104 protein-coding genes and 5 tRNA genes (2 of these 109 cut by a window edge) are annotated in these 115,343 nt (G+C 47.0%); 76 read left to right on the top strand and 33 right to left on the bottom strand.

The features are described 5' to 3' along the window. The 3 genes in view from INR79_RS17750 to INR79_RS17740 are tightly spaced (at most 18 nt apart) and all read right to left on the bottom strand, a layout consistent with a single transcriptional unit that may run on beyond the window. A protein-coding gene (locus tag INR79_RS17750; RefSeq protein ID WP_022604151.1) for a multidrug efflux RND transporter permease subunit crosses the window boundary here: on the bottom strand, positions 1–427 show its start. Its footprint begins 2,699 nt before the window's first position; the window shows 427 of its 3,126 coding nt (coding positions 1–427); its start codon is at positions 425–427; its stop codon lies off the left edge, out of view. A gap of 11 nt (positions 428–438) precedes the next feature. Next, positions 439–1,545, bottom strand: coding sequence for an efflux RND transporter periplasmic adaptor subunit (locus tag INR79_RS17745; protein ID WP_223095377.1), 1,107 nt, complete (start codon positions 1,543–1,545; stop codon positions 439–441). Positions 1,546–1,563: 18 nt separating this feature from the next. Next, positions 1,564–2,133 carry a TetR/AcrR family transcriptional regulator gene (locus INR79_RS17740; RefSeq protein ID WP_139063225.1) on the bottom strand — a complete coding sequence of 190 codons (570 nt, stop codon included), beginning with the start codon at positions 2,131–2,133 and terminating at the stop codon, positions 1,564–1,566. A 197-nt stretch (positions 2,134–2,330) separates the two neighbouring features. Between INR79_RS17740 and rep the strand changes: the two genes are divergently transcribed. Beyond that, positions 2,331–4,346 (top strand): DNA helicase Rep, encoded by a 2,016-nt coding sequence (gene rep, locus INR79_RS17735; RefSeq protein ID WP_022611778.1) that lies wholly within the window; start codon positions 2,331–2,333, stop codon positions 4,344–4,346. Between the two features lie 72 nt (positions 4,347–4,418). Here rep and INR79_RS17730 read toward each other — a convergent pair whose 3' ends face one another. Beyond that, the gene (locus INR79_RS17730; RefSeq protein ID WP_223095375.1) at positions 4,419–4,832 is read right to left on the bottom strand and encodes a c-type cytochrome; all 414 of its coding nucleotides are present in this window, start codon (positions 4,830–4,832) and stop codon (positions 4,419–4,421) included. A gap of 364 nt (positions 4,833–5,196) precedes the next feature. Between INR79_RS17730 and INR79_RS17725 the strand changes: the two genes are divergently transcribed. From INR79_RS17725 to INR79_RS17680, 10 genes are all read left to right on the top strand, one after another. Further along, positions 5,197–5,273 (top strand) — tRNA-Arg (locus INR79_RS17725). 35 nt (positions 5,274–5,308) lie between these two features. Continuing rightward, positions 5,309–5,384: transfer RNA gene (locus INR79_RS17720), tRNA-His, on the top strand. Positions 5,385–5,452: 68 nt separating this feature from the next. Further along, positions 5,453–5,529: transfer RNA gene (locus tag INR79_RS17715), tRNA-Pro, on the top strand. A gap of 42 nt (positions 5,530–5,571) precedes the next feature. Continuing rightward, positions 5,572–5,647 (top strand) — tRNA-His (locus tag INR79_RS17710). A gap of 47 nt (positions 5,648–5,694) precedes the next feature. Further along, a tRNA-Pro gene (locus INR79_RS17705) sits at positions 5,695–5,771 on the top strand. 816 nt (positions 5,772–6,587) lie between these two features. Beyond that, positions 6,588–8,303: a dipeptide ABC transporter ATP-binding protein gene (locus INR79_RS17700; protein ID WP_022591008.1), complete on the top strand. Its 1,716-nt coding sequence runs from the start codon at positions 6,588–6,590 to the stop codon at positions 8,301–8,303. Positions 8,304–8,376: 73 nt separating this feature from the next. Further along, positions 8,377–9,930, top strand: a complete 1,554-nt coding sequence (locus INR79_RS17695) for an ABC transporter substrate-binding protein (protein ID WP_004405613.1) — start codon at positions 8,377–8,379, stop codon at positions 9,928–9,930. A gap of 184 nt (positions 9,931–10,114) precedes the next feature. Then, positions 10,115–11,092 (top strand): ABC transporter permease, encoded by a 978-nt coding sequence (locus INR79_RS17690; RefSeq protein WP_004405615.1) that lies wholly within the window; start codon positions 10,115–10,117, stop codon positions 11,090–11,092. Between the two features lie 2 nt (positions 11,093–11,094). After that, positions 11,095–12,033: an ABC transporter permease gene (locus tag INR79_RS17685; RefSeq protein ID WP_004405616.1), complete on the top strand. Its 939-nt coding sequence runs from the start codon at positions 11,095–11,097 to the stop codon at positions 12,031–12,033. Between the two features lie 111 nt (positions 12,034–12,144). After that, positions 12,145–13,083, top strand: a complete 939-nt coding sequence (locus INR79_RS17680; RefSeq protein WP_223095373.1) for an SPOR domain-containing protein — start codon at positions 12,145–12,147, stop codon at positions 13,081–13,083. On the opposite strand, the gene INR79_RS17675 is transcribed toward INR79_RS17680, so the two are convergent. Next, the gene (locus tag INR79_RS17675) at positions 13,080–13,619 is read right to left on the bottom strand and encodes a phosphatase PAP2 family protein (RefSeq protein ID WP_004405618.1); all 540 of its coding nucleotides are present in this window, start codon (positions 13,617–13,619) and stop codon (positions 13,080–13,082) included. The two genes, INR79_RS17680 and INR79_RS17675, sit on opposite strands and share 4 nt — an antisense overlap. A gap of 91 nt (positions 13,620–13,710) precedes the next feature. After that, entirely contained in the window at positions 13,711–14,625 is a 915-nt protein-coding gene (locus tag INR79_RS17670; protein WP_022602986.1) for a LysR family transcriptional regulator, read from the bottom strand. 142 nt (positions 14,626–14,767) lie between these two features. Between INR79_RS17670 and INR79_RS17665 the strand changes: the two genes are divergently transcribed. Beyond that, positions 14,768–15,682, top strand: a complete 915-nt coding sequence (locus INR79_RS17665) for an aldo/keto reductase family oxidoreductase (protein ID WP_223095371.1) — start codon at positions 14,768–14,770, stop codon at positions 15,680–15,682. A gap of 62 nt (positions 15,683–15,744) precedes the next feature. On the opposite strand, the gene add is transcribed toward INR79_RS17665, so the two are convergent. The 6 genes from add to glnA all read right to left on the bottom strand — a co-directional run bounded on the left by add (position 15,745) and on the right by glnA (position 24,299). Then, positions 15,745–16,746 carry an adenosine deaminase gene (gene add, locus INR79_RS17660; protein ID WP_223095369.1) on the bottom strand — a complete coding sequence of 334 codons (1,002 nt, stop codon included), beginning with the start codon at positions 16,744–16,746 and terminating at the stop codon, positions 15,745–15,747. Positions 16,747–16,832: 86 nt separating this feature from the next. Further along, the gene (locus INR79_RS17655; protein WP_022592337.1) at positions 16,833–19,388 is read right to left on the bottom strand and encodes an EAL domain-containing protein; all 2,556 of its coding nucleotides are present in this window, start codon (positions 19,386–19,388) and stop codon (positions 16,833–16,835) included. 98 nt (positions 19,389–19,486) lie between these two features. After that, the gene (gene glnG, locus INR79_RS17650; protein ID WP_004405625.1) at positions 19,487–20,899 is read right to left on the bottom strand and encodes a nitrogen regulation protein NR(I); all 1,413 of its coding nucleotides are present in this window, start codon (positions 20,897–20,899) and stop codon (positions 19,487–19,489) included. A 30-nt stretch (positions 20,900–20,929) separates the two neighbouring features. Then, complete coding sequence (glnL, locus tag INR79_RS17645; protein ID WP_004405626.1) at positions 20,930–21,985, bottom strand: nitrogen regulation protein NR(II); 1,056 nt, start codon at positions 21,983–21,985, stop codon at positions 20,930–20,932. A 106-nt stretch (positions 21,986–22,091) separates the two neighbouring features. Continuing rightward, the gene (locus tag INR79_RS17640) at positions 22,092–22,685 is read right to left on the bottom strand and encodes a DUF4124 domain-containing protein (RefSeq protein WP_223095367.1); all 594 of its coding nucleotides are present in this window, start codon (positions 22,683–22,685) and stop codon (positions 22,092–22,094) included. Between the two features lie 204 nt (positions 22,686–22,889). Next, entirely contained in the window at positions 22,890–24,299 is a 1,410-nt protein-coding gene (gene glnA, locus INR79_RS17635; RefSeq protein ID WP_004405631.1) for a glutamate--ammonia ligase, read from the bottom strand. Between the two features lie 515 nt (positions 24,300–24,814). Between glnA and typA the strand changes: the two genes are divergently transcribed. Further along, positions 24,815–26,644, top strand: a complete 1,830-nt coding sequence (gene typA, locus INR79_RS17630) for a translational GTPase TypA (RefSeq protein WP_004405633.1) — start codon at positions 24,815–24,817, stop codon at positions 26,642–26,644. A gap of 78 nt (positions 26,645–26,722) precedes the next feature. Here typA and INR79_RS17625 read toward each other — a convergent pair whose 3' ends face one another. Together INR79_RS17625 and INR79_RS17620 are read right to left on the bottom strand one after the other, a co-directional pair. Continuing rightward, on the bottom strand, positions 26,723–27,202 hold the full coding sequence (locus INR79_RS17625; protein ID WP_223095365.1) for a phosphatidylglycerophosphatase A: 480 nt from the start codon (positions 27,200–27,202) through the stop codon (positions 26,723–26,725). Next, positions 27,199–28,425, bottom strand: a complete 1,227-nt coding sequence (locus tag INR79_RS17620; protein ID WP_223095363.1) for a lipopolysaccharide biosynthesis protein — start codon at positions 28,423–28,425, stop codon at positions 27,199–27,201. Before INR79_RS17620 ends, INR79_RS17625 begins: the two co-directional genes overlap by 4 nt. A gap of 276 nt (positions 28,426–28,701) precedes the next feature. On the opposite strand from INR79_RS17620, the gene INR79_RS17615 reads away from it, so the two are divergent. The 9 genes from INR79_RS17615 to INR79_RS17575 all read left to right on the top strand — a co-directional run bounded on the left by INR79_RS17615 (position 28,702) and on the right by INR79_RS17575 (position 38,761). Beyond that, positions 28,702–29,829, top strand: a complete 1,128-nt coding sequence (locus INR79_RS17615) for an inositol-3-phosphate synthase (protein WP_223095361.1) — start codon at positions 28,702–28,704, stop codon at positions 29,827–29,829. Between the two features lie 18 nt (positions 29,830–29,847). Further along, a complete protein-coding gene (locus tag INR79_RS17610) occupies positions 29,848–30,465 on the top strand; it encodes a CDP-alcohol phosphatidyltransferase family protein (protein ID WP_223095359.1) in 618 nt (205 codons plus the stop codon). Then, on the top strand, positions 30,462–31,745 hold the full coding sequence (locus INR79_RS17605; RefSeq protein ID WP_223095357.1) for an FAD-dependent oxidoreductase: 1,284 nt from the start codon (positions 30,462–30,464) through the stop codon (positions 31,743–31,745). Before INR79_RS17610 ends, INR79_RS17605 begins: the two co-directional genes overlap by 4 nt. Before the next feature lie 42 nt (positions 31,746–31,787). Beyond that, positions 31,788–32,228 (top strand): SRPBCC domain-containing protein, encoded by a 441-nt coding sequence (locus tag INR79_RS17600; protein WP_004405644.1) that lies wholly within the window; start codon positions 31,788–31,790, stop codon positions 32,226–32,228. After that, positions 32,225–33,085 carry a sulfotransferase gene (locus tag INR79_RS17595; RefSeq protein ID WP_223095355.1) on the top strand — a complete coding sequence of 287 codons (861 nt, stop codon included), beginning with the start codon at positions 32,225–32,227 and terminating at the stop codon, positions 33,083–33,085. The genes INR79_RS17600 and INR79_RS17595 overlap by 4 nt, the downstream gene beginning before the upstream one ends. A 13-nt stretch (positions 33,086–33,098) precedes the next feature. Continuing rightward, positions 33,099–34,334, top strand: coding sequence for a DegT/DnrJ/EryC1/StrS family aminotransferase (locus INR79_RS17590; protein ID WP_223095353.1), 1,236 nt, complete (start codon positions 33,099–33,101; stop codon positions 34,332–34,334). After that, on the top strand, positions 34,324–36,735 hold the full coding sequence (locus INR79_RS17585; RefSeq protein ID WP_223095351.1) for a phosphotransferase: 2,412 nt from the start codon (positions 34,324–34,326) through the stop codon (positions 36,733–36,735). Before INR79_RS17590 ends, INR79_RS17585 begins: the two co-directional genes overlap by 11 nt. Next, positions 36,732–37,328 carry a CDP-archaeol synthase gene (locus INR79_RS17580; protein ID WP_223095348.1) on the top strand — a complete coding sequence of 199 codons (597 nt, stop codon included), beginning with the start codon at positions 36,732–36,734 and terminating at the stop codon, positions 37,326–37,328. The genes INR79_RS17585 and INR79_RS17580 overlap by 4 nt, the downstream gene beginning before the upstream one ends. A 215-nt stretch (positions 37,329–37,543) precedes the next feature. After that, complete coding sequence (locus tag INR79_RS17575) at positions 37,544–38,761, top strand: M20/M25/M40 family metallo-hydrolase (protein WP_223095346.1); 1,218 nt, start codon at positions 37,544–37,546, stop codon at positions 38,759–38,761. A gap of 62 nt (positions 38,762–38,823) precedes the next feature. On the opposite strand, the gene INR79_RS17570 is transcribed toward INR79_RS17575, so the two are convergent. The 5 genes from INR79_RS17570 to INR79_RS17550 form a co-directional block, all read right to left on the bottom strand. Beyond that, complete coding sequence (locus tag INR79_RS17570; RefSeq protein ID WP_223095343.1) at positions 38,824–40,164, bottom strand: MATE family efflux transporter; 1,341 nt, start codon at positions 40,162–40,164, stop codon at positions 38,824–38,826. After that, entirely contained in the window at positions 40,127–40,834 is a 708-nt protein-coding gene (locus INR79_RS17565; RefSeq protein ID WP_223095341.1) for an acyltransferase, read from the bottom strand. The genes INR79_RS17570 and INR79_RS17565 overlap by 38 nt, the downstream gene beginning before the upstream one ends. Before the next feature lie 147 nt (positions 40,835–40,981). Next, positions 40,982–41,890, bottom strand: coding sequence for a glycosyltransferase (locus INR79_RS17560; protein ID WP_022551886.1), 909 nt, complete (start codon positions 41,888–41,890; stop codon positions 40,982–40,984). 586 nt (positions 41,891–42,476) lie between these two features. Next, positions 42,477–43,832, bottom strand: a complete 1,356-nt coding sequence (gene gorA, locus INR79_RS17555; RefSeq protein WP_223095339.1) for a glutathione-disulfide reductase — start codon at positions 43,830–43,832, stop codon at positions 42,477–42,479. A gap of 99 nt (positions 43,833–43,931) precedes the next feature. Next, positions 43,932–44,771 carry a 23S rRNA (adenine(2030)-N(6))-methyltransferase RlmJ gene (locus INR79_RS17550; RefSeq protein WP_223095337.1) on the bottom strand — a complete coding sequence of 280 codons (840 nt, stop codon included), beginning with the start codon at positions 44,769–44,771 and terminating at the stop codon, positions 43,932–43,934. A gap of 152 nt (positions 44,772–44,923) precedes the next feature. Between INR79_RS17550 and prlC the strand changes: the two genes are divergently transcribed. Beyond that, positions 44,924–46,966, top strand: coding sequence for an oligopeptidase A (gene prlC, locus INR79_RS17545; RefSeq protein ID WP_223095335.1), 2,043 nt, complete (start codon positions 44,924–44,926; stop codon positions 46,964–46,966). A gap of 46 nt (positions 46,967–47,012) precedes the next feature. On the opposite strand, the gene asnC is transcribed toward prlC, so the two are convergent. Beyond that, positions 47,013–47,477, bottom strand: a complete 465-nt coding sequence (gene asnC / locus INR79_RS17540) for a transcriptional regulator AsnC (RefSeq protein WP_004404906.1) — start codon at positions 47,475–47,477, stop codon at positions 47,013–47,015. A 155-nt stretch (positions 47,478–47,632) separates the two neighbouring features. Between asnC and INR79_RS17535 the strand changes: the two genes are divergently transcribed. The 3 genes from INR79_RS17535 to INR79_RS17525 all read left to right on the top strand — a co-directional run bounded on the left by INR79_RS17535 (position 47,633) and on the right by INR79_RS17525 (position 52,251). Continuing rightward, positions 47,633–50,782, top strand: coding sequence for an EAL domain-containing protein (locus INR79_RS17535; protein ID WP_223095333.1), 3,150 nt, complete (start codon positions 47,633–47,635; stop codon positions 50,780–50,782). Between the two features lie 81 nt (positions 50,783–50,863). Beyond that, positions 50,864–51,643, top strand: a complete 780-nt coding sequence (locus INR79_RS17530) for a class I SAM-dependent methyltransferase (protein ID WP_223095331.1) — start codon at positions 50,864–50,866, stop codon at positions 51,641–51,643. A 119-nt stretch (positions 51,644–51,762) separates the two neighbouring features. After that, positions 51,763–52,251 (top strand): hypothetical protein, encoded by a 489-nt coding sequence (locus INR79_RS17525; RefSeq protein ID WP_223095329.1) that lies wholly within the window; start codon positions 51,763–51,765, stop codon positions 52,249–52,251. Between the two features lie 80 nt (positions 52,252–52,331). Here INR79_RS17525 and INR79_RS17520 read toward each other — a convergent pair whose 3' ends face one another. Continuing rightward, complete coding sequence (locus INR79_RS17520) at positions 52,332–52,760, bottom strand: universal stress protein (RefSeq protein ID WP_004404910.1); 429 nt, start codon at positions 52,758–52,760, stop codon at positions 52,332–52,334. Between the two features lie 259 nt (positions 52,761–53,019). Here INR79_RS17520 and ftnA point away from each other — a divergent pair, with 259 nt between their 5' ends. The 3 genes from ftnA (at position 53,020) to INR79_RS17505 (ending at position 55,278) form a co-directional block, all read left to right on the top strand. Beyond that, complete coding sequence (ftnA, locus tag INR79_RS17515) at positions 53,020–53,550, top strand: non-heme ferritin (protein ID WP_004404911.1); 531 nt, start codon at positions 53,020–53,022, stop codon at positions 53,548–53,550. A gap of 68 nt (positions 53,551–53,618) precedes the next feature. Beyond that, the gene (gene uspB / locus INR79_RS17510; protein WP_004404915.1) at positions 53,619–53,942 is read left to right on the top strand and encodes a universal stress protein UspB; all 324 of its coding nucleotides are present in this window, start codon (positions 53,619–53,621) and stop codon (positions 53,940–53,942) included. 148 nt (positions 53,943–54,090) lie between these two features. After that, positions 54,091–55,278, top strand: a complete 1,188-nt coding sequence (locus tag INR79_RS17505; RefSeq protein WP_223095327.1) for an NAD(P)/FAD-dependent oxidoreductase — start codon at positions 54,091–54,093, stop codon at positions 55,276–55,278. Positions 55,279–55,342: 64 nt separating this feature from the next. Here INR79_RS17505 and INR79_RS17500 read toward each other — a convergent pair whose 3' ends face one another. Beyond that, on the bottom strand, positions 55,343–56,035 hold the full coding sequence (locus INR79_RS17500) for a hypothetical protein (protein WP_223095325.1): 693 nt from the start codon (positions 56,033–56,035) through the stop codon (positions 55,343–55,345). Positions 56,036–56,048: 13 nt separating this feature from the next. After that, on the bottom strand, positions 56,049–59,639 hold the full coding sequence (locus INR79_RS17495) for a DUF1566 domain-containing protein (protein WP_223095323.1): 3,591 nt from the start codon (positions 59,637–59,639) through the stop codon (positions 56,049–56,051). A 231-nt stretch (positions 59,640–59,870) separates the two neighbouring features. Here INR79_RS17495 and INR79_RS17490 point away from each other — a divergent pair, with 231 nt between their 5' ends. The 13 genes from INR79_RS17490 to INR79_RS17430 all read left to right on the top strand — a co-directional run bounded on the left by INR79_RS17490 (position 59,871) and on the right by INR79_RS17430 (position 70,781). Beyond that, positions 59,871–60,071, top strand: coding sequence for a Flp family type IVb pilin (locus INR79_RS17490; protein ID WP_022551875.1), 201 nt, complete (start codon positions 59,871–59,873; stop codon positions 60,069–60,071). Continuing rightward, positions 60,055–60,501 (top strand): prepilin peptidase, encoded by a 447-nt coding sequence (locus INR79_RS17485; protein ID WP_316606955.1) that lies wholly within the window; start codon positions 60,055–60,057, stop codon positions 60,499–60,501. The genes INR79_RS17490 and INR79_RS17485 overlap by 17 nt, the downstream gene beginning before the upstream one ends. A gap of 13 nt (positions 60,502–60,514) precedes the next feature. Further along, a complete protein-coding gene (gene cpaB / locus INR79_RS17480) occupies positions 60,515–61,408 on the top strand; it encodes a Flp pilus assembly protein CpaB (protein WP_223095318.1) in 894 nt (297 codons plus the stop codon). 3 nt (positions 61,409–61,411) lie between these two features. After that, positions 61,412–62,830, top strand: coding sequence for a type II and III secretion system protein family protein (locus tag INR79_RS17475; RefSeq protein WP_223095316.1), 1,419 nt, complete (start codon positions 61,412–61,414; stop codon positions 62,828–62,830). Positions 62,831–62,835: 5 nt separating this feature from the next. Beyond that, the gene (locus INR79_RS17470; protein ID WP_223095314.1) at positions 62,836–63,399 is read left to right on the top strand and encodes a pilus assembly protein FlpD; all 564 of its coding nucleotides are present in this window, start codon (positions 62,836–62,838) and stop codon (positions 63,397–63,399) included. 3 nt (positions 63,400–63,402) lie between these two features. Beyond that, entirely contained in the window at positions 63,403–64,530 is a 1,128-nt protein-coding gene (locus INR79_RS17465) for a CpaE family protein (protein WP_223095312.1), read from the top strand. Between the two features lie 6 nt (positions 64,531–64,536). Then, the gene (locus tag INR79_RS17460) at positions 64,537–65,835 is read left to right on the top strand and encodes a CpaF family protein (protein WP_223095310.1); all 1,299 of its coding nucleotides are present in this window, start codon (positions 64,537–64,539) and stop codon (positions 65,833–65,835) included. Continuing rightward, positions 65,835–66,734, top strand: a complete 900-nt coding sequence (locus tag INR79_RS17455; protein ID WP_223095308.1) for a type II secretion system F family protein — start codon at positions 65,835–65,837, stop codon at positions 66,732–66,734. The genes INR79_RS17460 and INR79_RS17455 overlap by 1 nt, the downstream gene beginning before the upstream one ends. Before the next feature lie 5 nt (positions 66,735–66,739). Continuing rightward, the gene (locus INR79_RS17450) at positions 66,740–67,660 is read left to right on the top strand and encodes a type II secretion system F family protein (protein WP_262415360.1); all 921 of its coding nucleotides are present in this window, start codon (positions 66,740–66,742) and stop codon (positions 67,658–67,660) included. Next, positions 67,657–68,427: a tetratricopeptide repeat protein gene (locus INR79_RS17445; protein WP_223095306.1), complete on the top strand. Its 771-nt coding sequence runs from the start codon at positions 67,657–67,659 to the stop codon at positions 68,425–68,427. The genes INR79_RS17450 and INR79_RS17445 overlap by 4 nt, the downstream gene beginning before the upstream one ends. After that, positions 68,424–68,894, top strand: a complete 471-nt coding sequence (locus INR79_RS17440; protein ID WP_223095304.1) for a TadE/TadG family type IV pilus assembly protein — start codon at positions 68,424–68,426, stop codon at positions 68,892–68,894. Before INR79_RS17445 ends, INR79_RS17440 begins: the two co-directional genes overlap by 4 nt. A 74-nt stretch (positions 68,895–68,968) precedes the next feature. Further along, entirely contained in the window at positions 68,969–69,394 is a 426-nt protein-coding gene (locus INR79_RS17435) for a hypothetical protein (RefSeq protein ID WP_262415359.1), read from the top strand. Position 69,395: 1 nt separating this feature from the next. Next, positions 69,396–70,781 carry a VWA domain-containing protein gene (locus tag INR79_RS17430; RefSeq protein ID WP_223095300.1) on the top strand — a complete coding sequence of 462 codons (1,386 nt, stop codon included), beginning with the start codon at positions 69,396–69,398 and terminating at the stop codon, positions 70,779–70,781. A gap of 674 nt (positions 70,782–71,455) precedes the next feature. On the opposite strand, the gene INR79_RS17425 is transcribed toward INR79_RS17430, so the two are convergent. Continuing rightward, entirely contained in the window at positions 71,456–72,343 is an 888-nt protein-coding gene (locus INR79_RS17425; RefSeq protein ID WP_223095298.1) for a LysR family transcriptional regulator, read from the bottom strand. A gap of 196 nt (positions 72,344–72,539) precedes the next feature. Between INR79_RS17425 and INR79_RS17420 the strand changes: the two genes are divergently transcribed. Next, positions 72,540–72,893, top strand: a complete 354-nt coding sequence (locus INR79_RS17420) for a DUF413 domain-containing protein (RefSeq protein WP_004404924.1) — start codon at positions 72,540–72,542, stop codon at positions 72,891–72,893. 53 nt (positions 72,894–72,946) lie between these two features. Here INR79_RS17420 and INR79_RS17415 read toward each other — a convergent pair whose 3' ends face one another. Then, complete coding sequence (locus INR79_RS17415) at positions 72,947–73,831, bottom strand: DMT family transporter (protein WP_223095296.1); 885 nt, start codon at positions 73,829–73,831, stop codon at positions 72,947–72,949. Between the two features lie 423 nt (positions 73,832–74,254). Between INR79_RS17415 and rmuC the strand changes: the two genes are divergently transcribed. From rmuC to tatC, 7 genes are read left to right on the top strand one after another with little or no spacing between them, the layout of a single operon-like run. After that, positions 74,255–75,757: a DNA recombination protein RmuC gene (gene rmuC / locus INR79_RS17410; protein ID WP_223095293.1), complete on the top strand. Its 1,503-nt coding sequence runs from the start codon at positions 74,255–74,257 to the stop codon at positions 75,755–75,757. Between the two features lie 42 nt (positions 75,758–75,799). Further along, positions 75,800–76,582, top strand: a complete 783-nt coding sequence (gene ubiE, locus INR79_RS17405; protein ID WP_004404927.1) for a bifunctional demethylmenaquinone methyltransferase/2-methoxy-6-polyprenyl-1,4-benzoquinol methylase UbiE — start codon at positions 75,800–75,802, stop codon at positions 76,580–76,582. Between the two features lie 7 nt (positions 76,583–76,589). Further along, positions 76,590–77,195, top strand: coding sequence for an SCP2 domain-containing protein (locus tag INR79_RS17400; RefSeq protein ID WP_022591525.1), 606 nt, complete (start codon positions 76,590–76,592; stop codon positions 77,193–77,195). Next, a complete protein-coding gene (gene ubiB, locus INR79_RS17395; protein ID WP_223095291.1) occupies positions 77,192–78,826 on the top strand; it encodes a ubiquinone biosynthesis regulatory protein kinase UbiB in 1,635 nt (544 codons plus the stop codon). Before INR79_RS17400 ends, ubiB begins: the two co-directional genes overlap by 4 nt. 58 nt (positions 78,827–78,884) lie before the next feature. Then, the gene (gene tatA / locus INR79_RS17390; RefSeq protein ID WP_004404930.1) at positions 78,885–79,136 is read left to right on the top strand and encodes a Sec-independent protein translocase subunit TatA; all 252 of its coding nucleotides are present in this window, start codon (positions 78,885–78,887) and stop codon (positions 79,134–79,136) included. Positions 79,137–79,139: 3 nt separating this feature from the next. Continuing rightward, positions 79,140–79,478, top strand: a complete 339-nt coding sequence (gene tatB, locus INR79_RS17385; protein WP_004404932.1) for a Sec-independent protein translocase protein TatB — start codon at positions 79,140–79,142, stop codon at positions 79,476–79,478. A gap of 53 nt (positions 79,479–79,531) precedes the next feature. Next, a complete protein-coding gene (gene tatC, locus INR79_RS17380) occupies positions 79,532–80,284 on the top strand; it encodes a twin-arginine translocase subunit TatC (RefSeq protein WP_022591523.1) in 753 nt (250 codons plus the stop codon). Between the two features lie 61 nt (positions 80,285–80,345). On the opposite strand, the gene INR79_RS17375 is transcribed toward tatC, so the two are convergent. Beyond that, a complete protein-coding gene (locus INR79_RS17375) occupies positions 80,346–81,110 on the bottom strand; it encodes a TatD family hydrolase (RefSeq protein WP_223095289.1) in 765 nt (254 codons plus the stop codon). Positions 81,111–81,295: 185 nt separating this feature from the next. Here INR79_RS17375 and hemB point away from each other — a divergent pair, with 185 nt between their 5' ends. From hemB to polA, 3 genes are all read left to right on the top strand, one after another. Next, positions 81,296–82,336, top strand: a complete 1,041-nt coding sequence (gene hemB / locus INR79_RS17370) for a porphobilinogen synthase (RefSeq protein ID WP_223095287.1) — start codon at positions 81,296–81,298, stop codon at positions 82,334–82,336. Positions 82,337–82,409: 73 nt separating this feature from the next. Beyond that, positions 82,410–82,838 carry a GNAT family N-acetyltransferase gene (locus INR79_RS17365; protein ID WP_223095285.1) on the top strand — a complete coding sequence of 143 codons (429 nt, stop codon included), beginning with the start codon at positions 82,410–82,412 and terminating at the stop codon, positions 82,836–82,838. A 671-nt stretch (positions 82,839–83,509) separates the two neighbouring features. After that, complete coding sequence (gene polA, locus INR79_RS17360; RefSeq protein WP_223095283.1) at positions 83,510–86,299, top strand: DNA polymerase I; 2,790 nt, start codon at positions 83,510–83,512, stop codon at positions 86,297–86,299. Positions 86,300–87,051: 752 nt separating this feature from the next. On the opposite strand, the gene yihA is transcribed toward polA, so the two are convergent. Next, positions 87,052–87,705: a ribosome biogenesis GTP-binding protein YihA/YsxC gene (yihA, locus tag INR79_RS17355; protein WP_004404958.1), complete on the bottom strand. Its 654-nt coding sequence runs from the start codon at positions 87,703–87,705 to the stop codon at positions 87,052–87,054. 150 nt (positions 87,706–87,855) lie between these two features. Here yihA and INR79_RS17350 point away from each other — a divergent pair, with 150 nt between their 5' ends. The 5 genes from INR79_RS17350 (at position 87,856) to hemN (ending at position 91,944) form a co-directional block, all read left to right on the top strand. Next, a complete protein-coding gene (locus INR79_RS17350; RefSeq protein ID WP_004404960.1) occupies positions 87,856–88,473 on the top strand; it encodes a c-type cytochrome in 618 nt (205 codons plus the stop codon). A gap of 215 nt (positions 88,474–88,688) precedes the next feature. Next, positions 88,689–89,348, top strand: a complete 660-nt coding sequence (locus tag INR79_RS17345) for a class I SAM-dependent methyltransferase (RefSeq protein ID WP_004404962.1) — start codon at positions 88,689–88,691, stop codon at positions 89,346–89,348. After that, complete coding sequence (gene yihI / locus INR79_RS17340) at positions 89,326–89,871, top strand: Der GTPase-activating protein YihI (RefSeq protein ID WP_004404963.1); 546 nt, start codon at positions 89,326–89,328, stop codon at positions 89,869–89,871. The genes INR79_RS17345 and yihI overlap by 23 nt, the downstream gene beginning before the upstream one ends. Positions 89,872–89,882: 11 nt before the next feature. Beyond that, the gene (locus INR79_RS17335) at positions 89,883–90,377 is read left to right on the top strand and encodes a DUF2489 domain-containing protein (RefSeq protein ID WP_223095281.1); all 495 of its coding nucleotides are present in this window, start codon (positions 89,883–89,885) and stop codon (positions 90,375–90,377) included. A gap of 193 nt (positions 90,378–90,570) precedes the next feature. After that, positions 90,571–91,944 carry an oxygen-independent coproporphyrinogen III oxidase gene (hemN, locus tag INR79_RS17330; protein ID WP_223095279.1) on the top strand — a complete coding sequence of 458 codons (1,374 nt, stop codon included), beginning with the start codon at positions 90,571–90,573 and terminating at the stop codon, positions 91,942–91,944. Between the two features lie 60 nt (positions 91,945–92,004). Here the strand turns inward: hemN and INR79_RS17325 are convergent, their stop codons facing one another. Then, positions 92,005–92,640: a DUF2959 domain-containing protein gene (locus INR79_RS17325; protein ID WP_022591514.1), complete on the bottom strand. Its 636-nt coding sequence runs from the start codon at positions 92,638–92,640 to the stop codon at positions 92,005–92,007. 34 nt (positions 92,641–92,674) lie between these two features. Between INR79_RS17325 and INR79_RS17320 the strand changes: the two genes are divergently transcribed. From INR79_RS17320 to INR79_RS17310, 3 genes are all read left to right on the top strand, one after another. Then, positions 92,675–93,559, top strand: a complete 885-nt coding sequence (locus INR79_RS17320; RefSeq protein WP_045967030.1) for a virulence factor BrkB family protein — start codon at positions 92,675–92,677, stop codon at positions 93,557–93,559. A gap of 11 nt (positions 93,560–93,570) precedes the next feature. Further along, the gene (gene dtd, locus INR79_RS17315; protein ID WP_004404476.1) at positions 93,571–94,005 is read left to right on the top strand and encodes a D-aminoacyl-tRNA deacylase; all 435 of its coding nucleotides are present in this window, start codon (positions 93,571–93,573) and stop codon (positions 94,003–94,005) included. A gap of 62 nt (positions 94,006–94,067) precedes the next feature. Beyond that, entirely contained in the window at positions 94,068–94,985 is a 918-nt protein-coding gene (locus tag INR79_RS17310; RefSeq protein ID WP_223095277.1) for a bifunctional GNAT family N-acetyltransferase/hotdog fold thioesterase, read from the top strand. On the opposite strand, the gene INR79_RS17305 is transcribed toward INR79_RS17310, so the two are convergent. From INR79_RS17305 to hslR, 4 genes are all read right to left on the bottom strand, one after another. Further along, positions 94,982–96,904 carry an AsmA family protein gene (locus INR79_RS17305; RefSeq protein WP_223095275.1) on the bottom strand — a complete coding sequence of 641 codons (1,923 nt, stop codon included), beginning with the start codon at positions 96,902–96,904 and terminating at the stop codon, positions 94,982–94,984. The two genes, INR79_RS17310 and INR79_RS17305, sit on opposite strands and share 4 nt — an antisense overlap. A 116-nt stretch (positions 96,905–97,020) precedes the next feature. Then, positions 97,021–98,646, bottom strand: coding sequence for a phosphoenolpyruvate carboxykinase (ATP) (pckA, locus tag INR79_RS17300; protein ID WP_223095272.1), 1,626 nt, complete (start codon positions 98,644–98,646; stop codon positions 97,021–97,023). A gap of 344 nt (positions 98,647–98,990) precedes the next feature. Then, positions 98,991–99,866: an Hsp33 family molecular chaperone HslO gene (gene hslO, locus INR79_RS17295; RefSeq protein ID WP_223095270.1), complete on the bottom strand. Its 876-nt coding sequence runs from the start codon at positions 99,864–99,866 to the stop codon at positions 98,991–98,993. A 17-nt stretch (positions 99,867–99,883) separates the two neighbouring features. Continuing rightward, positions 99,884–100,273, bottom strand: coding sequence for a ribosome-associated heat shock protein Hsp15 (gene hslR, locus INR79_RS17290; protein ID WP_004404486.1), 390 nt, complete (start codon positions 100,271–100,273; stop codon positions 99,884–99,886). Positions 100,274–100,532: 259 nt separating this feature from the next. On the opposite strand from hslR, the gene gspC reads away from it, so the two are divergent. The 15 genes from gspC (at position 100,533) to INR79_RS17215 (ending at position 115,180) form a co-directional block, all read left to right on the top strand. After that, complete coding sequence (gene gspC / locus INR79_RS17285) at positions 100,533–101,471, top strand: type II secretion system protein GspC (RefSeq protein WP_223095268.1); 939 nt, start codon at positions 100,533–100,535, stop codon at positions 101,469–101,471. A 42-nt stretch (positions 101,472–101,513) separates the two neighbouring features. Continuing rightward, positions 101,514–103,547 (top strand): type II secretion system secretin GspD, encoded by a 2,034-nt coding sequence (gene gspD, locus INR79_RS17280; RefSeq protein WP_004404495.1) that lies wholly within the window; start codon positions 101,514–101,516, stop codon positions 103,545–103,547. Continuing rightward, complete coding sequence (gene gspE / locus INR79_RS17275) at positions 103,547–105,052, top strand: type II secretion system ATPase GspE (protein WP_223095266.1); 1,506 nt, start codon at positions 103,547–103,549, stop codon at positions 105,050–105,052. Before gspD ends, gspE begins: the two co-directional genes overlap by 1 nt. Continuing rightward, complete coding sequence (gene gspF, locus INR79_RS17270) at positions 105,052–106,275, top strand: type II secretion system inner membrane protein GspF (protein WP_004404497.1); 1,224 nt, start codon at positions 105,052–105,054, stop codon at positions 106,273–106,275. The genes gspE and gspF overlap by 1 nt, the downstream gene beginning before the upstream one ends. 172 nt (positions 106,276–106,447) lie before the next feature. Continuing rightward, on the top strand, positions 106,448–106,897 hold the full coding sequence (gene gspG, locus INR79_RS17265; RefSeq protein ID WP_022551835.1) for a type II secretion system major pseudopilin GspG: 450 nt from the start codon (positions 106,448–106,450) through the stop codon (positions 106,895–106,897). A 33-nt stretch (positions 106,898–106,930) separates the two neighbouring features. Next, positions 106,931–107,515, top strand: coding sequence for a type II secretion system minor pseudopilin GspH (gene gspH, locus INR79_RS17260; RefSeq protein WP_223095264.1), 585 nt, complete (start codon positions 106,931–106,933; stop codon positions 107,513–107,515). Beyond that, positions 107,502–107,879, top strand: a complete 378-nt coding sequence (gene gspI, locus INR79_RS17255) for a type II secretion system minor pseudopilin GspI (protein WP_004404500.1) — start codon at positions 107,502–107,504, stop codon at positions 107,877–107,879. Before gspH ends, gspI begins: the two co-directional genes overlap by 14 nt. Then, positions 107,866–108,546: a type II secretion system minor pseudopilin GspJ gene (gspJ, locus tag INR79_RS17250; protein ID WP_004404502.1), complete on the top strand. Its 681-nt coding sequence runs from the start codon at positions 107,866–107,868 to the stop codon at positions 108,544–108,546. The genes gspI and gspJ overlap by 14 nt, the downstream gene beginning before the upstream one ends. Further along, positions 108,539–109,555: a type II secretion system minor pseudopilin GspK gene (gene gspK / locus INR79_RS17245; protein ID WP_004404505.1), complete on the top strand. Its 1,017-nt coding sequence runs from the start codon at positions 108,539–108,541 to the stop codon at positions 109,553–109,555. The genes gspJ and gspK overlap by 8 nt, the downstream gene beginning before the upstream one ends. Beyond that, complete coding sequence (gspL, locus tag INR79_RS17240) at positions 109,524–110,771, top strand: type II secretion system protein GspL (RefSeq protein ID WP_223095262.1); 1,248 nt, start codon at positions 109,524–109,526, stop codon at positions 110,769–110,771. The genes gspK and gspL overlap by 32 nt, the downstream gene beginning before the upstream one ends. Further along, a complete protein-coding gene (locus INR79_RS17235) occupies positions 110,768–111,256 on the top strand; it encodes a type II secretion system protein M (protein ID WP_223095260.1) in 489 nt (162 codons plus the stop codon). Before gspL ends, INR79_RS17235 begins: the two co-directional genes overlap by 4 nt. Position 111,257: 1 nt before the next feature. After that, a complete protein-coding gene (locus tag INR79_RS17230; RefSeq protein ID WP_004404510.1) occupies positions 111,258–112,016 on the top strand; it encodes a type II secretion system protein N in 759 nt (252 codons plus the stop codon). A gap of 159 nt (positions 112,017–112,175) precedes the next feature. Continuing rightward, complete coding sequence (gene nudE / locus INR79_RS17225) at positions 112,176–112,730, top strand: ADP compounds hydrolase NudE (RefSeq protein WP_022596696.1); 555 nt, start codon at positions 112,176–112,178, stop codon at positions 112,728–112,730. An 11-nt stretch (positions 112,731–112,741) separates the two neighbouring features. Next, positions 112,742–113,560, top strand: coding sequence for a 3'(2'),5'-bisphosphate nucleotidase CysQ (gene cysQ, locus INR79_RS17220; RefSeq protein ID WP_022551827.1), 819 nt, complete (start codon positions 112,742–112,744; stop codon positions 113,558–113,560). A gap of 300 nt (positions 113,561–113,860) precedes the next feature. Next, positions 113,861–115,180 carry a trypsin-like serine protease gene (locus INR79_RS17215; protein ID WP_223095258.1) on the top strand — a complete coding sequence of 440 codons (1,320 nt, stop codon included), beginning with the start codon at positions 113,861–113,863 and terminating at the stop codon, positions 115,178–115,180. 89 nt (positions 115,181–115,269) lie between these two features. Here the strand turns inward: INR79_RS17215 and nfuA are convergent, their stop codons facing one another. Continuing rightward, positions 115,270–115,343 carry the 3' end of a Fe-S biogenesis protein NfuA gene (nfuA, locus tag INR79_RS17210; protein ID WP_004404517.1) on the bottom strand. 514 nt of this gene lie beyond the right edge of the window, so the window shows 74 of its 588 coding nt (coding positions 515–588); its start codon lies beyond the right edge, outside the window; the stop codon is at positions 115,270–115,272.

Here is a 115,343-nt window from a genome sequence, read left to right as displayed (position 1 = left end):
AACCAATGTAGAGAACCGCGGTGGTTGAGCCTGTCGACATGGTAACAGTTGGGTCTTCGGCTTCTTTTGGAAGCTGTGAACGCACCGAGTTGGTTTTCGCCAGAATGTCAGCCAAAGCAGCGTTGGGATCGGTATTGAGCTTCATGGTTACCGTAATGGTGGATTTACCCAAAACGGACTGAGACGTCATAAAGTCAATATTGTCTGCCTGTGCGACGGCTTGTTCCAAGGGCTGTGTAATAAAGCCCTGAATCAGATCGGCACTGGCTCCGTAGTAACTGGTTGAAACGGTTACTACTGTATTCGTCATTTCAGGGTATTCACGAACCTGCATTTTGAACACCGCTTGCAAACCAAGCAAAGCAATCAAAAAGCTGATCGATACCGCTAAAACAGGACGTTTAATAAAAACATCAGTAAAGCGCATGCTTCCTCCGATTACAGCATTGGTGTTTCAGCAGGTGGGTTGATTGCATCGCTTTCAACAATGCGCACCTTCGCTTCATTACTCAGGCGAACCTGACCAGAGGTAACAACCACATCACCCGGGTTCACACCTTCCAGAATATGAGCAATGTGACCGGTACGTTCACCCACTTTGATGACTTGCTGTTTTACGCGTTGCTCGCCATTTTCATCCGACAGGATATAAACGTTGTCGCCATATAGAGTAAACGTAATCGCTGTTTGCGGCAGAGTGACCTGATTCTCGATGATTGGCAGGATAATGTTCGCGCGGGCAAACATACCGCTGCGCAAGCGTCCGTCATTGTTAGGAATGTCGGCCTGAACCTGTACCAAACCACTTTGCACGCTGACTGCTGGCTCAATTGCACTAATGGAACCTTCGAATGAACCTTCAGGGTACGCATCTACTTTAATGTCGACTTGCTGTCCGATGTTGATGCGAGAGATATCGGTTTGAGGAACCGTAAAGCGCAGACGCATAACACTGGTGTCTTCTAGGCGAACGATGTCGGTGCCTGGCTGCAGGTACTGGCCTAGGTAAACGTTACGAATACCGACTACGCCAGCAAATGGGGCTTTGATTTCTCGGCGCTCAATGGACGCTTTCAGGCTTTCAATGTCTGCAGAAAGCGACAAGTAAGCTGCTTGCGCATCGTCGTAAGCTTCTTTCGAGACAGAGCCTTTTTTGTAAAGACCAGCGTAGCGTTTGAATTTCGCTTGAGCAGCAGGAAGTTTCGCCTGAGTACTTTTCAGGTTCGCGCGCTCAACCTCTGAATCCAGAGTGATCAGAGTCTGGTCATTTTTCACTGTTGCACCAGATTCAAACTGAATTTTATCGATCACACCGCTGGTTTCAGTGGTCAGGGTGACGCCTTGATTAGGTTCGATAAAACCGATAGCTTCAATGGTAGGCACCCAGTCTACGGCTTCCACCTTTGTTACCGTCACAGGAAACTCAGGCTCTGGACGGTTTGCCAGATACTCAGCGATCTTTTGTTGCTTAAACAAGTTGAAACCTATCACGCTGCCGAACAGCAAAACCGCGATAAGTAACATAAAGAAAGTCCACTTTTTCATTCTCTTCAGAACTCCAAGTTAGTGTTGAACAATGGCATCCCAGCTGGCTTCAATCGCCGCTTCTAATGCGTCATCATCGAGTTGAAAGATCCCTAAGGCATGTTTTCGAGCAAGAGTGACTCCCACTTCCAAACTAAGACCAGATAAAATTGGGTTATCTAAAGGTTTTAGAACACCCGATTGTTTGCCCTCCGTGAACATTTGATCCACTTTGGCAAACATTTCCCGTTCAAGTTCCCTGATATTCATATACGCTGGTGTGGGTAGCGACTCATACTGGAGTTGATTGCACAGCGTTCGCCCTTCTGTTCGGGCTAAGTGCCAGATGTTAAGCCACATAACGCGGAAACGTTGTTTTAAGGGCATTTCATCGTCGACGTTTGCTTGAACAACATCGGCAATTCTCTGCGAGACCATTTTCCGAACTTCTATCAACAAATCATCTTTGTCGCTGAAATAACGATAAATGGTGCCCGCTGCTACACCGGCTGAATGTGCAACTTTTTGCATTGATATGCCATGGAACCCTTCCTCTGCAAGTAATTTTTCTGTCGCTTGCAATATTTTCAACCGCTTATTATTACTCATTGGGTTTTGATCCTCATGGTTTGTGCTACCCAAAGCAAAAATGAATGAACGTTCATTCATTATACTTCCAACCCTATGGCATCATGCAACAGTTAATTTGCATGAATCTTAGATTTGAAGAGGCAATTATTCTTGGAATAAATCAGATGAGGCAATTACACTATGCCTCCAAAAGTTCGAAACCACAGAGACATCAAATGAAGCTGAACCCCAGACAAGATGAAGCCGTGAAATACGTGTCTGGTCCGTGCCTGGTTCTGGCAGGGGCAGGGTCGGGTAAAACTCGTGTTATTACCAATAAGATCGCTTATCTGGTTCAGCAGTGCGACTACAAGGCACGCAATATTGCGGCGGTAACCTTTACCAATAAAGCTGCCCGGGAAATGAAAGAGCGTGTCGGGCAAACCCTTGGTAAGCAGGAATCCAAAGGGTTGATGGTGTCGACGTTTCACACCCTAGGTCTGAACATTATCCGACGCGAATACAAGGCACTTGGCTTAAAAGCGGGTTTCTCGCTGTTTGATGATCAAGACCAGATGGCGCTGTTGAAAGAACTGACTGAAAAAGAACTCGATGGTGATAAAGACTTACTGCGCTCATTGCTCAGCCATATTTCGAACTGGAAAAACGACATGTGGTCGCCAGCACAAGCCATTGAGCGTGCGCGTGGAGAGCAAGAGAAATTATTTGGTCACTGCTTTGAAATGTACCAAAAGCAGATGAAAGCCTACAACGCACTGGATTTTGATGATCTGATTGCTTTGCCGGTGATGCTACTCAAATCCAATGAAGATGTACGCCAACGCTGGCGAAATCGCATTCGCTATTTGTTGGTCGATGAATATCAGGATACCAACACCAGTCAGTACGAATTGGTGAAATTAATTGTCGGTGAGCGTGGGCGTCTTACAGTGGTGGGAGACGATGATCAGTCTATTTATTCCTGGCGTGGAGCTAAGCCACAAAACTTGGTTTTGCTAGGGCAAGATTACCCTAATCTAAGGCTGATTAAACTAGAGCAAAATTATCGCTCTACTAGCCGAATCCTTCGCAGTGCGAATATCTTGATCGCCAATAACCCCCACGTGTATGAAAAGACACTCTTTTCAGAAATCCCAGATGGGGAAATGCTGAAAGTACTTACTTCTAAAAATGAGGATCATGAAGCGGAGCGTGTGACGGGAGAATTGATTGCTCACAAGTTCTTAAATCGCACTGACTATAAAGACTACGCCATTTTGTACCGTGGTAACCATCAGTCGCGTCTGATTGAAAAATCTCTGATGCAAAACCGTATCCCCTATAAGATTTCCGGTGGAACCTCGTTTTTTGCGCGTGCTGAAATCAAAGACATCATGGCGTATTTAAGAGTGTTGGTGAATCCGGATGACGACAACGCGTTTCTTCGGATTGTTAACACGCCGCGCCGTGAAATTGGTCCGGTGACTCTGGAAAAGCTGGGCAGCTACGCCAACATGCGTGGCAAAAGTCTGTTTGAAGCGAGCTTTGAGCTTGGGTTGGAGCAGCATTTGTCCGGGCGTGGATTGGAGAACCTTCGGAAGTTTGTCCAATGGGTCGTGGCGATTTCCGACAATGCAGAACGTGGCAATACGGTAGAGGCTGTACGCTCTTTGGTGCGGGATATTAACTACGAAGACTGGCTCTACGAAACCTCCTCTAGCCCGAAAGCGGCTGAGATGCGGATGAAAAACGTTTCCGATCTTTACAGCTGGATTGTGGCTGACCTTGAAGGCGACAACTATGATAACGAAGAAAAAACATTAAAAGAGGTAGTACAGCGCCTGACGCTTCGCGACATGATGGAACGAGGTGAAGATGACGATGATGCGGACCAGGTTCAGTTGATGACGTTGCATGCATCGAAAGGTCTGGAGTTTCCATACGTCTATCTGATTGGGGCGGAAGAAGGAATATTGCCCCACCAAACCAGTATCGATGAAGAGAATGTCGATGAAGAACGCCGCTTAATGTACGTGGGGATTACCCGAGCACAAAAAGAGCTGACTTTTACCTTGTGTAAAGAGAGACGACAGTTTGGTGAATTAATCAAACCTCAGCACAGCCGTTTTCTCGATGAGTTACCATTTGACGATGTGGAATGGGAGCAAGCGAAAAAGCCAGTTTCTCAGGAAGAGCGCATGCAAAAAGGACAAGCCCATATTGCCAATTTAAAAGCGATGTTTAAGAAGTAGAAAAGAAACAAAAAGAGCAACGACATCCGTTGCTCTTCCCTTTATATAAGCTTTCTGTTTCTAAAGATTAGGTTACAACCCTTCAATCATATGCTCGATAGCAGCAATGATTTCTTCATCAGAACAATCCATACAAGCCCCTTTCGCAGGCATCGCATTGAAGCCGTTAATGGCATGATCGGTCATCACGTCCATTCCCTGAGCAATACGCGGAGCCCATTGAGCAGCATCTCCTTTAATTGGCGCACCACTCACTCCAGTACCATGACAGGCAGTACAGAAAACATTGTAGACGGTAGCGCCATCGCGTGGACCAGCAGGCTCAGCGGAAGCAGGTTCACTGCCAGTCAGGTAAACTTGACCGACAGGTTTAATGCGCTCAGCGATCGCATCATATTCTTCTTGGCTGACTTTGGCTGCAAAAGAGAAACTAGAAAAGGTTATTGTAGCTGCCAAAAGGCCAATTACTCGACGTGACATATCCATTACTCGCTATACATTTCCAGGCTTTGATAAATACGATGTTTATCTTTATTTAGTTTGTTATTTACCTAAGTTGGTGGCGGCGAGCTCTCACTCATATGCGACTTCTAACAACTCTGAAACTTCGCGTCACATCCCGTCGAAACCTAGGGTTTTTGATCGTAAAGGTGTAATACACCTGTTAAATCATTATAAATAATAGGTGATTATAGCGACTCAGGTTGTTGCAATAAACAACAACTTGTTCGCGACATGGGTTTAATCACATCCCAATTGCCGAAAAAGGCAACAATCAATAAAAAAACTGCAAAAAACACTAGACGACACTTTGTGATATACGTATTATTCCACTCCGCCGATAGGGCATGCGCCCGTAGCTCAGCTGGATAGAGCGTTGGCCTCCGGAGCCAAAGGTCGAAGGTTCGAATCCTTTCGGGCGCGCCATTTCGCCGGAAGGAATTAAATCGGTAAATTCAGTGGTGGCTATAGCTCAGTTGGTAGAGCCCCGGATTGTGATTCCGGTTGTCGCGAGTTCAAGTCTCGTTAGCCACCCCATTTATTCTTTTTCTTGCTTTATGGTGATCCATAAAGGGGGAATACCAGTAAAAACGCTGGAACATTGTCGGTGAATAGCGCAGTTTGGTAGCGCATCTGGTTTGGGACCAGAGGGTCGGGGGTTCGAATCCCTCTTCACCGACCACCATTTCAATAATCGCATAAGCGGTTATATAAAAAGTTAGCGGTGGCTATAGCTCAGTTGGTAGAGCCCCGGATTGTGATTCCGGTTGTCGCGAGTTCAAGTCTCGTTAGCCACCCCATTATTTGGTAAGCGATTACCAGTTTCGATAAGAAACGAATACATTGTCGGTGAATAGCGCAGTTTGGTAGCGCATCTGGTTTGGGACCAGAGGGTCGGGGGTTCGAATCCCTCTTCACCGACCACTATTAGAAAGCCTCGTTAGAAATAACGGGGCTTTTTTCGTTTAGCAGTGGCTAGCAAAATTGCAATTAATGTCATGCTACCTGTCAGATCTTTTCGCCAAATAACGTCATTTTTGCCTATTACGTGACATTTCCCACCTAGATTGCGACGAATTTTAAGTTTTTGTATGCCCCTTTAAATGCGAACTTATTTTTCTTTGCATACCAATAGCGTACGGTTATCAACCTGAGTTCTTACTGAAAAACCGAATACTTTTCTACATTAATGAGTTTTTCTGCGTTTTTTACTAGTTTAATTCGCTGTAATTAACTGCTATAGCAATGAAAAATACTTTTGATTTTTTATGATTAAAAACTTTACTGGTTAAAAATTTTGCTTATTGTTTCTAATTTAATTCTAAATATTGCTATTTATGAATTTGTATAGATAAAGATCTCGCAAAATTACCACTGTGCGGGATATGTTTTTTATTTGTTAAAAGTGCGGGCGAATAAAAATTCTTAAATGTGAATTGCGAATATTGTGTTAAATAACATATTGCTACGCTATTTGGCCTTCTATTTCCATGAAAGTTAAATGATAATTTTGTTTTTTTAGCATATTTGTTTAGACTTAATAGTTTGTTTTTGTGAATTAATATGCATTAATTCTGCTTTGAACGATGTGTTTTGTGCGCATTTATGCTTTGTTTGTTGCTTTTGTGTGAATTATTTGCCAAATTGTTTGCCTGTTAAAAGCCGGATGTAAAGCCGGATAGAGAATGGAATCAACTTGCAGACAGGGCAGAAAGCTGCCAAAGCAGTAGAGGTCTGGTGATGTCACTACTAGAAGTTAAAAATCTTCGAATTGAATACCCATCGCGGCATGGGGTACATGCAGCCGTTAAATCGCTTTCTTTTAATATAGAGAGAGGCGAAATCGTGGGTGTGGTTGGCGAATCCGGCGCAGGTAAATCGACCGTGGGTAATGCGGTTATCGATTTGCTGAGCCCTCCGGGTTTGATCGCTAATGGTGATGTTTACCTTGATGGAGAAAAAATCTCCGGATTGACCCCAGAAGAGATGCGCCAGGTGCGCGGCTCTAAAATCGGGTTTATCTTTCAAGATCCGATGACGTCGCTTAATCCACTGTTTACGGTGGAACAACAACTAAAAGAAACCATTCATGCCAACATGAATGTGTCAGACAGCGAAGCGTACGATCGCGCTTTGTCTCTCATGAAACAGGTGGGCATTCCTCAGCCTGAAAACCGTTTAAAACAATACCCTCACCAATTCTCTGGTGGTATGCGTCAGCGTGTGGTTATTGCCATAGCGTTGGCTGGTGAGCCAGATCTTATTATTGCAGACGAACCGACCACAGCACTGGATGTGTCCATTCAGGACCAAATTCTGAACTTGATTCGCGAATTATGTATCGAGAAAAACGTTGGCTGTATGTTGGTAACGCACGATATGGGTGTGGTTTCCAATGTGACTGACCGCGTTGCGGTTATGTATCGTGGTGACTTAGTCGAATTTGGCGCAACCAAAAAAGTATTGGGCGATCCTGACCACTCCTACACACGCAGCCTCATCTCTGCAGTTCCTCGCTCCGATGTGAAGCTTGATCGCTTTCCGCTGGTTAGTTACATCGAAGAAGCGCATGAAATGGAGCCGTTGGATGTTAAGAATCACTGGTTGGGTCAAAGCCAGGATCACCGTGATTACACGGGTCCGCTACTTAACGTAGAAAACGTTAACCTTCGCTTTGTGACTAAGGATTCGTTCTTCGAAAGCCGCCGTGAATACGTGCAGGCATCAAATAACGTCAGCTTTGAAGTATTCGAAGGGGAAACTTTTGGTCTGGTGGGCGAGTCCGGTTCAGGTAAATCGACAATTGCACGTGTGATTGCCGGTCTTTACGCGCCTAACTCGGGTAAAGTCACCTTTGAAGGCATCGACTTAACGTCTCTTAAATCTGAAAACGAGCGTCGTCCTTTGCGCCGTCAGATGCAGATGGTATTCCAGAACCCATACACGTCGATGAACCCTCGAATGAAAATTTTCGACATCATTGCGGAGCCGATTCGTTTCCACAAATTGACACGCAATGAATCCGAAACCAGGCAGATTGTTGAAGACCTGCTTGAGCACGTTGGTTTGGGCAAAATGGCGGGAGTGAAATACCCCCATGAGTTCTCCGGCGGACAAAGACAACGTATTTCCATCGCACGTGCACTGGCGACACGACCTCGCCTGCTGATTTGTGATGAACCTACTTCAGCACTGGATGTTTCGGTGCAGGCACAGATTCTCAACCTCCTCAAAGATCTTCAGGACGAACTGAACTTGACTATGCTGTTTATTAGTCACGACCTTCCGGTAATTCGACAGATGTGTGACCGAATTGGCGTGATGCAGATGGGTACTTTGCTTGAAGTTGCCCCGACGGAACAGCTCTTTACTGATCCGCAGCATGAGTACAGTAAACAACTGATTTCTTTGATGCCTGAGTTCACAGGCTTAAGAGAAGACATCAAGATCGCCTAGCGACTTGGTGGCAATGCAATAACACAACACAGACAACAACTAGGGATTGGATTCCCGCATAAGGAGTTATGCAATGAAAACCATAAAGACCAAATTAGCGATGGCGCTGATGGCTGCAGGCTTGAGTTTCAGCGTTGCAGCTGCAGACATCACAGTTGCTTACGATGCTGACCCAGTATCACTGGACCCACATGAGCAGCTGTCTGGTGGCACACTGCAAATGTCTCACATGGTATTTGATCCTCTTATCCGCTTTAACCAGAAAATGGAATTCGAACCTCGTTTGGCTGAATCTTGGGAACGTATTGATGGTCAAACAATGCATTTCAACATTCGTCAGGGCGTTAAATTCCACTCAGGCAACACGTTGACTGCAGATGACGTCGTTTGGACATTCAATCGTCTGAAAAACTCTCCGGACTTTAAAGGTATCTTTGGTCCAATCGCTTCTGTTACCAAAGCAGGCGATTACAAAGTTGAAATTAAAACTGACGGCGTTTACCCACTTGTTGAAAACGTAATGACTTACCTGTTCCCAATGGACAGCAAGTTCTACTCAGGTAATACGGCGGAAGGTAAAGCGAAAGACGAGCTAGTGAAGCACGGTAACTCGTACGCATCAACTAACGTTTCTGGTACGGGTCCATTCGTTATCACGCAGCGTGAGCAAGGCGTAAAAGTGACGTTTGAGCGTTTCGATGGCTACTGGGACAGCAGCTCGAAAGGTAACGTTGATAAGCTAACACTGGTTCCAATCAAAGAAGATGCGACTCGTGTTGCTGCACTGCTAGCTGGTGACGTTGACATGATTGCTCCTGTTGCACCAAACGACTACAAGCGTATTCAGAAAGCAGACAGCGTTGACCTATACACCATGCCTGGTACTCGTGTTATCACGTTCCAGATGAACCAGAACAGCAACCCTGCACTGAAAGATGCTCGTGTTCGTCAGGCGATTGTTTACGCAATCAACAACGAAGGTATCACTAAGAAAGTAATGAAAGGTGCGGCAACGGCTGCAGGTCAGCAAAGCCCAGTTGGTTTCGTTGGTCACAACCCAGACCTTAAGCCTCGTTACGACCTTAAGAAAGCGAAGCAGCTAATGAAAGAAGCGGGTTACGAGAACGGCTTTAATCTAAGCATGATGGCGCCAAACAACCGTTACGTGAACGATGACAAGATCGCTCAGGCAACGGCGGCAATGCTGTCTAAGATCGGTATCAAGGTTGATCTGAAGACTATGCCTAAAGCGCAGTACTGGCCAGAGTTTGATAAGTGTGCGGCTGACATGCTGATGATCGGATGGCACCCAGATACAGAAGATTCTGGTAACTTTACTGAGTTCTTGGCGATGTCGCGTAATGCAGACACTGGTAAAGGTCAGTACAACTGTGGTCACTACTCAAATGCAGAAGTCGACAAGTTGATCGAAGAGACCAACAAGATGACGGATCTTGGTAAGCGTAGTGCGGCTCTGAAGAAAGTAGAAGAAATTCTATACAACGAAGCGGCGTTCGTTCCTCTGCATTGGCAAGACCCTTCTTGGGCTGCAAAAGGCAATGTGGAAATTGGTCCAATCATCAACGGTATGAACTTCCCTTACTTCGGCGACTTGGTTGTTAAGTAAGCGAAGCTTTCACCACTTGCGCCAGACCTGAAAACAGGTCTGGCGTATCAATAAAACAACCAACAGTCGGTGATTGATAGATTCGTCTATTTTGGTGCTTGGCTTTTTCTTTCAGTCGAGCCAGGTACCACTTTTGAGGCTGAAGGGTATTACATGAAAGTCATGGAAAGTTAAGGGGCAAGGAATGTTTACGTTTCTCGTCAAGCGCCTGTTTCAGGCACTGATAGTGATGTTTGTGATCAGCTTGGTGGCGTTTGCCATTCAGGATAATCTTGGCGACCCATTGCGGGAACTGGTAGGTCAGTCGGTTTCGGAAGCAGAGCGACAAGCCTTGCGTGATGAGCTAGGGCTCAACGATCCATTCATTACCAAATATTCACGCTTTGTAGGCAATGCACTACAAGGTGATCTAGGGACATCTTATTTCTTCAAGCGCCCTGCGGTTGAAGTCATTCTGGATAAGCTGGTGGCGACGCTGGAACTGGTGTTTGGGGCAACCCTCATCATCATCGTGTGTTCGATACCACTCGGCGTATATTCCGCCATTCATCCAAAAAGCATCTTTACCAAAATTGTTATGGCAGGAAGCAGCATCGGTATCTCGATTCCGGTTTTCCTTACCGCCATTATGCTGATGTACGTTTTCTCCATTGAGCTCGGCTGGCTGCCTTCCTATGGACGGGGTGATACCGCGAACGTGCTCGGATGGGAGTCTGGCTTCTTTACGCTAGATGGTTTATCACACTTGATTTTGCCGTGTGTGGCGCTGTCATCCATTATGCTGCCATTATTTATTCGTTTAGTACGTTCTGAAATGCTGGAAGTACTGAGCTCTGAATACATCAAGTTTGGTAAGGCAAAAGGTCTGGCACTGAACAAGATTTACTACCAGCACGCACTGAAAAATACCATGCTACCTGTTCTTACAGTAGGTGGTGTGCAGATTGGTACTATGGTGGCCTATACCATTCTGACTGAAACGGTCTTCCAGTGGCCAGGCACTGGTTTCCTTTTCCTTGAAGCAATTAACCGCGTAGACACACCGCTGATTACAGCGTACGTGATTTTTGTTGGGCTGATTTTCGTGGTGACCAACACCATTGTTGATTTGCTGTACGGCATCATCAACCCAACCGTGAACCTGACAGGTAAAGGAGCATAACCATGAATAACACAAATGCTGCTCCATCAAGTTGGGAGCGCTTTAAACAATCCGACTTTTTGTACTACTTCCTGAAAGACAAAGTCGCCATGTTCAGCTTTACCGTGTTTATGCTGTTCTTGGTGATGGCGTTGGCGGCACCGATCATTGCGCCGTCTGACCCATACGATTTGTCTTCGATTGATATCATGGACTCTGAACTTCCGCCTTCTTGGATGGAAGACGGAGATGAGCGATTCCTTCTTGGAACCGATGAGCAAGGTCGTGACATTTTTTCAACCATTTTGTACGGTTCTCGCCTGTCGCTGACGATTGGTTTTCTGGCGGTAGGTTTACAGCTTTTCTTGGGCATCATCATTGGTCTGTCTGCGGGTTACTTCGGTGGTCGTATCGATAGCTTCCTGATGCGTTTTGCTGATGTTCAGCTGTCATTCTCAACCATGATGGTGGCAATCATCGTTTCGGCGATTTTCAAAGCCAGTTTCGGTAGTGACTTCTACGCTCAATATGCGGTAGTGATGCTGGTGGTGATCATTGGTGTGGCGGAATGGCCGCAGTATGCACGTACCATTCGAGCATCAGTATTGGCTGAGAAGAAGAAAGAATACGTAGAAGCGGCGCGCGTGATGGGCTTTAAATCGCCTCGTATCATGTTCCGCCACATTCTTCCTAACTGTCTGTCACCCATTCTGGTTATCTCTACCGTGCAGGTGGCGAATGCCATCATGTCTGAAGCGGCACTGTCATTCCTGGGTTTGGGTTTGCCCGTTGATCAGCCGTCACTAGGTGCGCTGATTAGTATCGGATTTAACTACATATTTTCTGGTGCATGGTGGATTACTGCCTTCCCAGGTCTGGTATTGGTGACCTTGGTACTGGTGATCAACCTGTTGGGTGACTGGTTACGAGATGTATTTAACCCGAAAATCTATAAAGGGTGATCCAATACCATTGATTTCCCATCGGAAATATTCATAAACTTAAGAGCCGGCGTTATGCAGGCTCTTTTTTTGCATTCACATAGCTATGGAGGCAATGTGTGGGGGAAGGTTATGGACACGAATTCAACAATGAAATGGGTGATCGCTATCGCGGCGACGCTGCTTGTTGGGGTGAGTGCTGTCAAACCTGCACTGGCAGATGAATACCTGTGTGATGCAACCCAGGCATCCACTAACGAGCTTCCTGTCCTCAAGAACGATTGCCCAATTGGTGATGGTCTGTGGGGAAAACGCGGACCTTCCCTAAGTGCGGAATTGTTCTGGATTCAATGCGGCATTTTAGATAAGCCCCTTGCCCTGAGAAAAGCCAAAACCGTTTATCAGCGAATTTCGACCGATGTCTGGATGATGCGCTACGGCAAAGAATATCGTTGTTTGATCGGTCCGTACGATGATTATGCGACAGCACTCAAAGAGTGGCGGCAGATCCGTAAGCTTCCAAAATACAGCGATGCCTTTATCCGAGAGATAAGGAATCAATCCTCTCAAACGGCGGCGACACAGACCGCAAAAAGTGCTCCGGCAAAAGTACCATCTGCCGTAACCTCTCCTGCTCCTGCTCCTGCTCCTGCTCCTGCTCCTGCTCCTGCTCCTGCTCCTGCTCCTGAAATGGTTGTTACACCACCAGAACAATCAACGGCATCAAAGGCGGCAGAGATGGATATTCTGGTTCGCAAGCAAGCCAAACTGAGCGGGAAGACCTACGCGATCCCGTTTATTCGAGATTACGAGCATTTCTATATGGAATACGACAAGCCATGGAATCGTATGGATTATGACTCGGCTACAGAAGTGTGTGGGTTGCTAGGTATGCGCCTTGCCACTCAGAAAGAATGGCAAGGCATACTTGATTCTGGAGAGCTTTCGCGAGAGAAGTGGCCTCTGCACTTGCCCTATTGGGGCATCAGTCAGCAAGGCTTCTTTACTAGCGGGAAAGTCACTCAGCTTAAGGGCACGTCATTGCTTAACGTGCTTTGTATTCAGGCTTAAAAACGTACTTGAGCCGTCACTCCGGTTTCTTCTCCAGTAAAATACGGCAGCACAGTGACCGAGTAGCCTAATTCGGTTACTGCATACTGAACGCCAGTTGCCAATGCCATTCCGGCAATCACATCACGCCAGTAATGGTGGTTGGCATCGACTCGAGAATATCCCACCAAAGCAGCGGCTCCGTACGCTGGAATACCGTAGGCAGAACCATAGCGAAACTGCAAATACGCCGCCCCCTGTGTAGCAGCCGAAGTATGCCCTGATGGAAACGAATGGTTACCGCCATTTGGGCGCTCAGCGTTGACGGCAAACTTTATCGCGTGCGTGGCTAATGCGTTGTAGAGCGCCCCTTCAGTTAATTGAATCAGACCTTCAGTATCGTCCTTGTACCAGGAAATCATTGCCGCAGTCAGCGGAATGCCAATCTGGGCAATATCGCCATAGGTCTCTAGGGCTTCGTTTTTTGCGTGGGATGGTAATGAAGTCAGTGAAGCGGCTATCGTAGTAGCCAAAGGAATAATTTTTTTCATGTTCATACAGCTCAATTGACGTAGGCACTATTCTACTGGAAAACGTCGTTGGTGTGACGGATATTGCCGAAATGAAACACTATTTTGAGTTTTCTGTTTAATTGATGCTGCTGGTCGTAACCCAATTCTGTAAGAACTGAGCAAAAGCGAGTAACGCCTCACTTTGTTTGAGTTGTTGTGGAAAGATCAAATAGATGCCACGAGTCTGGGTAAAGTAACTGGTAAGAATCGGTGTTAGCTGCCCTTTTTGAATGGCAGGCTGCACCAAATAATCAGGCAGTTTAATGATGCCTTCACCCTGAACTGCGGCTTCATAGAGTAAAAAATTATCGTTGGCGTAAAACTGTCCTTTGGTCTCAACCTCTCGCTCGAATCCCTGATGTTGATAGCGCCATGTGGTGAGATGCGGGTCTGACAGGCAGTTATGCCGAGCCAGTTCTTCAGGTGTCTGTGGGGTGCCATAGAGATTGAGATAATCCGGAGACGCACAGCATAAGTGCTGATAATCCATCAGATGCTTGGCAATCATATTGGCGGGCGGCGTGTTAGTCGCTCGAATAGCAAGGTCAAATGGCTGTTGGGTGAGGTCTTGATTGGTATAGCCAATGTCGATGTCGAACTCGATGTCCGGGTGGAGTTTACGAAATGCTCTGCACGCAGGCGTTAAGTGCCGCTGTCCAAAAATCGCGGCGCAGGTAATGGTCAGTTTGCCTTCAATCGCAGAGGCAGATTTCCGAATCTCCTTTTCCATGGTCTGCACTGAAGAGGTAACCCCTTGCATCTGCGACAATACCTTTTGACCTGCTTGTGTCAGGCGAACACTTCGGGTGGTGCGGATCAGCAAGGTGACGTCCAGATCGCGTTCCAGAGCATTGATTTGGGTAGAAAGGTAACTGCGCGAGATGCCTAGCTTATCTGCCGCCTGCCCGAAGTTAAGGCATTCTGCCACCACGCTAAACAGGTAATAGCGTTCGAACCTTTTGTGCAGTCTCATCTCTTGCGGCAGTTTCATTAGAACTCCTTTTAATGACATTATCCCTTATATCACATTTTATTGTTCTCTATAGAGAATAGTTATTTCAGAGAATAGGGTTCAATAGACTAAAAGTGCCGTCTACTATTTAAGAAATGAGAAGCGTCTTATAGGTGGAATTATGTCTTCAAATCAAAAAGATAAAAGCAACTACAATGGTGACCCTCTTTCAGATATTGAAATGATTCAAGGGTACTGGCGTATGGGTGAATGGGGAATGTCTCCTGCCGAGCGTTTGGACTTTGTAAAGCAGCATGTGGAACTGGGTATTACAACCGTCGACCACGCAGCAATCTACGGAAGCGACGTTCCATGTGAAACTCTGTTTGGCGAAGCACTGGCGTTAGAGCCTTCAATGCGTGAGCAGCTCCATATCATCACAAAGCTGGGCATTATTGCACCTCAGTCTGAGGGGGGAATCGCTTACTACGACAGTGGACGCGAGGAAATCATTTCCTCAGTGGAACGTTCGCTAAAGCAGCTAGGCGTTGACCATGTGGACACACTCTTACTTCACCGCCCGGATATTTTGCTTCAACCTGAAGAAGTCTCGGAAGCGTTTGAAGTGTTGAGAAGTTCTGGCAAGGTGCTGAACTTCGGTGTGTCTAACTTCTCGACTCACGAATTTGCATCACTGCAATCTTATCTCGACATTAAACTGGTCACCAATCAGGTTGAAATTAACCCAATCAATATGCAAAGCCTGGAAGACGGAACATTGCATCAGTTGCAGGCGCAGCGCCGTCGCCCTATGGCGTGGTCTTGTTTAGCTGGGGGCAACCTCTTTAACCCAACCACAGACCCGCACCAGCGAGTGCTGAAAGTATTGGAAGAAATCAAAGAAGAGGTATCGGCTGAATCAATTGATCAGGTGGTGTTTGCCTGGGTAATGGCGTTACCATCTCGTCCTATCCCAATCATTGGGAGCGGTAAGATCGAACGTGTGAAAACCGCAGTTGCTGCGAAAGACATTACTCTAACTCGCGAGCAATGGTATCGAGTCTGGACTGCATCAAAAGGGCATGGTGTGGCTTGATTTTGCGGTCCATATAAAAACAAAGGAGGCGATTGCCTCCTTTGTTATTTAACACTCTACTTTTAGCGATTTTTCGCCATTTCGCGCAGCGCTTCTTTTTCGGCTTCCGATAGGAATGCAATGTCCAAACCGTTGATTTGTGCCTGGCGAATCTGCTCCTGGCTCAAGCCTGCTGCAGGGGCTGCAACCTCAAATTCGTAGGGTTGCTCAATGCCTTCTACCGCAGGGTCATCGGTGTTAATACACGCTTTGATGCCATGCTCAAGGAAGGTTTTCAGTGGGTGAGCAGCCAGTGATTCAACAGTACTTGTCTGAACGTTGGATGTTAAGCAAGACTCAATACCGATGCTGTGCTCGGCCAGATAATCCATCAGCTTAGGATCGTGAACCGCTTTCACACCATGACCGATACGAACGGCGCCAAGCTCTTGGATTGCCTGCCACATGCTCTCTGCACCTGCAGCTTCACCTGCGTGAATGGTCACTTGCAGACCCGCGTCTTTTACCTGATTAAAGTGTTTAACGAAACGGTCACCCGGCTGACCCAGTTCGTCACCCGCTAGGTCAATCGCGACTAAATGGTCTTTGTGTGCAAGAAGACCATCAAGCTCTTGCTGACAAGCGTCCTGACCAAAAGTACGACTCATAATGCCGATAAGATTGGTTTTCACACCAAAGTCACGAACGCCCGCCTGAATACCATCGACAACTGCTTCCACCACACCAGCAACCGGAAGCTTGTGCTTCATTGCCATGTAGTAAGGAGAGAAACGCAGCTCTGCGTAGTCGATTTGCGCGTTCATCGCATCTTCTACGTTTTCATAAGCCACACGACGACATGCGTCTAAGTCGCCCAGTACCGCAACCCCCCAGTCCAGTTTTGAAAGAAAAGCCACCAGGGAAGGCTCGGCTTCAACAATTTGAACGTGTGGACGAAGCGACTCTATGTCGTACGCTGGAAGTGCCACGCCAAATTTCTTGCCCAGATCTAAGATAGTCTGGCTGCGAATGTTACCGTCCAAATGGCGGTGTATGTCAGTTAACGGCAGGTTCTTGGTGATCATGTTGACTTCCTAAATGCGACTAATTTGGCTAAGTATAAAAACCATTTAGTAACCTGTCAGTAGGAGAACTGCAGTTTATTGTTTGATCAGGACTGCTTTTCTTTTATGTTCACCAAATCTGTTGGCCATTCCGAAAATGGGACAGGTCGGCTAAACAGGAATCCTTGAGCTTGAGGGCAATCGAGCATGCGCAGTAGTTCAGCTTGCTCGGTAGTTTCAACACCTTCTGCCACGAGGTTGACCTTAAAGCCTTTGGTGATGTTCACGATGGCTGCGACGACCGAAGTGTCTATCTGCTCTCGCTCCATCTGAACGATGAAAGAGCGATCGATCTTCAGGCAGTCAAACGGCAGTTTATGCAGATAGGCGAGCGAAGAGTAACCCGTACCGAAATCATCAATCGCAATTTTCACATTCAAGTCTTTGATAGCTTGCATGTTTTTCAAGATGATAGGGTCATTATCGACAATCTTGGACTCGGTAATTTCCAGTGTCAGGTTTTGTGCGCTAAGGCGAGTGTACTTGAGCACCATTTCCAGCTCTTCAGTGAAACCGGGTTGCGATAGCTGATTGACCGATAGATTCACATGCAAACTGAAGTCGGGATGCCACTGACCATTTTGAATGGCTGTCGCGGTATCGGTACATGCTTTAAGCAGAACCTGAGAGCCAATGTCACCAATTAGACCACTTTCTTCCGCCACAGGAATGAAATCGAGCGGCGGTATGACACCATTTTCTTCTGAAACCCACCTCGCCAGAGCTTCTGCCCCCACGATTTCCCCACTTTCTAAATCGATAATGGGTTGGTAGAAGGGAACAAATTCACTGGCGGCAATGGCTTCATTCAGGCTTGCCAGAGTCTGAGTTTTCTTACGGGAAACATCCGCCATTTCCGGACGATAGTAAACGACTCGTAGCGCATCCTGCTTGGCGTGGCTGAGCGCAATACTGCCGTTTCTTAACCACGTACTCATGTCGTTCTGGTCGCAGGAAAGCACGATACCGATGGAAACATTCACCACTACAGTTTCTGTACCCATGTTAAAAGGGGCACTGAAGGATTGTTTAATACGAGTTACTAGGTGCTCAACCGCCGTTTCAGAGCCGTTGCTTGGGTCGTAAATGGCGAATTCATCTCCGGCAACTCTCGCCAGCAGTGCCCGATCACTGCACAGATTTTTGAGGCGCTGAGCGATGATGGTCAGCAACTGGTCGCCACTGTAATGCCCTAGGCTGTCATTGATGTCGCGAAAACGATCGATTCCGATAAGAATCAAAGAGCCAGGGCGAGAGTTGTTCAAATTACTGCTGGTTTCAATCAGCCCTTGTCGGCTGTAGAGCTGAGTTAAAGAGTCATAAACCAGTTGCGTGCGCAGCGCTTCAAAAGAGGACTTGAGGTTATGGGTCATGTTGTTGAAGGCAGACACCAACATGCTGGTTTCGAAAATTTTCCCCGGCTCCGGCATCGGGCTGTCCCAGTCGCCCTTGGCAATTTCTCTGGCGGCGTTTGCCGTGGTTGTGATGGGGTGAGTAATCCGGTTGAACACCAGCACGCCAAGCAGAAAGCCAACAAGACTAACGGTTAATCCTATCAGCCAACCGCGCTGTTGCTGCTGAGGTAAGTCTCCAAGCAAATCATGTTCAGCAATGGTCACCACGATGTACCACTCTAAGCCGTAAGGGTTGGCGTAACGAGATAGCTTGTTGAAATAGCGTTCGCCATTGGTAACGAAGTAGAACATTTCGGGTCTGGCTTGTCTGGCGATAAGCTGGTTATCCAGAATGTATTGTGCGCTCGCCTGAATGACAGGGTTTGGGCTTTCCTGTGCTTGTAGCCGCTGACCTTTCACCGTGTTCGGTGTGCCTTTAGAAACCACGCTGGAGTTATCGGAATGAGCAACCAGCCGACTATCCTGATCGAAGATGAATATGGAAGCCGCGGTACGCTTCTTTTGATAAATCAGAAAATTGTTGAAGGTGTCGATCTTAATGTCTGCCACCATCACACCGATCAGCTCGTCGTCTACAATGACTGGGTTGGTGGCACTTAGAGTGATTTCCTGACGCTCGTCCGCGTTGGTATATATATTCGACCATCCGGGCATGCGCGATTCTGCTGCTGGCACATACCAGGGACGAATTCTTGGGTCGTATCCCTGAAAGGAAGACTTCACACCAGACTCGATTTTACGTCCAGCGAAAATCACCAGATCGTCTTCCGTTCGGTTATCTTTGAGCATCAGGGTGAAATCGGATGCGGGTTCGCGTCGAAAGCCGACGAATTCCCCTTCTTTGCCACCAAAAGCCACCACATCCAGATGAGGAATATTTTTATAGAGGTGGTTAAAACTCACTGAGAGGTAATCTTCAATGCGAGTCAGATCACCGCGTTCATACAAACCGTTAAATTCGAGAGATTTACTCAGTGTAATGTTGGCTTGATAAGGTTCATCAAGAAAGATAGAAAGGCGACTTTTGACGTTCTCAGTAAAGGCAATAAGCTGCTTATGGCTCAGGTTAGACACCATGTTTTCGAAGCTGCTCTTCTGAACAAACGCAATGACACCGAAAGTGAACATAAATACGATCACAAAAGGTAAAATCACTGCAGTACGTAATGTAATCTTGTTGCTCGCCATTGCCCTAGATAAAGTTAGTGGACGCCATTCTGTATTTGGTCGGAGTGGCGCTATTGTATAGGCTAGAAAACAAGCTAGCGAGTCTTTTTTAAACAATTCTACTGAATGTTTAACTCTTTTAGTTTTCTAGTGAGTGTATTACGACCCCAACCCAGGACTTTAGCCGCATCCTGCTTATGACCATTCGTATGGTTTAGCGCTGTCTTTAAGAGTATACGTTCAAATTCTGGCAGTGCATAAGAAAGGATCTCAGTTTCACCAGAAGTAAGTGCTTCTTTTGCCCATTCTTCTAGTTGAGACTGCCAGCCGCCATTTTCATGCGAAGTGGGCATGGTTTTTGTGTCTTCAAAGAGCTCTCGTGGCAAGTCAGAAGGAAGGACTTCGTTTCCGCTCGCCATTACGGTGAGCCACCGGCAGATGTTCTCTAGCTGACGAACGTTTCCTGGCCAGGGAAGTTGATTCAGGTTGGCGATGGTGTCGGTGTGCAGGGTTTTCATTTCGACACCCAACTCCTCAGCTGCAAGACTTAAGAAATGCTGCGCCAGCTTTTCGATGTCCTGCTTACGTTCTCGCAGAGCAGGGATATGAACCCGAATTACGTTCAGGCGGTGGAAGAGATCTTCACGAAAATCCCCTTCATGTACCAGTTTTTCCAGATTCTGGTGAGTCGCAGCAATGATGCGAACATCCACATTAATAGGGGAGTGTCCACCCACTCTATAGAACTGCCCGTCTGCCAGAACACGCAGCAAACGCGTTTGGATATCCAATGGCATGTCACCAATTTCATCCAAAAACAGTGTGCCGCCATTGGCCTGTTCGAAACGTCCCTGACGAACGGTGTTGGCACCAGTAAACGCCCCCTTTTCATGACCAAACAGTTCAGATTCGATCAGATCTTTTGGTATCGCAGCCATGTTCAGGGCAATGAAAGGGTTTTTAGCACGAGGGCTGTGGCGGTGAAGGGCGTGCGCGACCAGTTCTTTACCTGTTCCGGATTCACCATTGATCAACACCGAGATAGAAGAGCGAGACAAGCGACCAATGGCGCGAAACACTTCCTGCATCGCCGGTGCTTCACCAATGATTTCCGGAGCGTTACTGGTGAACGCGTCAGTCGTTGACTGGTGTTTTCGTTGTTCGTGACTGTGGGCAATCGCGCGTTCGACAAGCGTCAAGGTTTCATCAATATCAAACGGTTTAGGCAGATATTCAAATGCCCCTTTTTGATAGGCATTCACTGCCGCGTCGAGGTCGGAGTGCGCCGTCATAATAATCACGGGCAGGTCTGGGTATTGCTGGTGGACTTCTTTGAGTAAGTCGAGCCCGTCTATGCCGGGCATTCGAATGTCAGACACCAGAACGTCTGGAACCTGGCGTTCAAAAGCCATCAGAACGCTTTCAGCATCAGCAAAGGTTTCGCACTGGATTTGTGCAGAGGACAAGGTTTTTTCCATTACCCAGCGGATGGAGCTGTCGTCATCGACGACCCATACATACCCTTTACTCATGATTCTTCTCTCCTAACAGCAATGCGTATTTCACTTAATCGGTAAAATAATGGTGAATGTGGTTTTTCCCGGCCAGCTTTCTACGTCGATTTTTCCTTGGTGCTGGTCAATTAAATTTTGTGATATCGACAACCCAAGCCCAGTGCCGCCCTCGCGACCACTGACCATGGGATAAAATAAGGTGTCTTGCAGCTCACTCGGTATGCCCGGACCGTTGTCGATGATGTCCAGTTTGGCAGCCAGCTTATAGCGCTGACCGTGGATATTCGCCTGATGCACCGTTCTGGTGCGAAGAGTGATCTGCCCGTTTTCCTGCTCTGCTAATATCTGTGCAGCGTTACTGACAATGTTCAGTAAGGCTTGCTCAATCTGATCGGAATCCATCATCAGCGACGGCAGGCTCGGATCGTAATCCCGATGAATCTGGATGGACTGGCTGGATTCCAGTTCCACAAGCTGGCGCACTTTTTCTAATGCAACGTGCAGGTTGGCTTCACGCTTTTCCCCCGGTTTCTGAGGGCCTAACAGCCTGTCGACCAGTGCTCTCAGGCGATCTGCCTGTTCAATGATGATTTGGGTGTACTCTTTCAGGCTAGGGTCTGGCAGCATTTTCGATAACAGCTGCGCGGCGCCGCGAAGACCGCCGAGAGGGTTTTTGATTTCGTGCGCCAATCCACGAACAAGGACCTTTGCGGCCTGTTGCTGCGCGTGCTGGTTGAGCTCCTGACTTAAACGTCTTTGTTGCCCAATCTTGCGCAATTCAACCAGAAGTAAGAGTTGTTTTTCCCAGGTAAAGGGGCTGACTGTCACTTCCACCATCACTGGCTTTCCGTCTATCACAAAGGTGACATCACTGTCGGTGATGCTCTGACCCGTTTGGAGCGGTTGGGTCAGCATGCTCAAATCCATGGACGCGTGCTGGATTAAGTCAGCCAACATGCTGGATTGTAAGCGCTTTGCACTTTGAGAAAACAGAAGCTCTGCCGCTGGGTTGGCATATTGGACGGCTAACTGCTCATTAAGCAGCATGGTTGCCGTCACAACATTATCGAGAATCGCGGTAGAGCGCAGATCGTGGGTGGTCATGTCCTTACCTTTTAGTTTGCACCAAAATGGTGCGATGCTTATTTAGTATGGGGCATGAACCTAAAAAGAAAAAGTTAACGAATCGAATAAAGTCCGTTATTCCTTGCTATCCCGCAGATTTCACCCTCGCCCGATGCAAATGCACCGTTACTGGAGAGGTAGATGCAATAAGCTTGCCGCCTATAACTGCTTGTACTGCAAGTACATGTGTGCCTCTATCGACATTAATGAGTTGCCATAATGGCTTGGTTTGCGGAGCGCCATAAGGTTTTCCGTCTAGCATGAGCTGGAGTTGCTCACCGATACCAAGTTTTCTGTTTTGTTCAACCTGAATGTTAATGATGCCCCGGTTGCTACGAAGCGTCTGATCTTGTTGCAGATTACTGATGGATATCGAAAGTGGCGCCATCTTTTCTGGCTTTTTGCTTTCTTGTTTTTCTGTAGCGTTGGCTTTTTCTGTAGCCTTAGCTTTAGCCGTTTTTTTGTCTTTCAACGATTTTGCAGGAGCGAAGACTGGCGCGGGTGCGCTGGCGTTACTGTCTGGCAGCACAAAGGAATCTTTTTGTTTGGCAGCGCCATCTGGAGGCGTATCGCTAATATGGAGGATGCCGTCGTCATCGACCCAAGAGTAGACCGTTTGGCTAATGGCGGTAGGGGCAATCATCAAACTAAGCACAGAGAGTAGGGTGATCAGTTTCATTTTAAGCACCAGTGTAGAGTCACGTTAAAGGATACGTCGCGCCTCTGTTATAAGGGTCTGTTGACCTGATTTTAAATGGTGGGTGCGACACGCTAAATTGCTGGAGATTTAACCTAATGCTAAGGGGTTGTTAACTAAAGTGAAATATAAAAAAGGCCCGCCTGCGAGGCGAGCCTAATAATTATGTAAATAATTACATCAATATTACACAGAGTAGTAAAGTTCGAACTCAACTGGGTGAGTTGTCATGTTCACTTTCTCTACGTCCTGACCTTTCAGATCGATGTAAGAATCGATGAAGTCGTCAGAGAATACACCGCCAGCCGTTAGGAACTCACGGTCAGCATCTAGTGCTTCTAGTGCTTCTTTCAGAGAGTATGCAACAGTTGGGATTTCTGCCGCTTCTTCTGCTGGTAGGTCGTACAAGTCTTTATCCATAGCTTCACCTGGGTGGATCTTGTTCTTAATACCGTCAAGACCAGCCATAAGCATAGATGCGAAGCATAGGTATGGGTTAGCTGTTGGATCACCGAAACGAATTTCGATACGACGAGCTTTCGGGCTTGGTACCACTGGGATACGGATAGAAGCAGAACGGTTACGAGCAGAGTAAGCTAGCATAACTGGTGCTTCGAAGCCTGGAACAAGACGCTTGTATGAGTTTGTAGATGCGTTCGCGAATGCGTTGATTGCGCGAGCGTGCTTGATGATACCACCGATGTAGTAAAGTGCTGTCTCAGACAGACCGCCGTACTTGTCACCAGCAAACAGGTTAACGCCATCTTTAGCCAGAGATTGGTGAACGTGCATACCAGAACCGTTGTCACCTACAAGTGGCTTAGGCATGAAGGTTGCTGTTTTACCGAATGCGTGTGCAACGTTGTGTACAACGTATTTATAAACCTGGATTTCGTCCGCTTTTTCAGTCAGCGTGTTGAAACGCGTAGCGATTTCGTTCTGACCAGCTGTCGCAACTTCGTGGTGGTGTGCTTCAACAACCTGACCCATTTCTTCAAGGATCAGACACATTGCGCTACGGATGTCTTGAGAAGAATCCACAGGTGCTACTGGGAAGTAACCGCCTTTAACACCTGGACGGTGACCTTTGTTACCGCCTTCGATTTCTGCACCTGTGTTCCATGCTGCTTCGATGTCATCAATCTTGAAGAAAGAACCAGACATGTCTGTATTGAACTTGACGTCATCAAATAGGAAGAACTCTGGCTCTGGACCAACAAGAACGGTGTCAGCGATGCCAGTAGAACGCATGAATTCTTCAGCGCGCTTAGCGATAGAGCGTGGGTCACGATCGTAGCCTTGCATTGTTGCGGGCTCTAGGATGTCACAACGTACGTTTAGAGTTGCGTCTTCCGTGAATGGGTCTAGAACTGCAGATGATGCATCCGGCATCATCACCATGTCTGACTCGTTGATGCCTTTCCAGCCAGCAACAGAAGAACCATCGAACATCTTACCTTCTTCGAAGAAGTCTGCATCGACTTGGTGAGCAGGAATAGAAATATGCTGTTCTTTACCTTTAGTATCGGTAAAGCGTAGGTCTACAAACTTTACTTCGTTTTCTTGGATTAACGATAGAACGTTTTCTACAGACATCTTGGATAACCTCCAGTGTTATTAAAGCGGTGGTGCACAAGTTTAGTTAAACCGGCATTGATTAATATAAACATTCAACAGTATTAATCGATGACAGTTTTGTGAAAGCTAAAACTGTGCCAATAATTTGAATCCTTTAATATCATGCATTTAGCTCAAATATTACTGATGAGCAATACCGTATTGCACCATAATGATCTTTTGGTGCACCAAGATGGTGCAAAACTTATTTGAGGCGCTAAATGATGATGCAACGCTTATTTCAGCAATCAATTTGTGGGTTTGTCAATCGACTTTTTACGGTGCGCAAATCAAGTTGTAGACCAGTTATTGGTATTTTCCGAGCCATTTGTTACATCTATGATTACTTTTCGCCGTTTGAGATCACATATTCCTAGGCTTTTTTCTAAAATCTGGTACATTATTGACCGTTTTTTTAATCAAGTAAGCGGCTATTCTTCATTGCGGTATCTAAGATGACGGAGGCGGCTTCTTTTATAAGTGAATCTAGATCCATGGCTACCCCACAGATTGAAAAATTGAGAAACATCGCGATCATCGCGCACGTTGACCACGGTAAAACGACTCTGGTTGATAAACTGCTACAGCAATCAGGCACCCTTGAGTCACGCGGCGAAGCGGAAGAGCGAGTCATGGACTCGAACGACATCGAGAAAGAACGTGGCATCACCATCTTGGCGAAAAACACCGCGATCAACTGGAATGACTACCACATCAACATCGTAGATACTCCGGGACACGCCGACTTCGGTGGTGAAGTAGAGCGTATTATGTCGATGGTAGATTCGGTTCTGCTTATCGTTGATGCGGTTGATGGTCCTATGCCTCAAACGCGTTTCGTAACGCAAAAAGCATTCGCACATGGCTTGAAGCCAATTGTGGTTATCAACAAAATCGACCGCCCAGGTGCACGCCCTGACTGGGTAATGGATCAGGTATTTGACCTGTTCGACAACCTAGGTGCGACCGATGAGCAACTAGACTTCCAAGTGGTTTACGCATCAGCGCTAAACGGCTGGGCATCGCTGGAAGAAGGCGAAACTGGCGACAGCATGGAACCACTATTCCAAGCCATCGTTGACAACGTAGAAGCGCCACAGGTTGACCAAGACGGTCCACTGCAAATGCAGATCTCTCAGCTAGATTACAGCTCTTACGTGGGTGTTATCGGCGTAGGTCGTGTGACTCGCGGTACAGTGAAACCGAATCAGCAAATCACTGTTATCGGCTCAGACGGTAAAACGCGCAACGGCAAAGTGGGTACGGTTCTGGGTTACCTTGGTCTTGAGCGCCACGAAGTGGAGCAAGCAACAGCGGGTGACATCATTGCCATCACAGGTCTGGGTGAACTGAAGATTTCTGACACCATCTGTGCTCAGAATGAAGTGGAAGCGCTACCAGCTCTGTCTGTTGACGAGCCAACGGTAACCATGACGTTCCAGGTGAACACTTCTCCGTTTGCGGGAAAAGAAGGTAAGTTCGTGACTTCACGTAACATCCTCGAACGTCTGGAGAAAGAACTGGTTCACAACGTGGCACTTCGCGTTGAACAAACCGACAACCCAGACAAGTTCCGTGTATCGGGTCGTGGTGAACTTCACCTGTCTATCCTGATTGAAAACATGCGCCGTGAAGGCTTCGAGCTGGCGGTATCTCGCCCTGAAGTAATCATCAAAGAAGAAGATGGTCAGAAGCTAGAGCCGTTTGAGACAGTTACCATTGATGTACTGGAAGAGAACCAGGGCAGCATTATGGAAAACATTGGTCTGCGTAAAGGTGAGCTGACGGACATGTCTCCAGATGGCAAAGGTCGCATACGTATGGACTTCATGATGCCTTCTCGTGGTCTGATTGGTTTCCAGACAGAATTCATGACGCTGACTTCTGGTTCGGGTCTGATGTACCACACGTTCGATCACTACGGTCCGCACAAAGGTGGCGAAATCGGTCAGCGTGTTAACGGCGTACTGATTTCAAACGGTGCAGGTAAAGCACTGACTAACGCCCTGTTTAACCTTCAGGAGCGTGGTCGTATGTTCATCGGTCACGGTGTTGAAGTGTACGAAGGTATGGTCATTGGTATCCACAGCCGCGATAACGACCTGACAGTAAACCCACTGAAAGGTAAGCAGCTGACCAACGTTCGTGCTTCTGGTACCGATGATGCGCAGGTTCTTACGCCGCCAATCATCATGACTCTTGAGCAAGCACTTGAGTTCATCGACGATGATGAGCTAGTAGAAGTAACACCAGAAAGCATTCGTATCCGTAAGAAGTTCCTGTCGGAAAGCGATCGTAAACGCGCATCACGTGGTGCAATCTAAAACGTTACCTCGCTTACGAATCCAGTTACAAGCCCTGCTTCTGCGGGGCTTTTTAATGCGTTAAAACCAGAGTTCAGTCTACAGAATACCTAACGTGCTGAATCCCAGCACGCACAACCAGGCTGCGATACCCGCCAGAATGTCATCCATCATGATCCCTAGCCCGCCTTTGAGCTTTTTATCTGCCCAGCTAATTGGGTAAGGTTTTAGAATGTCGAATGCGCGGAACAGGAAAAAAGCCGCCAGTAAATAGCCCCACTGAAATGGAAACGCGATCATCGCAATATAGAACCCTGCCACTTCATCCCAAACAATCACTTGCGGGTCTTTCTGACCGATCTCTTTGGCTGTTCTGTCGCAGCAGAGTACACCGTAGATACAGATGAACAGCCCCAATATAAGTTGCCCGATCAGGCTCATTTGGCTGGCAGCGTAAATAAAAGGCAATGCCGCCAATGCCCCTACGGTTCCCGGCAGTTTTGGCGACAATCCTAAACCAAATCCGAGCGCAAAAAACTGATGCGGTCTGGTCAGGTTAATTTTCCCTGTTGTGTTCATGCAAAATCCCTTTGTAAAAGTCGATATCCTAAGCGTTGTCGGACGGCTCTCATTGCCAGTCCGTTTTGAATGATGAGTGAAAGCGCACAGCCTATCGCCGCGCCGTATATCCCGAGTTGCCAGCTCAGCGCGATCACTACCATCGCGTTGAGAATGCAGCTCTGGATGAGCACCCAACTGAAGCTTTTTTCGTTATGAGTCATCATCAGGATGATGCCTACAGAGCCAGACCAGACGTTAAACAGCTGACCTAGAATCAATATAAAGAAGAAAGGCATAGCGGATGTGTAAGGCTCGCCAAGCACAAAGAAAGCGGTGGTACCCACTATGCATATAAAAGCTGAGTAAGGCGCTAACCACTGGCGTAAAACTCGTACTGACAGCCCGGTCAGGCTTCTTAGTTCATCGGTGTGATCGCTCAGGTATGCAGTTGCCAGCTTAGGGGCGATGACATAGTTCATTGCGAACAGCAAAATGGCCAACACTATCGACAGCTTCTGTGCGAGTGAAAGCAGGGCGAATTCGGTATCGTTTAAGAAAGGTCCTGCCAGTAATAACCCTCCCCACATTAACCATTGTTGCATTAGCGCGTTCAAGGCAAATGTTGTCCAGCTTCTGTGGCTTGGATCCTGGGGTGGTGATTGCTTCACAGGTGCAGGATGGGAAGTCAGCCAGACCATGAATGCGAAAAGCATGACCGTGGCACAACTTGTTAAATAATGCTCAATAAGCAAAGTGTGGCTGAATATTTCTTTCTTCTCGAACAGAAGCAAAACACCCATTACGACCGGAATGGCAAAAAATTGAAGCAAACTCGCAAAAATAGGGCGGTTTCTGCCCTGTAAAAGCCCGCACCAAAGAAACAGAAATGTCGTGCTTGCAATGCAAGCTGCGACGCAAATCATGACTTTGGTCAGATAATCACGATTTAGCCAACTGGCCAAATCTGCTGAAAACTGGATGCACAAGATACAAAAAACAGCAGTAACCGCTGCAACAATCAAAAACAGCTTGCTCATTTCCTGTGTCCATTTTTTACCGTTGAGCGTTTGGCTCATTCTGACTAAAAGGGGGGGAATACCCAAAGTCAGCATGCTGGAAAAAAGCTGAATAAAAGTCATACCAAACAAAAACTTACCGATTTCCTCCGCCGTCCCTCGTGCGGTAATTGCCGATAGCATAGAGAATTCAACCGCTGCGCTGGCAAGGATAATATTTCCCACAAAGAAAACTTGTTTTTTTATTGGTCTTGTTTGATTTATCAATAGTAATCCCTGTTTTGTGATTAATTTGTTAGTGATTGTTGGCTAATTTCAGCATGTTTACAGTGAATTTTCATCATATTAATATTTTGTTTCACGTTGGTTAAGTAACAAAATTATCTATAAAACAGTTATTTATAAATCTCCTGGTGATTTATTTGTCATTGATTTTGATAAATGAAGCTTATCGGGTGATTTCTGTTTATACGGATGTTTATTGATGTTTAAGGATGATTAATGGGAAAGATAAAAGTCGCCATTGCTGGAGTGGGTAACTGTGCAAGCTCTTTGATTCAGGGCATTCATCACTATGGAAAACCAGAGAACCAAAACGTTGCTAATGGTCTGATGCAAGACAAGATAGGTCCATGGCGCTGCTCTGATATTGATGTGGTTGCTGCATTTGATATCGATGCCAGGAAGGTCAACCAACCTCTGCATAAAGCCATTTTTGCCAAGCCTAACTGCACACAGGTATTTGCACCTGACGTACCGGCTTCTGATGTCATTGTTCAGATGGCTCCGGTTCTGGATGGCTACAGCAGCCACATGCAGGAATACCCTCAGGACAACGCGCTTCAGGTCGCGGATCAGGAAGCGGTTGATGTTATTCAGGTGCTTCGTGAAAGCAAAGCAGAAGTACTAGTGTGCTACTTACCAGTGGGCTCAGAAAAAGCAGTGAAGCATTTTGCTGACGCGTGTCTGGCTGCCAAGGTTGCTATGGTGAACTGTGTTCCGGTATTCATTGCATCTAACCCCGAATGGGCAGAGCGATTCCGTCAGGCAGGGGTGCCCATTGTTGGTGATGATATTAAGAGTCAGGTGGGTGCCACCATTGTGCACCGCGCACTGACAAAGCTTTTTGATAATCGTGGTGTGTCACTGAAACGTACCTACCAACTGAATACAGGCGGGAACACGGACTTCCTCAATATGCTGGCGCATGAGCGTTTGAAGTCTAAAAAAATCTCTAAAACTCAGTCTGTAAACTCTCAGCTAGACACTCCGCTGGATGCTCGTGATATTCACATTGGTCCATCTGATTACGTGCCTTGGCAGGAAGACAACAAACTGTGCTTTATCCGCATGGAAGGAGAAGGGTTTGGCGGTCAGCCGCTAGAGCTGGAACTGCGTTTATCCGTGCAGGATTCACCAAACAGTGCCGGTGTGGTTGTTGATGCGATTCGCAGCGCAGGTCTTGCCGTACAACGTGGGCTGGGTGGTCCTATAGAGTCGGTCAGCGCTTACTTTATGAAGAGTCCGCCGGTTCAGATTCCTGATCCTCAAGCTCACGATCAGGTTGAAGTTTTCTTCCGCGCGCATTCTGAAGCAGAACAAGCCGTGAAAGAGCTGGAAACCTGTTAAGCGGGGTCAGAGGAAGTAATGATGATCACCAGCTACAAACAATTCTTCAGTGCGACATTTAAAGCCCCTATCCATTTGAGCGCGAGGCTGACACTCAAATGCGGGTTCAATGCCAATACCGTCACCTTACTTGCATTGCTGCTGGCTATTGCTGCCAGCGCCATGTTGATGGTGACCGAGAACTTTCTCTGGTTTGCCTATGCGGTTGCCGGAATTGGCTATCTGGATCTGCTGGATGGTGCGGTTGCCCGGGCTTCCAATACGTGCAGTCGATTTGGTGCCTACTTCGATGCTATGTGTGACCGCATTGTGGATGCTGTGACGGTATTTGCCATCGCATGGGTGAGTGGGCTATGGCCACTGTGTTTCGCCTATGTCATTGGTTCGTTGCTGGTGAGCTACGCCAAATCCCGCGCTGCGATGGAAGTGTCTGTCAGTAACACGTCTTGGCCAGACTTAATGGAGCGCACAGAGCGCTTCATTCTATTCACCGCAATCTTGCTCGCGTATGGGCTATTCCCAGATTTTCTGATCGCCGGTTATAGCATCTTGGTGTGGGGATTAGTGGTGAGCTGTGTGCTTATCTACCTGACCTTGGTTCAGCGTTGGCACCGTGCGTGGAGATTACTGCAATGAGTGTGTTAGAGCCTATCGCAAGCTGGACACATACCTGCGCCACCAAAACCCGTATTTGTGAACCAGAAAAAACGGATCTGACCCAACCCTTTATTGCCAGAGGGGGTGGTTGCAGCTTTGGTGATGCCTCTTTCCTGACTGATGGTCAGACGGTGGTACAAACTCTGGAGCCTGTGATTGTAATCGATTCCGAAAACATGACGTGCCGGGTGTCTGCCAATATCGAAATGGGGGAACTGCATCGCTCGCTGATCCCCAATGGATACCAGTTCTCTGTTTATGGCGGCACTCAATGGGCAACGGTGGGTGGTGCTACCGCGAGCGACATTCACGGCAAAAACCATCATCGGGTGGGAAGCTTTGGTCGGCATGTGAAAGCCATCAAATTAAAAGTCCCGAGTGGAGATGTGTTGGTATGCAGCGCCGAAGAAAATGCCGATCTTTTCTCTGCCACTATTGGTGGGATGGGATTAACGGGGATGATTCTGGAGGTGGAACTCAGGATCCAGCCGCTTGATTTTACTAGCGTGATTGAAAGCAAAACCCCATTTTTCAGCTTTGAGGAAATGCTGGCTCCACTCCGCGAAGACCCCGCTTTTCACTACGCCTGTCTTTACGTTGCCAAACAGCCCATCAATGGCTGGTATGTGAGTGCAGACTACGCGGAAGAGAAGCGTCCATTTCCCGATAAAGCGAAAGACTGGGCGTGGTTGCCGCATCTGCCTATCGTCCGTGATGGCACACTGCAATTCGCCAACCAACTGGCAAAACAACGGCATAGAGCCAAGCAAAACACCAAACATGTGTTTGCCTACAACTATGGCGGCCCTCACCAAATGGTGAAGCAGGCGAATCGGTTCTTGCCGAAAAGTGGTGTGATTGAATTTCACTACCATCTAAGTGATGAACATTTTTCGCACTCTCTCGACGTCATGCTGGCGATGGCGGAAAAAGCCCGTTTGCCTCTGACTCATTTGGTGATTAAGCGAATGGGCGACTTTTCTTCACCGGGCATGCTGGCATTCACCGCTCCGGGGTGGGCAATCAATTTTCAGGTGCAGGACAACAGTTTGTCGCGTGACTTTCTTAGTGCGTTCGCCAATGAAATTGCACCGCTTAATCCTCGTTTCTATCTCGCGAAAGATGCCTGCTTAAGTGCGGAGCATTACCACGCTTCAGCGCCAGAACTGGAAAGTTGGCAACGTATCGTCAAACACATAGACCCACTCAATCTGATTCGCTCAGATCTGTCTCAAAGGCTCAGTTTAAAACCCTGGTAATCAGAAAAGTCACGTCTGATTGACCTGGAAAAAGGATTTGCCATGAAAGTTTTGGAAACGGAAATTACCATTGATTCGAACATTGAGCACATCTGGAATGTGCTGACTGATTTCGAAAAATACCCCGAGTGGAACCCCTTCTTAACTCAGGTTGAAGGACCACTGAACCCGGGAGAAACCCTCACAGTGACGGCGCATCCAAGTTCGTCCGTTGCACGCACCTTCTTCCCAAAAATGATTTCAGTGGATGAAGGAACAGAATTTAGCTGGCTAGGTCAGTTCCATTACCCCAAGTTGCTCGATGGTCACCATATCTTTCGTTTAGAAAAAATCGATGAGAACCGCACTCGCTTTGTACATAACGAAGTGTTCAAAGGAGCGTTGCTTTTTGCTCACCTGCTCCTTCGCTGGAAGCACACAGAGCTTGGGTTCAATGAGATGAATCAGGCGCTCAAAGAACGTTGTGAGGAGGCGCTGGCATGACGGCGAAAACCGATTTAGATAATGATGTCTGGCTATGGTTTAGTGTGCGCTGGCAACGCTTTGTCGATCAAACGCGCTTCTCCCTTCAGAAAGAGCGCATCGCGACAGAATTTGAGCAATTGAAAACCTGTGCGCTTTTTATTGGTTATCCACGCAGTGGTCACAGTATCTACGGCTCCATACTGGATGCTCATCCCGATATGCTGGTGGCGCATCGCCTTGATGCTCTGGCGTGCGTAGGCAAAAAGCCGGACATGAAAAAGCTCGGTTATCTAATTAAGCGCAACTCCGAACGCTTTGCTCAAAACAGCCGAATGCTGACGGGGTATGCCTACGATATCGATACTGGCTGGCAGGGGAAGCATCGTAATCTGGTGGCGGTGGCCGATCAGGAAGGCAAACGCACCACATTGAAGTTGGGTGAAAATCCAGAGCTGATTGAAACCTTACTCGGGCAGGATAAGCCGATGGTGAAATTCATACACATCACTCGAAACCCGTTTGACAACATCGCGACCTGGTCGCGTCGCATGGGACGATCTTTGGAGTACACCACGGATAAATTTCTTGAACTGTGCCGTTACAACAAAGAGATCATCAGCCGATTGCCGGAAAACCGAGTCGTGACTCTTCGCCATGAAGATTTGATTGATGATTTTGAGAGTACAGTCGGGACGTTACTCGATTATCTGGAGCTGGAAAAAGACCCGCACATCATAGCGAAATGTCGGGAAAGTGTGTATTCCAGCCCAAATCAGTCACGCAACAAAGTGAACTGGTCGCCTGATCTGGTTCACCGGGTCGAGACGGAAATTCAGGCGTTCGATTTTATGCGCCATTACCACTTCGGAAACTGATGAGGAACTGATTATGATGATTCCCCGTCATTCTGTCGGCATGAAGTATTCGGATTATTGGCCATATTTCGCTTCGCGCTTTGTTCCGGGGCTGTACCGCGATCGTGATATTAACGCTGTGACTGAACCCCTGATGCCCCACGCCAAAACTCTGGGCACGCCAACGGGTCGGCATGCGCTGTGGTATTTTCTGGACCTGAAAGATTACCCATTAGGTAGCGAAGTGCTGATTTCCGCCTACAACTATTATGTGGTGGTTCGTCTGGTTGTACAGGCAGGATTAACGCCTGTTTTTGTGGATATCGAGCCTGACACATTATGTATTGACCCGGAAGATGTCGCGAGAAAGGTGACGCCCAATACCAAGCTTATTATTGCCACGCATATGTTTGGCAATCCGACCAACATGCCAGAAATCTGCGCTATTGCCGAACGGCATGAGTTAGACATTTTTGAAGACTGCGCCCATGCGGTGGGTAGCTACATTGGCGACACTCATATGGGACAATTTGGTTCAGGAGCATTATTTAGCTTCGGGGTGGCCAAAATCGTCAATTGCTTTGGTGGAGGAATGCTGGCTTTGAACGGTCAGACCGCTGAGAACTATCAGCCGCCAAAGCATGGTGCGGGATTTCGTCACTCGATGATTGATACCTTCTCTCGTTGCCTTTTGACCACCATTTACAACCCAAAAATCTATAAATTCACGATGTTGCCACTGGTGAGGTGGGGGAACGCACTCAGTCGGCGTGGCAGACATTGGCTCAGAAACCTGATTGCACCATCAAAAAATGATGCCGCCTGGTATTTCGAACCTGATCAGCGTGCGGAATTTAAACCTTTTATGGTGAGCATGCTGGATCGTCAGTTATCCAGAATTGAAAGTAACGTACACGAACGTCGAAAAAATGTAGCGAAAATCAAAGCCGAACTGGCTTATCACCCCGATATAAAACTGCTCAATGAAGACAAACATGGAATGTCGAACGGGTCGTATTTTGGGGTTTATTGCGAGGATAAACAGGGGCTTTCTGAGTATCTGCTGGCGCATAACGTGGATAACAACCCGCAGGAATTTTTTGACTGCTCCGTGCTGGCGCAGTTTGAAGAGTTCAAAGCCGACTGCCCGAATGCCCAATATGCCTCCCAACATTTGATTCGCTTGCCGAGCCAGCCAACGCTGAAAGACAGCCAACTGGACTCGATCATTCGTTTATTAAAAGGATTTAGCTTAGAACATGCCAGCTAGTGAAAAAATGAAACGCCGACTTCCAACGGCTCCCGGCTACGCACAATACAAAGAAGACGCCATTCAAAGCCGTCTGGACTGGTGTGAAAAGGTGTCTGAAACCACGCTCTCCAACGTCAGTCGAAGTCATCTCGACCCTCAGACCTTAGCCGGAAATATAGAAAACTACATTGGTACGGTTCACGTCCCTATCGGGCTGGCGGGACCGGTCAAAATCAATGGTGAGTACATAAATGGGTACGTGCCCGTGCCTATCGCCACGACAGAAGGGTGTTTGGTGAGCTCTATTTGCCGAGGTGCCAAAGCGTGTGAATTGGGTGGTGGAATAGACGTTCACGTGATTGCCCAAAATATGGTACGCGCGCCTGCATTCATTTGTGACGACATGGCGTCCGCGGTGGCACTGCAAAAATGGGTCGAAGCGAATCATTCTGCCATTGCCGAAAAAGCAGAAAGCGTATCGTCGGTGGCTAAGCTGACTCGCATTGAACCTCAGGTTTTTGGCGACAGCCTTCATCTGCGTTTTTGCTACGAAACTGCTGACGCGGCGGGTCAAAACATGACTTCTGCCACCACCTGGATTGCCTGTGAGTGGATCATGGAGCAACTAAAACAACTTCCCCATATCGGAGTAAAGCAGTACCTGATTGAAGGCAATATGGCGGGTGACAAAAAGGTGAATGCTCTGAGCCTGACGCGAGGTCGCGGGGTCAGTGTGACTGCTCACTGCCGTATTCCTGATTCCGTACTGAAACGCATTTTGCGGGTAACTTCCGATCAACTGGTTGAAAGCTGGCATCAAGGGGAAATTGGCGCAGCCTGCGCGGGTATGATCAGCACTAATCTTAACTTTGCCAACGTTGTTGCGGGGATTTTCACTGCCACAGGGCAAGATATTGCGTGTGTTCATGAATCATCACTAGGGACACTGAAAGCCCGGAAAGACGGCGACGCCATCGTGATCAGCGTGTACATGCCTTCTTTAGTGATTGGTACGGTTGGGGGTGGAACAGGGCTGCCGACTCAAAATGAGTGCTTGTCACTGATGGGCTGTGCGGGTAAAGACAAGGTGAAGCGCTTGGCGGAAATCATTGCAGCGACGTGTTTGTGCTTGGATTTATCAACGGGTGCTGCCATTGTTTCCAATGAATTTGTGCAGGCGCATGAGCGATTGGGTCGAAACCGGCCAAAACCAGAACAAACCCTGTCAGCCGAGTACTTCAATCAGGCGCTTTACCCAGACTATGCCTGGCTGGAGGAAGTGCGTAAGGTAGAACTAGACACCAATAATGGGGTTATCAATACTCTGGTGTCTAATACGGAATCTGTGTATGGCATTCACCGTTTAGCGGTAGATAATTCGGCAGCCGAGAAAATGGGCTTCGAGACGTTTATCGCTAAGATCAAACCACACAGTGACGAGATAAAACTACTAGGTGCTCAACTGGCGCATATCTCTGGCGACGATACCTTATCTGGTTTGTATCAGGCGCAAGCCAAAGTGCTGGGTTTTGATAATGCGCATCGCAGAGAAATCGCCCTGTTTTCCCACCTCAATGCCCTCGGAGATACAGAACTGCTGGCACTGTGCCCGCAAGTGTATGGCAGTCACGCTGATGATAAATCCCAGTTATATACCTTGCTGATGGAAGATCTCAGCCATTGCTCTCATCTGGACACCATTAACATGCCAACCTTATGGCAGGAAAAGGAAATCAAAACCGCATTACGTGGTTTGGCGAAAATACACGCCAGTTACTTCGATAACTTAGATGCTCTGGAACCTTTGGTGATCAGCGGCTGTTTAGATAAGTTTTGTGCCGACTCATTGCTGGAATCCAAAACGCTATTGAATCGAATTACCGAATACAACCATCAGCGATACCCTGATTTGGTGCCAGAGTCGATAGTTGCGCGAGTCAGCACATTCATCGATTCAGATTCAACGCTATTGAAAGCGATGTCTGAATTTCCGCTTTGCCTAAGCCATAACGATTTCAATATTCGAAATCTCGCCCTGCGGCATACAGAAGCAGGAACTCAGCTTGTTGCGTACGACTGGGAATTAGCCTGTATTCAAAACCCGCAACGAGACGTAATTGAATTTCTTATTAGCGTGATTGATCAGGTTGCCAGCAGCCAGTCTTTGCAAGAGTACATTGAGTATTACCGCGGTGAACTACAGGCACTGACAGGTTACAAATGTGAGTCAGAGTCTTTCTATAAGGTATTGTTGGGTAATGCGATTTATCTGTTCGCGACTCGGTTTAATGCCTATCTGATGACCAACAACGTGTTCAAGCTAGAGTTCATTGATCGACTGACGGCCAACTTACTGAGTTTTATTGATTTGTTAGAAGGTCAGCAGTCTGAAAGCCGATTGGAAAACCTTGCGTCATGAACTTCTTGGAGACGTTAAATTCTGTATTGTACCTGCTGCTACCAATTGTAGTGGCAGGGCTGCTGAACATGGTTTTTCTCAAACTTCCGTTACTAAAAGCGATTCATATTCCCATGGATGGGGGCAGAACTTACCGAGACGGCAAAGCGTGGTTTGGCAAAAACAAGACTTGGAAAGGCTTTGTCGGGATGGTGGTGTTTTCCGCTTTGAGCTTTTACTTTATTGGTGCTTGGACAGCGCAATCTGATCACTTACTGGCTCTCTCCGTCATCCCCTATGATCAGTTCTCCCAGCTTGAACTTCTGTTATTGGGTGCGAGCTGCGGGTTGGGTTACGTGCTGTTTGAACTTCCCAACAGCTTTATCAAACGTCGTTGCGATGTGCCGCCCGGCGGTAATATTCGCGGTATTAAAGGTGTGCTGTTTAATTTCTTCGACCAATCTGACTCTGTAATAGGCTGTCTGTTGTTTCTGATGTTGTTTTATCGACTGGATACCACCATCTGGATTGCCACTTTCATTACCGCCACGCTTGTACACTACATGATGAATATCATCCTTTATGCATTGAAACTCAAGTCGAGCCCTTGGTAGAGGTATTTGCTACATAATTGAAACAAATTGAATCAAAATACATTAAAACTTGGCGGATGAATCGTAATTATTCGTAACAAGTCTTGATAAGATAGTAGAAAGCTCTTAGCTTGGAGAGTTAGCTTCGACCAGTTCGAAACTGACTCTTTTCAGAGCATCACCTGGCAGGACGCCAGGTGCTACCAGTATTCACTAATCATTCGACGAGTTTTTCAATGAGTTCTGATAACAACACCAACGCGTGGCAAGCATCTATGCCATCTTCCCAGTTTGAATTTATGGCTGACGTTCTAGATTCTCCATCACCAATCGGTTTTGAAGCAGCAATGAGCTACGGCGTAATCAAACCTGAGTTCGAATCTTTCATGCCGAAGGAGTGGGGCATTCACCAGTTCAAAGGTAATGCAGGATTAGTATTCGATTCGCATCCGGGACGTGATGATCTTGTTAGCGTTATGATTGTCGGTCACGCTGATAAAATTCGCATGCAAGTTCGTAAGATCGACAGCGATGGCAAAGTGTGGATTAACACAGATTCTTTCTTGCCGACTACGCTAATCGGCCATGAAGTAAAAGTATTCTGCCAGGATCCAGAGCAACCAGGTCAGTACAAGACGATTGAAGGTTGTACGGTTGAAGCACTGGGTGCTATCCACTTCTCTACCCCAGGTCAGCGTTCTGGCGACCAAGGCATCAAGCCTGAATCTATTTACCTGGAACTGCATACTCACGGTGAAGATCGTAAGAAGCAGGTTGAAGCACTAGGTCTACGTGCAGGTGACCCAATTCTTCTGGACCGTCGCATCAAGCGCGGCGTATCTCCAGATACGTTCTACGGTGCATACCTGGATAACGGCTTGGGCTGTTTCTCTGTAACTGAAATCGCACGTATTCTGGCGAAAGAAGGCCTAGACAACGTTCGCGTTCTTTACACTATCGCGACGCATGAAGAGATCGGTCGCTTCGGTTCAACAGCAGTTGTTGGTGAGCTTAAGCCTGACGTGCTGATTGCTACTGACGTAAACCACGACTACGAAGCGGCACCGGGCATCGGTGCGAAGAAGATGAACCCGCTGAAAATGGGTGATGGTTTCACCATCGGTCGCGGTTCAGTAGTGTCTGAGTACCTGGTACAAGCACTTGAGAAAGTGTGTAAAGAAAAAGACATCCCGTACCAGCTAGACTTTAGTGGTCGTGATATGGGTACAGACGGTATGGCAGCGGTATTGGCTGGTGTAGACAGCGCAGCAATCACTGTGGGTTACCCAATCCGCAACATGCATACAGCGTCTGAATCTGCTCACACTGGCGATCTGCTGGCATCTATTCACGGTCTGACTGAGCTGCTTCGTCACTTCAACAGCCTGAATGACGGCAAAGGCATCACGCGTGATGACCTGTGCAATGGTCACATTCGCCTAGATAACGCCTAAGCGAACTCAATCTGCTCCGCCCTATGAATCTTCAGGGTGGAGCAGATTTATCAGACGCTTTATTAAGCCTGCACTCGATCCGAGTGAACTTTAACCCAACGACCTGACATCAAGCGCTGAATGCACAAGCCAATCTTAATCACTTCTTCAACGATCATCAGTAGTAAGATCTGAACGGGCTCAATTCCTGTGGTAAGGAAGTAATAGGTCAAAGGCAGCAACACCACCCACTGACAAAATACATCCACTCCAAGGCAATATTTCGCATCTCCCCCTGCACGCAAAATGCCGATCATAAACATCATTGATAAGCCTTTTAACGCCATTGCTGCAATCAAAATTTGATAAGCAAAACGAGCCGTTTCTTGTAATGCAGGATTGTCACTGGCGATAAATTCGAGCACCAGAGGCTGACAAAAATAAAGCAGTAACGAGAGGAATAAACCCGAGATCAGGCTCAGACTCAGATAACGCGGCAGTAGATACTGGATATCGTCCATTGCTCTTTGCCCTGAGTGATTGCCAATGACCACGGAAGCGGCACTGGCAAACCCAATCAGAAGGGCTGCGGCGATCGACTCTATCGGTGCTAAAGCGCCAAGAATGATCAGTACGTCATTGCTTTGTTTACCAAGCAATGAATGGAAAACATACAAACCTAGCGACCAGATAACACTGTTCAGCGCTGCTACGGATGATAGCTGGATGACTACCGTCGCATCACTAAGTCGGGTTGTTCTCCATACCTGTTTGATCTGCTTAAACAAGAACCAACGTTTGTAAATCACAAAACCAATCAGTAATAAGGTTTCGACACAAGCCGCAATCAAGGTACCGATAGCAACACCTGTAATGCCCCATTTGGGAATAAAACTGATGTTTAGCGCAATATTCAGTGCGACCCCAATTAGGCTAACTACGGTAGCAGCCATGGGTTTGAACATGGTGCGCAGCACGGTAGCCAAAGAAAGTGTGATGGCAAACAACACAAATGTGGGTGCGATGATTTGCAGATACAGGCTGCCTTGCTCAATGATGGCGTAGTCGCTGCTGCCAAATGCCATGATGGCATCGCTGCCGACGAAAACGAATCCAGCGCAGCCAAGTGCAATAACTGCCGCCAACGCCAGCATGATCAGGCAGACACGAACAAATTTATCATTGACCTTGTCACCATAACATTGAGCGGCGACCTGCCCACCTCCGATTGCCACACCAATAATGCAAAAACTCAGCACCATGTGAGCCTTGGTTGCCAGCCCCATTGCGGCCATATCTAGCGGGTTGAGGCTGCCAAGCATTACCGTATCGATCATGCTTTTGCTGGAAAAGAGAGCAGTCTGAAAGGCGATCGGCAGCGCTAAGCTAAGCAGTGCCAGCAGCCAATGCTTTTGCGTCTTCATTATCGCTTCCTTGTTCCAGATATTTTACTACCACTGCTGGGTTGCCGAGGGCGATGGCGTTATCGGGAATGTCTTTGTACACCACACTGTTGGCACCCACGACGGCATTGCGACCAATGGTCACGCCTTTCAAGATAGTGGCACCTATCCCAATCCAGGCACCGGAGCGAATCGTGACTGGCGCTGTAGGAGTACGTTCTACTTCATCCGCTTCACCTCGACCAGCAACCGGATGACCACTGCAATCCATGATGGTGACACGTGGACCAAAACTGACGTGGTCTTCAATGGTTACCTTCTCATAGCTGATGATATTGGTTCCCTGCATTACCACGTGATTGCCAATTTCGATTTGACCAGCCGGGCGGTGATTCGCTTTAACCAGAGTCAGTCGTACAGGAGTATTTTCAAAGGCTACATCGTTTTGTGAATAGATTTGGTTGTGCTGACCAATAGTTATGCGACCTACAAAATCGTCGCTATTAATAAGTCCTGTCTCGTTAGGCGATGCGCCATAACTTTCGTCGCGTACAAAAGTGAAGGCGACATGTGGTCGACCGATAAGAGAGGATGTCTCCCCTACGGTTAGGTGAGACTGAAACTCAGGTAATACCTGTGGCGTTTCAGAGTTTGGATCCATGGGGTAGAGATTTTCATAAAAACAGGTCATGTCATTAATCCTTTATGGCAGCTGACTTTATTGCGGGAGCGCCAGTAAGCGTCGAAATACAGATATTCATCAGGTGCCAATACAGCTCAGTCTTAGTTGGTTATCATTGGCACCTTAATATTGGAATTGCGTAGGTGAGGGGCGAAGTTAACCCATGTCCATAAACTGGAATGTCTTAAATGCCGGGATTTCCTGAGGGCGATGCAACTGGATGATGCGGTTAAGTGGCACACCGTCTTCGCGATGATCAATGTTATAGAAGCTGGTTTGCCAGATATTGTACTTTTCGTGAATTCGGCGAGCGGCGCTATTTGAGTGTTCATCGCTATCAGACACTTCTTTAGGGTGTGGCCAGTGTAGAGAGCAAATCGCTTTGTTCATGACGTATTCGTTTTTGTTAAGGAACAGTCGGATGCCCAAATCGACGTCTTCTCCACCCCAAGTATTGAAAGATTCATCGAACAAACCAGCTTTGAGCAACTCTTCTCTTTCCGCAGACACATGGCAAGTCCAGAACAGATCAAATGGTGCTGGCCATTTGCTTAGGTCTTCGCCCATTATCTTGTATTGAGCTTGGCGAATATCATAAGCACCGCTTTGCTTTAAGTGCATCAGTGTCTTGTCGACATCTTTGCTGTTCAGGTGAGGTTCGAGCTCTTTTAATGCTTCTGCATCCACATCAAATCCGTATACGTAGCCAACAATCGTAATCGGTGTTTTTGCTGCTTCGTGGGCTTTTAAGTGTTCTTCCAAAGTAATACTTGAAAGCAAAACCCCCGTATCGATATAAACAATATATTGTCCATCTGCGATCATTGTGCCGACATTACGCGCTTTACCCGCACGAAAACCTTTATCTGGTTGCCAGAAATATTGTAGATCAAGATCGGAACGATATTTGTTAATGACTTTCTCTGTATTATCTTTTCCGCCATCGTCAACAACAATGACTTCAAATAAACTTTTATCCAGCGTTTGTGCAACTAACGAATCAAGCGTGTAAGACAATAAGTCTTCGCGGTTATAGGTTGGGATAACCACACTAATCTTTTTCATTTTTCTATCCCTTGAGTATTAAAAATTCCTTTCTGTGACCAGTTTATATCTCTACAAAAAAATATGTGCAAGGTCTCATAGTTAATATTTTTTTTATTAAAAATGAGTGATTTTCTATTTTTGTGATTAAAAACAATGAGTTGTGTTAAGTGATTTGCATTCCAAATAAATGATGTAAATTTCATTTTTTTACATTTAAGAAAGAGGTTTTTGGCAAGGAAAGATGATATTTTTTATTGATTTAAATGTTATTTAAGAGTTGTTGATAATTAATTTCAATAATTTAAATTGTTTTATAAACTATTTGATATGAGTGGTTTGTATTAAATATCTAATCTTTTTTATTTAAATAATATAAATTTAGATTTGATGATCTTTGGTTTTTTAATTGGTTCTTCACTACCTCTGACTTTTATTTGTTGTTTTACAGTGGTATTAATAAATGTTTTTTTCCGTGCCAATGAATGGAAACTTATATTGTGTATCATTTAGATACCCATATAAAAAACCGACTATGCATTCACATAGTCGGTCAATCATTGTTCAATGTTAATTGGGGTGGGTAATAAAACCTATCCCAAGTGACTTATCTCATCGTCACGAATTCTTCTGATCCCGTTGGGTGAATCGCTACAACGCTGTCGAAGTCTTCTTTGGTTGCGCCCATCTTCATTGCGACGCCGAAGCCTTGAATCATTTCGTCTACCGCGAAGCCAATGCCATGCAGACCGACCACTTTCTCATCTTCACCTGCACAAATCAGCTTCATCTGACAAGGCTGGCGGTGCTTAGTGACTGCTGTGTACATCGCAGTAAAGCCCGACTTGTATACTTTCACGTTTTCTTCGCCGTATTGCGCAATCGCTTCTGGCTCGGTTAAGCCAATGGTGCCGATTGGTGGGTGGCTGAATACTACGGTTGGTACCAGGCTGTAATCCATCTTCGCATTCGGCTTGTTGTTAAACAGGCGTTCTGAAAGCTGGCGACCCGCTTTAACGGCAACAGGCGTCAGCTCAATGCCGCCATCCATGATGTCGCCCACACAGTAAATGCCTTCAACGTTAGTTTGTTGGTACTCATCTACTTTGATGTAACCGTAATCGTTGGTTTCAACGCCAGTCGATGCAAGGTTGATTGCGTCTGTCGCTGGGTGACGACCGATCGCCCAAATCAGCGTATCCACGTTTTGGCTGCGACCACTTTCGAAGTGGATAGTCAGGCTGCCATCGTCTTCTTTCACTACTTCTTTAGGTACTGAGTTAGTGTGAAGAGTTGGGCCTTCTGCTTCCATTACGCTCATCAGAGTTTCAACAATCAGAGGGTCAAAGCTACGCAAAGGTGACTCTTTACGAACGAACAGGTGCGTTTCAGTACCCAGTGCATTCAGAACACCTGCAATTTCTACGGCGATGTAACCAGCACCAATAACCGCAACGCGTTTTGGCTGCTCGTTCAGGTCGAAGAAACCGTTTGAGTCGATACCGTGCTCTGCACCTGGAATGTTAGGAATAGTCGGGCGACCACCAACAGCGATAAGAATGTGATCGGCAGTGTAGTGCTCACCATTGACTTCAACCGTTTTCGCATCAACAAACTTAGCGAATCCTTTGATGACGTTCACTTTGTTGTTGCCAAGTACACGGTCGTAAGACTGATGGATACGACCAATATACGCCTGGCGGCTCTCAACCAGTTTGTTCCAGTCGAAGCCTTTCACATCGACATCAAAACCGTAGTCTTCAGCGTACAGATTCATTGCCTCGGCAACCTGAGCACAGTGCCACATCACCTTCTTAGGAACACAGCCTACGTTTACACACGTACCGCCAAGATCCTGAGCTTCGATGAGGGCGACTTTGGCACCGTACATCGCTGCGCGGTTTGCAGACGCGATACCGCCACTACCACCACCGATGCAAATATAATCAAAATGTGTTGCCATGACTTTCTCCGATTATTGTTTCGTATTATTTGGTTATGCGCTGATACATGGGTTCAGGGCTTAATATCTATTCTGACGCGATCATTCAGTCTGTCGCGATTATTCAGGTACGACCCACTCCACTTTGAAGTGACCGGATACCGGCGCAATTGCTTCCTTTAGTATGGGAAGAATTTCGTTCATCTGGCTTTCCAGTTTCCATGGAGGGTTGATAACGATCATTCCTGAGGCGGTCATACCACGCTCTTTGGTATCGGCAGATACGCCCAGCTCTATTTGTAATATCTTTCTTATTCCGAGTTTTTCAAGCCCAGTCAGCATGTCATCTATATCGTGTCGGTTCACAACTGGGTACCAGATCGCGTAAATGCCCGTTGCCCAACGTTTATGAGCCTGCGCAATGGCATTCACCACATCGCGGTATTCATGGGATAACTCGTAAGGAGGATCGATAAGCACCAAGCCGCGGCGTTCTTTTGGTGGAAGGCTGGCTTTCAGACGTTTGAAGCCATCTTCTTTGAAGATACTGACCTGGCGATCGCGATGAAATTCCTGCTCAAGCAAAGGGTGATCGCTTGGATGAAGCTCAGTCAGCACCATTCTGTCTTGTGAACGAATGTGCGCTCGCGCAACGCGAGGGGATCCCGGGTAATAGCGCAAGGTGTTATCCTGATTCAGGGACTGAATCGCTTCAAGATACGATTGAATCTCTTCCGGCAGATTATCTGCTTGCCATAAACGGGCAATGCCTTGTTTGTATTCGCCGGTTTTTTCTGACCATTCGTGAGTGAGGTCGTAGCGCCCGACGCCAGAATGCGTATCGTGGTAAACGTAAGGTTTTTCTTTCTGATTCAGAGCGTTCAGGATCAAAGACTGAACAATGTGTTTAACCACATCGGCATGGTTGCCTGCATGGAAGCTGTGACGATAACTAAGCAAAATAATCTCTTACATGAATGATTGGCGAGCACAAAGAGGCTCATTATATCAAAGGCAAGGTTCACTGTGTGAGCCCTGCTGACGTTGGCTATTGAAAATACGAATCCTGAACCACACTTAGTACAGGACAAAATGATAAAAGGAATGAAAAAATGTCTAATCCATTACTGACGTTTACCGATCTTCCCCCGTTTTCCGAAATTAAACCAGAGCATGTAAAGCCTGCTGTAGAACAAGCCATTGCGGCATGTCGTGAGAAAGTGGAAGAAGTGGTGGCAAACAACGAAGCACCGAGCTGGGAGAATGTTTGTGCGCCGTTGGCGGAAGTGGACGACAAGCTAAGCCGCTTGTGGTCACCAGTCAGCCATCTGAATTCGGTAAAAAACAGCAACGAACTGCGCGAGGCTTACGAAAGCTGCCTGCCTTTGCTGTCTGAGTACGGTACTTGGGTTGGTCAACACAAAGGCTTGTACGACGCTTATAAAGCAATCAAAGCGTCTGACGAGTTTGCATCCCTTTCTCTGGCACAAAAGAAAAGCATCACAGATGCATTGCGTGATTTTGACCTGTCGGGCATTGGCTTGCCAGCCGACCAACAACATCGCTACGGTGAAATCAGCAAGCGTATGTCTGAGCTAAGCTCCCAGTTTTCTAACAATGTGTTGGATTCCACCATGGGCTGGACCAAACACATCACCGATGAAAAAGAGCTGGTTGGCATGCCAGAATCAGCAATGGCGGCAGCCAAAGCCGCGGCTGAAGGCAAAGAGCTGGACGGCTGGTTGTTGACTTTGGACATTCCTTCGTACCTCCCGGTTCTGACTTACTGTGACAACCAAGCACTTCGTAAAGAAATGTACGAAGCGTACGTAACGCGTGCTTCTGATCGCGGTCCAAACGCAGGCAAGTGGGACAACACCGATTTGATTGCCGAGCAGCTAAAACTGCGTCATGAAATTGCGCGCCTGTTGGGCTTTAGCTCGTTCAGTGAAAAATCGCTGGCGACCAAAATGGCAGAGAACCCACAGCAAGTGCTTGGTTTCCTGAACGAACTGGCGGTGAAAGCGAAGCCTCAGGGCGAACGTGAAGTGCAAGAGCTACGCGACTTTGCCCAGCAAGAGTTTGGCGTATCAGAGCTCAACCTTTGGGACATCGCTTACTACAGCGAGAAGCAAAAGCAGCACCTATTCCAGATTTCAGATGAAGAACTGCGCCCATACTTTCCAGAAGACAAAGCCATATCGGGTCTGTTTGAGGTACTAAAACGTGTCTTCGGTATGACGGTGACAGAGCGTGAAGGCGTGGACGTATGGCACGAGTCAGTGAAGTTTTACGACATCGTAGACAGCAGTGGCACATTGCGCGGCAGCTTCTACCTCGACTTGTATACGCGTGAGCACAAGCGCGGTGGTGCCTGGATGGATGAGTGCCGTGTGCGTCGCACCAATGCAGACGGCGAGCTGCAAACTCCGGTTGCCTACCTGGTGTGTAACTTCAACAAACCTGTGGGCGATAAGCCTGCGCTGTTTACTCACGACGAAGTGGTTACCTTATTCCACGAAACTGGTCACGGTATTCACCATATGCTGACGCAAATTGATGTGTCTGCGGTTTCAGGAATCAACGGCGTACCTTGGGATGCAGTAGAGCTGCCAAGCCAGTTCCTGGAGAACTGGTGCTGGGAAGAAGAGGCGCTGGCATTCATCTCGGGTCACTACGAAAGTGGTGAAGCCTTACCAAAAGAGATGCTGGACAAAATGCTGGCGGCGAAGAACTTCCAGTCGGCGATGTTCATTCTGCGTCAGTTGGAATTCGGTTTGTTCGATTTCACTCTTCACACTGAATACGACCCAGACATCGGCGCTCGCGTGCTCGAAACTCTGGCGCAGGTGAAAGAGAAAGTGGCGGTGTTGCCAAGCCTTGAGTGGAACCGATTCTCACACAGCTTCAGCCACATCTTTGCTGGTGGGTACAGCGCGGGTTACTACAGCTACCTGTGGGCAGAAGTATTGTCATCCGATGCGTATTCACGCTTTGAAGAAGATGGCATCTTCAACGAAGAAACAGGTCGTTCCTTCTTGAACAACATCCTGGAAATGGGTGGCAGTGAAGAGCCGATGGAGCTGTTCAAGCGCTTCCGAGGTCGTGAGCCAGAAATTGATGCCTTGCTGCGTCATTCTGGGATTACTGCTTAGTTGGTTGAAGCCGATATATAGAGAAAACCACCTACGGGTGGTTTTTTTATGGGTTGACGTTGCGGTTGATTGGGTTTTGCAGAGAAATCAGCGTTTCGGTGGACTGCACCTCATCAATCGCCTGCAATTTGTCGATCAGCACGTATTGCAGCTCTTCAATTGATTTACACATCAGTTTAACGAAGATGTTGTAAGCCCCGGTGGTGTAGTAGGCTTCAACCACTTCATCCAGTGCGTTGAGTTTTTCCAGCGCCGAATGGTAATCACGAGCCGCGTTCAGGTTAATACCGATAAAACAGCACACATCGTAGCCGAGCTTTTTAGTGTTAACGATCACCTCAGTGCCTTCAATCACATCCGCCGCTTTCATTTTCTCAATACGAACGTGAATGGTCGCCGGGCTGACATTAAACTGCTTCGCCATTTCAGCGTAAGGCGTGCGGGCATCTTCCATCAGCGCTTTCAGAATTTCGCGGTCCAGATCATCAAGACGAGCGGTGGCAGTTTGCATAGTCGTATCCTTGGAAAGTTACCCCAATACTGAAACAGAGTGACAGTCTGATTTAATCGCTACATCCTATAGTGCAAACCTGAGCTTCACAACAACTCAAAAAGGCATCATCTGGTATACTCACGAAAACGAAACGTTGATAGAGAGTTTGGCGGGTGCGATTCATTGGGGTAGTTCTGGCATGTTTGCTGAGCTTTGTAGCGCAGGCGAGCGAAAATGTTTTGGTGGTTCACTCTTACCATCAGGGTTTTTTCTGGACGGACAATTTCCAGAGAGGGCTTTCTGAAAGCCTGGACTCTCATCAAATCCCTAATCGCGTGATGTATCTGGATACCAAGCGATTACAAACTTCTGAATACCTCAGCCAGCTTGAAAGCCTGTTCAAAACCAAACTACAGCAAGAGCGGTTTCGAGCCATCGTCGTCAGCGATAACAATGCCCTGAATCTGATGCAGAATCTGCACGAATACGTGGGCGACACGCCGGTTATTTTTGGTGGAATCAATAACTATTCTCCCAACCTCCATCGAGATCTTAATGCGACCGGTGTGTCTGAAAACATCGATCTGGATAACAACATCCGCCTGATCAAAAAGCTCCAGCCTAAAGTGAATCGCATCATTGTGCTCACGGACTACTCGGTAACGGGGACAGCAGCAAGAAGCCAGATTGCAGAATATCTGGAGAAAAACCCCGGAGATCGCAAACTCATCGACAGTATCGTGCCAGAGAGTTTTGATGACCTGCTTCATCTAGCCGAAAATCTGAATGATGAGAATAGCATTCTGTTCTGGGTGTACTTTAGAGACAAGCAAGGGCGAGTTATTGAAGAGGTGGCGTGGCAGACGCTTAATGAGCGCACCAATGCCCCCGTGTACATGGCGTACAATGCTGGCTTGGGGCTTGGCAGTGTCGGCGGCTTTATGCAGGACGGTTTTGCTAACGGTTCTCTGGTGGGTGAGATTTTAGTTGAAGTCATCAGCCAGCCAGAAGGCACGCCTCTTCCCGAGCCCAGACCCATCAGGACTCACCTTAAGCTGGATTATCACGCCCTGCAAAAATGGGGAATGGAAGACAGCTTTGTGCTTGCCGATACCGTCCTTAACAAACCCAAACCTTACTTTGTTGAGTACGCGCAGGAAATTCGCCTGCTACTGCTAACGGTGTTCATTTTGCTGGCGGTTATTGGCTCGCTCCTTTACTACATGAAACGCCTCAAGCGCAGTGAAATTCAGGCTAAGCAGAGCCAGTTACTGCTGGAATCGGTATTTGATCAAAGCTATCAATTCATCGGCATCGTGGATCGTTTTGGTACTTTGGTATCGAGCAACAGCAAACTGCAAGACCTGCTTTATGTTAAAGGTGGCGCGTACGGGCGACCTTTATGGCAATACCGCGGATGGAGCGATGAAGCCAAAGCGACATTCAAATCTTATCTGGAGAAACCGGGTCAGGACGGTGTTGCGCGGTTTGAAGCCGAGCTGGTGAGACAACACCACGGCTTGAGTGTGCTGGATGTAGCGATGAAGCCTTTACCCCACGAAATCGGCGAGGCGTGCCATTTTCTTCTTGAAGCACAGGACATCACCGCTCGTAAGGCAACCGAACATAAATTACTGACCAGTGAAGCGGATTTTCGTCATTACTACGAAAAACAGCCCGTAATGATGATGACGCTGGACGAAAACAACCGCATTCAGGCGGTGAACCGCTTCGCTCAGGAACTGCTGAGTTATTCCTCCACTCAGATGCTGGGCAGAAAACTGGAAGACTTTTACGCAGGCTCAGAAGAGCTCAATGCAAGGCAAGTCCTGTTGCAGCCTAAGCCGCATCATTTGTCTGTGTGGCGACGTGAAATCGAATACACCACAGCCAATGGCTTTACTATTTGGGTTCGTGAGAACATTCGCCCGCTGACTGAAACGCATCAGCTTTTGATTGTGGGTGAAGACATCAGTGAAACTCAAGATCTTGCGCGCCAGTTGGCGTATCAAGCACAGCATGACCTGCTGACTGGCACCTACAACCGAAACTTCTTCGAGCAGCAACTGCAAAAAGCCATGGTGGAAGTGGAGGGGCATTTCCGCACTCATGCCATGCTGTTTCTGGATTTGGATCAGTTGAAAGTCATCAACGATACCGTGGGTCATGAAGCGGGTGATGAAGCGATCGCATTCTGTGCCAAGCTGATTCAGCAAGTACTGCCGAATAACGCCATTTTGTCCCGCATGGGAGGGGATGAATTCGCGCTACTACTCAGAGACTGTAAGAAGACCGACGCCACTGAAGTGGCTCAGTCGATTATCGACCAGCTCAACCTTCATCCGTTTATCCGTGATGACCTGACTCTGAATATCAGTTGTTCCATTGGTATCCGCCTGATTGACCACACTGCACATTCACCTCAGATGGTACACGCTCAGGCTGATACTGCCTGTCACGCCGCCAAAGAAGAAGGTCGGAATCGTTATCAGCTTTACCGCCTTGATGATGAAGAAATTAAGCAGCGCGAAAGAGAAATGGAAAGCGTCAATCTGGTACATGAAGCTTTGGCTAATCAGCGATTGCAGTTGTTTGCCCAGCGAATTAAAGGTCTAGAAGACGAGAACGAGCATCAGTGTTACTTCGAGATTCTGGTTCGCCTGCAAGATGCCAATGGCAACTATGTTTCACCGGGTGTGTTTATGCCAGCGACCGAACGCTACAACATTGCCCATCTGGTTGATCGATACGTGATTAAACAGACATTACTTTGGCTCGACCAGCATCCAGAGCAGGCAGAGCATCTGGACAGAGTGTCCATCAATGTGTCGGGGCAATCTATCGGAAACCGAGAGTTCATTGCTGCGATGAAACAGGCACTTCAAGACAGCCAGTTCCCAAATGAGAAAATTTGTCTGGAAATTACTGAAACCGCTGCCATTCACAGCATCAAACAAGCGAGTCAGGTGTTTGATGAACTTAAGTCCCTCGGGTGTCTGATTGCTCTGGACGATTTTGGTTCGGGGCTGTCTTCATTTGGATACCTGAAAACCCTGCCTGTCGATATTGTTAAGATTGACGGCATTTTTGTTCGGGATATCGACCAGAATGAAAGTGATTACATCATGGTTCGCTCCATCAACGATCTGGCTCAGCAAATGGGCAAGGTGACCGTTGCGGAATTTGTCGAATCTCCCGCTGTGATTGAGCGCTTGTGCGAACTCGGGGTCAACTACGGTCAGGGTTACAACATTGGAATGCCAAAGCCGCTGGGTGAACTGGTCAACGATTTGGTTTCTGAGAAAATCGCCTGCATCACTTAGATTCGTGCTTTAAATATTTCTCATAGGATTTGCCTGATATTCAGGTAAACTGGCGCAAAATTTTCCCCCTTGGAGTCCCTCGTGCAGCTCAACTTAATCTGCGAAGCCCCTCATAGACAATCAGAACTCGACACCATAGCAAAGCAGTGGAATCTCACTCATTCTGAGAGCAGCGAGTTCGCGTTGGTGTTAACAGAGGAACGATTAGAGCTGCGTAAATTGGACGAACCCAAACTTGGAGCCATATTTGTCGACCTTGTAGGCGGCGCTGTGGGGCATCGCCGAAAGTTTGGGGGAGGGAAAGGGCAGGCTATTGCCAAAGCAGCAGGGCTGAACAAAGGCGCAACGCCTACGGTTGTTGATGGAACGGCGGGATTGGGTCGCGACGCTTTTGTGCTGGCGTCTTTAGGATGCAAAGTTCAGATGGTCGAACGTAACCCAGTGGTCGCTGCGCTTCTGGATGATGGATTGGCGCGAGCCAAACACGATCCGGAAATTGGTGTTTGGGTTGAAGAGCGCATGTCTCTGCTGCACGCATCGAGCCTGGATGCACTCAATGAGCTGGCAGAGACTGACAGCTTCACACCTCCAGATGTGGTTTACCTCGATCCTATGTATCCGCACCCCGAAAACAAAAAGAAGTCCGCACTGGTCAAAAAAGAGATGCGTGTTTTCCAGTCCTTGGTGGGGGCAGATAACGACGCAGACGGGCTACTTACTCCCGCTTTGGCGCTTGCTTCTAAGCGGGTCGTGGTGAAAAGACCGGATTACGCAGAATGGCTTGATAACGCGCAACCTTCCATGGCAATTGAAACCAAAAAAAACCGATTCGATGTTTATGTAAAGGCATCAATGACATAACAAAACGGTGCAAATTATCGCTTGCTTCGATGAAAACCTGACGGTATATCTAACTAAGAATGATTCTTATAGTTAATTCCAATCACCGATAAACGGTGTCAGGAAGCCGGAGCAGTAAAATGGCAGAGCGATTTTGTAAACTTAACCGTCGAGACATCAATGCCAGTCTTGGCGAAATTCATGCCCTCGTCGCCGCGCCGAAGTTTCTTTGCCGCTCATGCGCCCGCTCTTCTTCCGACAAAAAGAACTTATGCAAACCAGCCGCTATTCCACCGGCATCTTGCATGAAAAAAGCGACCCATAAATCGTCTAACTGTGGGCTAGTGGCGGAATCGCTCGCCGCAGATAAAGCCTTGGCATCGGTATCCGAGAGCCCTGAGATTGCAGCGCAAAGTATTCAGTCATCAGATATCCCTGCGCCTTCTTTGGTGCTGACCAAGAAAGCGCTGAAGAAACAGAAAAAATATCAGAAGAAGCTGAACAAAATGCTGAAAAAGCAGAAGAAGCTGCTTAAAAAACACAAAAAGTTAGAAAAGCGTTTCAGCCGAATCAATCAAGGCGTCGTAGCGATTCAGGCACAAATGCCGCAAAATGATCAGATCCACTAAGACAATCAGAACCGCTAAGTCAACAGACTCTAACCGAATCCGAAATGTAAAAATGGCGAGCTCAGGGCTCGCCATTTTCTTTAATCGTCTTGCAACGGCACCACCAGCATATCTACGGGTGTGCAGTTGATGAGCTGGCGCGTAGAAGACAGCAGCTTGCTCCAGAAGTCTTGGTGGTGACCGCAAATCACCAAATCCACTTTCAGTTCATTGATGGCTTCGCAAAGTTCACCACTCAGATCCCCTGTTCCTACTAATGTATGCCGGATAGGGTAGCTGGCGTGATCGGCTAAAAGCTGAAGCTGCTTCTTAGATGCCTCCATATTGTGGTGCTGCGTATCAGCCAGATTGATGTCTATCAGCCCGGTGTAGAGCTCGGCATAATTCACATCAATATGGATAAAAGAGACATCAGCGTTCAAAGGCTCAGCGAGTTTCACTGCCTTATCAATAAGTACCTTACTGTCGTCCGACAGATCTACGGTCACGAGAATATGTTGATAACTCATATCGCACCTCCGCTTTACGGAATTTTTTTGGCATTAGGTTATTAATAAGACTAGCATTTCATTCAACAGGGTTTTGAAGCCTTGATCCCATATCAAATCTATACGTATCAATTCATATCGATTTACGGTAGATTTTTGTACACAGGTTGCGGGTTTTCTAGTCTAATTGTTAAACATCTCAGTGAAAAATTAGCACGACTAGGCTCCCCGATACCGTGTTATAGTGGTAACAATTACAAGCAGTTAACAGGAGCAATTCATGCTGTCTCAGACTATGGTCGACCAACTGAATGAGCAAATAAACCTCGAATTCTTCTCATCCAATCTATACTTACAAATGAGTGCTTGGTGTGAAGACAAAGGATTCGAAGGTGCGGCAGAGTTTTTACGCGCACACGCAGTAGAAGAAATGGAGCATATGCAACGTCTCTTTACTTACGTGAGTGAAACTGGAGCAATGCCAATCTTAGGTGCAATTGATGCACCCAAGCACGAGTTTGAGAGCCTTGGCGAAGTGTTCCGCGAAACTTACGAACATGAGCAGATGATTACTCAGAAAATCAACAAGCTGGCTCACGTTGCATTTACCAGTCAAGACTACTCAACCTTTAATTTCCTTCAGTGGTACGTTGCTGAGCAGCACGAAGAAGAGAAACTGTTTAAAGGGATTTTAGATAAGCTGGATCTGGTTGGCGAAGATGGCAAAGCGCTGTTCTTCATCGACAAAGACCTGGCTACCATGGCAAAAGAAGGTTCATCTTCTATCATGGACGCCCCCGCTGCAGAATAAGTAGCGAGTTAAAGTCAATTCTGATTGTCTTTTCCTTTTGGTGTCTAAGAAGATGTAGGGAGGAAAAGATGATCAGTGGAGACACGATTCTATTCACGCTAATGCTCGTCAGCTGTGTCAACATGGCGAGGTATCTCACCGCGCTCCGTGCCCTCATTCACATCATGCGCGAGGCACATCCATTGCTCTATCAGCAAGTAGACGGCGGTGGTTTTTTCACAACCCACGGTAACGTCACCAAACAAGTTCGGTTATTCCACTATTTAAAAAGCCGTGAGTACCTGCATCATCACGACCCCATTTTTACCGGTAAATGCAACAAAGTCAGAGAGTTGTTCGTACTCACTACAGCACTACTTGGTGTCACTTTACTGGCTGCCATTATGTTGTAAACAGAGGCTCAGTAAGACGAGGTAGAAACCCAGCGTAACTCTGGGTAAAATACCCACCAGATTTGCAAGGATGCGCGATAATTCGCGCATCCTTTTTATTTGATTTAGAGCGGCAAACCCAAAAGCTCAAGTCGTTGTGGAAGAAGTAATGAGTTCAGAATTTGATGTCATAGTCATTGGTGCCGGTGCGGCAGGCTTAATGTGCGCAGCCGAAGCGGGCAAGCGTGGTCGCCGGGTATTGTTGGTGGATCATGCCAAAAAGCCGGGGCGAAAAATTCTGATCTCGGGTGGTGGTCGTTGTAACTTCACTAACTACGACGTGACGGCAAATAACTTCTTGTGTCAGAACCCCCATTTCGTGAAATCCGCCTTGTCGCAGTACACCAACTGGGATTTCATCTCGCTGGTTTCGAAATATGGTGTCGATTTTGAAGAACGCGATCACGGACAACTGTTCTGTCTGGACTCAGCGAAAGACATCGTTGATGTGCTGCTTAAAGAGTGCGACCAACCGAGCATTACTCAACGCTATCGCGCCGACATCCATAACATCCAAAAAACAGACAGCGGTTTTTCACTCCACATAGATACCGATGAAATGACCTGTGAATCCTTGGTTATTGCAACGGGTGGCTTATCAATGCCGAAACTCGGTGCCACGCCGTTTGGCTATCAAATCGCAGAGCAATTTGGTCTGGATGTGATTTCGACTACCGCAGGTCTGGTGCCGTTTACTCTACACAAAGAAGACAAAGAAGCGTTTGAACCACTTTCAGGTGTTGCAGTGCCTTCTGAAATCACCGCCGAAGATGGCACCATGTTCAAAGAAGCATTGCTGTTCACACACCGCGGCCTGTCCGGTCCGGCGGTGTTGCAGATTTCCTCATTCTGGCAAGCTGGTCAGAAGGTGACGATTAACTTAGTCCCTGAAGCCGATGTATTGGAGCTGCTGACCGCTTCTCGAGAAAAGCACCCAAATCAAAGTTTAAAGAATACGCTTTCCAAAGTGCTACCTAAGCGCTTAGTTGAGACCCTTATCGACCGCAAAGAGCTGGTGGATAAACCCCTCAAGCAGTTCAATGACAAAGAACTGCAAGCCATCGAGACGCACTTGGAAAACTGGCAAATTCTGCCTAATGGCACTGAAGGGTATCGTACCGCAGAGGTCACCCTGGGCGGAGTGAATACTGATCATCTATCTTCCAAAACCATGGAGTGTAAAAACATCCAAGGTTTGTACTTTATCGGTGAAGTAGTGGATGTGACGGGCTGGCTCGGTGGTTACAATTTCCAATGGGCATGGTCGAGCGGTTTTGTTGCCGGGCAGTGGGCATAGGTGTGTTGAGATGCTTCTATCTAAAAAGCCAGTCAGCTATTGCTGACTGGCTTTTTTACTACTGTTATGGTTTTTTCCTAACCAAACGCATCATACTGTAATTGTTTATATGGGCTTTCAGTGGTGAACTGTGACCATTAAATGGAACCGTATAAAAGAACAAGTAGTCGCCCGGTAGGTTCGAGTCTGTACTTACCCGAAGTGAATGATAAGCCCGCCCTCTAAATATTTTTTCAGACGCGATCGCTCTTTCATTCTCTGGCCAGTCCCATTCAAATTCTGTATCTCTTAGCGCAATGATCTCTTCCGTTGTGAGGTTAATGTTATAGCTAAACACGGGATACGTCGCTGGAACACATCGTTCATTGTAAATAGTGAGAAGATCTTTCGTATTTGGCAAATGCCATAAATGGTTAGATTCCCCTAATCGCTGATTTTCTGCTTCAACAATTTCTAAGGTTTTTTCTCTCACATTCGGGTAATGCTGACGTTCGGGAATAAGATCCATGGCAACAGTAGGTTCACCCACGCAACTCATTTGATCGCTACTCAGTGTTTGCCCGATAAAGCAGTAACTCCACTGCAGACCCGTCGCCGCGTCATTCACCACTTTGTAATCTCCTGCATCGGTGGTGATCACTTCATGAGTAAAGCGGTTACCTGGGTTCATTTCCGTATCGGCTAAACATACGCGTAAGTCTTCGTTAGCCCATGCAGACGTAGCCACCAGAGATAAACATGCTGTTAAATATTTCACTCGTTTGTTCCTTTTACTCTGCATAGTAACCATCACTGATTAATACCAGCGGGTTATGATCCGAATTATTAAAGTACTCAGCTTCTAGCCACGACGCCGTCAGTGCTCGATGTTTTAGACCGTCTATACTTGGCGCATCCAACCAAAATCCATGGAATGTGCTCATGTTCATTCTTGGGAAGTACAAATTAGGGAAATAACGAGTATCTAGGTTGGACGCACGGTTTTGACCAAAGTCGAACAAGGCGTAACCCTCTTCCAGCGTAGGAATACGCCAGTTGTTTAATCCACAACGTTTTTTGCTGTTTATCCAGGTAATCTGGTTTTCAACCGTACACTGCTTTGGATCCGTAGAAACAACGTTCAAGTCAGGTAACGCACAGGTGCCATCAAACACATCGCCAGCATTGGTTGCATCTTTAACAAACATATTGTCACCATCAAAAATGGTGTAAGGCTCATCATCTTGACGTCCATGCTTGGTTTCCCAAACCAGCCCAGTATGGGCATCAAGGACACAAGAAAATGGACTTTGCTTATACGTCAGGTCTTGTCGAATCAATGGTACGCCATTATTGTCCAACTTGACGTAGCGAGCACCCAACATGCCATCTTTATTGCTATTTCTGGCTTTGCCACTTAGTGGATCACATGCACCGTCGCTGTCTCTACCACGGTGGCTATCATCAGACTCAATACCCGCAGTCACACGTGAGTCAGCAATATGGATATGTTGAGGGGAATAGGTTAATAGAGCACTTGGCGTTCCAATGTTACTCTGAACACGGATATGATAAGCCTGCTCAAATGTCAGTCCTGTGATGGTTGCCCTTAACTTATTCGTCGGTTTTTGATGCTCTGCATCGACAACATTTTCAAATTGATTGCTGCCCCAACCTAATGTGTATTGAGTGGCGCCAGCTTGTTTATCCCACCCGATGGTCACCCAGTGGCCATCTTCATTTTTGCCTTTACCATCAATACGAACACCCAGCACTTGATCGTGATTAAGAACCACCTGACAGGTAGGATCCAACACGCTAACCGGGTAAACCGTTACCCAACTTCCTGGCCTTGAAAACTCGAAGTAGTATTTGTCTTCCTCTGAGTTGGCTAATAGCTGAGTCATATTTTGAGTAATGTGAGACACATTGACATCAAGGTTATCAATGAGCACTTCACCAATGGCATACTTAGCCGCAAATCTGTCTTGCAAGGTCTCCATATCTGGCATCAGGTTATTACTGGATACCACGCCGTAGTTTCCTAACATGTCAATATCAAGAATATCCAGAACATCCATATAAATGTCGGCGCTTTCAACCAGATCGATCGCTCGGCCAAACAACTTGCCTTCCACTTGCAGGGCAAATATTGCGGCCAAAAATTCAACTTGCTGACGGGGGAAAGCATTATATCGAGCAGCGATCTCATCAAGGGTAAACGGGTAAAGGTAACCTGCGTATCCATGCTTTGATAACGAGGTTTTGAACATTAACGCCGCTTGCGCACTCGAGATATAGCCGACACTTAATCGTTCCAGTTCGCTGATTTCTAAAGTGCCATTACCATTGGTATCACGTTTCACTAATTCACAGAATGATCCCAATACCGACCTTAGCTGGACGCCAGTTTTGTTATCGCGGATATGAATGGTCAACGTGTCATGCATGTCATCTTCCGTGTACTCGTAGTTGTGCTCAAACTTTCTGTTCGGAACTGGCGGCTTGCCTGGCTGACATCTCTCTAAATTATTATCGACATTGCGCAATGGAATGGTAAAAACGAAGCCATTTTTGCCTGCGTAATCAATGCTTTTTCTGCGTTGACCATCAAGATCAATCAGAGCAATCGGCTCATGGCGTCCAACAGGTTGACGGCCATACGTGTCTTCGGTTTTTGGCTTGTTTAGGCGAGTACCCAATACCACCTCTACTGACGCTTCTTCTAACTCGACTGGGAAACGACCACTGATACGAAGATGCTGTTCAGGCGCTAACCCCATTATCTGATTTTTAAGCGGATGGTGGTAATTGGCATACTCTAACTTACCCCAAGATCTCAATTGACGTCTTTCCATCTGCTGATCAGCGGTAATGTTCATCTGAGGGTGAGTAGGCACCGTTTTGCCAACTTGCGCTTTATAATGTTTCCAGATCGGCTCTTTCGGGCTACCAGCGAGAGCAACCAGTATTTTTTTGCCCAATGCTTGTAATCCGGTACCACTGCCCGGCCACGTGGTATTGGGCAGAGTAAAGTATTTGCTATGACTATTGTCTGGATCAGCTGCAACATCCTGCTTATGCTGTTCATAAATACGTTCAATATCAGTTGGACTCAATGTCCACGTAATGGCGGTGCCTTTGCCTGTTTCAGTGTCGAGAACATCATAGAGCCCAAGCAAATCATACTGACTATCACGCCATGAATCGCTAATAGCAAGATCAAATGGTGCATCAAACACCGTAGGTTCGCCGTCCCCCGGATTCGCTATGGCGACGTGCTCTTTAAGTTTCCTTTCCTGACTCCAACCAAGAATCAGATCACGCTCTCCTTGGTCCGCCATCTGCTCATAAACCGAAGCCAGTTCCATCACTAGCTGTTGGGTATAAACCAGTTCTCCACGAGCATTGGCAAGTTGCTGAGTCGTCAATCTAAACAGCCAATTTAACATTGCCCTGTTATGGTTAGACGGGTTAATGACTTTTAGCTGAGCGGTATTTATCTCAATCACCTGCTCGTCTACTGGTGTATTGGGATTACCTTTAATCAGTAACCATTGCTCAGGGGTGAGATTTAGGGTGTAACTGCCATAATAAGAAGGACGCCAGCTACTGCTGCCTGTGGTCTTCATATGGTCATTGATCGCCGTTCTTTGATCTTGCGTTAAGTGCACCCAGGTGCTGCTACTTTGCTCTGACAGGTAACGCCTAACGGCTTCATTTTTTTGCCTAACGGGCAGATTGGCATACTGGGTTAAACTGGTAGAAAGCAGATGCTTAGCGACGGTATTAAATGCTTGAGTAATGGGATCTAACGACAGAGTCACTAACTCGGTTTCATCAATCACGCCATCACCCGAACTATCCATTTGAATGATGCTCGCTAAGGTGTCTAACTCCGTCTTAAAGTACTTACTTTGCGTGGTTGTAGCGGTGGCTGCGCCTGCATTGCTGGTTTTCGTACTCGCCGTTGACTGACTTACGATCCAGCCCTCTACAGTAACAGGTTGATTGTCTGGCCATTGTGAGACTTCAAAGGTGTATTCATAACTGCCTTCCGGTACAGCACTCTGCCATGTGTCACAAGTGTTCCCCGCACACACTTTGAACTCAAAAACATCGGTATCCGTTGCCAGAGGTACAGGTCCTGAAATAGTAATATCCCGAAACTGAGTAGGTGGTTGTGGAGGGGTGATCGCTCCCCCTGGGGTACCGGGCGTTGTTCCTGGGGTTCCGGGGTTCGAGGTTCCCGGATTTCCAGGCTTAGTGGTTCCACTGTTTCCTCCTCCGGGGGTCGACGCTACTCCATCTGTTGGTCTTTCGCTACAACCTAAGGTAGCCAAACCAAGCAAGCTGGTAATAACTATTCGTTTAAAGAGCATGTTTATTCCTTAAAAACACTATTCCAGCCAAAATGAAACGGGATATCGTTCTGCAAGCGTGTCTCATGTGTGATTATATATGACTGGTATTCTGTATAATTACAGATTGTTATTCTGTATGTTAATGGATATTTAGAATATATTATAATATTGTTATTGCTTTTCTCAATGATATTAATAATAATTCTCATCATCATTTGACTGCTGAATGCAATATAAGGAATATCTTCAATGAATGGTTTCACCAACCTTCTAAAACGCTACTTTAAAGATGAAAGTGGCGCTACAGCTATTGAATACGGGATTCTTGCGGCAGGTTTAGCTGCGGGGATCTTGGCGATTTTTGGTTCTGACGGTCTATTCATCACCGCTCTAAAAGATAAGTTCCAGGCCATTATTGACGGTATGAACATGGGTGCCAGTGGAGAGTAATTTCCTTTTATTACTTAAAGCCACCACTTTTGCTCTGTTATGCATAGTTTCACTGACTGACATAAGAAATCGAACAGTCCCGAACTGGGCGTTATTGATACTGGCGATTGTGGTGTTCACTGCAGTCCCATTTAGCGTTTATCACGCCACCATTAGTTTGATCATTTTGCTCCTGGGTATTGTTGCTTTCCACTATCGCTGGCTAGGGGCTGGTGACAGTAAGTTGCTGGCAATATGCGCCTATGGCTCCATCGAACATTGGCAGTGGTTGTTACTGCAAACCGCTTTGGTAGGTGGAGGATTAAGTATCGCCATCCTCGTATACAACCATTTAGTTGGTTTGGGTTTGATAAAACACTCCCCCATAAAAACGGTGCCTTATGCCGTTGCTATTGCTGGCAGTGCCATAACAACCATTCACTACATTTAAAAAAACAAACACCATGAAAAAGTTACTATTTGTGCTCATTAGCATAGGTTTACTGCTCGTTACGCTAATGTTTGTCTGGTCAAATACGGCGGCAACGCCAGTATCGAAAACAGAAAAACAGGCCGAACTAGAAGAACCTAAAGCGATTGCTCCAAAGATTTTGGTTGCCAAATACCCTATTCAGGTCGGTTCTTTACTTCGCTCTCAAGATTTCAAGTGGGCAACGTTCGATGACTCTGAACATCAATTGAATGATCTGTTTTTAAAAGATTTTGTTGAGCTCAAATCATTAGAAGGCAGCTTGATCACTCAATCCCTTGTCGCTGGTCAACCTTTAACCTCCTCTGTCATTATCCGTCCGGAACAAAGTCATTATCTCTCTTCTATGCTTGCTCCTGGTATGAAAGGCGTCACCTTAGATATCACCTTTGCTGGCAGCAATTACGGATTAATTCGAGCCGGTAACTTTGTCGATATCATCTTAACCACGACCAAAAAACACATAGATGATGAAGGGTTTGGGGAATTCACTAAACACGCGAATAACTTAGTTTTAGAAAATGTTCGCTTGCTAGCGGTAGACAATGTTTTGACCGATATTCTGAGTGGTCCAGAGAAAAAAGATTCATCAAGCTCACACAATCAAAACGGGGAGCGCACCATCCCAGTCACTTTTGAAGTGACGGCCGATCAGGCGCAACGCTTATTGCTGGCTCGTAAGCTTGGTTCTTTGTCTCTTTTACTTCGTAGTGCCTATCAAGACGCTAGCCTAGCTCAATCAGACAACGTCACGCTATGGGATGAGGAAATTTCTGATAACCATAATCCGCGCATGCTGCGACAGCAGTCTATCCGAATTTTTGACGGTCAGGATGTCCGTACGCAAGAAAAACCGACAGCGAGATAACTCATGAACACTTTCAAAACACTCTGTATTTGTGTGCTGACACTGCTTTGCTCTGCTCAGACCTATGCAAAGGTTAACACGCTAGAAATCTCCGTTAACGAAAATCGTTTAATTGCTGTTTCCGGTGAGGTGCAAGACGTCTTTGTGTCTGATCCTGACTTGCTTGTTGTACATGCTCCCTCCAGTCGGCACATTATGATTGCGGGTAAAAAGTTAGGAGAGACGGACTTACTTGTCCTTGGCGCCAACGCTTCTACATTGGGTCATTATAAAGTCGTGATCAGCGTTGATCTCTCTGATCTCGAGCAAAATGTCCGACATGCTTTCCCAGATGCTAGCGTCTCCTTTGCCTACAGTGGCGGAGCCATTATCGCGATGGGAGAAGTATCGACACCACTGCAAGCTCATGAAATTCTCAGCATGGCTTCTGGTTATGCAAAATCTCTTCAAGATGAAGATACGCAAACCATGGGCGCGCCTTCTTCACAAGATGGGGGCAATGCTAGGGCAAATGGAGCAGCGAAGCCTGGCGGTGGTATGGGTACTTACCCGTTAGTGGTTAATCAACTAAAAACCGCAGGAAGCACTCAGGTTAATATCTCCGTACGTATTGTCGAGATGGAACGGGCCACCAGCGAACAACTGGGTCTTAGATGGAGCTCTGTTGGTAACATGCGTTGGGGCACTTGGGACAGTTTGCAAACCGCTCTTGGGGTAACGCCAGGCAATAAGTTTCCTACTAACAACTTGCCTAGTGGACCCGATCAGCATGGTCTAAACGTGATCATTGATGCCTTAGTCGAAAACAGTCTGGTGAATGTCCTTGCTGAACCCAATCTAACTGCCAAGTCTGGTGAAGCTGCCACCTTTATGTCTGGAGGAGAATTTCCTTTCCCTGTCGACAATGGCGACGACGGTGTCAGCATTGAGTTTAAAAAGTTTGGTATCTCTTTGGAGCTGACGCCAACCGTGCAAAGCAACAACCAGATCAGTTTAACGGTTGCGCCAGAAGTATCGACGTTAAGCCGTGAAAACAGCGTTTCCATTGCCGGTGTTGAAGTTCCAGGAATCGAAACCCGTCGAGCCACCACTACCATAGAACTGGCAGATGGACAAAGCTTTGCGCTAGCCGGTTTAGTTCGCACCTATCAAGATCATAAAGTGGAAGCTTTGCCTTTCCTTGGCGAAATCCCTGTATTGGCACCTTTTTTTAGTAACAACAGTTTCAAAAACGCAGAAAGTGAGTTGGTTATTATTGCCACTGCCCGTTTAGTTGAACCCACAAGTGATCCCTCTCTTCTTACCACACCTCTGGATCGTTACAGACCAGCGAGTCGTTTTGAGCGTGTATTCCTGCATAAAACAGGGGAAACACACGATGAAAACAGCAGATTGTTCGGCAACTACGGATACAACTATTAGGAATCATGATGAAACAATTAAAACTTTGTTCAGTGGCTTTGTTGTTGCCTGCAATGGTCGCTTGTGTGGCACCAAATCAAGTACTTCCGCATCATAGTTACACCGACACGGCTGAATTTAATGCTAACAGGGAAACACTGCCTGTCGTGTTAGATCAGCTAACCGCGCCCCTTATTCATCGAGAAGAGGTGGGAGTGATAAACATTACTCTGCAAGGCAGCTCGCTTAGTCAATCAGCAAAACAAGAGATTGAAAGCCATCTTTCAAACAAACTCTTAATGCAAGTCGAGCTGGAGCATACCCCTGGCGTGGAGGAAACCATGCAGGGAGATATCGAAGTGAATTTTGTGCCGGATACGTGTCGATACAATAAATCTGCCGTTCCTGTGACTCCTCAAGCGTGCCAGCAATTGCGCAATCAGTACGTCAGTGCCAGCAATAAAGTGGCATGGCATCAGGGGAATACCTACCAAGAGCATAACACTGCACTATCTACCGGTGCTGTTCAAAGACTTTACAACAACCAAATCAAATCTGCGGAAAAGCAGTCAGTAACCGGAGAGGATTAACCCGTGTCAGACAGTACGTTTAACGTCGTTGCTTTTGTATTAGACGACCACAGTCAACAAATCATCACTCAACTGGCTGCCGACATTGATAACCAAAATATTCAGGTACAAAAAGGCGACATTAACAAGGCGAAGGAGTGGTGCACAAAACATGGTGCCCCTGACCTTTTGTTGGTTGATGGCGGTGACTGTGTAAACTTAGATAGCGCCCTTAGTGAGCTGTCACATCATTGCCCTCCTCAGATGAAGTTGATTGTTCTGGGGAAAAAGCAAGAAGTGACCCTTTATCGCCACTTAATGTTTGCAGGAGTGAATGATTACCACACAACTCCTCTTGATGCCGATGCATTGAGACTGAGCTTGCTTCACCTTCAAGGTCATCAGGTGAAAAAATCCCTACGTACGGGCAAAATCATCTGCGTTCTTGGTAGTTCTGGTGGATGTGGTGTCAGTACTATTGCCAGCAACTTAGGCTACTATCTTGCAGAAAAGCAAAGTCAGCATGTTGCGCTTGTCGACCTTGATGTCTTCCACAGTCAGCACCCTATTTTACTTGGCACTGACTATGAACCAAATTTAGAAAATATTCTAAATGATGCAGATCGTATTGACGAAACTCTGCTTGCTCACAGCAGCCATCAGTTTTCAAAAACACTACACCTGTTTTATGGTCAGGATAGCCAGTTACCCTCCGACAATCATAGCTCGATAACTGAGACCATTCAGGCTCTGGCAGAGCACTATGGTACGGTGATTATTGATATACCCAACCTCCATAACCCAGCCATGTTAGACGTCATTGAAAAAGCCGATAACTGTATTTATGTTACCGATTACAGCCTCAATAGTTACCGCTTCTTAGCCAAACTTAGAGCGCGCGTTCAATCGACACATCAAAGACAGATTTTGGTGGGTAATTTGTGCAGAAAAAGTAAAGCGCGAGTGCCTAAGGCTGAACTGAGTAAGTCTCTGGGCTTAGATTTGTCCCTTGAGCTTCCTTTTGATGCCAAAGCGTTCGAAAAGTCAGAACTGCTAGGCAAACCTATTATGGCGCAAAGTACTCGATTCAGTAAAAAGCTCGCTCAGCTTGGCCAAATTGTCAGCTCTGCATCATCGGCAGCAAAAAGGTAATTGCTCATGTTTAGACAAAGCAGCCATGCGCCCAAGCAGAGAACTCATCAACTGCTAACCATGTCAGATGAGGCGAAAAGTGCCTTCTATGAGCTGGTTGATCCATCGGTCGCCGCTAACCTAAGCAGAGATGAGTTGTTACCGAGAGTCCGAGAAGCTTTAGCTAATATCGCTTCAAAAAAAATGCTGCCATACAACAATCAGGAGCTGGCTGTTCTTGCGCTTCAACTGGTTGATGAAATGGTGGGCATTGGTCCGATTCAACCTTTGTTAGAAGATCCCAGTGTTTCAGACATTTTAGTGAATGGCCCTGACACTGTGTACGTAGAGCGTCAGGGCATTCTGCAAAAAACCGATATTCGCTTTAGGGACAGTAAGCATGTTTTGAACGTCGCTCAGCGTATTGTGAATGCAATAGGACGACGAGTGGATGAGTCAAACCCTATGGTTGATGCAAGACTTAAAGATGGCAGCCGGGTAAACGTCATCGCTCCGCCACTTGCATTGCACGGTACCTGCATCTCTATCCGTAAATTTCCAGCCAGCAAAATGATGCTGGACAGCTTGGTGAGCAAACAGAGTTTATCTTCCCAAATGGCTGACTTTCTGGCCATCGCAACACACTGTCGCTGCAATATCCTTATTTCAGGAGGAACGGGCTCAGGTAAAACAACCCTGTTGAATGCGTTAAGTCGACATATCAGTGAAGACGAACGCATCATTACCATAGAAGACGCAGCTGAGCTCTCTTTAGCACAGCCGCACTGGGTTCCTTTGGAAACTCGTAACGCGAGTACGGAAGGGAACGGAGAGGTGAATGTTCGCGATCTGGTTAAAAACGCACTTCGTATGCGTCCAGATAGAATTGTTTTAGGTGAAGTTCGTGGGGCTGAAGCCTTTGATATGTTGCAGGCGATGAACACGGGACATGACGGCTCGCTTTGTACTCTTCACGCAAACAACCCCCAAGATGCCATTGTTCGTCTGACAAACATGTTGCAAATGGGTGGTGAGCGACTGTCTGATCAAATCATACGCAGTCAAATTGTCAGCGCTATCGATGTCGTTGTGCAACTGGAAAGAATGAGAGACGGACATCGTCGCATTACCGCCATCAGTGAAGTCGTAGGAACTCAGGGCGAGCACATTGAGCTCAAGCCGATTTTCCGTTTTGATCTCAAACGCGCGGATAAACATCAGATTCACGGTGACTACAACGCATTCACTATCTCTGAAGCCCTGCTAGAAAAAGCCTCTCACTTTGCTCTGGAAGAAGAGATGCAAACCAGCGTGGAGAGATCATAGTGGCTTTGCTGATTGGAATCACCTTGGTGTGGCTAATTGCCGGTGCCTTTGCCTGGCATCATATAGAAATGAAGGACGGTTGGAAAAAACAGCTCAGCCGGTACACCCTAGTGGCGCTGTCCCAAGAGCAGGAGAGTACTGCTTCGTTCTGGGAGCGTTGGCAATGGCTCCAAAACCTGGTGACCTTTCTGGGGTATGAAAAGCTTCGTCAATGGGCGGCGGTAGGCATCGCCGCGCTGGTGGCTTTTTCGGCTCTGCTGATTATCAACGGCATGGACTGGTACGTTTCAATTCCATTGAGTGCCATCAGTATTGGCTTGGCTGTCTATTTTTTCTATCTTCAGCAACAACAAAAAGCCATGGACCATTTTCGTAATGAGCTGCCAGACATCATCGATGGTCTATTGAGGGCGATACGTGTTGGTGCTCCAATGGCGGATACCTTCCTTGAAATATCTCACCAGCACGATGGCATCACTCGACGCCTGTTTGAACGAATGCACGATGAGCTCAGTGTCGGTCAGGCTTTACCTGATGTAATGAAATACGCTGCGAAAAGAATGCCCATTGCTGAGTTTCGATTCTTAACCATTGTACTGAGTCTGCAACAAGAAACCGGTGGTCGCCTGACTGGCGTACTGGAAAGACTCAGCCATACATTAAGAGCCCGAGCCGAGCTTAATGCCAGTATTCTCAGCATCACATCTGAGTCCCGTAACTCAGCTAAAGTACTGGCGGCTCTACCTGTTCTGGTCTGTTTAGTGCTGTTTACCACAGGTAAAGAACATTTCGACTTTTTAATGGCTTCAACGGGAGGGCAACTCGTTATGGCGTATGTTGTCACTAGCATTCTGTCTGGTCTGCTTCTCATTCGACGCATGACACAGTTAAAAGGATAAGCATCATGGAACTGACCATTATCCCAAACTTCTGGATTGCCTCATTGGCATTGGTGATGATTTTCATCCTGGTGTTAGCAACTTTTTTCTTGTCTCAGCAAACCCTTGCGCGTTGGCAGGAACAGTGTGCGCGATACACAAAAATCAACGACGATGAAAACGTCGGCGTTGCCCAGCAAACTCCGTCATTCTGGAGTTCGTTAGGGGTTCTGTATCCGGTATCAGACAAAGAGAAAAAACGCCTTGTTCAAATGTTAGAACATGCGGGGATACACTCACCAACTGCACTGAATTCAACACGCGGTGCCAAGCTGTTTCTTGGCTTGATGGCGGCCGTTATCGCCCTTTTTTGGCGTTGGTCTCAAGAAGAGCTTCTTGAAGCCATGACCGTCATGTTTATTTTGATTAGTTATGTATTGGGTTCAAACCTTCCGGAGTACTGGCTCAAACGTTTATCCCGTCAAGCGATACAAAAACAACAACAAGTGGTTCCAGATGCCATCGATCTGATGGTCATTAGCGTAGAAGCCGGATTATCTCTTGAACGTGCTTTGGAAAAAGTCGGTACATACCTACTTGATGTGGAACCCATGTTAGCCAACCAGTTTTTGCGAACCCACGCTGAGATTCAAGTGCGGGGAGAATCTTCTGAGTGTCTGAAAAAATTGGCATGGAGAACCGGATTAAAAGAACTTGAGCGTTTGGCAAGCACCATTTCCATGGCCGAGCGATATGGTTCTCCTCTTGCGGAAACCATGAGAACCATCAGTGATGATGCACGCCAAATGAGAAAAATGGCTCTTCAGGAACAAGCCGGTAAACTGCCAAGTCGCATTACCCTGGTTCAGATGGCGCTTATTATGCTGCCTCTTCTTGTTCTTATCATTACCCCAACAATGAACCTATTACTAGAGAGCTTACGATGAGTTCATTTTCTACCTTTAAAGGTCTGGTCTCCATTTACCTTTGTCTTATGTTGCTAGGCTGCGCAACGCCGGAAAAAGTGAAAAAACAGACGGAAAATAACGAAAAAGTTCTGGCTGAAGCTTCCTTCAACTACGGTCAGTTTGCTAAGGCAGAAGAGCAGTACTTAAGGCTCCTTACCGCTTCCCCAGACAAACTTGAATATCAGCTTATGCTTGCCCGAAGCCAGTATAACCAAGATAAAAAAGAAGCGGCTATCGCCAAACTAAAACACGTCGCCTTAGCTGACGATCCTATCGCTGCCCAGGCCAGTATGTACTTAGGTCGCTATCTTCTGGCAGCGGCAAGAGTGCCAGAAGCCATCGCCGTTTATGAACTGGGGGTCAGTAAAGCAAATAATAATGGTATTAAGGCTCAGCTTCATAACGGGCTTGGCATCGCTTTACTGGAGTTTGATTTGGAACGAGCTCGTTCAGAGCTCACTCAAGCCGTCGCTCTTGCACCTGACAACCCTCATTACCGTTCCAATTTAGCGCTTAGCTATCTGCAGGACAATCAGCTGGCTAAGGCGCGACAGACTTTTGAGCCTTTGCTGGCGTATCAGCAGTTGCCTATTCAGGTCGAGCTTAACTTTGCCCTATTGCTTCTGGCAGAAGGCGATGAAGATCAAGCCAGGGCTCTGTTAACTCGTCATTTACCAGCCAGTGAAGTGGAAAGAGATCTGTCCATACTCAAAGGTCGTCTAAATGGCTCAGGAACCCTACTATGACAAGCTCGTCAAAACGGCAAAAAGGGGTTATCAGCCTTGAAACTGCTTTTTTGATGCCCGTTTTTCTCGCGATTACTTTGGTGTTTTTTGATGTATCGCGGCTCCATCTTCAATACGGATTACTCGAACATGCCATGCGTCAATCTCTTCGCGAACTGCTTACAGAAAATTGGCGCAACAACCCTTTAACCAGTGGGAAAGTAAAACGTATGGTTGAAGAGCACGGCTATGGATTCCTCGACTCAGTCACCGTTGAACTGATCAAATTTGATTCGATGGATGCCCTATTGCAAGTGAAAGAGGATGAAGAAGAAGTCGACCCTATTTATCGTCCTTCTGATCCCGTTTACCGAGTAACGGCCACCTTGACTACTGAGTTGAAATTCAGCCCGCTGGGCTTCTTTGAACCTGAAAAACTCAAACAAACCAGCACCGTCATTATTTCTCAGGATTTATTGTTTAACTAACTATGTGCACAAAAAAGCTACGTCAGTCTGGTCTCCCTTCCCGAGTCAAAGGAAGCATAAGTCTAGAGATGGCCATGATTGCTCCTATGTTACTGACCATCATACTGGCCTCGTCGGAGCTACTCACCATCATGCGTGTTGAACAGAGACTCATCAACTTAAACTACAACATACTGACACTGGTCGGAAGTCAGAGAACTCTAACAAGAGATAACAATATCGCTCAGCTGCCTTATTTCCGTGACTTTGCAGAAACCCAATTAGAATTTATAGCCAAAGGACGAGCTGGCTTATCCATTGCAACTTATAACGCCGCAACCGATGAAACCACCGTCATTTTACTTGATGGTCGCTGCCCATTGACCAAGCGTTGGCCGGATTTTGCATTAGGAAGTCTGGTCGAAGTCACCCTATGTTTTGACCCTGAAGAGACCAATCCAATTTGGGACCTGTGGCCAAAAGGTCGTTTTTCCTCACATATGATCCGAGAGGTCAACTAAGATGGGTACCTCTCAAAGACAAAAACAGCGGGGCGTTATCTCCGTATCAACTGCTCTGTTTCTGTCCGGCATGCTCACATTTTTAAGTTTCGTTCTGGTGGTCATTATTTCAAGCATCACCGACAGCCGACTTTCTATGCTGGCCGACTCCATCTTGTATTCAGCTTCAGACAGTGATACTTCCGCTCTGGATGCCCAGCAGCTTTTGGAAGCGAACATAGAGTCAGATACTTCTGGATTAAAAAATCCTACGGCGTCACTGCATAAACAGGAAAGTGATGCCTCGGTTAGGGTAAAAGGGACGGTGGACCTGGATCAACTGGTGCTCACGGACCAACTTCAAACTGGCGATTTAGATATAAAACATCACGCAGAATCGCAACTTCATCAATTGACCCTAGAAATTGCCGTTATGTTGGATGTGTCCGGCTCCATGATGGGCAAGCCTATGGAGCAAGCTTTAAAAGGCTTACGAGATTTTGCTGATATTCTCTATGCACAAGAGAGACGTAACTTAAGTAAAACCGTTAGCATTGTTCCAGCGACTGGCTATGTCAATATTGGTCTTAGACCTCAGTTTTTTAAGCCTAGCGCCATCAAGATTCCCAGAGGTCTTAAGCCTTTATTTAAGGAAATGCGCTGGAGGGATCTGCTGAGCGATAAGATACCAGATCGCTGGCGTGGAGCCATGTGTACCCAACTCGCGGAAGTTCAGGAAGGTTTATCTAACGCCAGCGCCATGACGCCAGCTTGGATTAGAAACTTAGAGCGTGGCCCACAACATCAGGATCTCAGGTTTGTTCTGCAAACCACTCCATGGGGAGTACCAGAGTTTCAAGACGGTACGCCACTATTAGAGTTTCTTCCAAAGGACAATAACGATCCCTACCGTCCTAACTGGAAACACTTACTGGGTCTGTTTGACAATGCCGACTGTGGTGTCAGTAAGGTTCTCCCTTATTTATCCAACCATAACGAACTCGTCACAGGGCTCAAAACTCTGTACTCAGAGATGAGCACCAATAACGCTGAAGGAATTGTTTGGGCTTGGCGTTTACTCTCTCCAGAATGGAGAGGAAAGTGGGACAGGAAAAAAACCGAGCTGCCTAGAGATTATGGTGTGCCTAACAATAAAAAAGTGATGATCTTATTTACCGATGGCGATCACTTAACCGACCCTAAAATGCGTGACCGAAAGCAGGTTTCCCTATGTCGAGAGATGAAAAAGAAAGGGATTGAGATCATCGCCATTGACTTCAATAATCGCTCTGAATCCATGAAGTCGTGCGCCAGTCCGGGTCGGTACTTCCCTGCCAACAACCGAACCATAAGAACGGTGCTTCAACAGGTAGCCACCACGCTTAACAAGATTGAACTGGTGAAATAAACCACGCAGCCTCTTAATTTACTAAGGGGCTGACTTTATTATTCCTGCCCGGTACAACCTTTCATTCCGGAAAGGGCTCATCAATAGATGAGCCCTTTTGTCATTAAACTGTCCATTGTGTTCTGAACGAGCAAAGAACATCGATTCATGTTCCGCATCCCAAGCCACTGCATCTCTTCAATCTCGGATGAAGGATGAGGCTCCGAATAGTAATCCGCGAAATAACAATGACAAGTCACAAAGGTTTCAAATGCCTTACATGGATCTTCTGGAATGAAGGTGATGCTCAGATTTCTTTAGTTTTGTATGCATATATAAGAGCAATAATGTACGTCCCATAGCTGAATGCTAATCCTACTGGGTCTTTTATGAATACCCATGTGAGTGAGAACGCTGTAACCATGACTGCTCTAGAAAGCCATCTTTGCGCAGGAGATGGGATGTTTTTTTCTCTCGCTCCGTCATTGTTTTACATTCCTAGAGTTCGATGTGGCTTTAATATTTCCTTTTTATTTCAAATGGAAAGGACATTTGAATGCCTTAAGAAGGTATAAGAAATCGAGCTAAAATGTCGCTCTAATATTGTGAAATGCATCTAAAAGCACAATTCAGCATTGATTTTGACGAAACAGAAACGGCGCTCTGATGGCGCCGTTTTCGTTAATTCAATTAAGCTAAACCGATGCTTCCCCTGCTTGCTGCAAACTGAATGCAGTCAGCGGGTCGATATCTTTCACCATGGCTTCGATGCGTTGAACGGCTTCTATAGCGGAGGTGTCTTTGCGATAGCTGAGATAAATTGGTCTGTACCAAGGTTCTATGTCTTTGATCTGAAAGAGTTGACCGGATGTAATAAAAGGCTCGACGATGGACGCGGGCAAGTACGCAGCGCCCCCTTTGTCCAGAATAAAGTCCAGTGCGATACGCGCTGTAGAAGTTCTTAGTAGAGGTGGCGCCAGCTTACGATGGCGATCTGCATGTTCAGAAGCGAATCGCGTTCCCCAGTCCACGTAAACATAACGGTTGTTCAATGCGCCATGTGCATCGGTCTGCTCTGTTGACACCATCAGCAGCACTAAATCCGCCACTTTTTTGCAGGCCAGTTCATCCGACTTTAACGGGTCGAAGGCAAATGCCATGTCTAGTGTCTTTTCAACTAACCGGCGGTTTAATGATTCTCGTGCTAGTGCTTCGGCCTGAAATGCGTATCCACTGAAAGTATCGGCAATCACGCTCAGGCAGTTTTGTAGGTAGGCATCCCAAATGTTCGGTGTGCCTGCCAGCGTCAACTGAATGGATTTATCTTCTGCCAGTGACAGTTCGGTTTTCGCCTGTTGCAGGGTGTTGACCATGATCTCAGCGTAAGAAATCAGCTTTTCACCGGAGTTGGTGAGCTTGATGCTGTTACGATCCCGAATGAATAAGCTGGTATCAAAGTAGCTTTCTAGCTGCTTAATGCGTGCGCTGACAGCGGCTTGTGTGATGTAGAGGTTCTCTGCTGCTCTGCCAAAATGGCGAACACGAGCAACTTCAAGAAAGGTGCGGAATACTTTTACGTCCATAATGGGTCCACAAAGTTCTCATAACCTATTGAATGAGGTTTTTCGGCTATATGCATAATCAGGTATTTAGAATGCACTAACCAATAACAATTTTTTGTTTTAACGATAAAAAAATTTTGTTTTTCTTTTGTCAGTTTAGATCCTAATTTTCACCTCAGGCGATATCTTTATACCTGTATCAATATCTGAGGCAACTATGTCAGACATCGAAGTTCGTGTTGGGCAAAAACGTTTTTTTGATAACAAGAAATTTCCGCGTGGATTCGGTAAATCCGGAGATTTCACTCTCGTGGAAGCGGATCTTCTTACGACTTACGGCGAAACACTGAATTCGCTACAGCATGGTGAGCTTGAACCGGAAAACAGTGAAGAAAAACATTTTCTTAAGGTGCTGGAAAACCCGGGCAAAGCAAAGACTAAACTTGAGAAAGTGTGGCTAAAATATCACAAAATTGCTTATGGTCGTCGCACATTTCACACGCTGCATACGATGAGTAAGCAGAGTGAAGATGAAGAGTCTGATGATGTGGTAACTATCGACGACGAATGATTCAGTCAACAACGGCACCTTTTCGGTGCCGTTTTGAGAAATGTCAGAAGGCGCTATGACTTGCGTTTGATTTGCTGAATCAGTAAGCCCACCACAATCATGACCAAACCGACAAAGGTGGACGGGTGGATCTCTTCGCCGATAATTGTTGCAAGCAGCATCAGCGAGATAAATGGTGACGTGAAAATCAGGTTGCTGATTCTCGCGGTATTGCTGGTGAGTTTCATGGCGCTGAGCCAGAGTACAAACGTCACGCCCATCTCGAACAGTCCAACGTAGGTGACTGCTGCCCATCCTTTCCACGAAATCTGTGCCCAACTGGCTCCTTCGTACACACAAATCAACGCAGCAAATGGCAGTGCGACCAAAAAGCCGAGTAACACACCCAACACGGGATCGGCTTTGTTTTTGGTGTTCAGAATCCAATAACCCGCCCACAATAGGGTGGACAGCAGTGCCAGCCCAACGCCGACAGGGTTTTCGAACTCCAATGCCAATACATTGCCTTTGGTGGCTATCACCACCACACCCGCATACCCAAACAGACAGGCAATCCAGTCTTGTTTTCGGATTTTCTGCCCTAAAAACAGAGCCGCCATCAGGGTAAGGGTAATCGCCCAACTGTAATTCAGAGGCTGAGCCTGAGAGGCAGGCAATAAGTCATACGCTTTAAAAAGAATCAGATAATAGAACAGCGGGTTAATCAGACCGAGTGCCAGATAAAACCAAGGATTAGCGGCAAAGGTGTCCTTCAACTGATCGAGTTTTCCCTGCACACCACAAATCACAAAGAGCGCCATCGCCGATACCAGGCTGGCTATGGTCAGCATCTGAATAGGGGTAAATTCCGCTAGTGTCAGCTTAAATGCGGTGGCAACCGTCGACCAAAGTAAGACAGCACTGATTCCGTACAGCAAAGCTTGACGCTCATTCTTCATCTCGCGCATTTCCTTAGAGTAGGGTCTGTTGACCTTTCACGGTTAAATTTTGTTCGAGTTCTATGTGGTTTAATCGCGGCGCAAGGTCTTTAGCCTAGTCATTCTAAGCAAATACCTTGCAACAAAGAGTAAAGCACATAGGCCGGGGACGCCTAGTTGAACCCTTTGGGCAGCATTTGTGGCTCCTTTCTACTGCGTTACCGCTTATTGATGTAGAGAGCTACATCGAATAAGCGCTGCCTTGTATAAAGAACCCACAAATGGCTGCAAAAATCATCTCGAAAGGTCAACAGACCCTAATGTACCACTGAGAGTGTTGACCGGACGAATCACTATATACTGGCGAATTCAGGCTGCAAAACTGGACATTTATCCAGTGCCTGAATACTATCATTTTGAGAGTCAAAAACTTAGGCGAACATTATGCAGTGGATAGTCGAGAATCAGCCGCTTTTATTAGCCGCGCTCGGTGGGGTGTGCTCCGGCGCACTGGTTGTAGGTTGGTGGATAAAGCAGAAAATGCAGCTGGAACTTCAACAACAAATTCAAGCGCTTGAAACCGAGAGACAGCTTCATGAAAAAACAGCGGAGCAGCTCAACGAAGCTCAGAAAGATTTGGATGAACTGGACAACGCTCGGGATCAAGCCGCCTTCGAGCTGAAACAGACCCACGGTAAGATGCTGGTGGCGATGGAAAAGCTTCGTCACATGGACGCACTTCGTCAGGAAAAAGCAGAACTGACCAGCCAAACAGAAGGGTTACGCGCAGAACTGGCAGAATCACAAGCCAGCCTCCGGGAACAGGAAGCCCGTCACCAACAAGCACAGCAAGCCAGCGAAGAGAAACTCGCCCTGCTGGAAAATGCAGAAGCCCGCCTAAAGCAACAATTTGAGCACCTTGCTAACCAATTGTTTGAAAACAAAACCGCCAAAGTGGATCAGCAGAACCGTCAGAGTTTAGAAGGGTTACTCAACCCACTGAAAGATCAAATTGAAGGGTTTAAAAAGCAGGTCACCGACAGTTTCAGCTTTGAAGCCAAAGAACGTCATACTCTGGTGCATGAGCTGAAAAACTTACAAAAACTCAATGAGCAAATGTCCCGTGAAGCGTTGAATCTGACGCAGGCGCTCAAAGGCGACAACAAACAGCAGGGTAACTGGGGCGAAGTGGTTCTGGCTCGCGTGTTGGCGGAATCGGGTTTACGTGAAGGGCACGAATACCAAACTCAGGTGAGTCTGCAAGATGAAGCAGGAAAGCGTTATCAACCCGATGTGATTGTTCACTTACCTCACGATAAACAAGTGGTGGTGGATTCCAAAATGGCATTGGTGGCGTATGAGCGCTATTTCCACGCAGACACCGATGCAGAGCGCGATGTGGCGTTAAGTGACCACTTACTTGCTTTGCGAAATCACATCAAAGGGTTGAGCCAGAAGGATTACCACAAACTCAAAGGCATTCAGAGCTTAGATTATGTTCTGATGTTTATTCCCGTCGAACCGGCATTCCAAGTGGCCATTCAGGCAGACCCGAGCTTGGTCAAAGATGCGATGAAGCACAACATCATTCTTGTCAGCCCGACAACGTTGCTGGTGGCACTGCGCACCATAGATAATCTGTGGCGAAATGAGCGTCAGAATCAAAATGCGCAAATCATTGCCGAGCGAGCGTCTAAGCTGTACGACAAGCTCAGACTGTTCTTAACCGATATGGAAAACCTGGGCGGTGCACTCGATAAAGCCAACCAGAATTTCCAGGGGGCAATGAACAAACTGGTGACGGGGCGGGGCAACGTCGTCAGGCAAGCGGAGAGTTTTAAAGATCTTGGGGTCGAAGTAAAACGTAGTATTCCAGACAGCCTGCTGGAAATTGCTCAAAATGACACTTTAGTGGAAAGACAACCGCTTGAGGATAAAGTAGACTAGGCGCTCGCAATGCCACAAGGGATTGTTTACGAGGAAAAATTGATGACAGATACAAACGTGCAAGATACCCCAATCTCAAATGCTGATGACACGACTCATTTTGGTTTCCAGACCGTAGCCAAAGAGCAAAAAGCCGAGAAAGTTGCTGAAGTCTTCCACTCGGTGGCAGCTAAATACGACATCATGAACGATCTGATGTCTGGTGGTATCCATCGCTTGTGGAAACGCTTCACAATTGATTGCAGCGGCGCACGTCCTGGGCAACGCATCCTCGACCTTGGTGGTGGTACGGGCGATCTGACCGCGAAATTCTCTCGCATTGTCGGTGAGAAAGGTCATGTTATTCTGGCTGACATCAACAATTCCATGCTCAATGTAGGTCGCGATAAGCTTCGTGATAAAGGCATTGTTGGTAACGTGAATTACGTTCAGGCGAACGCCGAAGAACTGCCTTTCCCAGATAACCACTTCGATTGCATTACCATCAGTTTCTGCCTTCGTAACGTGACCGATAAAGACAAAGCGTTGCGCTCCATGTACCGCGTGCTTAAGCCGGGTGGTCGCTTACTGGTACTGGAGTTTTCTAAACCCGTTCTTGAGCCTCTTTCCAAAGTGTACGACGCGTATTCGTTCCATCTTCTGCCAAAAATGGGTGAGTGGATTGCTAACGACGGCGACAGCTACCGTTACCTAGCGGAGTCCATTCGTATGCACCCAGATCAGGAAACTCTGGAAGGAATGATGAAAGAAGCGGGCTTCGAGCAAACGAAATACTACAACCTAACCGGTGGTATTGTTGCGTTGCACCGCGGATACAAATTCTGAGGTCATTATGCCATTTGAGCCATTGGTTACCGCTGTTGTCGAGACCACTCTGAACACCCTGATTCAGGATGACCCAGCGCTGGTGAAACGCATGTCCCGTTTAAAAGGACAGACGATTCAGGTGCACATTAAAGAAATCGACAAGACGTTAACTTTTGTATTCAGCCAGCAAATTGACGTGCTGGCGAGCTACGAAGGTCAACCGGATTGTTATTTGTCCCTGAGTTTGAGTGTTCTTCCAGAACTGCGTGAGCAAGCCAACATCACTCAGTTGATTAAGCAAGACAAGCTGGTGCTGGAAGGGGATATCCAACTGGCGCAGAAATTCTCACAGCTACTGACCGATGCCAAACCAGATATTGAAGAGTGGTTATCCCGTCTTACCGGAGATGTGGTGGCACACACTCTGGTTTCCGGTGCCAAGCAAAGTGTCGACTGGGTGAAAAAGAACGCCGAGAAGAAACAAAACCATATCGCACAAGTCTTGACTGAAGAATGGCGCATTGCTCCAGCACCGCTGGAAATCGCACATTTTTGCGATCAGGTGGATGATATTGCCAGTGCCGTGGCAAGAGCCGAATCTCGCTTAAAAACGTTGCTGGAGAAAGCATGACACCAGCAGAACTTCGTCGTTTGTACCGGATTATCAAAGTCCAGCTCGAATACGGGCTGGACGAGCTCCTTCCAGAACATCAGTTAACCCGCATTCCTCGCCTTGCTAGAAAAAGCCTGTTTTGGCTGAGAAATAAACACAAAGACAAAGAGTTAGGGCATCGAATTCGACTCGCATTGCAAGAGCTTGGTCCTGTGTGGATCAAGTTCGGGCAGATGATGTCGACCAGACGAGACTTGTTTCCGCCACACATCGCCGATCAGCTCGCTTTGTTGCAAGATCAGGTTGCCTCTTTTGACGGGCAGCTAGCCAAAGAACAGATGGAAAAAGCGCTTGGTGGCAGTCTGGATAACTGGTTTACCGATTTCGACATCACACCGCTGGCTTCCGCGTCTATTGCGCAGGTGCATACCGCTAAGCTCAAAGAGTCTGGTCGTGAAGTGGTACTGAAAATCATCCGCCCAGACATCAAGCCTGTTATCGATGCCGATTTAAAGCTGATGTATCGCATGGCAAAAATCGTTGCCAAAGTCTTGCCTGAAGCGCGTCGTCTTAAGCCGGTTGAAGTGGTTCGCGAGTATGAAAAAACACTGCTTGATGAACTGGATTTGCGCCGTGAAGCGGCAAACGCCATCCAGCTAAGACGCAATTTTGAAAGCAGCAAAGAGCTGTATGTGCCAGAAGTGATCTCGGATTTAAGCAGTGAAACACTGATGGTATCTGAAAGAATTTACGGCATTCAGGTGTCTGATATAGAAGGACTGCACGCCAACGGGACCAATATGAGCCTGTTGGCCGAGCGAGCGGTTAGCGTTTTCTTTACTCAGGTATTCCGCGACAGCTTCTTCCATGCTGACATGCATCCGGGCAACGTCTTTGTAAAACCAGAACACCCAGACGACCCCATGTGGATCGGCTTGGATTGTGGCATTGTCGGTACATTGAACAGTGAAGATAAGCGTTATCTGGCCGAAAACCTGCTGGCGTTTTTTAATCGCGATTACCGAAAAGTCGCCGAATTGCACGTCGACTCAGGCTGGGTACCGCATGACACTAACGTTCAGGAGTTTGAGTTTGCGATTCGCATGGTGTGTGAGCCAATCTTCGCCAAACCACTAGGCGAAATTTCATTTGGTCATGTGCTTTTGAATCTGTTTAACACGGCGCGACGCTTTAATATGGAAGTACAGCCACAATTGGTACTTCTGCAGAAAACGCTCCTTTATGTCGAAGGGCTGGGGCGTCAGTTATACCCACAGCTCGACTTGTGGAAAACCGCCAAACCATTCCTGGAAACCTGGATGGCAAATCAGGTGGGACCGCAGGCTGTGATCAATGCAGTGAAAGATAAAGCGCCATTTTGGGCAGAAAAGCTGCCAGAATTGCCAGAGCTGTTGTACGATAGCCTTAAACAAGGTAAGGCTTTAGACCAACGTATGGAAAAGCTTTATCAAGGTTATTGTCAATCCAAGCGCCAGCAAGGAACCGGACGGTTTTTATTTGGCATTGGAGCAACCTTAATTGTGTGCGGTGCCATTTTATTGGACAGTCGATACGAGCCAGTCGCAATTGGCAGCGGTATCGCAGGCATCACATTTTGGTTGTTTAGTTGGCGTACATACCGCAAATAGACGGTAGACTTTCATTAAAAGATTACATTATTTCAAAATAACCCGAGGGTAGAAGCAAATGGGTGGTATTAGCATCTGGCAACTATTGATTATTGCCGTTATCGTGATTTTGCTGTTTGGAACGAAAAAGCTTCGCAACATTGGCGGCGACTTAGGCAGCGCAGTGAAAGGCTTTAAAAAAGCCATGAGCGACGAAGAAAAAGCCGCAGCGGATAAAAAAGACGCCGACTTTGAGCCACAAAACATTGAGCAAAAGACATCGTCAGAAGAAGCAACTTCTGACTCGTCTAAAAACAAAGAGCAGGCGTAACACGTGTTTGATATCGGTTTTTGGGAACTGGTATTGATCTCTGTCGTCGGGCTGGTGGTTTTAGGTCCCGAGCGCTTGCCTGTTGCCATTCGTAGCGTTTCCCGCTTTATCGGCGCGGCGAAAAGCATGGCAAATAATGTCAAAGATGAATTGTCGCACGAGCTAAAAGTGCAAGAGCTGCAAGACAACCTGCGTAAAGCTGAAAAAATGGGGATGGAAGATCTCTCTCCCGATTTGAAAGCATCTGTTGATGAACTCAAACAGGCAGCGCAAGATGTTCAGCGGCCTTATGCAAACAAGGACGATGCCAAAGCATCCTCTGATAAAAAAGCCGATGAGTAACGTGAAGAGCTGCTTCAGGCAGCTCTTTTTTGATCCCGTTGTTGAGGTTCGATATGTCTTCTGTTGAGCAAACGCAACCATTGATCAGCCATTTAATTGAATTGCGTAACCGACTGCTGAAAGCCATAGTTTCAGTGATTGTCGTGTTTATTGGCTTGGTCTGGTTTGCCAACGATATCTATGAATTTATTTCAGCTCCATTAATAGAAAGGTTGCCTGAAGGGGCGACCATGATCGCGACCGATGTGGCGTCACCTTTCTTTACGCCTTTGAAACTGACCTTAGTTGCTTCGATATTTGTCGCGGTGCCGCTGATTCTCTATCAGATTTGGGCATTTGTTGCGCCCGGGCTCTACAAACATGAGCGCAGGCTCATCATGCCACTGCTGTTTTCCAGCTCCATCCTGTTCTACTGCGGTGTGGCGTTTGCTTATTTCGTGGTATTCCCGCTGGTGTTTGGTTTCTTTACTGCGATATCACTGGGTGGCGTGGAGTTTGCGACTGACATCGCCAGCTATTTGGATTTTGTACTGGCCTTGTTCATGGCATTTGGTATCGCTTTTGAAGTGCCTGTTGCCATCATCTTATTATGCTGGACAGGTGCAACTGATGCCAAAAGCCTGAGTCAAAAACGACCATACATTATTGTCGGGGCGTTTGTGGTCGGGATGATGCTGACCCCGCCAGACATGATTTCGCAAACCTTATTGGCAATACCCATGTGTTTGCTGTTTGAAGTGGGCTTGTTCTTCGCAAGATTCTACGTTCGCAGGGAGCCTCAGGAAATCGGGCAACCGGAAGACTAAAAGTAATAGATTAACTAAAAACGGCACCTTGATAGGTGCCGTTTTTTAATGCGTTATTTTCTTAAGAAAGCTTAAAGAGCTTTAACGCGTTGTCGGTTGTCAGTTGGTCGACTTGTTCCAGTGTCATCTCTCTCAGATCCGCCACACGTTGCCCAACCAAGTGCGTGTAAGCGGGTTCATTGCGCTTGCCTCGGTGTGGCACTGGGGCAAGGTAAGGGCAGTCTGTTTCTAAAATGACGTAATTAAGATCCAGGTGTGGAATGACTTTGTCCATTCCCCCATTTTTGAATGTCGATACTCCACCTAAGCCAAGGTGGAAACCAAGATCGTTGATGGCTTTGGCTTCGTCGATGCTGCCCCCAAAGCAGTGAAAGACACCGGTTAGGCTGCCATCTTGCTCTTTTCTCAGCAGTTCCATTGTTTCCTGAATTGAATCACGAGTATGGATTACTACGGGCAAATCCAGTTCCTTCGCCCAGTTCAATTGAGTGACAAAGGCTTTTTCTTGCTCAGCTTTGTAGGTTTTGTCCCAGTAGAGATCAATGCCGATTTCCCCTACCGCGATAAATTCGTGTTTGTCGAACCAAGCTCGGATCGTACTCAGTGTGCTATCGGCATCCGCTTTCACGTAGCAAGGGTGAAGCCCCATCATAGGTCTGCAAATATCGGGAAACTGTTCCTGAGTGTTCAGCATAGGTTCGATAGAGTCCAAATCGATATTTGGCATAAATATCTGGCGGATGTTTTGTTCTAAAGCACGCGCTATAACGGCTTCTCTGTCTTCGTCGAATTCTGCGGCGTAAATGTGTGCGTGAGTATCTATCATTAATCTAGGGTCAGTCTGATTCAATTCTCGCCACAGTATACTCAAGTCGCTGGCTTTTAGGATAGTCAATTAAGTGGCTGAACCAGTTTTCAAAACCATGAGTTCTGGAGCATTTTTGAGGTAGTTTGGGTATCCCGTAAAGTGATATAGTTTCTGCCAGAATTTTTCCAGACAAGGAGAAGAGCGTGTCTGTTTCAATCCAAGGTCAATTTCCTGGTCGCCGAATGCGACGTATGCGCAAACATGACTTCAGCCGCCGACTGATGGCGGAAAATCAAGTCACGGTAAACGACTTGATTTACCCAATGTTCATCCTGATGGGCAAAAACCGTCGAGAGCCAGTGGAATCCATGCCGGGCATCGAACGTTTGTCTATCGACCTGATGCTGGAAGAGGCGGAATACCTGTCGAAATTAGGGGTGCCCGCTATCGCGTTATTCCCGGTAGTAACGCAAGACGCGAAAAGCCTTTGTGCCACAGAAGCTTATAACCCGGATGGTCTGGTGCAACGCGCGGTTAAGCTTTTGAAAGAACACATCCCGAACATCGGTGTGATTACGGATGTGGCGCTGGATCCATTCACAACGCACGGGCAAGACGGCATCATCGATGATGACGGCTACGTGATGAATGACGAAACTACCGAAGTCTTGATCAAGCAAGCTTTGTCTCACGCAGAGGCGGGCGCTGATGTGGTTGCACCGTCTGACATGATGGATGGTCGAATCGGTGCGATTCGCGATGCACTTGAAGAAGCGGGTCATGTTCATACCCAAATCATGGCTTACTCGGCGAAATATGCTTCTCACTATTACGGTCCTTTCCGTGATGCGGTCGGTTCTGCTTCTAACCTGAAAGGTGGGGATAAGAAGAACTACCAGATGGACCCAGCCAATACCGATGAAGCCTTGCAAGAAGTCGCAATGGACATCAACGAAGGCGCGGATATGGTGATGGTGAAACCCGGTATGCCATACCTTGATGTGGTGCGTCGTGTGAAAAGCGAATTGCAGGTGCCGACTTTTGCTTATCAAGTCTCAGGTGAGTATGCGATGCACAAAGCCGCGATTCAGAACGGCTGGCTAAAGGAGCGAGAAACTGTGCTTGAATCCCTGTTGTGCTTTAAACGTGCGGGCGCGGATGGGATTTTGACCTACTTTGCTAAAGACGTAGCCGAGTGGTTAGCTGAGGAAGGGGCAAAAGCCAAAGAAAGCATTCAGCCTTAAGAGTAAATCACTCGCATATTGTTTTTGAATAAGCTGAACCTATTGGTTCAGCTTTTTTGTTTGAGGAATATACATGCAGATCAGAATTGGAACCCTTGAAGAGTGTGTCGAAGTGGCTAATGCCATTCCCGAGTTTGTAGAGAAAGAAACCGTAGAAAATCTAAGAAATAGGTTGGATGGAAAAACGCATTTGATCTTAGTGGCTGTAAAAGAGGGTCAGTTGCTTGGGTTTAAAATCGGGTATGAATTGACCGAAAAAACGTTTTACAGCTGGTTTGGCGGTGTGACACCAGCAGGAAGAAAAAGTGGTATTGCCCAGCTTTTAATGGATGAACAGGAGGACTGGGTGGCTAAAAACGGCTATCAACAGGTAAAAGTGAAGTCTCGTAATGCCTTCCCGGCGATGCTTAGATTGCTACTAAGAAATGGCTATCTCATTGATATGTATGAAAAATATTCCAATAATCTGGATTCTAGAATTCACTTTTTAAAGGACCTATAAAAAATAAATGAGAAAATTTCTCATTTAGGTGTTGACGTGTAAATGAGAATCATTATTATTGGGGTCGTCTTAGGGAATGAGGAACAGTTCAAAAGGAATTGATTTCAGTTTCAAGCGAACTTGCACTGATTCTTGAATGACACGACATTGCTCACATTGCTTCCAGTGTAATTTAGCTTTACGGCAAAGTGATATTTTTCATCATTTTGGCCACTTATGCTAGGCGACATCATTCGATGTCGCTTTCTTTTATCTGAAATTCACAGATTAACCACATTTCTCGAAATTTCTACACTTTCTGTTGATTAAATCATCAAATTTTTTCTTTGATTTTTTTAGATTCTTTATCTGCTCCCAAATTATTTTCCACAAGGCATGATCATTATAAGATCCATGATCTGAGGATCTTTTTTGTGATAACTTATTGTTATTAAACAAGTAAAATGAAAAAAGACTCTATTTTTAGCTCTGTTAGTCAGCTGTTGATAACTTTTACCAACAGAGTTATCCACAAGCGGTTGCAAGTTTTGTTGCGCAACGAAACTACGGAGGCTAGGAATGTTGAGAAAATGCGCTCCAGCTTAAATTTGGTATAGCGAACATGGCATCCCCAAGCGAGTCGTGGCATTCTAAGCCCATTATTTTTTGCACTGTATTTTGGACAGCAGACTATGGCAACCATACCTGACAACCCTTTGATTCTCATCGATGGCTCTTCTTATCTTTACCGGGCATTTCATGCATACCCCGGCACCATGAGCAATGGCGATATCCCAACCAATGCGGTTTATGGCGTGGTGAACATGCTGCGCAGCATGATGCGTCAGTTCAGCTCTGAACGAATCGCGGTTGTTTTTGATGCAAAAGGCAAAACCTTCCGTGATGATATGTACCCAGAGTACAAAGCCAACCGCCCTCCAATGCCTGACGACCTGCGTTGCCAGATTGAGCCTTTGTACGAGGTAATCAAAGCCATGGGGCTTCCACTTATCTGTGTACCGGGCGTTGAAGCGGACGATGTCATTGGTACGCTTGCCGCTCAGGCTTCAAAAGCGGGTATGCCAGTGCTGATCAGTACCGGTGATAAAGACATGGCTCAGTTAGTGGATGAAAATGTCACTCTGATCAACACCATGACCAACGTCGTTATGGATAGAGAAGGCGTTGTGGACAAGTTTGGTATCCCACCAGAGCTGATCATCGACTACCTTGCGCTTATGGGTGACAAAGTGGATAACATTCCAGGTGTACCTGGAGTGGGCGATAAAACCGCGACCGCGCTGCTTCAAGGTGTGGGTGGTTTAGATAAGCTTTATGGCAATCTCGACGACATTGCACCACTTGGTTTCCGTGGTTCGAAAACCATGGCGAAGAAGCTGGTTGATAACAAAGACAATGCTTATCTTTCTTACGAGCTGGCAACCATCAAGTTAGATGTAGAATTGGACGTCACAGCGGAAGGTCTGAAAAAAGAAACCCCAAATAAAGACGAACTAATCAAGCTTTACGGTCAACTGGTGTTTAAATCTTGGCTGAATGAGTTGCTAGAGGGCGGCACTGGTGAAGTTGAAGCTATCGGATCTGCGAGTTCTAATGCGGCATCCGGCACTACCGCAGCAGAAGTGGACACCAGTGCAGTAAAAGTCGATCGCAGCCAATACGACACCGTTCTCACCAAAGAAAGCTTTAATGACTGGTTGGAAAAGCTGAAGGCATCGGACTTATTTGCGTTTGATACCGAAACGGACAGCCTAGACTACATGGTCGCAAACCTTGTCGGCCTGTCTTTTGCGACCGAAGAAGGTGTCGCGGCTTATGTACCTGTCGCGCATGACTATCTGGATGCGCCAGAACAACTGGACAGAGATTGGGTGCTGGAGCAACTCAAACCGATTCTGGAAGACGCGAATCAAGCTAAAGTCGGGCAGAATCTTAAGTACGATGCCAGCATTCTTGCGCGTTATGACATTGAACTGCGTGGCATTAAGCACGACACCATGCTGGCTTCCTATGTTTTCAATAGCGTAGGCGGCAAGCACGATATGGACAGTTTGGCGCTGCGATTCCTTCAGCACAGCTGCATGTCCTTCGAATCAATCGCAGGTAAAGGCAAAAACCAGCTCACCTTCAATCAAATTGATCTGGCGGAAGCGTCACCATATGCCGCAGAAGATGCCGATGTCACACTGCGTTTGCATAACCGTATTTACGCTAATATCGAGCAGGACGAAAAACTTAGCCACATCTATAACGATGTGGAAGTACCTCTGGTTCCCGTACTTTCTCGTATTGAACGCACTGGTGTCATCATTGATGACATGTTGCTGGGTGCGCAATCTCAAGAAATTGCAGCACGTCTCGACGAGCTTGAACAAAAAGCGTATGACATTGCAGAACAAGAGTTCAACCTGAGTTCTCCTAAACAACTTCAAGCCATTTTGTTTGAAAAGATGGGATTGCCAGTACTGAAGAAAACGCCATCGGGTGCACCTTCAACCAATGAAGAAGTATTGCAGGATCTCGCATTGGACTACCCATTACCCAAGGTGATTCTGGAATACCGCGGACTGGCAAAACTAAAATCGACTTACACCGATAAGCTGCCGAAGATGATTAACCCGACTACAGGTCGTGTGCATACGTCTTATCATCAGGCAGTTACTGCAACAGGTCGCTTATCGTCCACTGATCCAAATCTACAGAACATTCCAATTCGTAATAACGAAGGTCGTCGTATTCGTCAGGCATTTGTTGCGCCGCATGGCTGGAAGATTCTGGCAGTCGATTACTCTCAAATCGAGCTTCGTATTATGGCGCACCTGTCTGGTGATAAAGCCTTATTAGACGCGTTCAGCCAAGGCAAGGACATTCACTCAGCGACTGCGGCGGAAGTTATGGGTGTGAATATTGAAGATGTGACCACTGAACAACGCCGCCGTGCGAAAGCGGTTAACTTCGGTTTGATCTACGGTATGAGTGCGTTTGGTTTAGCGAAGCAGTTAGGTATTCCTCGTGGCGAAGCTCAGGGTTACATGGACAAATACTTCGAGCGCTACCCAGGTGTGATGCAGTATATGGAAGACACACGCAGCACAGCGTCTGAGCAAGGTTATGTAGAGACCATATTTGGTCGTCGACTGCACCTTCCAGAGATCAAGTCGCGAAATGGGATGCGTCGTAAGGCGGCTGAACGTGCGGCAATCAATGCGCCTATGCAGGGCACAGCGGCTGACATCATTAAGAAAGCTATGCTGCTGGTCGATGAGTGGATTCAGGCAGAAGGCGAGGGCAAAGTGAAACTGCTGATGCAGGTGCACGATGAACTGGTTTTTGAAGTTGAGGAGTCAGTCCTTTCCGAAGTTGAAAGTAAAGTACAAAAACTGATGGAATCTGCCGCAGAGCTAAATGTGCCTTTGGTTGCCGAAGCCGGGCATGGCGACAACTGGGATCAAGCCCACTAGCCACTTTTTGCTCTAATCACGCAAATAACTATGAGCCAGCGCACATGCTGGCTTTTTTTTGATCTAAATAAAGTCGTGTAAAATAAAGTGTTAATGTAGTTTTACAAAAAGTTAATGAAAAAAAACTACAAAAATTGTTTTCATTTCTGAGTAAATGTTGTACATTATCTCTCGTAGGGTACAGAGGTAAGATGTTCTATCTTTCAGACCTTTTGTTTCACGTTATTGGATTAGGCTGATTCAGCCGCCCCAGTCAGTTTTTGACTGGGGCGTTTTTTATTGTAATAAAAACAACATATTGGCTAAATAATCTTCATTTCTTGCTTCATTTATTTCTTCTGTCTGTTCTTTCTCTTCTTTTCATTACGCGAATCAATGCATTCTGCCGCAGCCAGACAAGTGATAGATCTGGTAATAAATCCTCAAATCTTAGCCTGTTCAGTGCCTGACTTTAGAATTTATTCTGGAGAGCGTTGTAGTAAAAAACCGTGTTATCAATAAGATATTTTTTATCAAAAAAGAAGATTGGTTGAGAATCGCGCGTGGAAGGTATAAAACAGTAGGTTTATGCAAATAAGCCCTGATGCGAAAAGGTGTCTGGAGGCAAGGTTTTGAAAAAAAGTAGAGAAATATCTTGAGTTTTTGTAGGAGATGATGAATGCTTTTTAACCATAATAATAATACCTCCTATTTCTCTCCCGTTGCCCCACCAAAAAGGTGGGGACTTTTGTCTCTGAGGGTATAGAAAAACCTTATTCTTCAGGCACTTCTCCATTGTCTTCTTCCAGCACTTCTTCAATAAGTGCTGGGGCAAACCACTCATCAAGACGCGAGCGTAACTGGTCTACGCCAATGCCTTTAAGGGATGAAAATGCGTCGACTTTAACATCGCCACCAAACGCCAATGCAGCTTCTCGAATTTTCAGCAATGTGGACTTTCGTGCCCCACTTTTTAGCTTATCGGCTTTAGTCAGTAGCACCTGCACCGGAATTCCTGAGTCTACCGCCCAGTAAATAAGCTGTTGATCCAAATCTTTCATGGGATGGCGAATATCCATTAACACCACAAGCCCTTTCAGAGACTCGCGTCGTTGCAGGTACTCACCCAGTGATTTCTGCCATTTTTGCTTCATCTCTAACGGGACTTGAGCAAATCCGTACCCAGGAAGATCAACTATGTGGCAATTGTCGTACACTTTAAAAAGGTTAATTAATTGCGTACGACCTGGAGTTTTACTGGTTTTTGCTAAACTTTTCTGGTTAGTCAGTCGATTTAAGGCACTGGACTTACCGGCGTTAGAGCGACCAGCAAACGCAACTTCTATTCCCACATCCTCTGGCATGTGACGTATGTCAGGGGCGCTGGTAATAAAATGTGTGTTCTGATAATGAATTTTTGCGCTCACTGTTAACTCCATCTCGTCTTTGTGTAGTCGATTGATTACTTTTTTGTGAATTTGTGTAAAATACCCTTGCTCGGCATAAGGTCGTTTAGGCGAACAAATAGCCAACCACTTCATGTGGTACTGGAAGCTTGATAATTATAATGGAATGTCATGAAAAAATTAGTGCTAATCTTGAGTTTATTAGCCAGCTGCTCTGTATGGGCCCAAGGTAGTATTGAAGCTGGTAAAGCAAAATCTGTCACTTGTTCTGCCTGTCATGGCGCAGACGGTAACAGTTTAATTCCGATTAATCCAAACTTGGCGGGTCAGCATGCCAAATATCTTGAGAAGCAGTTGAAAGATCTCAAGCTTGGCGGGCAGACTGGCGGTAAGCAAGGTCGTTATGATCCTGCAATGAGTGCCATGGCGGTGCCGCTGTCTGATGAAGACATTGCCGACTTATCTGCTTACTTTTCTTCCCTCCCTATCGCAGAAAGTTCGACACCTGAAGACGTCGTTGACCGTGGTCGCGTACTTTACGCAGCCGGTGACTTAGAGCGTGGCATCACGGCGTGTATCGCCTGTCATGGCCCTAGAGGTAACGGTACTGAGCTCTCCGGGTTTCCTAAAATCTCCGGGCAGCACGCTGACTACATCAAAGGACAGCTGGTTAAATTCCGCTCTGGCGATCGCAATAACGATATGAATGCCATGATGCGTGATATCTCCAAAAAGCTGACCGACGACGACATTGAAATTTTGTCTAAGTATGTGGGTGGCTTGCACTAACTAACGAGCAATGCATTTGAAAAGAAAAGCGGCGGACTCCCTGCCGCTTTTTTGTATACCCAAATAACCTTAGAGTTCGCCTTTCTGGGGGTACTCTGGGTTATTCACCAAGGGGATTGGCGCTTTTTGTCGCGAATAAGCAGAAAGTGCTCAATAAAACTCCACTCTAACCTCACTTTCTGGTATGTTTCGCATCCCTAACTGAGGAACCCAATATGCACGCTTGTCCGCTCTGCGAATCAACGCAGACTAAAGACTACTTTGAAGACCGTCGTCGACGTTATCATCAATGCCTGCAGTGTGAATTGGTGTTTGTGGACCCTGCCCAACGGCTGACCGCTGAAGAAGAAAAGTCGATGTATGACTGGCATGAAAACGATCCGGCTGATGAAGGCTATCGACGATTTTTAAGCCGAATGTCTACGCCAATTCTGGAAAGAGTCGCCCCTGAGTCCAGCGGTCTGGATTTTGGTTGTGGACCCGGTCCAACACTATCCCTCATGTTAGAAGAGCACGGGCATACCGTCTCCCTATACGATATCTATTACTACCCTGATAAAAGGGTACTTGAGAACACGTATGATTTTGTGACTGCCACCGAAGTGATTGAACATTTGTATCAACCCGATACCGTGTGGCAGCAATGGTTGAGTTTAGTCAAACCAGGTGGATGGCTGGGGGTGATGACCAAAATGGTGATTAACCTTGAAGCCTTCGCCGGATGGCACTATAAAAATGATCTTACTCATGTGATCTTTTTTAGTCGGGCTACGTTTCAATATTTAGCGCGACGGGACGGACTCCAACTCGAATTTATTGGCAATGATGTAATTTTACTGAGGAAACCCAGTAATGAGTCGTACAAAGAAATCTAGAAAACCGGGTGCTTCTGGTGCACCGGAAATAATCGTTACCCGTAACCGCAGCGAATCGGATGTAGAAGGTCGTCTGCGCAAAAAGCATAAAAAGCGCAAAGGTCTGAAATCGGGCAGCCGCCATTCTGAAGGTACGCAGGCGAACAGCGCCGGCAATAGCCAGAAGCGCGACCCGCGTTTAGGCAGCAAGAAGAAAATTCCTCTGATCATCGAGCCTGTGAAAAAGCCGACCAAGCAAGAGCGTCGCCTTTCAGCAGAGCAAGAATTGGAGATGCTGGAAAATGACGCGCAATTGATGGTGCTTCTTGATCGTATTGATGCGGGCGAAAGTTTAGGTAAAGGCTTGCAGCAATACGTAGATGAGAAACTGGATCGCATCGAAGTACTGATGAACCAACTGGGTCTGATGGAGCCTGAAGGTGAAGAGCAGGACGAGCAAGTTGATGAACCAGCTAAAGCGAAAACCGACGACGATCTGCTTTCGCAGTTCGAAGATATGGATTTAGATAACCTGAAAGGATAAGCGAGAAAGTTATGTCAGTAACCGTATTAGCTGTCATCGGCGCACTTATTATCGTAGGGCTGGCGTCGTACGCAGGCTATCTTTTACTGCAACTTAAAAAGCAGAAGGAATTGCAGGCGAAGCATCAGGCGCTGGCGATTGAAAAACGCAATTCGAATATTTTCGAAAACGTGGACACTCTATGTGCCGCGGCGATTCAGGGTCAGTGCGACCTGGCAGAAATCAGCATTCGTGTGTATTGCATTCTGGACTACGTACAGGGCGAAGATCGCATCGACGTAGACACAGAGTACCCAGCCACAGCAGAGCTATACCACGTTGTGAAAGACATGGCTCGTGGTGAAGACAGACAAAATCTGCCTAAGAAAGAGCGTATGCAGCAAACGCTGGAGCGTCAGAAAGCAGAAGCACGTTTGACTGACGACATCATCGAAGAGCTCAAATCGCTTCGAGAAAAGATCAAACCTCTGAACAATCAGATCAACATCAATATGGTCGCATCTTAATTCGCCTATCATCTAGTTAGTCTTTTCGACATCAAGATCATCCCGGATCCATAATCTGGGATGACTTTTAGGTGCGAGTGATCTCACTAGCACTTCTGAACATTTCTATTATTAAATCCATCAGGGTATGCCATCACAGACAGAGTGATATGGCAAAATATGCCCCTAAGCACTAACTGGAAGCACAACAAAAATGTCTAGTGAGCAAATTGTTTGGGATCAAGCTGTATTAGATAAATACAATTACTCAGGGCCGAGATACACCTCTTATCCAACCGCGTTGGAGTTTCACGAAGCGTATACGATTGCTGAGTTTGATATGGCTTGCGCGCAATACCCAGAGCGCCCGCTGTCGCTGTACGTGCACATTCCTTTTTGTCACAAGCTTTGCTACTACTGCGGCTGCAACAAAGTCATTACCCGTCACCAGCACAAGGCCGATGATTACCTTGATATTCTGGAGCACGAAATTCGCCAGAGAGCGTCTTTGCTTCAGCAGCGTCGTGTCACTCAATTGCACTTTGGTGGAGGGACGCCCACCTTTCTCAGCAAACCTCAAATTTCTCGTTTAATGGCGTTGTTACGCCAGGAATTTCGCTTTGAAAACGATGCCGAAATCAGCATCGAAGTGGATCCGCGTGAGATTGAGATGGATATGCTGGATCACCTGAGAGGCGAAGGTTTTAACCGCTTGAGTATCGGTGTTCAGGACTTTGACAAAGACGTTCAGAAACTGGTGAATCGTGAGCAGGACGAGCAGTTCATTATCGATATGGTCGAACGCGCCAAAGAGCTGGGTTTTCGTTCTACCAATCTGGATCTGATTTATGGTTTGCCAAAGCAGACTCAGGAAACGTTCGCCAAAACGTTAAAACAGGTTCTGAAAATGCAGCCGGGCCGTTTGTCGGTGTTTAACTACGCCCACATGCCACAGCTTTTCGCCGCTCAGCGTAAAATCAAAGATGCCGATTTACCTGAATCAACGGAGAAAATGGCAATTTTGCAGCAAACCATCGCGACCTTAACCGGCGCTGGTTACCAGTTTATTGGTATGGATCACTTCGCACAGCCAGACGATGAACTGGCGGTTGCTCAGCGCAATGGCGTGTTGCACCGTAATTTCCAGGGTTACACCACGCAAGGTGAATGTGATTTGGTTGGTTTTGGGGTTTCTGCGATTTCCATGATTGGTGATAGCTACGCTCAAAACCAAAAAGAGCTGAAGAAGTACTACGCTCAGGTGAATGAAATGCGTCATGCGTTGTGGAAAGGCGTCTCACTGGATGCGGACGACTTGCTTCGCCGTGAAGTTATCAAACAGCTGATTTGTAATTTCAAACTGGACAAGCGCTTTATCGAAAGCGAATTCAATGTGAACTTTACGCAGTATTTCAAAGAAGACATGGAACTGCTGCAAACGTTCATCAATGATGAGTTAGTGGAAGTGGATGACAATGAAATCCGTGTAACACTGCGTGGCCGATTATTGATTCGAAACATCTGCATGTGTTTCGACAAGTACCTGAGAGATAAAGCGCGACAACAGCAATTCTCGCGAGTGATATAAAAAAGGGGCTTCACGCCCCTTTTTTTTATCTGAACCTAAGCTCGCGTCTGAACTTAACCGTTACTTCAGTTTCGCCAAGAACTTATCGGATTCCGTAATGGCGGATTTCATTTCCTTGATTGCCAGTTCGATGTCTTTTTCCAAACTCATGAACTCGCCCTGAAGAGAGCCGATGGCACTGGCATTGAGGTTGTGTTTTAGGTTTAGTGTGTTATCACGCAAAGTATTCAGTACGGGTGTCATTTTCTTCTCTGCGCGTTTCATGGCGCGGAGCATGGTTTTGTATGATGCCTTGGTCTGCTTTAACTTGGTCTCACTGTCGCGGCGAAGTTTGCTGCTGGTGTAAAGATCCAGTTCCTGCTCCCATTCTTCAAATAGGGCATCTGAAACCTCTTCTATTGCGCCGATGCGTTTGGATACGGTTTCTGCTGCATCCACGCTGTCCTCGTACTTATCGTTGATTTTCTCGTACATGGATTCCAGATCGCCACCGTCAAACTGGGTGAGTGCAGAGAGCACTTCTAACGCACTGGAAAATTCTTCCTGCGCTTCCTGCTGGGCACTTTGAGCATCTTCTACCCGGTCAACCATGATGTCCCGTTTGTGAATACCCACCTTTTCCATTGCAGAATAATAGGTCGATTCACAGCCAGTCATCAGAAACAAAGACATTGCCATAGCAAAAACAAAACGCATTTGAATTTCCTTTTCGTATAGAATTGAAAGCACTATGGAACACTTAACAGGGAGATACAAGTTGAAGTTCGACGAGATAGCCGTTCATTCTCAACATTTTTTCCGCTACTTGCTTGGGCGTATGAATCATGACCGCCTGACCGTCAGTGCAGGCTACATGGCTTACATCACGTTATTGTCTTTGGTGCCCATGTTGACGGTGCTGCTGTCGGTGCTTTCCAAGTTCCCCGTGTTTGCCAATGCAGGCGATGTGCTCCAGGAGTTCGTCATTACCAACTTTGTCCCGGCAGCAGGCGCGGCAGTGAAATCGGCGCTCAATGATTTTGTTGCCAATACAGGCAAAATGACTGCAGTTGGTGGTGGTTTCCTGTTTGTTGCGGCACTGATGCTGATTTCTAACATCGATAAAAACCTTAACTACATCTGGCGAGTGCAGCAAAAACGTCGCCGTGTGTATTCGTTTTCTATGTACTGGATGGTACTGACACTTGGTCCTATTCTTGTTGGCACCTCCATTGCTGCTACCTCATACGTGACCTCGCTAAACCTAATTGAAAGCGAGACCATTTCTTCGGTGTACTCGATGTTGCTTGGCTGGCTGCCTTTTATTCTGTCTTTTCTGGCATTCATGGGGCTCTACATGCTGGTGCCCAACAAAAAAATTCTACTGCGTGATGCGGCAATCGGTGCGCTAGTGGCTGCTATCCTGTTTGAAATGAGTAAAAAAGGTTTTGCCATGTACATTACTCAGTTCCCTTCATACCAGTTGATTTATGGTGCGCTGGCGGCAATTCCTATCTTGTTTGTCTGGGTTTATCTGTGTTGGTTAATTGTGCTGGTTGGAGCAGAAGTGACCGCGAGCCTCGGTGAACGGGAAATGTGGTACAGTAGTGAGCCTGAAATAAAAGAAGAACAATAAGGAAGCGATACATGATCGCCTTAATTCAAAGAGTCAGTGAAGCCGCCGTTCGCGTAGAAGGCGAGGTGGTTGGCGAAATCAATCAAGGGTTACTTATCTTGCTCGGCGTCGAAAAAGAAGACGACGAAGCCAAAGCAAAACGCCTGATGGAACGGGTACTCACGTACCGAGTTTTTGAAGATGATCAGGGAAAAATGAATCTAAACGTACAAGATGTGAACGGAAGCGTTTTGGTTGTGTCTCAATTTACATTACCCGCAGATACAAAAAAAGGAACGCGACCAGGTTTCTCTAAAGGCGCCCACCCTGCGGATGCAGAGCGTCTGTACGATTATTTTTCTGATCTTTGTGAAGAGAAAATCGGTACACAGCGAGGAAGGTTCGGCGCAGATATGAAAGTGTCGCTGGTCAATGACGGACCAGTTACCTTCTGGTTGCAGGTATAAGAAGCAGGTAATGCGTTTGGGGCGCATTGCTGCCACTCGCTTCGCTAGAGCAAAGGATTCTCATGTTTAAATTAATCACGCCTAAGACAGCGAATCAGCTGAACAAATATTATCATTTTCGATGGCAAATGCTGCGCGAACCATGGCGTTTGCCTGTGGGTTCGGAGCGCGACGAATACGATGAAATGAGCCACCACAGAATGATAGTGGACAGCAAAGGCAGGCCCATGGCCATTGGGCGACTGTATATCACTCCGGATAATGAAGGTCAGATTCGCTACATGGCGGTGAAGCCTAATCGCCGTAGCAAAGGCATCGGTTCGTTGGTGTTGGTGGCATTGGAATCGTTCGCTCGTCAGGAAGGTGTAAAGCGTCTGGTGTGTAATGCCCGTGAAGATGCCATCGCATTTTACCAAAAGAACGGTTTTGAAAATCAGGGTGAACTGAATGACGAGCGCGGTCCGGTGCGTCATCAACAAATGGTGAAATCACTCGATCCGCTGGCAAACGTGCTGCGCAGACCAGACTGGTGCGCGGACTTGCAGGACCGCTGGGAAAGCCAGATTCCGATCAGCGATAAGATGGGCATCAAAATCAATCAGTACACCGGATACCGATTTGAGTGCAGTGCTCAGCTGAACCCTAACCTCAACCCGCATAACACCATGTTTGCAGGTTCTGCATTTACTCTGGCAACATTAACGGGGTGGGGAATGACCTGGCTCTTAATGAAAGAGCGTGGTTTAGAAGCCGATATCGTGTTAGTTGACAGCCAGATTCGCTACCGACATGCGGTAGAACAGAACCCGATTGCCGCCACGTCTCTGGATGGCATCAGTGGGGATCTAGACAGGCTAGCGGCGGGCAGAAAAGCTCGTGTGGTCATCAATGTGTCGATCTACAGCGGTGAGCATGCAGCGGTAGAGTTTATTGGCACCTACATGTTGCTGCCTAACTATCAGCAAATGCTGGGGCGTTAGTCCTCAGTACTGCATACTTCTCGCGTAATAGTGGCACTGGAAAGCGGTTCGTAGCGCCAGTGTCCGCACTCTCCGCTAAGTTGTAACCTTAACTCGCCGTCTTCCGGGTGCACCAGATCCAGTTTTCCTTCAAAGCTTCCAGTAAAATCACTGCCCTCAATACTTGATTCCCGAATATCAATACGCCCTCTATCTACATCGATCACCAGGTCTGAAACAGCAACGTCGGATGGTGCTTTCTTAGACAGCTCAAGCGGAACGGTCGGATCCATTAGTGCAGCAAAGTGGGAAGAGGTCAAAAGGTCACGAAACTGAGTGGAAACGAACCCAGAAATGCTGTGATTGAACGAAGTCTGGTCACCAGACAAACCGGAGAGCTCAAATTGGGTATCAGTCAGCCCAGATAGGTCGAAAGGAAGAGGATGAAGGTATCGCCACGTTTCGATTGGAATGCCGTCTCCCTGAAATTTCAGTTTCCATGGGCGGCTGTATTGGCGGAAATCCCATTGACCCTGAGCGCGAATCAATCCGTTGGTCACCGGAATAATGACTTTGTCGAGAAAACTGATTCCGCCTTCTGAATGTGCTTCGATCAGCAACTGAGAGCCGATGAGTTTGCCAAAGTTCGCACTGTTTGCGGTCAGTGCCAGATTACCCTGCCACAGCCCCATCTGACCATTTCTCAGAATGTCCAGTTGCTTGCCCTGAACGTTTAGACCAGATATCTGGCGACGTGGCTCAGACTGTAAATCAATGTATTGCGCACGTTTAATGGCGAGCGAATCGATAGTCAGGTTGGCTAAGCGGGCGGCTTGTTCTTTAAACGGTTGTAACGTCAGTTCGCTATCAGTGTGCCATTCAACCCCTGTCAGGTTTAACTGCGAGAGGTGCCAGGTGTCGGGGGTAAACTCTCCGTTGAGCTGAATATAGCCTTGCCCCATACCCACGTTGGCGCTGTTCACCTCAATCAGATCAGGAGATAAAGTCGCTTCAATGACGGGCTCCAGCCAGAGTTGGTTGGCGAAATCGAGGCTCTCTGCATCGAGAGACACGCTGCCAGATGGCTGTTTCCAAAGTTCGAACGGGAAGCGAATGTCCTCCAGCGTCATATCCGCCTGTACCATAGCGAAAGATGGGAATTCTATGTCGCTACGAAGTACATCTATGCGCTCAATGAAAATTTCGTTGCTGTCTGTGTTTGCCCACTTAAACTTTTTCAGGGTTTTCCAATCATCTTTGGTGACAGTAAGTTCATTAAGGGAAGCGCTCACCACGCGCCAGCGGTTTTCTTTCCATTCTGCCTGTCCGGACAGCGATCCTCCCCGCCAGTTGAAGGACAAACCATAAATTTTCTTGGTTTCAGCGAAAATATCGGCATCCAGCAGCGCGTTATTAAAGGCTTCATTTTGCCAGTAGATTTGATCGGCACTGAGTTGAATCTCGCCGTACCAACGCCAGATGGGATGATCACTGACCACTGGATCTTTAATCTGGAATTTTAAGCCTCGTACGATCCACTCCGGGTTGGAGAAGTCTAAATTATCGATCGCAAACTGATGAACACGAACGAAAGAGAGCGGGCGAATATTAGGAACACCTTTTTGCAACTGCATGCCACTGAGTTGCAGGCTGGCGATGCTCAGTTTGGTACCGCTGAGAATACCCGGATCAAGCCAGATATTCGCGGTTTCGATGAACATCGGTTCAGGTTCGGTAGAAAGTTCTACCCCATGCAAGGTGAGCTGATAGGGTGAAGTGTATTCAACCTGATCGATTTGGATGGACAAATTGCTTATCTGGTTTGCCACGAAATTGACCACAGGCGTGGCATAACGCGTGTACAAACTGGCATACAGTGCCAAGGCTGAAACGACGATCAGCAGCAAGATCAAAACCACAAACGTGGAGGCTTTTCTCATGTCCCTTGTTCCAAATTCCTTAATCCAGCTTTCAGATTGGCTCAATTATCGATTGGATTCAATAAAAAGCCCCTCAAAAGAGGGGCTTGGTAATGGATTTGATAACTCAATCCGGTTTAATCAAGCTGTGGACCTGCTGCAACCAGAGACTTGCCCTCGTCGTTATCCGTGTACTGAGCAAAGTTATTGATGAAGCGTTGTGCTAAGTCAGTTGCCTTGCTGTCCCACTGCAGTGGGTCTGTATAGGTGTCACGAGGGTCAAGGATTTCAGGATCCACACCGTGAAGTGCCGTCGGAACTTCTAGGTTGAACACTGGAATCACTTTGGTATCAGCATGGTCAATCGAACCATCCAGAATCGCGTCGATGATGCCACGGGTATCCTGAATGGAGATACGCTTGCCTGTACCATTCCAACCAGTATTGACCAGATAAGCTTCCGCGCCTGCTGCTTCCATACGTTTTACCAGTACTTCTGCGTACTGCGTCGGGTGTAGTGTCAGGAAGGCTGCGCCAAATGCCGCTGAAAACGTAGGTGTTGGCTCAGTAATGCCACGCTCAGTACCTGCCAGTTTGGCGGTAAAGCCAGACAGGAAGTGGTACTTAGTCTGCTCTGGTGTCAGTTTCGATACCGGAGGTAGCACACCAAACGCATCAGCCGTCAGGAAGATCACTTTCTGAGCGTGACCCGCTTTCGATACTGGTTTTACGATGTTTTCGATGTGATGGATAGGGTAAGACACTCGGGTGTTTTCGGTTTTCGAACCGTCTTCAAAGTCGATAGAGCCATCAGCGCGAACGGTAACATTCTCTAATAGCGCATCGCGGCGGATGGCATTGTAGATGTCGGGTTCCGCTTCTTTAGACAGGCGAATGGTCTTCGCGTAGCAACCGCCTTCGAAGTTAAAGATGCCATCGTCATCCCAACCGTGTTCATCATCACCAATCAACTGGCGTTTAGGGTCGGTTGAAAGTGTCGTTTTACCTGTGCCAGACAAGCCGAAGAATACAGCGACATCGCCGTCTTCACCAACATTGGCACTACAGTGCATGGACGCAATGCCTTTCAGAGGCAGCAAGTAGTTCATAACGGCAAACATGCCTTTCTTCATTTCGCCGCCGTACCAAGTGCCGCCAATGATCTGGACGCGCTCAGTCAGGTTAAAGGCAATGAAGTTTTCTGAATTGAGACCTTGGGCTTCCCAGTTAGGGTTGGTCACTTTTGCACCGTTCATGACAACAAAGTCAGGTTCGAACGTTGCTAATTCTTCTTCTGTCGGGCGGATAAACATGTTTTTCACGAAGTGAGCTTGCCATGCGACTTCTGTGATGATGCGAACACTCAGGCGAGTGTCTGGGTTTGCACCACAGAAACCATCGATGACGAACAGACGTTTTCCTGAAAGCTGGTTGGTCACCAGATCACGCAATTCTGTCCACACTTCCTGATTAATGGGTTTGTTATCGTTTTTACCTTGATCAGACCACCACAGAGTGTCCTTGGCGGTGTCGTCCTTAACGATGTACTTATCCTTAGGGGAGCGACCAGTAAAAATACCAGTGTCTACAGCAACAGCACCAAGCTCGGTGACGGTGCCTTTTTCGTAGCCTTCCAGCTCTGGGCGAGTTTCTTCTTCGAACAACTGCTCATAACTAGGGTTACGTAAAACCTCAGTCACGCCAGTGATTCCGTGTTGGGTAAGATCAATGTGTGCAGCCTTTGTATGTTCCATAACGGTCATAGGTGCTCCTTGTAGGGTATAAATTGTAGGGATTTTGTAATTATTTATAGTTTTGTGCTCACCAATTTAGCAACTTTGAGCAAACTCAAATCAGGTCTTTTAATCATATATTATCCCCGAGGTGAGTGAGGTTTTTTTGCTCTTGTCACAGATTTGGTAGGGCTATTTTATCGCTCGCGCAATCCTTTGCGCTAGATCAAAAGAATTATTAATTTGACAAAAATAAGTATAGCGTACGGTGATATAAATGCGTGTTTTAGTAGCGAAAAAGCATAAAAAAGCCGACATATTGTCGGCTTTCTAGTGATATTTTTGACGCTTATTAAAGTGTAAAAAATAATCAATTAATGAATGGTGTCGTTTCCATTACTGGCTTGCTCATAGAGCTCAGATACTTGTGATTCGTCGAACGAATAATTCGTGCCGCAGTAATCACAATGTAAAGAAATGGATCCTTCTGTCGCCAAAATGTCATTAATTTCATCTCGGGAAACCGTAATGATGGCAGCACCACTTCGCTCTCGTGAACAACCACAATGGAATTCAACAGGTTGGGGCTCAAACAATTGCACCTTTTCCTGATTGTATAAGCGGTACAGCACTTCATTTGCAGGCAGGCTGAACAGCTCTTCATTTTTAACCGTGTTGGTGAGTTGCTCTAGGTGTTCGAAGTCGTCAGGTGTGCCTGTGCCGTCTGGCATGATCTGAAGAAGCATACCCGCTGCATGCGGCTTGCCTTCAAATTCACCCAGGCGAAACCACAAACGAGTCTGAAGTTGCTCGGAACGTTCAAAGTAAGCTTCAAGCACTTCAGATAATGTTTCACCTTCCAGACCAACTACGCCTTGATAGCGCTCGCCTTGTTTAGGTGCAATGGTAATAACTAAGTGACCTTTACCCATTAGCTGATGAAGGGTTGCATCTTCTGCTATGTCACCATCCCAACGTGCGACACCACGAACTTTCTGATCGTGATCGCCATTAATTACCGCCAGAGACACAGGACCATCGCCCTGAAGCTGAAGGGTAATAGAGCCTTCAAATTTCAGTGTTGCGGTAAGCAGAGTCGTGGCGACGAGTAGCTCACCCAACAGGTTTTGTACCGGTGCTGGGTATTCCTTGCTTGAAATGATCTGTTGGTAGGTTTCGTCCAGTTGTACCAACTCGCCACGTACTGAAAGATCTTCAAATAGGTAGCGATTCAAAAGGTTGTTTGACATGCGTGGAGCTCCAGCATTTATTGATTCTTAAACTTAATAATGTCGCGACGCTGTTTTTTGTCCGGGCGTCTTTCCGGGCTTGGACTATAAAGTGCGTTAAGCTTTCTCTTCTGCGTGTTTTCTTCACGCTTTAGAATGCTCTCTTCAGTTTCGCGGTATAGCGTCTGAGCTTCTGGAGCGCCACGGCGTTGATCGGAAATCTTCTCAATCACTACCGTTTTTTCTTCATGCCCCTGTCTCAAAACGATCGTAGCACCAAGCTCTACAATCTTGCTCGGCTTTGAGCGTTGCCCATTATAATGGACTTTGCCGCCATCAACCATATTCCGTGCTATGGATCGCGTTTTGTAGAAACGGGCTGCCCAGAGCCACTTATCGAGCCGGACTGTGGCAGTATTTGAACTCATAGTAAATTCACGCCTCTAATGATTGACTTAACTAATGATTTACACAATGGTGACGATAACGGGGGTTTTCAACCTAAAATGGGATGAAACGTAAGCAGTCTGGAACCTGTTATTGTGAATTGTTGCTAATCTTTATAAGAACGATATTTGGTAACAATCAATTTATATGACAATGTGCAAACCTTTGTGTAGGCTTTGGCTTTTATTTATCAGACTGCCTAACCATTTCTGAAGTTTTAATACAGGGAGCGCATGATACATGTCATCGTCGTTGGTGCAAAAATATCAATTGGATCAGAAGTTCAGTGCTTTTCTTGCGCTTGCTGTAAAGCAGCAGGGAAAGTTGAGCGCTTGGGTGACATTATTACTGATCGCCATTTCTGCCTGGATTCTCGGGCAACTTAGCTGGCAGCTGATTCCACAAGACTCTGAAGTAGCACGCTGGTCTCCAAACGCGGTGATTACTCAGCCTGGTCAGGGTTCGAGTAATGCGAATTCTGGCGATGCCGTTGCTTCACTGCTCGATGCCCATCTTTTTGGTCGCTATTCCGACAAACCCGCCGCGAAACCCAAACCAAAACCAGTAGTAAAAGACGCACCTAAAACGCGCTTGAGTTTAGTGCTGGTTGGCGTGGTGGCAAGTTCGGTTGAAGAAAGCAGCCTTGCCGTCATTGCTAACCGTGGTCAGCAGCAAACTTACGGTATTGGTGAGCAAATCGAAGGAACAAGAGCTTCGTTGAAAAATGTGCTAGTGGATCGCGTTATTATCGATAATCAGGGTCAAGATGAAACTTTGATGCTTGAAGGTGTCGAATACAGCAAGTTGGCACAGGAAAGTCAGCCACTGGTTCCACCACCATCTGATTCGAATGTTGGCGATTTGCCTGATGTGAACGAAATTGAGCAAATTCGACGCGAGATTTCGCAAAATCCACAGCAAATTATGCAATATATCCGTTTGTCGCAAGTTCGCCGAGACGGAAATATTGTCGGCTATCGTGTGGGACCCGGCAGCCAGAGAGAACTGTTTGATGCCGTGGGCTTAAAAGATGGTGACATTGCTACACAATTGAACGGTGCTGACTTGAGCGACCCATCTGCAATGGGCAAAGTGTGGCAGACCATATCTGATATGACGGAATTGAACCTGACGGTCGAGCGTGACGGTCAGAGGCACGAAATCTTTATTGAGTTTTAAGACTGGCGCTGGAACGCGTCAGGATATAAGTGGGAGAATCACGTGAAACAGTGGTTAAACAAAGGAACCTGGTTATTGGCTGGTAGCCTTGCTTGGTCACCGGCTTTGGTGGCAAACGAGTTTAGTGCCAGTTTCAAAGGGACCGACATCAAAGAGTTCATCAATATTGTTGGACGCAATCTTGAAAAGACCATCATCGTCGACCCAGCCATCCGCGGAAAAATTGATGTCCGCAGCTACGATGTGCTGAATGAAGAGCAGTACTACCACTTTTTCCTTAACGTTTTGGAAGTGTACGGCTTCGCAGCAGTGGAAATGGAAAACGGTGTCCTGAAAATTGTCCGTGATAAAGATGCCAAAACGGCAGCCATTCCCGTAGTAGGGGATGAAACACGTGTACAGGGCGATGCGGTAATCACGCGAGTGGTAGCGGTACGAAATGTATCAGTGAGAGAGTTGTCCCCATTGCTTCGTCAACTGAATGACAACGCAGGTGCAGGTAACGTCGTTCACTACGATCCGGCGAACATCATTTTGATCACCGGTCGTGCAGCTGTGGTTAACCGCCTGGCAGAAATCATCGAGCGCGTTGACCGTGCCGGTGACAAAGAAATTGAAGTCGTTGAGCTGAAAAATGCCTCAGCGGCAGAAATGGTACGAATTGTTGAAGCGTTGAACAAATCAACAGCACAGAAGAACACTCCTGCATTCCTCGAACCAAAACTGGTGGCGGATGAGCGTACCAACTCCATCCTTATTTCAGGCGATCCGCAGGTTCGTAAGCGTCTTCGTAAGCTGATCATGCAGTTGGATGTCGAAATGGCAACCAAAGGCAACAACCGCGTTGTTTATCTGAAATATGCCAAAGCAGAAGACTTGGTCGATGTACTGAAAGGTGTGTCTGATAATCTGCAAGCTGAGAAACAAGGTGGCGCTCAGGGCGCTGCATCAGCGAAAAGCCGAAATGAAGTCATGATTTCTGCGCACCCTGGTACCAATGCATTGGTCGTGACTGCTCCGCCAGACATCATGCGTGCGATAGAAGATGTTATTGCTCAATTGGATATTCGCCGCGCTCAAGTACTTATTGAAGCCATGATCGTTGAGTTGGCAGAAGGCGATGGCGCGAACCTGGGTGTTCAGTGGGGTAACCTAAACACAGGTGCGGTCATTCAGTACTCAAACTCTGGCGCATCCATTGGCAGCGTGATGGTGGGCTTGGAAGAAGCTAAAGACACCACAGAGAAAAAACCGATTCGTGACAGCGATACAGGCGCCATCAAATACTACGAAGAAACCACCACCAAAGGTGATTATTCAACGCTTGCAAAAGCATTGGGTGGGGTAAACGGTGCGGCACTTAGCCTGATGGCAGGTGACTGGACTGCTCTTGTTAGCGCAGTGGCTAGTGATACCAGCTCCAACATTCTTTCATCACCAAGCATTACGGTAATGGATAACGGTGAAGCATCGTTTATCGTTGGTGAAGAAGTCCCTGTTTTGACAGGCTCTGCGGCCGGCTCAAACAATGACAACCCATTCAGTACCGTTGAACGTAAAGAAGTTGGTATCAAGCTGAAAGTTGTCCCTCAAATTAACGAAGGCGACTCAGTTCAGCTAACCATCGAACAAGAAGTGTCTAACGTACTCGGTGCAAACGGTGCGGTAGATGTTCGATTTGCTAAGCGTCAGCTCAACACCTCGGTAATGATCCAAGATGGTCAGATGCTGGTTCTAGGTGGTCTTATTGATGAGCGTGCTTTGGAAAGTGAAGCAAAAGTTCCGCTGCTTGGTGACATCCCAGTGCTTGGTCACTTGTTCAAGTCGACCAGTACACAGGTTGAAAAGAAAAACCTGATGGTCTTCATCAAGCCAACCATCATTCGAGATGGCGTTACAGCAGACGGCATCAGCCAGCGCAAGTACAACTACATTCGCGCCGAGCAACTGCTTAAAGCGGAAGAAGGTCTGAAACTACTGAGTGATGAATTTGTTCCTGTGCTTCCCAAGTATGGAGAGGACATTCGTCATCCTGAAGAGCTTAGAGCGTTCATCGAGCAGTTGGAGGCGAAATAATGGCGGATACGCTGGTCGTTTCTGAAGGCTTTGTGCGACTACCTTTTGCCTTCGCTAACCGACATAAAGTGGCGATGGAAGTCGCCGCTCAGCCAGACGGATTGCCAAGCCTCTATTACGTAGAGCCGTTGGCTCTGGAAGTGTTAACTGAAGTGCGCCGAGTGGTGCGTAACTCTTTCAAACCTGTTGCGCTTAAAGCGGAAGACTTCGAAAGCAAACTGACCGAGCTGTATCAGCGCGATTCCTCGGAAGCACGTCAGCTGATGGAAGACATCGGTGCAGATAACGATGACTTCTTCTCTCTTGCAGAAGAACTGCCGCAAAACGAAGATCTTCTGGAATCGGAAGACGATGCACCGATCATCAAGCTGATCAACGCCATGCTGGGTGAAGCGATCAAAGAAGGGGCATCGGATATCCATATCGAGACCTTCGAGAAATCCCTCTCTATTCGTTTCCGTGTGGACGGTGTACTGCGTGAAGTTCTCGCACCAAGCCGCAAACTGGCTCCGCTACTCGTATCTCGTGTAAAAGTAATGGCGAAGCTGGATATCGCAGAAAAGCGCGTCCCACAGGATGGTCGTATCTCTCTGAGAATTGGTGGTCGAGCGGTCGATGTCCGTGTTTCCACCATGCCGTCATCACACGGTGAGCGAGTGGTAATGCGTCTTCTGGATAAAAATGCCACTCGACTGGATTTGCACAGTCTCGGCATGACGCCGCGTAATCACGACGGATTCCAAACGCTGATCAAACGACCACACGGTATTATCTTGGTTACCGGTCCTACTGGTTCTGGTAAATCCACCACCTTGTACGCAGGGCTTCAGGAGCTCAACAGCACAGAAAGCAATATTCTGACGGTTGAAGACCCAATTGAATTCGATATCGACGGTATCGGGCAGACTCAGGTGAACCCGAAAGTGGATATGACCTTTGCCCGAGGGTTACGTGCGATTCTTCGTCAGGACCCAGATGTGGTAATGGTTGGTGAGATTCGTGACTTAGAAACCGCGCAAATTGCCGTTCAGGCGTCCTTAACGGGTCACTTGGTGATGTCTACTTTACACACCAATACCGCTGTGGGTGCAATCACGCGTCTTCGTGACATGGGAATCGAGCCTTTCCTAATTTCCTCTTCTTTACTGGGTGTGCTTGCACAGCGTCTGGTGCGTACCTTGTGCCCGGATTGTAAACAGCCTTATGAAGCCGACAAAGAACAGAAGAAACTGTTCAACCTGACCGAAGACCAGCCGCTGACCTTATATAAAGCGTGTGGCTGTGAAGCGTGTAACTTCAAGGGTTACCGAGGTCGAACGGGTATTCATGAATTGCTGATTGTCGATGAAGATGTTCAGGAACTGATTCATAGCGAAGCGGGCGAACAGGCGATCGACAAACATGTTCGTAGCACTACGCCAAGTATTCGTGATGATGGTCTTAGTAAAGTAAGGGAAGGCGTTACCACGCTTGAAGAGGTCATGCGAGTGACCAAGGAAGCGTAATGGCAGCATTTGAATACAAAGCTCTGGATGCCAAAGGCAAACAGAAAAAAGGTGTCATCGAAGGGGACAACGCACGTCAGGTTCGTCAGAAGCTTAAAGAGCAAGGGCTGATACCTGTCGAAGTGATTGAAACCAAAGCCAAAGAAGCCAAAGCCTCTTCCGCTGGTTTGTCTTTCAAGCGCGGTATCAGTACCAACGATCTGGCTTTGTTGACTCGCCAGTTATCCACTCTGGTTCAGGCTGGTATGCCGCTGGAAGAGTGTATCCGTGCGGTTGCTGAACAGACGGAAAAAGCCCGTATCCGAACCATGCTGGTTGCGGTACGTTCCCGAGTCGTTGAAGGTTATACTTTGGCAGAGAGTTTCGGAGATTACCCACATGTGTTCGATGACTTGTTCTGTGCCATGGTGGCTGCCGGTGAAAAGTCTGGTCACTTAGATAAAGTCTTAGACCGACTGGCGGATTACGCCGAAAATCGCCAGAAAATGCGCTCTAAAATGCAGCAGGCTATGGTGTACCCGGTAATGCTGACGCTGATTGCTATTTCAGTTGTGGCATTCTTGCTGGCGACAGTGGTACCTAAGATCGTGGATCAGTTTGTTCAGATGGGGCAAACACTCCCAGCGTCGACCGAATTTCTATTACTTGCCAGTAACTTCGTCCAGAACTGGGGCGCCGTTTTGCTGGTGGTGATTCTGGTTGGTATCGTTCTGTTCCAGGCAGCACTTCGCAAACCGTCTTTCCGTCTTAAATGGGATCGCTGGATACTGGGTTTACCTGTCATTGGTAAAGTTGCCCGCGGTCTGAATACGTCCCGTTTTGCCCGAACACTTTCAATCTGTACATCCAGTGCTATTCCACTGCTTGATGGTATGAAGGTTGCCGCTGATGTAATGAGTAATCAGTTCGTAAAAGAACAGGTTCTGTTGGCTGCGGATCGCGTTCGTGAAGGGGCGAGCTTAAGAAAATCTCTAGAGCAGACTCGCCTTTTTCCACCAATGATGTTGCATATGATTGCCAGTGGTGAGCAAAGTGGCGAACTGGAACAAATGCTGACCCGAGCGGCAGACAACCAGGACCGGGATTTTGAATCTTTGGTCAACATGGCTTTGGGTATCTTTGAACCATTGCTTATTGTCTGTATGGCCGGAATCGTGCTGTTTATCGTGGTTGCAACCTTGATGCCACTGCTCGAACTGAATAACTTGGTTTCGGGCAAGTAACTTAGTTTCGGTTAAGTAATATAGCCTCGATGTGAACGACAAATTCATATCGCAAAAAAGATTGTTGTTTTAGCTTGTTAAGATATTCAAAGAATTGAAACTGCATCTATGCAGATTGAATATCGAAATGTAACTTTGCATGTTGGTAACCAGCATGCGTTTCGGAGGAAATATGTATAACAAAAAGAGTAAGAAGCAGTCAGGTTTTACGCTTCTTGAAGTCATGGTTGTTGTGGTTATTTTGGGGATCTTAGCGAGCTTCGTTGTGCCTAACCTTTTGGGTAACAAAGAAACAGCGGATCAACAAAAAGCGATTACCGATATTGTGGCGTTAGAAAATGCGCTGGATATGTACAAGTTGGATAACAGTGTGTACCCATCCACCGACCAAGGTCTGGATGCGTTGGTTTCTAAACCTTCCGCTAGCCCAGAGCCTCGTAACTACCGTGATGGCGGTTACATTAAGCGTCTTCCAAAAGACCCTTGGGGCAATGAATACCAATACCTGAGCCCTGGTGACAATGGCACTATCGACGTGTTCACACTTGGTGCGGATGGTCAGGAAGGCGGTGAAGGCGTGCAGGCTGACATCGGTAACTGGAACATGCAGGACTTCCAGTAAATCCTTGCGGATTGAAGTTGTAAGCATACGCGTATGAAAAAGCAGTCTGGGTTTACGCTGATAGAAATCATGCTGGTGCTCGTGCTGTTGTCACTGAGTGCGGTTGCGGTGATTACCACACTACCTTCCTCCAGTGATGACAGGCTAAAAGAGCATGCTCAGCGCTTTATGCAACGTTTACAATTGCTGAACGAAGACGCCATGTTAAACGGTAAAGATTATGGCGTCCGGTTCAATGAAGACAAAGGACAATACCGATTTGTGGAGCTCAGTGAAGAAGGCTGGCAAAACATGGAAGAGAATCGGTATTACTCTGAATCGGAATTAGAAGCAGAGTTTGCCACTCGCCTGCAATTGGGTAGCGATGAGTGGGGAGATGATGACCGACTCTTCGAACCCGGCAGTCTGTTTGATGAAGAAATGTTTGCCGATGAAGAGAAGAAAAAGCAGTCGCCACCGCCTCAGGTAATGGTGCTGTCTAGCGGTGAAATAACCCCTTTTCAGGTGTCTTTCTTTCCAAACGTTGGCGATGAGTTCCGTGACGGCTGGCGAATTAAAACTGCCGATAATGGTTTGATTAACCTATTGAAGCCCGGAGAACGCGATGAAGATGAATAGGCGAAATGCCCGTCGCTCTCGCGGGATGACGTTAATCGAAGTGTTGGTGGCATTGGCTATTTTCGCTACCGCTGCAATCAGCGTGGTTCGTGCTGTAAGTCAGCACATTAATACGCTGAGTTTTTTAGAAGAGAAGATGTTTGCTTCTATGGTTGCTGACAACCAAATGGCTAAAGTGCTGCTTGGCAAGGCGCCTAAGAAAGAGCTGAAAGGCAAAGAGGAACTGGCTGGGCAAACCTGGTATTGGTTAGTAAAGCCCGTGCCAACCGACAATAGCGTTATCAGTGCTTTTGATGTGTCAGTTTCTCGTGATTCAGAGCATAAGAGCTCCATTGTTACGGTGAGAAGTTATGCGTCGCCGTAAAGTGTCAGGTTTTACGCTCATTGAAGTGCTGGTGGCTATCGCCGTTTTTGCCAGCTTGAGTATCGCCGCATATCAGGTCGTGAATCAGGTCCAGCTGAGCAATGCTCAGTCGCTGGAAAAAACTGAGCGTTTACAAACCATGCAGCGCGCTTTGATTTGGATGGATAACGATTTCCGTCAGATGGCGTTACGCCAGATGCGAACTAATGGCGAAGCCCCTTCACAAACATTATTGAGTTACGGCGACTATATTTTGGAGTCGGATGACAAAGGAATAGTGTTTAGTCGGTTAGGATGGCAAAACCCACAAAACGTATTCCCGCGTGGAGACGTGACCAAAGTTGGGTATCGCATCAGAGAGGAAAACTTAGAAAGAGTCTGGTGGCGTTATTCCGATACACCATCAGGGCAAGAACCGTTAACTCGACCAATTCTGAGTGATGTAGAAAGTTTTACAGTCACGTTTTACGAAAACGGTGAATGGAAAGAAGAGTGGACAAAGCCCAAGGCGTTGCCTGCCGCCATTGCCATCACTCTTACTTTGAAAGATTACGGTGACATTGAGCGCGTTTATCTGACGCCAGGTGGTGAACTGACGGTGACGACCCCACAAGAGGGAAATAACCAGGAAGGCGGCTCGGGTCAAGAGGGAAGCAACAATGGCTAAACGCTTTTCTCAATCTGGTGTGGCTTTGATCGTGGTGCTGTTGCTACTGGCAGTCATGACCGCTATCGCCGCGACCATGTCAGAACGCCTGTTTATCAATTTCCATCGTGCTGGGAATCAGGTGAATCACCAACAGGCATACTGGTATAGCTTAGGGGTTGAAGCACTGGCAAAAGTGGGTATCGAGCAAAGTTATAAAGACAACGAAACCATTAACTTAAGCCAGCCCTGGGCACTTAAAGAACAGACGTATCCTTTGGATTACGGCACAGCAAAGGGCAAGCTGCTGGATATGCAGGCTTGCTTCAATTTAAACGTGTTAACCAGTGTAAAAGCCAAGGTGGAGTCTACGCAGAAGCCATTTCTGGTCAGAGTATGGCAGAACCTGATCGAACAGCAGGATATTGAGCCTTACACCGCCGAAGTGATCGCGGATTCGACCTGGGATTTCGTCGATAATGACGCCAGTGTGTTAACCAGTTACGGTGCTGAAGACAGTACTTATGAAGGTTTTCAGCCCGCGTATCTGACGGCAAATGGATTTATTGCGGATCGCTCTGAATTGAGAGCGATTCAGCAAGTGACCGCTCCGATTATGGAGAAGCTAACGCCACTAATATGTGCGTTGCCAACCAACGAGTGGAAACTGAATGTAAATACGATTTCAGAAGACCAAGCAGATATTTTGGCTGCCTTATTTCAGCCGCATTTGAGTAGCAGCAACGCCAAAGATCTGATTGCGAATCGTAAGTTTGATGGTTGGGACAGTGTCGAAAGTTTCATGTCTGAACCCATCATCAGCGGAATCGAAGAAAAAGTGCGTAAGGAAGCTCAGGCGTACATTGCAGTCGACAGTCGATACTTTGAGCTGGACGCTCAGGTCATGGTCGATGAATCAAGGGTCAGGATACGAAGCCTGCTCTACAGTAAGGACAGAAAACAAGCGACGGTTGTACGTCGTAGTTTTGGAGGAATCAGTGAGCGAGTTTCTGACCGTAAGAATAAGTAGTCAGGCAGACGCCCCAATACAGTGGCTGGTGTGGTCTCCAGGTCAGCAAGAGGTGATCGCCAGCGGTGAATTAAGCCATCGCAACCAGTTAGGCGAGATCGCATCTTATGCTCATCAACGCCCAACCATTGTATTGCTAGCAAGTAGCGATGTGCTGCTCAAAGAGGTAGACATTCCAGCGGGTGGAGCACGTCAGCTCAATACCATGCTGCCGTTTTTGGTTGAAGACGATGTCGCGCAGGATGTGGATGATCTGCATTTTACTGTGCTGAACAAACGTGGTGCAAAAGCCGACGTAGCTGCCGTCGACAGCGGATTTTTGGAAACGTTACTGGATGAGCTGAAAGCGCATCAGATAAACGTGCGTCAGGTGTTGCCTGACTGTTTAGCTATGCCATGGCAGAAAGATGAAATCAGTGCGCTTGAAATTGACGGTCAGTGGGTATTTCGTCAAGAGCAATACTCAGGCTTTTCCGTTCAGTCTGATTGGTTAAGTTTGCTTCCGGCAGAAGTGTTCCAACTGCACACTGAAGAGAGCGAAAGTGAAGAGCAGTCAGACGCTGTAGAGAAGCGTGTTGCCACCTTTACGCCATTGCCTCAGAACCACGAGTCGCTTCCGGGGCGTTGGCAGAATGGTAAAGCAGAGTTAGTGATGTCATTGCTGACACAGGGAGCGATTGCTTCGAAAGCTAACCTGCTGACGGGAACATTCAAACCGTCTTCTTCTCTGACCAAATACTGGAAAGTCTGGCAGAAAGCTGCGGTTGCAGCGGTTTTACTTCTGGTTGTCCTGACAACGCAAAACGTATTGCAAGTGAATGCGTTTGAAGCTCAGGCCGCGCAATACCGAGCTGAAAGTGAACGTATTTTCCGGGAAGTGTTCCCAGACAAACGCAAAATTCCAACCGTGAGCTACCTCAAGCGCCAGATGCGTAATGAAGAAGCAAGATTATCTGGCGGTGGCAGTGACGAATCGATGTTGATTTGGCTTTCAAAGCTTCCTGAAGCGTTGAAGAAAAATGGCGCGATCGACGTACTAAGCGTGAAGTATGATGGCTCTCGTGACGAAATTCGAATTCAGGCAAAAAGCAAAGACTTCCAAACCTTTGAATCGGCGCGTGCAGAACTTGCACAGCTGTTTGATGTCGAGCAGGGGCAGTTGAACCGTAGCGGTACAGAAGTGTTTGGCAGTTACGTGATAAGGAGAAAACCATGAATAGAGTGACCGCATGGTGGCAGTCTATATCACAACGCGAGCAACGCCTGATGGGTGGATGTGCTGTTTTGTTTACGGCGTTTATCATTTATTGGGGTGGGATCGTACCGCTTAATGAACGAGCCGACGCCGCGCAAGCACGCATCACCACAGAAAAGCAGCTTCTGGACTGGGTAACCAACAGTGCAAATACCATTACTTCCCTAAGAGGGGCTTCTGGTAGCAGTGCGAATGTATCTGGTCAGCCACTTAATCAGGTGGTGTCATCCACCACCAGACGTTATCGTATCGAACTGATTCGTATGCAGCCGCGTAGCGACAGCCTTCAGGTCTGGGTTCAGCCTGTACCTTTTAACCAACTAGTCTCTTGGTTGGCGGATTTGCGTGAACAGCACGGTATTGATGTAGAGTTTCTGGATATTACCCGCACAGAGGTGAGCGGGCAGGTTGAAGTCAACCGATTACAACTAAAAAGAGGCAGTTAACTTGAAGCGTTTTTTAGGGTATGTGTCTGTATTTGTTCTGGTGCTGATTGTTAGCCTGGTTGTGCACATGCCAGTGTCATTTGTTTATCAGTATGCTCCGAAAGTTCGAGGCTTAGAGCTTGGTCATTTAACTGGGTCTGTTTGGCGCGGTCAGGCTTCCAACGTCGCGTGGCAGGGTCAGAACTTTGGTCAGCTAAGCTGGAATTTTCAGCCTTCTGCTTTGGTCAGTGGAAAAGCCGAATTTTTAGTTCGTTTTGGGCGAGGCAGTGAGCTTCAACTTCACGGTAAAGGAGCAGTTGGCTTTGGTTTTGGTGGCCTGTATGGCGAGAATATTTTTGCGTCTATGCCTGCTGAAAACGTATTGAGGTTTGCTCAGGTTCCGGCACCTGTGGATGTTCAGGGGCAACTGGAACTGGCGATTAAAGACTTTCAGTACGGTCAACCATGGTGTCAGAGCGCAACCGGAAACTTGGCATGGAACGGTGGCAAGCTAGGTACACCTTTGGGTGAGCTGGTACTTGGTGAAGTGACATCTGACATCATCTGTGAAGACAATACGCTTACTGCAAAAGGTGAGCAGAAACATGCGCAGGTAACCAGTGCCTTTGATGCAAACTTGTCTCCAAACCAACAGTACAATGTGACAGCTTGGTTTAAACCCGGTGCAGAATTTCCCCCTTCAATGTCTAGCCAGCTAAACTGGCTGGGCAATCCAAATAATCAAGGTCAGTACCCATTCCAATACTCTGGGCGCCTTTGATATCTCGAACGGCTCAGTCTCACTGAGCCGTAACTCCCTGCCTTAGAAAACTAAATGTCTCAATACGAACAAAAATCAATCTTGAAAGCTCAACAGAACGGTTTTTTTGATGATATATTGGTCGTGTTAAAAAGTTGGGTCGAATCTTAAGGGAAAGTTATGGCAGAAGAAAAAAAGCCACAAATTTTGGCTACAAAAACGGTCGCCCAATCTAAACTGTTTACTATAGAGTCGCTCGACTTACGTTTCTCTAATGGGGAAGAGCGCGTCTATGAAAGAATGAAACCCAGCGGTCGCTCAGCTGTAATGATTGTGCCAGTGACCGAACAGGGTGATTTGCTGTTAGTGCGCGAGTATGCCGCAGGTACCGAGCGCTACGAGTTGGGGTTCCCGAAAGGTTTGGTAGACCCGGGTGAAACTCCAGACGAAGCAGCAAACAGAGAATTAAAAGAAGAAATTGGATACGGCGCAAAAGAACTGACACCGCTAAAACAGGTGGTGCTGGCACCGTCTTACTTCTCAAGTAAGATGACGCTTTTTCTGGCGCGAGATTTGTATCCTGAATCACTGGAAGGGGATGAGCCTGAGCCTTTAGAGTTGGTTCGGTGGCCTCTGCAGCAAGCCGATGAGCTGCTGACCCATCTGGATTTTTGTGAAGCCCGCAGTATTACTGCACTGATGTTAGCTCAGCGGTATTTAAACACGTCTGAGTAAGGAAATGCCCTATGGCGGAAGATCTTTCTCACCTTATCCCTTCAGTTATCACCGTTGCCCGCAGTGCAGGGCAACTTATCCATGATATCTACGAAAATAAACAATACGAAGAATACACTAAGTCCGATGAGACACCGGTTACCAGTGCTGACATTGCAGCCCATAAGCTGATTGTTGAACAGTTGAGCGAGTTAACACCGGATATCCCAGTACTTTCTGAAGAAGCAGCGGACATTAGCCTTGAAAAGCGTTCTCAGTGGAGTCGCTACTGGCTGGTCGACCCACTGGACGGAACCCAGGAGTTCATCGCTCGAAGTGGTGACTTTGCCACCATCATTGCATTGGTAGAAGACAACGAACCTGTGATGGGGGTGGTTTACGCCCCAGTGTCTGGCGTGACCTACTATGCGTACAAAGGCAAAGGTGCGTGGAAAATTCCGGACATGGACGAAAGCGTTGCCATCGAAACACACCGTCATCATGGAGACAGCCAATCTTTAGCGATTGCGATTAGTCGCCGTCAGGATATTAACAGCATTACCAGTAAGCTGTGCCCTTCGTGGAATTTTGAGTTAGTACCGTTAGGTTCGGCAGCTTTGAAAGCCTGTTTGGTGGCTGAAGGAGCGGTGGACTGCTACCTGCGATTGGGACCAACTGGAGAATGGGACACCGCTGCGACTCAGTGCATTGTGAGTGAAGCAGGAGGGCGGATACTCAGCACCAAGCTGGAACCGCTTTCATATAACGAACGCGAAACATTAGAAAATCCTAATTTTATTGTTTTGGGTGATGAAGAACTCCCTTGGGATTCCATTCTGTTAACTCGATAGAAGTCGATTTCTCCCTTCTTCTAGCAGGGATCTGCTTGGCTGCAGATCCCATTTATCCTGCTTGATTCTTTTTTTGATTACAGAGTTTTATTCTGTAATTGAAGGCTTCTCAATCAAAAAAAATCTGTTGATAAACAGGTCAATTACTTTTTTATAAAATTACGCTCGCAGGCTAAAATTTTTCCTTCCCCGGCACCTTGGATTTTTCAAAAAACATGCTTGTTTATATAGACCGTTCGGCACCTGTCGACGGCTTAATATAAAAAATATGAGGATAATATTTTGAAAATAACAAGGAATATGGCCCTAGTCACAGCCATGCTAGCACCTATGGCAACCATTGGTGCGGAAATACCAGGAGCTGGGTTTGAAGTAACACCACGTATTGTTGGTGGTGGCGATGCCAACACTGCAAATTGGGGTTTTTTCAGCCACCTGCAGATCAAGATAGGCAACAAAACTTATTCTTGTGGCGGCAGTAATCTGGGTGACGGTTACGTATTGACTGCTGCACACTGTGTGGATGGCGCTCAAGCCTCGGGGGTATCTGTACGAGTTGGTGCTAAGACGCGTCGTGGAAACGACGGACAGCGCGCTAACGTTACTCAGATCCACATGCATCCTAACTACAATTCTAGTACCTACAAAAACGACATCGCTGTACTTAAGTTGGATCGAGTGCTTCCAACGGCGACCACTGTCGAAATTGCAGCAGGTTCTTTAAGCCAGTACGCTGGCATTGGTGATCTTCTATCTGTAGCTGGTTTAGGTCGACTTTCTTCGGGAGGCGCATCTCCTTCTCGCTTACAAGAAGTAGACGTACCACTAGTTTCTGACGCAACTTGTCGTGCAGCGGGTGGACCATACAACAATGTTGGTAGTGTAGAGTTCTGTGCTGGTCTTCCGCAGGGCGGAAAGGACTCCTGTCAGGGTGACAGTGGTGGTCCGATCGTTGTGAACCGTTCAGGAACAATTACACAGCTTGGTGTTGTAAGCTGGGGTATTGGTTGTGCTGCCGCTGGTAACTATGGTGTTTACAGCGACATAGCAGCACTTCGTGGCTGGTTGGACACGGTAATCTCTGCTCCAGGTGGTAACTACTCTGTCGGTTACACTAAAGATCAATCGCTGGCTTCATTCAAAGTTGGTGAAACCAAGTCGCATACCTTTAGCATTAAAAACACAGGTACCGAAGCCTTCACATTGAACACAGTATCTGTTGCTGGTTCTGGTGTGGCATCTACCCCTGTTATTGGTGCTGACAACTGTTCTCAATCTACTTTGACCGCGAACCAAAGCTGTCAGGTATCAGTTGAGTTTGGTGCAAGCGCAGCAGGCACCGCGAAAGCACAACTGTCCTTCTCTACAGACAAAGGCACGTCAGTTTACACTGCGAACGTAAGTGCAGAAGCGACAACGACAGGCGGTGGTAACGGCGGTACCTACGACTTTCTTTACCCAGAAGGCATCTCAAACTACACGTTTGGTACGGTTGTTCTAGCTGAAGACGGTAACCGTTATCAGTGCTTAGGCTTCCCAGGTGGTCTTTGGTGTTCAGCTGGTGGTGCATACGCACCAGGTACTGGTTGGGCATGGGACTCAGCTTGGAGCAAGCTGTAATCATATTTCTGGCTTAATTTTGATTCAAGCCAATGAAAAAGCCGGGTATGTTTACCCGGCTTTCTTGTATCTGTTTTGCTGAAACGATATTAGTAGTAAGAGTGTTCACCACGATCGTGTTCGGTAGAGTCTCGTACCGCTGTCAGTTCACCTTCAAACTGAG

The sequence above is a fragment of the Vibrio sp. SCSIO 43132 genome, assembly GCF_019904195.1.
Lineage (GTDB): Bacteria > Pseudomonadota > Gammaproteobacteria > Enterobacterales > Vibrionaceae > Vibrio > Vibrio nigripulchritudo.
This window is presented reverse-complemented; position numbering and strand designations above follow the sequence as displayed.

Coding starts and splice junctions, on each gene's coding strand:
- INR79_RS17745 (WP_223095377.1), bottom strand. CDS start 1,545: ATGAAAAAGTGGACTTTCTTTATGTTACTTATCGCGGTTTTGCTGTTC.
- INR79_RS17740 (WP_139063225.1), bottom strand. CDS start 2,133: ATGAGTAATAATAAGCGGTTGAAAATATTGCAAGCGACAGAAAAATTA.
- rep (WP_022611778.1), top strand. CDS start 2,331: ATGAAGCTGAACCCCAGACAAGATGAAGCCGTGAAATACGTGTCTGGT.
- INR79_RS17730 (WP_223095375.1), bottom strand. CDS start 4,832: ATGGATATGTCACGTCGAGTAATTGGCCTTTTGGCAGCTACAATAACC.
- INR79_RS17700 (WP_022591008.1), top strand. CDS start 6,588: ATGTCACTACTAGAAGTTAAAAATCTTCGAATTGAATACCCATCGCGG.
- INR79_RS17695 (WP_004405613.1), top strand. CDS start 8,377: ATGAAAACCATAAAGACCAAATTAGCGATGGCGCTGATGGCTGCAGGC.
- INR79_RS17690 (WP_004405615.1), top strand. CDS start 10,115: ATGTTTACGTTTCTCGTCAAGCGCCTGTTTCAGGCACTGATAGTGATG.
- INR79_RS17685 (WP_004405616.1), top strand. CDS start 11,095: ATGAATAACACAAATGCTGCTCCATCAAGTTGGGAGCGCTTTAAACAA.
- INR79_RS17680 (WP_223095373.1), top strand. CDS start 12,145: ATGGACACGAATTCAACAATGAAATGGGTGATCGCTATCGCGGCGACG.
- INR79_RS17675 (WP_004405618.1), bottom strand. CDS start 13,619: ATGAACATGAAAAAAATTATTCCTTTGGCTACTACGATAGCCGCTTCA.
- INR79_RS17670 (WP_022602986.1), bottom strand. CDS start 14,625: ATGAAACTGCCGCAAGAGATGAGACTGCACAAAAGGTTCGAACGCTAT.
- INR79_RS17665 (WP_223095371.1), top strand. CDS start 14,768: ATGTCTTCAAATCAAAAAGATAAAAGCAACTACAATGGTGACCCTCTT.
- add (WP_223095369.1), bottom strand. CDS start 16,746: ATGATCACCAAGAACCTGCCGTTAACTGACATACACCGCCATTTGGAC.
- INR79_RS17655 (WP_022592337.1), bottom strand. CDS start 19,388: ATGGCGAGCAACAAGATTACATTACGTACTGCAGTGATTTTACCTTTT.
- glnG (WP_004405625.1), bottom strand. CDS start 20,899: ATGAGTAAAGGGTATGTATGGGTCGTCGATGACGACAGCTCCATCCGC.
- glnL (WP_004405626.1), bottom strand. CDS start 21,985: ATGACCACCCACGATCTGCGCTCTACCGCGATTCTCGATAATGTTGTG.
- INR79_RS17640 (WP_223095367.1), bottom strand. CDS start 22,685: ATGAAACTGATCACCCTACTCTCTGTGCTTAGTTTGATGATTGCCCCT.
- glnA (WP_004405631.1), bottom strand. CDS start 24,299: ATGTCTGTAGAAAACGTTCTATCGTTAATCCAAGAAAACGAAGTAAAG.
- typA (WP_004405633.1), top strand. CDS start 24,815: ATGGCTACCCCACAGATTGAAAAATTGAGAAACATCGCGATCATCGCG.
- INR79_RS17625 (WP_223095365.1), bottom strand. CDS start 27,202: ATGAACACAACAGGGAAAATTAACCTGACCAGACCGCATCAGTTTTTT.
- INR79_RS17615 (WP_223095361.1), top strand. CDS start 28,702: ATGGGAAAGATAAAAGTCGCCATTGCTGGAGTGGGTAACTGTGCAAGC.
- INR79_RS17610 (WP_223095359.1), top strand. CDS start 29,848: ATGATGATCACCAGCTACAAACAATTCTTCAGTGCGACATTTAAAGCC.
- INR79_RS17605 (WP_223095357.1), top strand. CDS start 30,462: ATGAGTGTGTTAGAGCCTATCGCAAGCTGGACACATACCTGCGCCACC.
- INR79_RS17600 (WP_004405644.1), top strand. CDS start 31,788: ATGAAAGTTTTGGAAACGGAAATTACCATTGATTCGAACATTGAGCAC.
- INR79_RS17595 (WP_223095355.1), top strand. CDS start 32,225: ATGACGGCGAAAACCGATTTAGATAATGATGTCTGGCTATGGTTTAGT.
- INR79_RS17590 (WP_223095353.1), top strand. CDS start 33,099: ATGATGATTCCCCGTCATTCTGTCGGCATGAAGTATTCGGATTATTGG.
- INR79_RS17585 (WP_223095351.1), top strand. CDS start 34,324: ATGCCAGCTAGTGAAAAAATGAAACGCCGACTTCCAACGGCTCCCGGC.
- INR79_RS17580 (WP_223095348.1), top strand. CDS start 36,732: ATGAACTTCTTGGAGACGTTAAATTCTGTATTGTACCTGCTGCTACCA.
- INR79_RS17575 (WP_223095346.1), top strand. CDS start 37,544: ATGAGTTCTGATAACAACACCAACGCGTGGCAAGCATCTATGCCATCT.
- INR79_RS17570 (WP_223095343.1), bottom strand. CDS start 40,164: ATGAAGACGCAAAAGCATTGGCTGCTGGCACTGCTTAGCTTAGCGCTG.
- INR79_RS17565 (WP_223095341.1), bottom strand. CDS start 40,834: ATGACCTGTTTTTATGAAAATCTCTACCCCATGGATCCAAACTCTGAA.
- INR79_RS17560 (WP_022551886.1), bottom strand. CDS start 41,890: ATGAAAAAGATTAGTGTGGTTATCCCAACCTATAACCGCGAAGACTTA.
- gorA (WP_223095339.1), bottom strand. CDS start 43,832: ATGGCAACACATTTTGATTATATTTGCATCGGTGGTGGTAGTGGCGGT.
- prlC (WP_223095335.1), top strand. CDS start 44,924: ATGTCTAATCCATTACTGACGTTTACCGATCTTCCCCCGTTTTCCGAA.
- asnC (WP_004404906.1), bottom strand. CDS start 47,477: ATGCAAACTGCCACCGCTCGTCTTGATGATCTGGACCGCGAAATTCTG.
- INR79_RS17525 (WP_223095329.1), top strand. CDS start 51,763: ATGGCAGAGCGATTTTGTAAACTTAACCGTCGAGACATCAATGCCAGT.
- INR79_RS17520 (WP_004404910.1), bottom strand. CDS start 52,760: ATGAGTTATCAACATATTCTCGTGACCGTAGATCTGTCGGACGACAGT.
- ftnA (WP_004404911.1), top strand. CDS start 53,020: ATGCTGTCTCAGACTATGGTCGACCAACTGAATGAGCAAATAAACCTC.
- uspB (WP_004404915.1), top strand. CDS start 53,619: ATGATCAGTGGAGACACGATTCTATTCACGCTAATGCTCGTCAGCTGT.
- INR79_RS17505 (WP_223095327.1), top strand. CDS start 54,091: ATGAGTTCAGAATTTGATGTCATAGTCATTGGTGCCGGTGCGGCAGGC.
- INR79_RS17495 (WP_223095323.1), bottom strand. CDS start 59,639: ATGCTCTTTAAACGAATAGTTATTACCAGCTTGCTTGGTTTGGCTACC.
- INR79_RS17490 (WP_022551875.1), top strand. CDS start 59,871: ATGAATGGTTTCACCAACCTTCTAAAACGCTACTTTAAAGATGAAAGT.
- cpaB (WP_223095318.1), top strand. CDS start 60,515: ATGAAAAAGTTACTATTTGTGCTCATTAGCATAGGTTTACTGCTCGTT.
- INR79_RS17475 (WP_223095316.1), top strand. CDS start 61,412: ATGAACACTTTCAAAACACTCTGTATTTGTGTGCTGACACTGCTTTGC.
- INR79_RS17470 (WP_223095314.1), top strand. CDS start 62,836: ATGATGAAACAATTAAAACTTTGTTCAGTGGCTTTGTTGTTGCCTGCA.
- INR79_RS17460 (WP_223095310.1), top strand. CDS start 64,537: ATGTTTAGACAAAGCAGCCATGCGCCCAAGCAGAGAACTCATCAACTG.
- INR79_RS17450 (WP_262415360.1), top strand. CDS start 66,740: ATGGAACTGACCATTATCCCAAACTTCTGGATTGCCTCATTGGCATTG.
- INR79_RS17445 (WP_223095306.1), top strand. CDS start 67,657: ATGAGTTCATTTTCTACCTTTAAAGGTCTGGTCTCCATTTACCTTTGT.
- INR79_RS17440 (WP_223095304.1), top strand. CDS start 68,424: ATGACAAGCTCGTCAAAACGGCAAAAAGGGGTTATCAGCCTTGAAACT.
- INR79_RS17435 (WP_262415359.1), top strand. CDS start 68,969: ATGATTGCTCCTATGTTACTGACCATCATACTGGCCTCGTCGGAGCTA.
- INR79_RS17430 (WP_223095300.1), top strand. CDS start 69,396: ATGGGTACCTCTCAAAGACAAAAACAGCGGGGCGTTATCTCCGTATCA.
- INR79_RS17425 (WP_223095298.1), bottom strand. CDS start 72,343: ATGGACGTAAAAGTATTCCGCACCTTTCTTGAAGTTGCTCGTGTTCGC.
- INR79_RS17420 (WP_004404924.1), top strand. CDS start 72,540: ATGTCAGACATCGAAGTTCGTGTTGGGCAAAAACGTTTTTTTGATAAC.
- INR79_RS17415 (WP_223095296.1), bottom strand. CDS start 73,831: ATGAAGAATGAGCGTCAAGCTTTGCTGTACGGAATCAGTGCTGTCTTA.
- rmuC (WP_223095293.1), top strand. CDS start 74,255: ATGCAGTGGATAGTCGAGAATCAGCCGCTTTTATTAGCCGCGCTCGGT.
- ubiE (WP_004404927.1), top strand. CDS start 75,800: ATGACAGATACAAACGTGCAAGATACCCCAATCTCAAATGCTGATGAC.
- INR79_RS17400 (WP_022591525.1), top strand. CDS start 76,590: ATGCCATTTGAGCCATTGGTTACCGCTGTTGTCGAGACCACTCTGAAC.
- ubiB (WP_223095291.1), top strand. CDS start 77,192: ATGACACCAGCAGAACTTCGTCGTTTGTACCGGATTATCAAAGTCCAG.
- tatA (WP_004404930.1), top strand. CDS start 78,885: ATGGGTGGTATTAGCATCTGGCAACTATTGATTATTGCCGTTATCGTG.
- tatC (WP_022591523.1), top strand. CDS start 79,532: ATGTCTTCTGTTGAGCAAACGCAACCATTGATCAGCCATTTAATTGAA.
- INR79_RS17375 (WP_223095289.1), bottom strand. CDS start 81,110: ATGATAGATACTCACGCACACATTTACGCCGCAGAATTCGACGAAGAC.
- INR79_RS17365 (WP_223095285.1), top strand. CDS start 82,410: ATGCAGATCAGAATTGGAACCCTTGAAGAGTGTGTCGAAGTGGCTAAT.
- polA (WP_223095283.1), top strand. CDS start 83,510: ATGGCAACCATACCTGACAACCCTTTGATTCTCATCGATGGCTCTTCT.
- INR79_RS17350 (WP_004404960.1), top strand. CDS start 87,856: ATGAAAAAATTAGTGCTAATCTTGAGTTTATTAGCCAGCTGCTCTGTA.
- INR79_RS17345 (WP_004404962.1), top strand. CDS start 88,689: ATGCACGCTTGTCCGCTCTGCGAATCAACGCAGACTAAAGACTACTTT.
- yihI (WP_004404963.1), top strand. CDS start 89,326: ATGAGTCGTACAAAGAAATCTAGAAAACCGGGTGCTTCTGGTGCACCG.
- INR79_RS17335 (WP_223095281.1), top strand. CDS start 89,883: ATGTCAGTAACCGTATTAGCTGTCATCGGCGCACTTATTATCGTAGGG.
- hemN (WP_223095279.1), top strand. CDS start 90,571: ATGTCTAGTGAGCAAATTGTTTGGGATCAAGCTGTATTAGATAAATAC.
- INR79_RS17325 (WP_022591514.1), bottom strand. CDS start 92,640: ATGCGTTTTGTTTTTGCTATGGCAATGTCTTTGTTTCTGATGACTGGC.
- INR79_RS17320 (WP_045967030.1), top strand. CDS start 92,675: ATGGAACACTTAACAGGGAGATACAAGTTGAAGTTCGACGAGATAGCC.
- dtd (WP_004404476.1), top strand. CDS start 93,571: ATGATCGCCTTAATTCAAAGAGTCAGTGAAGCCGCCGTTCGCGTAGAA.
- INR79_RS17310 (WP_223095277.1), top strand. CDS start 94,068: ATGTTTAAATTAATCACGCCTAAGACAGCGAATCAGCTGAACAAATAT.
- INR79_RS17305 (WP_223095275.1), bottom strand. CDS start 96,904: ATGAGAAAAGCCTCCACGTTTGTGGTTTTGATCTTGCTGCTGATCGTC.
- pckA (WP_223095272.1), bottom strand. CDS start 98,646: ATGACCGTTATGGAACATACAAAGGCTGCACACATTGATCTTACCCAA.
- hslO (WP_223095270.1), bottom strand. CDS start 99,866: ATGTCAAACAACCTTTTGAATCGCTACCTATTTGAAGATCTTTCAGTA.
- hslR (WP_004404486.1), bottom strand. CDS start 100,273: ATGAGTTCAAATACTGCCACAGTCCGGCTCGATAAGTGGCTCTGGGCA.
- gspC (WP_223095268.1), top strand. CDS start 100,533: ATGTCATCGTCGTTGGTGCAAAAATATCAATTGGATCAGAAGTTCAGT.
- gspE (WP_223095266.1), top strand. CDS start 103,547: ATGGCGGATACGCTGGTCGTTTCTGAAGGCTTTGTGCGACTACCTTTT.
- gspF (WP_004404497.1), top strand. CDS start 105,052: ATGGCAGCATTTGAATACAAAGCTCTGGATGCCAAAGGCAAACAGAAA.
- gspG (WP_022551835.1), top strand. CDS start 106,448: ATGTATAACAAAAAGAGTAAGAAGCAGTCAGGTTTTACGCTTCTTGAA.
- gspH (WP_223095264.1), top strand. CDS start 106,931: ATGAAAAAGCAGTCTGGGTTTACGCTGATAGAAATCATGCTGGTGCTC.
- gspI (WP_004404500.1), top strand. CDS start 107,502: ATGAAGATGAATAGGCGAAATGCCCGTCGCTCTCGCGGGATGACGTTA.
- gspJ (WP_004404502.1), top strand. CDS start 107,866: ATGCGTCGCCGTAAAGTGTCAGGTTTTACGCTCATTGAAGTGCTGGTG.
- gspK (WP_004404505.1), top strand. CDS start 108,539: ATGGCTAAACGCTTTTCTCAATCTGGTGTGGCTTTGATCGTGGTGCTG.
- INR79_RS17235 (WP_223095260.1), top strand. CDS start 110,768: ATGAATAGAGTGACCGCATGGTGGCAGTCTATATCACAACGCGAGCAA.
- nudE (WP_022596696.1), top strand. CDS start 112,176: ATGGCAGAAGAAAAAAAGCCACAAATTTTGGCTACAAAAACGGTCGCC.
- cysQ (WP_022551827.1), top strand. CDS start 112,742: ATGGCGGAAGATCTTTCTCACCTTATCCCTTCAGTTATCACCGTTGCC.
- INR79_RS17215 (WP_223095258.1), top strand. CDS start 113,861: ATGGCCCTAGTCACAGCCATGCTAGCACCTATGGCAACCATTGGTGCG.